Here is a 110,433-nt window from a genome sequence, read left to right as displayed (position 1 = left end):
CAGCGCCTGAAGAACGTTCGACTGTTCCTTGCTGACCGCCAGCAGCTCGGCAATGCGCTTGGGCCCGCTTTCGAGCGCATCGAACAGCGGAGCATAGATCTGCTGGCGCAACGTGAACTCGCCGAAGCTCGTCTTGACGGCCACCGTTTCGCCCGCCGGGCGGGCAAGGGCATGGACGAGCAGTTCGGCCGCGCCGGGCGAGGCCTGGAACCGCTTGCGCCGACCGCGGGCGAGCAGGTCGCGGCGAAAGCTCTGGTTGATCGCGCAGTCGATCACATCCTGCTGGGCGAGCGGATCGGCGACTTCGCCGACCACGGCACGCACCGGCTCGGGCAGCATCGCCGGAAGCAGATTTTCCGGCAGCGTCGCTGAGGCGACAAAGTCCAGCTTGGCGCCGCGCATCTCGTCGGCGACTTCGCTGAACCACATCGGGGTCCAATTGCTGTGCAGATATTCCTGGACCAGATAATTGGGACTGAGGTCTTTCAAGCCGTCCACGCGAGCGGACAGCCCCGGCAGGGCGTCGAACAGCGCCGCATTGCCGGCCTTCAGCTTCTGGAACAGGCTGACCGCATTGCCGAGCACCTGCGCGCCAGGCGCCGCCGACTTGGCGTGCATCCGGGCGGCGATGTGCTGGAAGGGCTGCATGACGGCCCAGCCCGGCATCGAGTTATAGGAAAGATAGGCGAGGCCACCGGATACCAGCGCCTCGGCCAGGCAGGCGACGATCGCCTGGCGCAGCTCGGCCGGCACCCAGCTATAGATGCCGTGCAGCACCACATAGTCGAACCGCCCTAGCTCCAGCGGCCAGGCACGCGCGAGATCGAGGAAGTCCGCCTCGACGAAGCTGACGTTGGTCAGCCCCGCCGCGCTGGCGAGGCCGCGGGCATGGGCGATATGCTCGGGGCTGAAATCGACACCGACGAACTCGATCGACGGATAGGCCGAAGCGATCAGGCAGAGACCGAAGCCCTGCCCGCAGCCAAGCTCCAGATAGCGCAGATTATCCTGAGCGGCCTCCGACGGCGCGACATAGCCGGCCAGCATCGCGCACACGTCCATCCAGTCGGGCGCGAGCTCCCGATAGACGCCATAGGTATAGCCCTGCTCGATATTATAGCCGTGCGTCCAGTCGCTCACGCCACCACTCCCCCGTTTCGTAAGTCACTCATATCCGTTCGCTTCGAGCGAAGTCGAGAAGCACCATGGTGCGAAGTCAAGTTTCTCGACTGCGCTCGAAACGACCGGGGGCGGGGCGCTCAGCCTCGCGCTTTGGCCTGAGCACGGAATTTGTGCAGCAGCGGCTCGGTATAGCCGTTGGGCTGGGCGACGCCTTCGAACACCAGGGCGCGCGCCGCCTGATAGGCGATGCTGTCCTCGGTCAGCGGGCGGTAGAGCGGGTCGCCGGCATTTTGCGCGTCCACCTTCGTCGCCATACGCCGGAAGGCGGCATCGACCTGATCGGGCGTGCAAACGCCGTGTAGCAGCCAGTTGGCGATCGCCTGGCTGGAGATGCGCAAGGTCGCGCGGTCTTCCATCAGGCCAATATCGTTGATGTCCGGCACCTTGGAACAACCGACGCCCTGATCTATCCACCGCACGACATAGCCGAGAATGCCCTGCGCATTGTTGTCGAGCTCGCGCCGGACCTCCTCCTCGCTCCAGTTGCGGCCCTCGGCGAGCGGCACGGTGAGGAGCGCGTCGAGCGGCGGCGGAGCCTCGCTCTTCAGCTGCTCCTGCACGGCGAAGACATCGACCTGGTGGTAATGCATCGCATGGAGCGTCGCGGCGGTCGGGCTCGGCACCCAGGCGGTGTTGGCGCCGCTCTTCGGATGACCGATCTTCTGGTCCAGCATCTCGGCCATGCGGTCGGGCGCGGCCCACATGCCCTTGCCGATCTGCGCCTTGCCGGAGAAGCCGCAGGCAAGGCCGATGCAGACATTCCGGTCCTCATAGGCCTTGATCCAGGCGCTCGCCTTCATCTCGCCCTTCGGCACCATCGGCCCGGCCTGCATCGAGGTATGGATCTCGTCGCCGGTGCGGTCGAGGAAGCCGGTGTTGATGAACACCACGCGGTCTTTGACGGCATGGATGCAGGCGGCGAGATTGGCCGAGGTCCGCCGCTCCTCGTCCATCACGCCGACCTTGATCGCGTGGCGGGCGAGGCCGAGCAGGTCCTCGATTGCGTCGAACAGCCGGTTGGTGAAAGCCGCCTCCTCCGGGCCGTGCATCTTCGGCTTGACGATGTAGATGGAGGCGGTGCGGCTGTTCCGGCCTCTGTCGTGCAGACCGCAAAGGCTGGTGACGATTGCGTCGAGAATGCCTTCTGGCGCCTCCGAGCCGTCGGGCAGCAGCACCGCGGGCGTCGTCATGAGATGCCCGACATTGCGGACGAACAGCAGGCTGCGGCCCTTCAGTGTGAACTCTGTTCCGTCGAGGCCGGTATAGGTGCGGTCAGGGTTCAGGCGGCGCGTCAACATGCGGCCGCCTTTCTCGAACGTCTCTTCGAGATCGCCGCGCAACAGGCCGAGCCAGTTCGCATAGGCTGCGACCTTGTCGTCGGCATCGACGGCGGCGACTGAATCTTCGAGATCGACGATCGCGGTCAGCGCGGCCTCGAGGACCACATCGGCGATGCCGTGCGGGTCGTCGCGCCCGACCGGATGCTCCCGATCGACGAGCAGTTCGATATGGAGGCCGTTGTGCCGGAACAGCGGGCTGTCGTCGCGCCAGCCGACCAGCGCGGGATGCTCGGCATCGTCGAAGACGGTCGACCAACCGGGCAGCACTTCGTCGAGGAAGGTTCGTGCGCGGCCGATCACCTGGCCGCCGCGCACCCGGTCAAAACCCCCCGGCTCAGGCGCACCCGGGATCGCGTCGGTGCCGTAAAGCGCGTCGTAGAGGCTGCCCCAGCGCGCATTGGCGGCGTTCAGCAGGAAGCGGGCGTTGAGCGAGGGGACGACGAGCTGGGGCCCAGCCGTGCGCGCGATCTCATCATCGACATTGTCCGTCCCGATTGCGAACGGTGCGGGCTCTCCGACAAGATAACCGATCTCGCGGAGAAAGGCCCGGTATTCGCCTGCATCGATCGGCTGGCCGCGCCGCTGCCGGTGCCAGTCGTCGAGCTGCGCCTGAATGGCATCGCGCTTGGCGAGGAGCGCTCGGTTCTCTGGCACGAACTGTGCGAAGAGGCGCGCCGTGCCGTCCCAGAAGCGTGATGCGTCGATGCCCAGTCCGGCAAGCGCCTGCCGTTCGATAAAGTCGGCCAGCACCGATGCCACTTGAAGCCCTGCCCGCTCGACCCGCATCATCGTCTCCCTTCAGCTCGCGCCGGCGTTCCTTCCGGCGAAGCGCGGGCCTGTCAACGCGGTCAGACGATGAAGACCGGGTCGATCAGGATGCGTTCGGCCTCCACCGTTACGGCATGCATGGGCGCCATGAAGCTCTTGCCGGTCGGCAGTTCGATGTCGAGCACGTCGCCAGCGCCGAAATTCTCAACTGCAAGCACGCGCCCGACCGAATCACCGGCGGGCGTGATCACCGGCAGGCCGATCAGGTCGGCATGATAATATTCGCCCTCAGCGAGTGGCGGCAGCGCCTCGCGCGGGACGGTCAGCGTCACGCCGCGCAAGGCCTCGGCAGCGGTGCGGTCCGGCACTTCCCTGAAGCGCACGATCGCGCCGGGGCCTGCCTGGCGCACGGATTGGAGCGTGAGGGTGCGGCCGTTCGCATCGAAGCTCTCGTAGCGCTTCAGTCCCTCGGCATCGTCGGTGAAGAGCTTCAGGCGCACCTCGCCCTTGATCCCGTGCGCGCCGGTGATCGCTGCGAGGGTGATGCGGCGCCTAAGCCCCTCCTCATCAAGGGAGGGGTGGGGGTGGGGCTGTCCGGATGAAGCAGTGTCTATCGACCTGCCCTTCCTCTGCCCCTCCCCTGAAGGGGAGGGGTGAGACACGTATCAACCCTCGGCCGGCGCGTCGGTCGACTGCGGTTCGTCGGCGCCGGTCGGGGCGCCGGCGTCCCCTTCGGCCGGCTGCTCGGTCGAAACGCCCTGGTTGGTGGCGTCGTCGGTCGCCTCTTCGGTGACTTCTTCGGCCGCCGGAGCAGCGCTGGCGGCGGCAGCAGCCTCGGCGCGCTCGGCTTCTTTCGCCGCGCGCTCTTCGGCGCGCTCGGTAGCCTTCTCGCCGGGCTTGCCCTTATTGGGGTTGTTGCGGGCGGGGCGCTCCTTGACGCCGGCGGCATCGAGGAAGCGGAGCACACGGTCGGTCGGCTGCGCGCCGACGCTCAGCCAATGCTTGGCCCGGTCGGCGTCGAGCTTCACGCGCTCGGGCGAGTCCTTCGCCAGCAGCGGGTTATAGGTGCCGATCTTCTCGATGAACCGACCATCGCGAGGCGAACGCGCGTCCGCCACGACGATCCGGTAGTAAGGACGCTTTTTGGAGCCGCCACGCGACAGCCGGAGGGAAAGTGCCATTCTCGTCTTCCTTCAGTTGATTGCAGTTACTTCTTCAAAAACTTGTCGAAACCAGGCGGGAGGTTGCCCGGGATCGGAGGGAGCCCGCCGGCGCCGCCGCCCAGGCCAGGCAGTCCGGGCAATTTGCCCCCTGCTCCGCTCAGCATCTGCCCCATGCCGCCAGGCATATCGCCCAGGCCGCCGCCCTTGCCGAACATCGCGGCCAGGCCCTTCAGCCCGCCCATTTTCTTGATCTTCTTCATGGCGTTCGCCATTTCCTGATGCATCTTCAGCAGCTTGTTCACGTCCTGCACGGTCGTCCCGCTGCCCTTCGCAATGCGAATCTTGCGCTTGGCGTTGATCAGCTCGGGCTTCGAACGCTCCTTCGGCGTCATCGAGGTGATCATCGCATCCATGCGCACCAGGATCTTCTCGTCGACGGCGCCCGAGGCCATCGCCTGCTTCGCTGCCTTCATGCCCGGGATCATGCCGGCCAGCGCACCAAGCCCGCCCATGCGCCGCATCTGGGCCAGCTGCGCGCGCAGGTCGTCCATATCGAACTGACCCTTGGCCATCTTGGCAGCCATGCGCTCGGCATCTTCGACCTGGATGCTTTCCGCCGCCTTCTCGACGAGGCTGACGACGTCGCCCATGCCGAGGATGCGACCTGCCACGCGCTGCGGATGAAAGGCCTCCAGCCCGTCCATCTTCTCGCCGGTGCCGGCGAACTTGATCGGCTTTTGGGTGACCGCGCGCATCGACAGCGCCGCGCCACCGCGAGCATCGCCGTCCATGCGGGTCAGGATGACGCCGGTCAGCGGCACTTGAGCGGAAAAGTTGCTGGCGACGTTGACCGCGTCCTGGCCGGTCAACGCATCGACGACGAGCAGGATTTCCTGCGGCCGCGCGACATCGGCAACTGCCTTCATCTCGTCCATCAGCGCCTGATCGACGTGCAGCCGCCCGGCCGTGTCGAGCATCAGCACGTCGAAGCCCTGCAGCTTGGCCGCTTGCAGCGCCCGCCGCGCGATCTCGACGGGGGGCTGACCCTGCACGATCGGCAGCGTCGCCACCTTGACCTGCTCGCCGAGCGTCGCAAGCTGCTGCTGCGCCGCCGGACGGTTCACGTCCAGCGAGGCCATCAGCACCTTCTTGCGGTCCTTTTCGGACAGGCGCTTGGCGAGCTTGGCGGTGCTGGTCGTCTTGCCCGAGCCCTGAAGACCGACGAGCATCAGAACTGCGGGCGGGGTGACGTCGAGCGCCAGCTCGCTGGCCTCCGCGCCGAGCATGTCAACCAGCGCGTCATGGACGATCTTGACGACCTGCTGGCCCGGCGTGACCGAGCGGAGCACTTGCTGGCCGACGGCCTGCTCCGTCACCTTATCGACGAAATCGCGGACGACCGGCAGCGCCACATCGGCTTCGAGCAGCGCGATGCGGACTTCGCGCATCGCCGCACGCACATCGGCTTCCGTCAGCGCGCCACGGCCACGCAGCCTGTCGAATACGCCGCCCAGCCTTTCGCTCAGACTCTCGAACATGCCGTCACTCCAATGCCGCCGGCGCGGCAACGCGAAAAACGCCGGCGGACGAAACCTCGTCGGCCAGCGTTGGCGCTCATGGGGAGCACCGATGCGTCACCATTCCTGCGGAATGCGGGGCTCACCTAGTCGCGGGCGGTCGAAAAAGCAATGCCGCGCAATAAAATGCCGCCGGCCCGGAGACCGGCGGCGTTAGAGAAAGGAGAGCTGAGCTCTACGCGAGCACGCTCGCGACGGTGCGGCGGCGGCGTGCCGCGGCACCGAGCAGGCCGAAGCCGCCCAGCATCATCGCCCAGGTCGCCGGCTCCGGAACCGCGCCCGCGACCGAGTCGATCTCGAATGCGTAATTGGTCGAGCTCAGCCGCAAACCGGCGATGTTGCGCGAGGTGCTGGCGAAGGTGACACGCCGATTGCTGGTGGGCGCTGATTGGTTCCCGTTGGCGGCCACTGGGGCAGGCAGTCCCAATCCGGTCACGCTATGGATCACCATACCGAACTTATCGAGCAGCTGCAGCGTGTTATAGTCGTCGATGGAACCCCAATAGAAGCTCACCTTGCTGAACTCGCCGCCAAGCAACAGATCGGCGCTGCCGGTGCTAGTGGAGTTCGGCACGGTCAGGAACTTGGTTCCGGCTGGAGTGCCGGCAGGCGCCGCCGCGATTCCTGTTCCGGGCGCGACCTCGATCTTGAAATCACCGGTCAGGTTGCCCGCAGCCGGCGACTTGGTGTCGAAGTCGTAGATCAGGGCGAGACCGGCATAGCCGGGATCGGACGCTGGATTGGTCCCGCTGGTGCTGGTGGAAACGGTAATCGCCGCGGACGCAGAGCCCGCGAGCAGCGCGCTGGTGATCCCAGCGATGAGCAGTCTCGTCATGTAATCCCCCATTCAACGGCCCGCTCGGCACATGTGATTCGCGCCGAGGCGAACGCAATCAAGTTTATCGTCAGTTACTTAGCGTCTTTCTTCGACGCTCTACTTGGCAAGCTCTCGGCTCGCATGGAAATGGTTAACAGACTTTGGGGAAATCGGGGAGTCGGGGTCGAACGATCGCTGTCCCGGCGCGGCACATCGGTCCCTTCCAGCCCGGAAACGACAAAGCCCGGCACGGGGCCGGGCTTTGCGCTTGTCCTTCGAGAAGAACCGAGAAGCTTATTTCAGGTGGTTGGACAGGTGCTTGTTCATCTCGAACATCGAGCATTTGTCCTTGCCGCCGAACACCTTCTTCAACTTGTCGTCGGCGAGAATTTCGCGCTTGTTCTGCGGGTTCTGCAGATTGTTCTTCTTGATGTAATCCCACATCTTCGAAACGACGTCGCTGCGGGCGATCGGCTTATCGCCGACGATCGCGGCCAGGTCACCCGAAGGCTGAACCGGCTTGGACAGCGCGTTGTTGGCACGTTTCGGTTTGGCGTCCGCCATTGGTGATTCCCTCCCTTAAGGACGCCTGATTTGTGTCAAGGCGCGGCAAAAGAAAACCGGATTCCTCTGGTGAGCCGCGCGTTATCCACAGAGAAGCGCCTCACTGTGGCCGGAATGACACTCATGCGGCTTCTTCGGCGGGACCCGAGACGAGTTTGGTGAGCGGCCGGGGCGTGGTTTCCACGACAGGCGCTGCCTCGATCGCCTTGGGTCCGGAGACGTCCAGCGCCTCGAATCGGCGTGCCTGCGTCAGCACTTGGCTCTCCAGCGAGCCGACGAAGCTATTATAGGCGCCTGTCGCCAGCTCGAGATTGCGCCCCAAGCGCGAAACATGCCCGCTCATTGTCGCCAGTCGGCCATGCAGTTCCTTGCCGAGCGTTGCGATCTCAGCGGCCTGCTCGGCAAGCTTCTCCTGCCGCCAGACCGAGGCCACGGTGCGGGCGATCGCCACCAGATTTGTCGGGGTTGCCAGCAACACCTTGCGCTCGAACGCCCACTCCCACAGCCCATCATCCTGCTCGAGCGCCGCGGTCAGGAAATGCTCGCCCGGGATGTACATGACGACATAGTCAGCAGCGTCGCCGAACTGCGCCCAATATGCCTTTGAGCCGAGCTGTTGCGCATGGTTGCGGATCGAGGCCGCATGCGCTTTCAGATGCGTCTTGCGCGCCTCGTCATCGACCTGCTCCGACGCATCCAGATAGGCATTCAGAGAGCATTTCGCGTCGATGATCAGCTGTTTGCCCCCGGGCAGGTTGACGATCACGTCTGGGCGCAGGCGGCCATCATCGGTGGTGACCGAGACCTCTATGTTGAAGTCGACGCCTTCGGCCAGCCCCGCCTGCAGCAGCACATTCTTCAGGCTCTGCTCGCCCCAGCGGCCCCGCGCCTTTGGGCTAGAGCGCAGCGCGTTGACCAGCCGCGCCGTCTCTTCCTTGACTTGGGTGTGGCCGGAATGGAGCAATTCCACCGCCTTCTGCAGCGCGGAATAGCTGCCAACCCGCTCCTTCTCGACAACGTTCAGCTGCTCTTCGTAGCGCTTCAGCGTCGCCTCGACGGGCTGGAGCAATGCTTTCAGCTTCGCCTCATTCTGCTGGCCGTCCTGCGTCAGGCGCTCCGAAGCGCGCTTCAGGAACTCGTCGTGCGCCGTCTGCACCGCCTTGCCGGCAAGGTCGCCGAACTTCGCTTCGAGCTTCGCCTCCAGTTCCTTCAGTTCCGCCAGCTGCCGCTCGAACGCCTGCTTCCGTTCCGCCTCGCCACGCTCATAGGCGGCCTTGGCGGCGGCGAGCGCTTCCTTTTCGGATCGGAGCCCGACCAATTCGTCCTCCAGCCTGGGGCAGCGCTCCGCCTGGGGCCGCAACGCCGCCGCTTCCTCGCGCGCGGCGTCCCGCTCTTTCGATACCTCGGTCAGCTGCATCCGCAGCAGATCTGCCTGAGAGACCCGCTCGTCCGCAGCCGCCAGACGGGTCTCGGCTGTCCTGAGCTGCCCCGAAAGCCTGAAAGCATAGATGGCAAGGCCCGCCACGATGATCGCGAGCACGGCAACGATGAGCAGCGGATCCACAACCCCTCCCTGGAACAGAGAGGGAACCTAACCGGGCTTTGCGCGCTCCACAACCGCCATCCCGAACTTGGTTCGGGATAATTTATCCGCCACGCGCCGAACTCACGTCGAAGCAAAGCTTAGCCTGAAACAAGTTCAGGCTGACGATCGTAGTTTACGCCGCCTTCTGACGCGCTTTCAGCAGCTTCTTCAGCACCATCTCGCGCTTCAGGCGGGAGAGGTGGTCGATGAAGAGAATGCCTTCGAGATGGTCCATTTCGTGCTGCAGGCAGATGCCGAGGAGGCCGTCGAGCTGCTCTTCATGCGTCTTGCCGGCCCGGTCCTGCCAACGCGCGCGGACGGTCGCCGGGCGCTCCACCTCAGCATATTGATCGGGGACGGACAGGCAGCCTTCATTATACACCTGCAACTCCTCGGACGTCTCGAGGATTTCCGGATTGATGAAGACGCGCGGCTCACGGATCGGCTTGCCTTCTTCGTCTTCCTGCTCCTGCAGGTCGATAACGAGCAGCCGCTTGGGCACGCCGACCTGAATGGCGGCGAGGCCGATGCCCGGCGCCGCGTACATCGTCTCGAACATGTCGTCGATCAGCGTCTGTAGCTCGCCGTCGATCGCCTCTACCGGCTTGGACACGGTGCGCAGCCGCGGATCGGGCGTCTCGATGATCGGAAGAATGGCCATGACCGGAAGTTAGGTGCGCGAGGCGCCTCCGTAAAGGCCTAGACGACCGGCCGGCGCGCTCTGAGTGCCTGGGCTAAGGTGCCTTCGTCGAGATAGTCGAGCTCGCCGCCAACCGGCAGGCCATGAGCAAGCTGGGTCAGCCGCACCGGGAAACGCTCGATCCGCTCGGCGATGTAATGGGCGGTCGTCTGGCCCTCCAGCGTGGCGTTCATCGCCAGCACGACTTCATCGATGCCACCATCGGCGACACGGCGGATAAGGCTGTCGATGCGCAGATCCTCGGGCCGCACGCCTTCCAGCGCCGACAACCGGCCGCCGAGCACATGATATTTCCCGGGGAAAAGCCGCGAGCGGTCGAGCGCCCAAAGGTCCGGGACGTCCTCGACGACGCATAGCGCCCGCGTGTCGCGCCTAGGATCGGCGCAGATGCCGCAGGGGTCGGTGGTGTCGACATTGCCGCATATGCCGCAGGTGGCGAGCCGCTCGTTGACGGCCTCCAGCGCCCGTAGCAGCGGCGCCAGCGCGGTTTCTCGCTTCTTCAGCAGATGCAGCACCGCTCGTCGCGCCGAACGCGGCCCGAGCCCGGGCAAGCGGCTCAGCGCCTGAGTGAGGGTCTCGATTTCCGGAGAGGCCATAATCCCCTGTTAGGTTGCCGCCGGCCCCTACACCAGCGGCAACCAAGATGAGAGAAACAGCCCTCAGGCGAAGTTCTCGGCGCGGAAGGCCATTTGCAGGGCCTGATCGAACGCGGGCTGGGCGAGCACCTCAAAGGAGGCGGCGCTCTGCCCGGACTGAAAAGACTGTATCTGGGCCGAGTCGATGACATCGCCGCCGAACTGGAACTGCTCGACGTTCAGCACAGTGTCGGTGCCGTCGTCACCATCCGAGAGATCGATGTCCTGGATTGTGAAGCCGTTGGTGATGGCAGTCAGCTTATATCCTTCCGGCTTGTTACTGCTGAGGATGTAGCGATCCATGCCATCGCCACCGTCGACCGTGTCGTTCCCGGTGCCGCCGACAATTCGGTCATCGCCGCCATAGCCGGCGATCACGTCATTGCCGGCGCCGCCCTGAAGGATGTTGACCCCGTTATTGCCCGCGATCGTATTGTCCAGCTCGTTGCCGGTCAGGTTGATTGCGGTGAGCGCGGTGGACGTAATGGTCTCGAGCGTTTCCACCGACACCCCGGCACCCAGAGTATAGCTGGCGGTTGCGGCAATCCGATCGGTACCCTGCCCTGCCGCCTCAACGACGACATCCCCCGCCGCATCGACGATGTACACATCGTTGCCGGCTCCGCCGATCATGGTGTCGTTGCCCTGATCCCCGATCAGCGTATCGTCACCGAGATAGCCGCTGAGCGTATCATTGCCGCCAAAGCCGCGGAGCACATTGGCCCCGGCGTTGCCCACGATCATGTTGGCGGTGTTGCTGCCGCCGATGTTCAGGGCGTTGGTCGAGACGAGATTGACAACTTCGATCGTCTCGACCTCGGCGTCTTCCGGCAGCGTGATGCTGACCGACGTCGCGATACGGTCATTGCCTTCGCCCGTCAGTTCGAACACCCGGTCGCCCGTCGTGTCGACATAATAGGTGTCGTTGCCCGTCCCACCATACATGACGTCGTCACCCTCGTCGCCGATCAGGACGTCGTCTCCAGCGAGACCTTGCATGGTGTCATTGCCGGCGAAGCCGCGCAGCCGGTTATTGCCGGCATTGCCGATCAGGAGATTGTCGGAGTTGCTTCCCCCCAGTTGCAACGCCGTCGTCGCGGTCAGCGTGCCGGCCTCCAGCCGTTCGACCTCGGCCGAGTCCGGAAGCGTGTAATTCACCTCAGCGGAGATCGTGTCATAGCCTTCGCCGGCTTCCTCAAAGATCCGGTCACCGTCGTCACTGTCGATGTAATAGGAATCGTTCCCGGCTCCTCCGTACATGACGTCGAGCCCTGCTCCTCCGACGATGTAATCATTGCCGGCAAAGCCGTGCAGAGTGTCAGCGCCGCCGGCTCCGTCCAGGCGATTGGCGCCGAAGTTGCCGAAGACCGTGTTCGCGAAACCGTTCCCCGTCAGATTGATGATCGTCGTGTCGGTCAGCGTCACAGTCTCGAGCGTCTCCACCTCGGCATCGGCCGCAAGCGCATAGCTCGCGAACGCCACCACCCGGTCCTGACCCTCGCCGACCGCTTCCGAAATCAGGTCCGCCAAAGCATTTACGTAGAAGATGTCGTCGCCAAGGCCGCCGAACATCTGGTCGTTGCCGCCTTCGCCGTTGATGACGTCATTGCCGGCAAAGCCCCGGATGATGTCGTCGGCGCCCGTGCCATTCAGTACGTCATTACCCGACGTTCCATCGATCTGTGCCATGTGACCCCTTTCTGATGACTGCTCGGCAGTCCTTGTTTGTTGCTGCGAAACGAGGGTTCGCCGTTCCCGTTCCAAAGACCGACAAACCTCCCCAACAAGAACATGAACCGCTAAGGGGCGCCCCCATGCGCCTCGTCTTCATGGGAACGCCCGACTTCGCCGTGCCGGCGCTCGACGCCCTGGTAGAGGCCGGGCACGATATCGCCGCCGTCTATTGCCAGCCGCCGCGGCCAGCAGGACGGGGCAAGGCGCTGCAGGCGTCGCCAGTGCAGCAGCGCGCGGAGGCGCTCGGGATTGAAGTGCGGCATCCGCTTACTTTGCGCGATCCCGACGAGCAGGCGCGTTTCGGGGCGATCAATGCCGACGCCGCGGTGGTCGCCGCCTATGGGCTGATCCTGCCCAAGCCCATCCTTGCCGCGCCGCGTCTTGGCTGCTTCAACATCCATGCGTCACTGCTTCCCCGCTGGCGCGGGGCGGCGCCGATCCACCGGGCCATCCTGGCGGGCGACGAGATCACCGGCGTGACGATCATGGACATGGAGGCAGGTCTCGACACCGGGCCGATGCGCGCCAAGGCCGAAGTGTCTGTTCAGCGCAAGACTGCGGGGGAGCTGACAGAGGAACTTGCTCGAGCGGGCGCCTCGTTGATGGTCCAAGTTTTGGCCGATCTAGACCTTTATCCGCCGGTGCCGCAGCCTGAGGAGGGCGTCACTTATGCGGCAAAGATCGACAAGGCCGAGGCGCGGCTCGACTTCACAGAAGGAGCGGTCGCGGCGGAGCGGCAGGTGCGCGCTTTCAATCCGGCGCCGGGCGCCTTCCTCGAACTCAGCGGGGAACGCATTCGCGTCCTTGCCGCACAAATTGAGCCCGTGTCGGGCCCTGCCGGCCAAGTGCTCGACGAGCATATGCTGATCGGCTGCGGCGGCGACGCGCTTCGTCCGACCCGCGTGCAGCGGGCGGGCCGTGGCGTCATGACGGCCGACGAATTGCTGCGCGGCTTTGCCATTCCGCCGGCCACTCAGCTGTGACGCGCTTCGCGCTCACAATCGAGTATGATGGGCGGCCCTACATGGGCTGGCAGCGGCAGGACCATGGGCCGAGCGTGCAAGAGTCGATCGAGCGCGCGGTCGAGCGGATGACCGGCGAGCAGGCGCTCGTCCACGCGGCCGGCCGCACCGATGCCGGGGTGCACGCCATGGCTATGCGCGCGCATGTGGAACTGGAGCGCGAAGTCACGCCCTTCCGGCTGATGGAGGCGCTGAATGCGCTCGTCCGTCCCGACCCGATTGCGATCCTCGCCTGCGAGCAGGTGCCCGACGACTGGCATGCGCGCTTCTCGTGCATCGGCCGCACCTATGAGTATCGGATCGTCAACCGCCGCGCGCCGCTGACCTGGGAAGCCGGTCTCGCCTGGCGCGTGCCGATGACCCTAGACGCGGGAGCAATGCACGACGCCGCGCAACAGCTGGTCGGCCGACACGATTTCACCACCTTCCGCTCCGTCCATTGCCAGTCCGAGTCCCCGGTGAAGACGCTCGACCGTCTCGATGTAAGGCGTGAGGGCGATCGTGTGCTGATCATCGCGGAAGCGCGCTCCTTTCTCCATCACCAGGTCCGCTCGATGGTCGGCTGCCTGGCGCTGGTCGGCCAGGGCAAATGGAGCGCCGAGGACCTGGCCGCCGCACTCGCCGCCCGCGACCGCGCCGCGCTCGGCTACAACGCTCCGCCGGACGGACTGTACTTCACCGCCGCGCGATATCCCTGAACAGATTGTCCGGCCCGGCGTTCTCCCCGGCCAAGGAGACGAAGAATGAGCGAGGACAAGAAGACGATCGACAGCCCGGACGAGAAATCGGTCGGCAGCCGCGACTCGAAGGGCCCGATCCCCAAGGAGCTGCCGCAGGGCAGTGCTGGAGAGAGCGACGGCGTGATGGGCACGGCCGGGGACGTCAAGCAGCAGGACAACCCGACCAGCGTCCCTGCCGGCTGATTATTAGCCCATCACCGCGCCGATCATCGATGCGAGGTCGGCGTGGCGGAAGGGTTTGGTGAGGCGCGGCACATCGGCGTCGAGGCCGCTCAGCTCGGCGTAGCCCGAGATGAGGAGGGTTGGCGTACCCGGACGCAGTTGGCGTGCGGCGCGCGCAAGCTCGACCCCCGTCATCCCCGGCATGAGGTGATCCGTAACGATCAGATCGGCCGCGCCGCCTTCAGCCAGATAGCGGATCGCTCTCTCGGCCGATTCATATTCGACCACCCGAAAGCCCATGTCGGCGAGCATCTCGGCGGTCGAGTTGCGCACCAGCGCTTCGTCGTCGACGAGCAGCACCACGCCTTGCGCGGACACCGTCGCGGCGGGCCGGCTGTCTTCCGCCACACGCGCGGCCGATGCGGCACAGGGCAACCATAACTGCACTTCCGTGCCTTCGCCTGGCGCGCTCCTCAGCCGCAGGGCACCGTTCAACTGCGCCGCCAGACCATGGACCATGGAGAGGCCCAATCCGGTGCCGCGTCCGATCCCCTTGGTCGAAAAGAAGGGTTCAATGGCGCGAGCGAGCGTCTCCTCGTCCATGCCGAGGCCGGTGTCGGTGACGGTCAGCTTCACATAGCGGCCACCGGCAAGATCATCGGCCTTGTCGGCCTGCGCTTCGGCCGCGGAGATGGTGAGCACGCCGCCATCCGGCATCGCGTCGCGCGCATTCACGCTAAGGTTCAGCAACGCCATCTCGACCTGGTTCGGGTCGGCCAGGCATGGCGGCAGTCCGTCGGGCGTGTCCACAACCACGCGCACACGCGGCCCCGCCGTGGAGGCAATCAGCTCGGCCATGCCCTCGATCAGCTTCGACGCATCGACCGGCGCCGGCTGGAGCGGCTGGCGGCGGGCAAAGGCGAGCAGGCGCTGGACCAGCGTCTTGGCACGTTCGGCGGCTTGCAGCGCGCCGGCGATGGTGCGCCGGTCGCGCTCGTCCCCGACGCCGCGCCGCTGCAGCAGATCGAGGCCGCCGATGATCGGCGACAGGAGGTTGTTGAAATCATGCGCGACGCCGCCGGTCAGCTGGCCCATCGCCTCGACCTTCTGCGCTTGGCGCAGCGCTTCCTCGGTGCGCTTCCTGCCGGTGATGTCGATCAGCGCCGCCATGGTGCGGGCGAACCGTCCCTGCTCGTCGTAGCGGACGCGAGTGGATGCAATTATGTCCGCAATCTCGCCCGACTTCTTGACCACCTGATATTCGGCGTCGTTGTAAAAGCCATCGCGCATCAGCCGCGGCCAGGTGTCGGTGCCCAGCCTGGCGATGCTTTCCGGCGTCATGAACTCAGTCAGACGCCGTCCGAGCACTTCGTCTCGGCTGTCATAGCCCATGAACTCCAGCCAGCGGTCCGACACGCTGATCAGCCGCTGATCGGCGTTGGCGGAATGAAGGATGGTCGGCGTCTCATTGTAGAGGGCCTCCAGGTCCGCAGTCCGCTCCGCGACCTGACGCTGCAGCTCCAGCTCGGCTTCCTTGGCAATGGTCACGTCGAAGGCCACCCCGATGAAACCGACATGCTCTCCGTCCGGGCCCCAGCGAGGCTGCGAGTGGGAGCGGATCCAGCACCAGCTGCCATCGGCTTTCCGGTAGCGCGCCTCCAAGTCGAAGGGCTCGAGGGACGCTTCCTTCTCGACCTGCTCCCTCATGATCCGCGGCAGATCGTCGGGATGGATGATCGTCCGCCAGTCGAAATCGACCGCTTCCTCGTAGCTGACACCCAGAAACTCGACATAGGCGCGGTTCACGAACCATCGCTTGCGGTCGAGCGACGTCACCCACATCGGCACCGGCGCTGAGTCCGCGATCAGGCGAAAGCGTGCCTCGCTTTCGCGGACCGCCGCTTCGCCGCGCTTGCGATCCGTAATGTCATCGAAGGCGATGGAAAGGCCGCCATCCGGCAAAGGCGCGGCGCGGACCGCGACCACCACGCCTTGAAACAGTGCCGACGCCGTTTCGAAGCGCACAGTCTCCCCCGCCAGAGCCCGTTCAAAGTTGGTCTGGAAGGCCGTGCCCCGTGCGGAAGGGAAGAGATCCCAGAGCGAGCGGCCGCGCATTGCCTCGCGGTCGAGCCCGAAGAATTGCTCGGCCGCGCGATTGACGATCGTCACCCGCCAGTCGGCATCGACCAGAACGTGACTGTCGGCCATGCTGTCGAGCACGATCTCGAGGCGCGAATCGGCCGCATCCCGACTGTTCCCGACAGGCGCTCCCGCTTTGGCCATGCCTCCATCCATCCGCTTCACCCTAAACTGTTTTGGGGTCGGCGTAAGGGCTTGCGATGGAGACTCAGCGCCGCTGCATGTTCCGAACTTCGGCGGGAATGCGGACAGTGAGGCTGTCGAGCGCTTCGGTCAGCCATATCTGGCAAGCCAGGCGACTGTGGCGCGTAGCGCCCGAGGCCAAGTCCAGCATGTCCTCTTCCGCTTCGCTCGCCTGCGGAAGTTTCGAGAAATCCTCCGCCGCGACGATCACATGGCAGGTCGAACAGGCCATCTGCCCTTCGCACGTCCCTTCAAGGGGCTGGCCATCCGCCTGGGCCAGATCGAGCAGCCGCTCGCCGGGCGCGCCCTCCACTTCGCGCGTCGAAGATCCGTCCGCAGAAATGAACCGCACCAAGGTCATGCAAAGGCCCGCTGCCGTTCCGCGGCTTCGACGATGAGCGACAATGCGGCGTCGAGCTCTTCCTCCGTGGTATAGCGGCCAAAGCCCAAGCGGATGCTGGACCTTGCATCGGCGTCCGAGAGGCCGAGCGCCTTCAGCACATGGCTGGGGCGCCCTGAACCGCTGGCGCAGGCCGAGCCGGCCGAGAATGCGACGCCGCGCACATCGGCGATCAGCCGCGCGGCGTCGAGACCTTCAAGGCGGACGTTGAGATTGCCGCAATAGCGATGCTCGGCCGAGCCGTTGATCGTCCAGCCAGCGAGCCGCTCGCGTGCCATTTGCCAGAGGCGCGCGACATGCGTGCGGTCTCCCGCAAACCTAGACAGCGCAACTGCCGCAGCCGCACCGAAGCCCGCGCAGAGCATCGGGCTCAGCGTTCCGGACCGGATGCCGGCCTCCTGGGCACCGCCATGCATCAGCGGCTCGAGTCGGACCCCATCCCGCACCCAGAGAGCTCCGATGCCTTTCGGACCATGCACTTTATGCGCGGAGACGGCGACCAGATCGGCATCCGGCAGCTCTACCCGGCCAAGGCCTTGGACCGCGTCGCAGAGGAACAGCGCGCCCGCGGCTCGAGCGATGCGTCCGATCTCCTCCACCGGCTGGATGACGCCGATCTCGTTGTTCACCAGCATCGCAGCGACGATGGCGGTGCGGTCGTTCACCGCCTCGGCTACGCGATCGAGCGAGACGCGACCGTCTGCCTCGACCGGCAGCACCACAACCTCCAAGCCGTGCCGTCCCAGCCACTGCACGGTGTCGAGCACACAGGCATGCTCGGTCGAGAGCGTGACGACCCGCCGCCGCTCCGGCGGAGCAGCCCATGCGGCGCCCTTCAACGCCATGTTGGCGGCTTCTGTCGCACCGGAAGTGAACACCAAAGCTCCACCAGGCGGGAACAAGCGGGCGATCCGCTCCCGCGCCACCTCCACCGCGGCCGCTGCCTCCCGCCCCAAACGGTGCGGCGAATGCGGATTGCCGAACTTGTCGAGCCACGGCGCCATGGCGGCGCGCGCCTCCGGCGCCAGCGGGGTCGTGGCCTGATAATCGAGATAGATGGTCATGCGGCGCGGGCGCGCGCGCCATCGGCGATCCGCTTCCATGCTTCGATGAAACGGTAGATGTCGGCGCGGCTCGTCTCCGGGCCGAAGCTGACCCGGATCACTTCACCGGCTTCCTTGTCCTTCCAGCCCATAGCGCTCAGCACATGGCTGGTCTTGAGCGTGCCCGACGAACAGGCGCTCCCCGCCGATACGGCGATGCCGGCGAGGTCGAGCTGGATCAACTGCGCGGAGCCGGCCACGCCCGGCATGCGATAGGCGGCAATCGTCGCCAGGCGCGGGCTGCGCTTGGCCACGATCTCGCCCCCGCTCGCCTCGATCGCGCCATCGAGGTGTGCGCGCAGATCGGCGGCGCGATCGACCCAGCCGCGCGGCTGTTCGAGCGCGGCCGCCATGGCTACGGCGCCCGGAAGGTTCTCGGTGCCGGCGCGATAGCCCTTCTCCTGCCCGCCGCACGGCTCCAGCACACCGAGATCTTTGACCAGCAGCGCCCCCATGCCCGGCGCGGCACCGAACTTATGCGCGGAAATCGCGATCAAATCCGCGTCGGGGAGCGGCGCCTTGCCCGCGCTCTGCGCGCAGTCGACGAGCAGCAGCCCGCCGGCGCGGCGTATGATCGGCAGCAGCTTGTCGAGCGGCTGCCGTACGCCGGTTTCGTTGTTGACAGCCTGGACAGCGACGAGCGGCGCCTTGGCGCCCAGCGCCCCCAGTCGCCCCGCAAGCGCATCGGTCAGCACCGTCCCGTCCGGCTGAACCGGCAGGAAGAAGGCGTCCGGCGCGGCGCGGTGCACGGCCTCATGCTCGACCGCCGAGACGATGCGTGCATCGCACTTGGCGCGGGTCAGCGCGATGCGGAGCGCTTCGGTGGCGCCGCTGGTGAAGATGATCTCGCCTGCCCAGCCGAGCTGATCCGCGATCCGCCGCCTCGCCTCTTCGAGTTGCGCACGCGCGGCGCGTCCCTCCGCGTGTGGGGAGGATGGGTTGGCCCAGCGCGCGATCGCAGCGCGCATTGCCTCGCGCGCTTCGAGCAACATCGGAGTGGAAGCGGCGTGATCGAGATAGAGGCGCTGAGCCAAGGCAAGGACCCGTTTGCGAAGTTCAGGCGCAATCCTATATAGCGCCGCAACTCAGCGCCACCATTCCGGCCGCTTTTCGATTAAGGTGCCATGCCCGAAGTGATTTTTCCCGGTCCCGAGGGTCGCCTCGAAGGCCGTTTCGCTCCTCCGCCCCGCCCCCGCGCGCCCGTCGCGATGATCCTGCACCCGCATCCGCAGGCGATGGGGACGATGAACAACCGCATCGTCCAGGCGCTGTATCAGACATTCGCAAGACGCGGTTTCGCGACGCTCCGCTTCAACTTTCGCGGTGTGGGTAAGAGCCAGGGCGTGTTCGACAACGGCGTCGGCGAGCTTTCCGACGCCGCCTCCGCCCTCGATTGGGTGCAGAGCTTTCATCCCGAAGCGCAGCAGACCTGGGTGGCGGGCGTCAGCTTCGGCGCCTGGATCGGCATGCAGCTGCTGATGCGGCGGCCGGAAGTGCGCGGCTGGATCTCGATCGCGCCGCCCGCGAACATGTATGATTTTAGCTTTCTGGCGCCCTGCCCCGCCTCGGGCATCGTCATTCAGGGCGAATCGGATGAGGTCGTCACGCCGTCGGCGGTGCAAAAGCTGGTCGACAAGCTCAGGACGCAGAAGCACATTACCATCCACCACGACACCATCCCCGGTGCGAACCATTTCTTCGAACATGAAATGCCGCAGCTGATGGGCAGCGTGGACCGGTATCTCGACTTCAGGCTGGACCCGAACTGCCCGATCCGATGAACTGACGAAGCGGGGGATTATGTCGCGCGAGAAGCTGCTGCTGGACCTGTTCACCGAGATCGCGGTGGTCGAGCATCTGGTTCGCAATCATATCGGCCAGATCCAGCGCACCGGCCTAAACGCCGGCCAGTTCGGCGCGCTCAACTACTTCATTCGCAACAATCGCGAGCAGGAACGCAAATCAGTGCTCTCCTGGATGTTCCAGGTCCCGATCGAGGACATGGAAGTGCATCTGCGCGCGCTGGAGGAGCGCGGCTTCATCGGCCGCATCGGCGAAGGCGACGACCAGCTCATCGGCATCACCGCTGCCGGCCGCGCCGCGCATTCGGATTCGGTGGGCGCCATGGCGCCCGAGATCGAGCCGCTGATGTCCGAGTTCCCGGACGAAGACCTAGCCAAGACGGTCGAAGTGCTCCAGGAGATCCGCCGCGTGTTCGACAATCTGCCGGAGCGGATGGCCTCCTGACGGCTCCCGGCGGAAGCCGGGACTCAGCGGCTCACGAATGGACCCCGGCCTCCGCCGGGGAACTACAGGGTCCAGATCAGCACATTGCCGACCAGGACGGCCGCCGCGACCAGCATCAGCCAGCCGCGACGTTCCTCGCGCCTGATCTGGGCGACTCCGCCAAGCACCAGCGCGACTGCGGCCAGCATCAGCAGCGACAGGAGCAGGGAGGCAGTAACACTCATGCGGTTCGAGCCCTGAGCCAAGTCGCTCGTCCCGAGCGAAGTCGAGGGGCGCGAGCGCAAGGGTCGGAGGCACGCCCCTCGACTTCGCTCGGGACGAGCGGAACTTGTTCTTCGCCAGCCGTCACAGACCAGTCATCCGCTTGAAGGTCGCCGTGTCGACATTGCCGCCGGACAGGATGACGAGCGTGCGCTCGGTTGCTTCTGTTTTGCCCGCGAGCAGCGCTGCGAGGGCGACTGCGCCTCCCGGCTCCAGCACGAGGCGGAGGTTGTCGAAGGCCCAGCGCATCGCGGCGCCGGTCTCGACCTCGGAGACTGCCAAGCCGCGAGCCCCGCGCGACCGGAGAATGTCGAAGGTAAGCGCCGCCACCTGCAAAGTCTGAAGCGCGTCGCAGCTGGTCGGTGGCGGTGACGGCTGCACCCCCACGATCTCGCCGCTCGCAAGCGAGCGGGTCATGTCGTCCCAGCCCTCGGGCTCCACGATCATTATCTCGGCAGCGGGCACACCCAGGGCAAGGCCGGCGGCGAGCCCGCCGCCCCCGCAAGGGGTGACGATCCGCTCGGGAGCCGCAAGGCCGAGCTCGGCCAGCTGACCCACGGCCTCCAGCCCCGCGCTCCCTTGCCCCTCGACGATCCATGGATCGTCGAAGCTCGGAACGACCACCGATCCGCGCTCTTCAGCGATTCGGGCCGCGATCTCCTCCCGGCTTTCACTCACGCGGTCGTAGAGGATCACCTCGGCGCCCAGTGCCTTCGTGTTGTCCAGCTTCTTGGCGGGAGAATCGGCGGGCATCACGATCGTCGCCGTGATTCCGAGCCGCCGCGCCGCCCATGCAACTCCTTGGGCGTGATTCCCTGATGAAAAGGCGACGACGCCTCTTTGGCGCTCCTCCGCGGACAGGTCGGTGAGTCGGTGCCAGGCGCCGCGCAGCTTGAATGCGCCCATCGGCTGCAAGGATTCGACTTTAAGGCATATCGACCGGCCACTAATCTCTGTCTGCAGCAAGGGTGTAGGAGGAACTATTTTCCTCAGCTTTTCCAGGGCTTTGGCCACACCTTCTGACGCGGGTTGGCGCCGTGAACTCACGCTTTGTCTCCAAAATGAAATGCGGCTCGATTCACCGCTTTACAGGGGGGACCCCCGCACATATATCGCCCGCCGCTGCCCCATGGGACTTCCACCGCAAGGCAGTGAATGTCGAAGCTGAAGACCAGGGTTCGTCCCTGGCATTGGAGGTCCCTTGAGTTGCACAAGCATCATAGCGCGCTGGGGCTAGCGACCGCCCTTCAACCGGTAAACCCGGTTACGCTCATTCGTCCGCATGCCGCTAAGCGTGCTGCCCGCTTCTTCGTCGAGAAGTTTCCGGGCACGACGCTCTATGCGGTGAAGGCGAATCCGTCCCCGGACCTGATCCGCATCCTCTGGGAGAGCGGCGTCACTCATTATGACGTGGCCTCGATCGCCGAAGTGCGCATGGTGCGCGAGACGCTGCCCGACGCCGTGCTTTGCTTCATGCACCCGGTCAAGGCCGAGGAAGCGATCGAGGAAGCCTATTTCGAGCACGGCGTCCGCACCTTCTCCCTCGACTCGATGGAGGAGCTGGAGAAGATCGTCGCTGCCACCAAGGGCGCCGAGGATCTGACGCTCTGCGTGCGGCTGCGCGTGTCCTCCGACTATTCGAAGCTGAGCCTCGCCTCCAAGTTCGGCGTTTCGCCGACGGAAGCGAAGGACGTGCTGATGGCCGCCCGCCAGGTCGCGGACGCACTCGGCATCTGCTTCCATGTCGGCAGCCAGGCGATGACGCCGGACGCCTATGCCCAGGCGATGGAGCGGGTGCGCCAGGCGATCGTCGAGGCGGCAGTCACCGTGGACGTGATCGACGTCGGCGGGGGCTTTCCGAGCTCCTATCCGGGCATGGAGCCGCCGCCGCTCGAACTTTATTTCGAGACGATCCACCGGGCCTTCGAGAGCCTGCCGGTGTCCTACTCGGCGGAACTCTGGGCGGAGCCGGGTCGGGCGTTGTGCGCCGAGTATAGCTCGCTGGTCGTGCGCGTGGAAAAGCGTCGCGGCGACGAGCTGTACATCAACGACGGCGCCTATGGCGCGCTGTTCGACGCCGCACATGTCGGCTGGCGCTTTCCCGTCAGCCTGCTGCGGGAGCCGGACAGCCGCGCCAAGCCGGTGGCGTTCAGCTTCTATGGGCCGACTTGCGACGATCTCGACCATATGGCGGGGCCGTTCATGCTGCCGGCCGACGTGCAGGCGGGCGACTATGTCGAGATCGGAATGCTCGGCGCCTATGGCTGCGCGATGCGGACCGGCTTCAACGGCTTCGGCAAGGCCGAAGTGGTCGAAGTGGAGGACGAGCCGATGGTCTCGCTCTACACGACCGTGGAGCGCGAGGTCGCGTCGAACGTCGTGAAGCTGTAACGCCGCCTCGTCATTGCGAGAAGCGGAGCGACGAAGCAATCCAGAGTGGCCGCGCGCCGGTGCTGGATTGCTTCGCTCCGCTCGCGATGACGCATAGATTTGGTTCTCTCTGAGAGAGAGGATCTGAACGGGTTTCCGCGTCCCCTTAACGACGGCGGTTATTGAGCAACGGATCCTGAAACAATGAACAATCTCGCCAACGACACCCGCAAGGCGGAGCTGCTGTCGACCACCGTCGAGCATGTCGACATCCGCTCGTTCGATGCGCGGCCGATTATCGAAGCCATGGGCAAGATGAGCTTCACCAGCCGCGACCTCGCGCGCGCTACCGGCATCTACAACCAGATGCTGGAGGACAAGGATTGCACGATCTTCCTGGTGATCGCGGGCTCGACCTCGGCCGGCGGCTGCATGGACCTTTATGCCGAGCTCGTGCGCTCCAACATGGTGGATGGCATCGTCGCCACCGGTGCCTCGATCGTCGACATGGATTTCTTCGAAGGCCTTGGCCACAAGCATTATCAAGCGCTTGAGATTCCAGACGATAACACGCTGCGCTCGCTCTACATCGACCGCATCTACGACACCTATATCGACGAAGAGCAGCTGCAGGACTGCGACCACACCATCGGTCGCATCGCAGACAGCCTGGAGCCGAAGCCGTACAGCTCGCGCGCCTTCATCCGCGAAATGGGCAAGTACCTCGCGGAGCACGGCAAGAAGGAGAACAGCCTCGTCAAGCTCGCTTATGAGCATGACGTGCCGATCTTCTGCCCGGCCTTCGTCGACAGCTCGGCGGGCTTCGGCCTGGTCAAGCACCAGGTCGACCGGATGAAGGAAGGCAAGCCCTACATGGTGCTCGATGCGATTGCGGATTTCCGCGAGCTCACCGACATCAAGATCAAGGCGGGCACCACCGGCCTGCTGATGATCGGTGGCGGCGTGCCGAAGAACTTCATCCAGGACACGGTCGTCTGCGCCGAGATCCTTGGCCATGAGGATGTCGAGATGCACAAATACGCCGTGCAGATCACGGTCGCCGACGTGCGCGACGGCGCCTGCTCGTCTTCGACGCTGAAGGAAGCGGCGAGCTGGGGCAAGGTCGACACCGCGCTCGAGCAGATGGTGTTCGCGGAAGCGGGCTCGGTGATGCCGCTGCTGGCGTCAGACGCCTATCACCGCGGCGCGTGGAAGACTCGCCCGAAGCGCGGCTGGGCCAAGCTGTTCGCTTAATGGGAAAGCTGGCCCCCTTCGCCGCCGTCGTGGCCGTCCTTCTGAGCGGCGCGGCTGTGGCGAAGGCGCCAGCCGACCTGCTGATCCGCGACGCGACCCTGATCGACGTCGCCGCCGGCAAAGCCGTCCATCATCGCTCGATCGCGGTGAAGGACGGTACGATCATTGCCATCGGGGCGCCTGCAACCCTCGACCGCCGCTACCAAGCTGTCCGGAGCGTGGACGCGCGCGGCCGCTTCGTCATGCCCGGCCTGTGGGACATGCATGTCCATTTCGGCGGCGGCCCCGAGCTGATCGAGGAGAACAAGGATCTGCTGCCGGTCTATGTCGCCTACGGCATCACCGCCGTGCGCGACTGCGCGGCGGACATCAGCGACTCGGTGTTCGCCTGGCGCGACCAGATTGCGTCGGGCGCGATGCTGGGACCGACGATCTTTACGTCCGGGCCGAAGCTGGAGGGCTACAAGCCGCTCTGGAAAGGCACGGTCGAAGTCGGCACGCCAGCAGAGGTGGAAGCGGCACTCGATTGGCTTCAAGCCCGCCCCGCGGACTTCGTCAAGATCACCGACAACACGCTGAAGCCTGACATTTTCCTCTACGCGCTCAAGGCCGCTAAGGCGCGCGGTCTGCGCACCTCCGCGCACATTCCAAATGCATTGGCGGTCGACGAGGCGGCGGCCGCCGGCCTGGGCTCGATCGAGCATCTCGACTACCTCATCAAGGCCGGCTCTCCCGACGAGACTGAAGCGGCACGCGCCTTCGCTACAGGCCGAATCGATGCCGCCGAAGCGTCGGCACGGAGCGTGCGCAACTTCGATCCGAGTTTCGCGGTTCAGGCCTATCGCCGGCTCGCGCGCCGGGGCGTCCATGTGACCCCGACGCTCAACATGAGCCGGATTCTGGCCTTTCTCGACCGCGACGATCATTCACGCGACCTCGGTCTGGCGCTGGTCGGCCCTGGACTGCGCAAGACCTATGCGTGGCGGGTCGAACGCGCCGCCAAGGCGACGCCGGAAGAGGTGCGTCGCCGCCATGCCAAATATGAGCTGACTGCCTCGCTGATGCCGATGCTGGTCAAAGCAGGCATGCCGATCCTGGCAGGCACGGATGCCGGTTACCTCAACTCCTTCAATTATCCCGGTCAGGGACTGCACGACGAGCTGGACGCCTATGTCGCGGCCGGTCTCACGCCCGCGCAGGCGTTGCGGAGCGCTGTCGTCACAGGTCCTGCCTTTCTCGGCAGGTCGCAGCGCTATGGCGCGCTCGGGAAGGGCAAAGCGGCCGACATCCTCATCCTCCGACGTAATCCGCTGGCCGATATCGCCGCCACGCGCGCTATCGATGCAGTCGTGCTCAAGGGCAGGTTGCTGGGCCGCGCTGCGCTCGACGGACTGCTCGCGGAAGCTAGGCGCAAAGCGGCGCAGTGACAGACGCTTGACCGCCACCTCTCCCCCCGGCACTTTCCCGTCCGGGGGAATAGGGGAGGCAAGACATGAAAGCCGATCTTTTGGCGCCAGCCGCCGTGCTGGTGCTGTGGACATTGATCATGCTCGTGTGGATGGCGAGCACCCGGCTGCCAGCGCTGAAGGCGGCTGGCATCGACATGAGCAAGGCGGTCGGAGGGCGCGGCCAGGACCTCGAAACGGTGCTGCCGGCCAACATCAACTGGAAAGCTCATAATTACGCGCATCTCGTCGAGCAGCCGACGCTCTTCTACGCCATTGTCGGCATCCTCGCGATCATGGGCCAGGTGAGCAGCACCGCAGTCGCCCTCGCCTGGGCTTATGTTGGGCTGCGCATCGCGCACAGCCTGGTGCAGGCGACCGTCAACAAGATCGCCTGGCGCTTCCCGCTGTTCGCTGCCTCCACTTTGGTGCTGCTGGTCCTCGCCATCCTCGCCCTGATGCGGACGCTCGGCTGATGGATATCAGCCCGATGCTCGCACCGGTGGTGGTGCTGGTCGCCTGGTCGCTGGTCATGTGGCTATGGATGTACGCGACGCGGATCCCGGCGATGCGTCGGCTGCGCACGTCCATGGATCCTCGGCTGCCGAAGGATCAGACAGTCGGGACCTTGCCGCCCGAGGTTCGCTGGAAGGCGGACAATTACAACCATCTGATGGAGCAGCCGACCATCTTCTACGCCGTTGCCCTGGCATTGGCGGTAGCCGACATGTCGGCGGGCGACGCAGGCAGCGGCCTGAACATCATCCTCGCCTGGTTCTACGTCATCCTCAGGATCATCCACAGCCTTGTCCAGGCGACCGTCAACATCATCATGGTCCGGTTCGCGATCTTCACGCTGGCAACACTGTGCCTGATCGGACTGACCTGGGGCGCGCTGAAAGTCGTGTTCGGCTTCTAGTGAACAGCGTGCGCGCCGCCATCGTCCAGGCGGCTCCGGTGCCGCTCGCCATCGGCGACGGCATCAGCGCCCTGCTCGATCACGTCGGCCGTGCCGCCGATGCGGGCGCCAAGCTGATTGCATTCGGAGAGACCTTTCTTGGCGGCTATCCGCTCTGGCTGGACGAAGCACCCGGCGCCGCGCTGTGGGACCATCCGGGTTCCAAGGCGCTGCACCGGCTGCTGCTGGAACAGGCAGTGGTCCAGGGCGACCCGCGGCTCGCTCCGCTTCAGGAACTGGTCGATGCGCGCGACTTGATCGTTTCGGTCGGTGCCCATGAGCGGGTGCGCGGCAGCCTCTACAACACCCAGTTCACTTTCCGCCCTGGGGAGGCGCCGCTGCCGCACCGCAAGCTGGTGCCCACCCATGGCGAGCGGCTGATCTGGGCGCGTGGCGACGGGGCGACTCTCAATGCGCACGATGCCGGCTGGGGTCAGGTCGGCAGCCTCATCTGCTAGGAGCATTGGATGCCTCTTGCCCGCGCGGCCATGCATCGGCTTGGCGAAACTTTGCACGTCGCGGCTTGGCCGTCGGTACGCGAAACCTATGCGGTCGCGTCGCGTCACTATGCCTTCGAAGGCCGCTGCTTCGTGCTCGCTGCGGGCACCATCCAGCAGCGCGACGATGTGCTGGATGGGCTGGAACGGCTGGGCGGCCATGCCGAGGCTCGGGTGCTGCTGGACCAGATGCCGGAGCAGCTACAGTTCGGCGGCAGCTTGATCGCCGGCCCGGACGGAATGGTGATCGCGCAGGCCGGAGCGCAGGCGGAACTGCTCATCGCCGACCTTGATCTCACCCGCAGCGCCGAGGAGCGCGCCGCGCTGGACACCGAAGGCCATTATTCCCGTCCTGACATATTCGAGCTCCGCGTGGACGCACGGCCTAAAGACGGCGTCATTTTCGAAAGCTAGCGGCCAGCTCGACATGGGTGGACCAGCGGAATTGACCGACCGGGGTAACCCGCTCCAGCCGATAACCGCAAGCGACCAGCAATCTCGCATCACGCGCAAAACTCGCGGGATTGCATGACACATAGGCGATGCGCGGCACCGAAGAGCCGGCGAGTTCGCGTACCTGCGCTTCGGCACCTGCCCGCGGCGGATCCAACACCACGGCTTCGAACCGGTCCAACTCTGCCGTCCCCAGAGAGCGGCGATACAGGTCGCGATGCTCGGCGAAGATGGTCGGACGAGCCGCCTTCAAGGCAAGCATGGCATCGCGCGACGCCTCGGCGGCATAGACCCGGCCCTTCAGGTTCAGTGCGAACGTGCCGAGCCCGGCGAAGAGGTCGGCGATGGTCGCCGCGCCGTCCGCGCTCGCCTGCACCGCCTGAACCAGCGCTACCTCGCCATCGGCAGTTGCCTGAAGGAAAGCGTCGTGCGGCAGCGGGACAGGCGCGCCGCCGAGCGTGATCGTGACCGGCACCGGTTCCCATCGGGTCTGCGGGCCCAGTCCGTCGTCGAGCGATAATCGGCCAAGGCTGTGCTCTTGTGCGAACTCGGTCAGCGCTTCGACTGCGGCGAGCGTGTCCGCCGACACGCCTTCGATCAGCAGATCGACGCCCTGATCCGCCAAGGTCATCTTCACCGTGGCACTCCGCCGCTCCGGCAGCATGGTGGCGAGGAGCCGGCGAAGCGGATCGACGAGCGCGAACAGCTCCGGGCGGAGGATATGGCATTCACGCATATCCTCGATGCGATTGCTGCGTTCCTGCTTGAAGCCAACCAGCACGCGCTTGCCAATCCGCTGCGCGCTGAGACTCGCCCGCCTTCGACTGTTCGGAGGCGACAGATGGACGGGCGCGAAGTCGGGAAGCGGCACATGCTGCGCCGCCAGTGCCGATGCGATGCGGTCGCGGACGAAGCCCGCATAGCTCTCGTCATCCAGATGCTGGAGCTGACACCCGCCGCATTCGGGAAAGTGCCGGCACGGGGGGACCTGATGGTGCGGCCCGGGGAGAACGCTGCCGTCGCTCTCGACCAGGTCGCCGGGCGCGGCGAGCGGCACGAAACGTCCGCCAGCCGTAACCCCCTCCCCGCGCGCCGCCACGCGGACGATCATGTCGGGAGCGCTCACAAAAGCTCGGACAGTGAACGAGCAAGATCGTCGGCTGCGAAGGCAGCACCCGCCCTGCGCGCCGCCTCGGCATGCAGCCACACGCCCGCCTGCGCCGCTTCGAACGGATCCAAGCGACGCGCCAGCATGGCGCCGATCGCTCCTGCGAGCACATCGCCCGTCCCGGCGGTGGACAGCCAGGGTGAGGCCCCCGCGCCGATGGCTGCGCGGCCATCGGGCGCGGCAATGACAGTGTCCGGCCCCTTGTACACGATCACACCACCGCAGCGCATCGCAGCCGCGCGGGTCCGCTCGACTTTCGACCCGTGGTTCATATCGGGCATTAGGGCGCGGAACTCGCCTTCGTGAGGGGTGAGCACGGCAGGAACTGTCAGCGTCTCGCCACCCAAAAGGTGCAGCGCATCGCCGTCAATCACCAGCGGACGTCCACTCGCCAGCGCCTGGCGGAGCGCCCAAGCTGCGTCGGGACCGCGCCCGAGCCCCGGTCCGACCACCATTGCTCCCACCCGACCATCGGCGAGGGTGTTCGGCAGCTCGGTGATGCTCCGCCGCACTATCGCATGCGGCGTTCCGCAATGCGCGCAGTGTTGCAGCAGAACGACGTAACCTGCGCCCGCATGCAGTGCGGCGATGGCGGCTAATTCGCTCGCGCCCGGCATGGCGCCGCCAACTACTGCCACCAAGCCGCGCAAATATTTATGGTCCTGCGGGACCGGTGCGGGAATGGTAGGCCGCCGCAGTTCGGAAAGTGCACTCGATACGTCCACGCCTATGTCGACCGTCGCGACCCGGCCGCAGAATCCGGCGGCGGGAAAGAGCCGATGGGCAGGCTTCAAAGTTGCGAAGGTGACGGTGAGGTCGAAGCGCGCCACCGGGCTCAGCACGGCTCCGGTGTCGGTCTCGACACCGCTCGGCAGATCGACTGCGACGGAGATCTGGGCGGTGCCCGCAAGCTCGTTCAGCCGCGCCGCCAGCCACGCCTCCAGACCGCGGGTGAGCCCGGTTCCGAACAGCGCATCGATCAGCAGCGGCGCGGGTCCGGCGCCTTCAATCGTTTCGATCGGCCCGCCCCACGCCTTCGCCGCTTCAGCCGCCGCGCCCGCTTTCGGCTGTCCCAGCGCGGCCACCCGCACGTCCACGCCACGTTCGCGCAGGTGACGCGCCGCGACATAGCCGTCGCCGCCGTTATTGCCCGGTCCGCACAGCACCAGTGCGGGCAGCGGCCCGGCAAAGCGCCACACTGCCTCCGCGACCCCCTGCCCGGCCCGCTCCATCAGCAACTCGACCGGCGTGCCGGACGCGATCGCCCGCTCTTCGGCGGCGCGCATCTCCGCGGCGGTGAGGATGGGTTTCATGCCCTGGTCATTGCGAGGAGCGAAGCGACGAAGCAATCCACAACGCCTCTGGATTGCTTCGCTACGCTCGCAATGACGGAGCTAGATGTCGGCAAACACGTGCGTCTCGGCTCTCGCGCCAGGGTGTGTGACTGCGCCTTTGTAGGCTGGCCCGACATTCTGCGCGTATCGCCACAAGGCGCCGGCCTGATAGTCGTTCACCCGCGCCTGCCAGCGGGTCTTGCGCTCGGTCATCACCAGTTCGGGAACGTCGAGATCGATCGTGCCGGCCTCGGCGTCGATCCGGATGATGTCGCCATTCTCGACAAGCGCGATCGGGCCGCCGTCCGCCGCTTCCGGGCCGACATGGCCGATGCAGAAGCCGCGAGTGGCGCCGGAGAAGCGGCCGTCGGTGATCAGCGCCACCTTTTCGCCAAGCCCCAGGCCGTAGAGCGCGGCCGTGGTCGACAGCATCTCGCGCATGCCGGGGCCGCCCTTCGGCCCTTCATAGCGGATCACGATCACCGAACCTTCGGCGATGTCGCGTCCCTCAACCGCCGCGAACGCGTCTTCCTCGCAGTCGAATACCCGCGCAGGACCTTGGAACTGGAGCCGGTGCATGCCCGCGACCTTCACGATGGCCCCTTCCGGCGCGAGTGTGCCGCGCAGACCTACCACGCCACCCGTCGGCGTGATCGGGTTGGCGACTTCGCGGATGACCTTCTGGTCCGGGTTCCAGGTCACCTGCTCGATATTCTCACCGAGCGTACGCCCAGTCACCGTCATGCAATTGCCGTCAAGCAGTCCGCCGTCCAGCATCGTCTTCATCAGCATGTAGATGCCGCCGGCATCGTGCATGTCCTTGGCGACATATTTGCCGCCGGGCTTCAGGTCGGCGAGATAGGGCGTGGACTTGAAGGTCGCCGCGACATCATGGAGGTCGAACTCGATGCCAGCCTCGTGCGCCATGGCCGGCAGATGCAGCGCGGCATTGGTCGAGCCGCCCGTCGCTGCGACCACACGCGCGGCATTCTCGAACGCGGCGCGCGTGCAGATATCCCGCGGGCGGATATTGCGGGCGAGCAGTTCCATCACCGCCCGGCCCGCCGCAATGGCTACTTCGTCCCGTGCCTTGTAAGGCGCCGGCACCATGTTGGAGTTCGGCAGTGACAGGCCGATCGCCTCGCCGACACAGGCCATGGTGTTGGCGGTGAACTGCCCGCCACAAGCGCCGTGCCCGGGGCAAGCGACTTTCTCCAGCTCGATCAGCTCCTGCAGCGGGCAGTTACCGGCGGCGTGCTGGCCGACAGCTTCAAATACGTCGACCACCGTGACGTCGCGGCCATGGAAGCTGCCCGGCAGGATCGAGCCGCCATAGACGAACACGCTCGGCACGTTCAGGCGCAGCATCGCCATCATCATGCCGGGCAGCGACTTGTCGCATCCGGCAAAGCCGACCAGCGCGTCGTAGCAATGGCCGCGCACGCTGAGTTCGATCGAGTCCGCGATCACTTCCCTGCTGACCAGCGACGACTTCATGCCTTGGTGACCCATGGCGATGCCGTCGGTCACGGTGATGGTGTTGAAGCGGCGGGGCATGCCGCCGCCTGCTTCTACGCCTGCCCGCGCCGCGTCCGCCTGCGCGTCGAGCGTCGTGTTGCAGGGAGCGCTGTCATTGCCGGCCGAGACCACCCCGACGAACGGACGCCCGATCGCCTCCTCGTCCAAGCCCATCGCATAGTAATAGCTGCGGTGCGGCGCCCGCTCGGGCCCGACCGAGACATGGCGAGAGGGGAGATGGCTTTTGTCGAAACGGCTGCTGGTCATGCGCGGCCTATGGGAGAAGTCCGGCAGTCCGCGCAAGCTTGTTGCGGCAATGCAGCAGCAAACTTTCCAGAATGTTCGCCCAACGGATCACGCCCACCTGATCGGCGATCAGGTCGTTACGCACTTCGATCGCCAAGTAGGGAGTGCCGTTCGCCTCGGCGTGCATGTTCATCGTCGCATTAAGCAGCTTGCCAGAATAGGGTTCGTTGTCGCCGGTCGTGAGCCCGCGGCGGCGCAGTTCATCGATGGCGATGCGGGCGGCGCGATCGTCCTGATTGTAGAGGATGCCCACCTCCCATGGCCGTGTCGGCCCGTCAAAGGTCTCCAGCTTTGGCGTGAAGCTGTGCACCGCGGCGACCAGCGCCGGACGGTTCTCCTCGACGATGGAGGCGAGTGCCTCGTGATAGGGACGCCAAAAGCGCGCGATCCGCGCTTCCCGCTCTGCCGGGCTTAGGTTTCGATTGCCGGGAACCAAATGTCCGTCGCTCGTCTCCGGGATCAGCGCGGGGCTGTCTTCCTCCCGATGCAGGTCGATGACCAGTCGCGATACGGTGCCGAACAGGCCGGGACAGCCAAAGCGCTGGCACAACTCGCGGCCGACCGCCTCCGCTCCGATGTCCCAGCCAATGTGCCGCTCCAGCAGCTCGGGAGACAGGCCCAAATCAATGTCCGCCGGAACATGGTTGGATGCATGGTCGACCACCACTAGCAGGTCGCCGCGCCCGGGCACCAGGTCGAAGGCCGCGTTCACGCCTTGAGCCTCGTTCCCAAGGTCCAGCAGCCTGGCCAATCCAGCGACGCCTGCTCGCCTACGCGATCCCGATCTTCGAGCGTGTCGAACAGCGCGAAACAGGTTGCCCCCGATCCCGACATCCGCGCCAGCACCACCCCCTCCCGCAGCTGCAGCCAGGAAAGGAGATCACCGATCACGGGAGCCAATCTGATAGCGGGCTGCTCCAGGTCGTTGCGGCCGGCAAGCGCGACAAGCAGCGGCTCCCCTTCGGCAAGCGCGCCGCGGTCGATACCGTCCCAGGCCTGGAACACAAGGCCCGTCGGCACCGCCACACCCGGATTTATCAACAGCAGCGGCCGTGCGCTGAGCTCGGCCGCGTCGAGGGGTGAGAGCTCGTCTCCTCTTCCAACGCCGCGCACCGGACGATTCGCTAAGCACGCGGGAACGTCCGCACCCAATTCCGCGGCAATGGGCTCCAGCGGCAGGTCGGTTTCCCACCGCCGGCTCAGCAGGCGCAGAGCCGCGGCCGCGTCAGCCGATCCTCCGCCGATGCCGGACGCGACCGGAAGCTTCTTCTCGAGCCGCAAAGCAGCTCCTCCACTCACACCCGCCGCCTGTTGCAAAGCCGCGGCAGCCCGCATCACCAGATTGTCGGCTCCAGCAGAGAGGCCGTGGGCAAAAGGCCCGGCGATCGTTAGCGACAGCGTGTCGGATGCTGAGGCGGAAAGCACGTCCCCTTCCTCGGCAAAGGCGAACAAAGTCTCGATCCGGTGATAGCCGTCGGCCATCCGCTCCCGCACATGCAGGGCAAGGTTGATCTTGGCCGGGGCAATCTCGGTCAGGACAGGAGCTGTCATCGCCTGTCCTCCTCGCCGCACCGCCGACCGAACGCAACCGCGGCCTTTCACTGAAAGCCGGTGATCCTAATCGGGGCTGGCGCGTTCCGAATGCGTAACGAACAAGGAGAATGTTGTGCGTGCGATCCTGTTGCTGGCAGCCCTGACCGCCGCTCCCGCCGTGGCGCAGACGGCGGAACAGGATGTGCGCTGCCTGATCGTCAGCAACATCTTCTCCCAAAGCGAGAAGGACGCGGCGAAGCGCCAGGTCGCGAACGCCGCCCGGCTCTTCTATCTCGGCCGCGTCGACGCGCGCATCGCCGGGCCGGCACTGAAGAACTCGCTGGTGACTCAGGCCAAGGGCATCACTGCGGAAAATGCCGGTCCCGCGATGACCGCCTGCGCCCGCAGCATGCAAGGCAAGATGGCCGCGCTGCAGGCGCTCGGCCAGTCGGCACAGGCTTCGGCGAAATAGTCAGCGGGCGGCGTAGGCTGGCTTGAAACCCTGATCGACCTTGGCCTTGATCCTGGCCTCGATCTCGGCCGTATCGGCGAACAGTGCGGCGGCGCGCCAGGCATAGCGCGCCTCATACTTGCGGCCGGCAGCCCAATAGGCATCGCCCAGATGTTCGTTGATCGTCGCGTCGCCGGGCTGGGCCTGCACCGCACGCTCGAGTACGGGGATCGCGCGCTGCACGTCGCCGACCAGATAATGCGCCCAGCCGAGCGAGTCGGTGATCGCCGGATCGTCGGGCTTCAGCTGGCTCGCCTTCTCGATCAGCGCCATCGCCGCTTTGACGTTCTCGCGCCGCTCGAGCTGGGCATAGCCAAGATAATTGAGCGCGACCGGCTGTTGCGGCGACAGCGCCACCGCTTTTTCCAGCGCTGGCTTGGCGGCCGCCCAATCGCCCGCCTGCTCATGCGCGCCGCCCTTGAGCATCCACAGGCTCCAGATGCGCTCCGCCATTTCGGGCGAGCGCTCCGCCACCGCGATGGCGCGCCCATAGGCCTGAGCCGCTTCGGCATGGCGGTCGAGCGCCACCAGCAGATCGCCGGTCCGCACCAGATCGGCGAGGCTGGCATTGCCGCCCTCGCTCTTGGCGCGGGCGAGCGCCAGCGCATCGTCGCGCCGGTCGAGCTCGGTCAGGATCGCCACGCGCGTGTCGATCACCATGCCCGAATAAGGACTGGAGGCCGGGACTTTCCCGGCAATCTCCAGCGCTTGCTGAGGCTGGCCGACATTGGCGAGCAGCCGCGACAGCATCAAGGTCGCGCCGTCGTTGGTCGGGTCGAGATAGGTGGCGAGCCGCGCCAGGGTCAGCGCGACTGGCGAGCGCGGATCGGCCTGAATCGCTTCGCCCACGCGCACGAACAAAGCGGAAATGCCGCCCGCCGCGTCCAGGCTGCCGGCACGCAGTGGCTTGCCCGCTTCGACCAGGACACGCGCGGCGGCGAGCGTGGGGTCCTCGCCGCGCAGCAGCGACAGCGCCGCATCCTTGCGCCCGACCGCATGCAGCTTGGAGGCGACCATCAGCTTAAGCGCAGTCGAGCCGCCGCCAGAGGCAAGCGCCTGTGCCTGAGCGACGGTCGCTGCGTCGTCCAGCTTGCCGGCGGCAATCAGCATCAGCGCCCGCTGCTCGGAGCCGAGCGCGGAGGTGAGCGCGCTGCCGGTGGGCGCATCGAGGATGGCGAAGGGATCGCCCTCCTTGCTCGCTTGCGCCACCCAGGCGCGGAGCACCGGCACCACGAAATCGAAGCTGCCATCCTTGGCGAGCACGTCGACGGCGGCATTGGCCGCCTTCCAGTCCTTGGCCTTCAGCGCGCGCGACAGGAACAGCAATTGCCCATCGGCAGGCAGCGCGCCCGCCCTGTTCAGCGCTGCCGCCGCCTTGGCCGCCAGCGAGAAATCGCCAGCCGTCAGCGCCTGGCGATAGGCGCGTGCGGCGACTGAGGCATCGTCCGGCCGCGCCGCAAGCACCACGGCGTATGCCCGAGCCGCTTCGCTGAGCGCGCCGTCCGATCCCGCCAGCCGCGCCCTTGCATAGGCCGCGAGCAATGAGGGCGGAGGCGAGACGATGGCGCGCTTCGCTTCCGCCGCTCCGCCGGCGAGCAGCGCCGCAACCAGCCCCAGGCTACATGTTCGGATAATTCGGTCCACCACCGCCCTCCGGCACAACCCAGTTGATGTTCTGGGTCGGGTCCTTGATGTCGCAGGTTTTGCAGTGAACGCAATTCTGCGCATTGATCACAAAGCGCGGATTCCCTTCGTCCTGTCCCACAACCTCGTAAACGCCCGCCGGACAGTAACGCTGCGCCGGTTCGTCATAGAGCGGCAGGTTGTGCTTGATCGGCACGTCCGGGTCCTTGAGCGTCAGGTGGACGGGCTGATCCTCCTCATGATTTACGTTCGACATGAAGACGGACGAGAGCCGGTCGAAAGTAATGACGCCGTCGGGCTTGGGGTAGACCGGCTTCTCCATCACATTGGCCGGCCAAAGCTGCTCGTGATCGTAGTGGTGCTTGAAGGTGAAGGGCAACCCGACTTTCAGCTGCCGCATCCACATGTCGGTGCCGGCGACCAGCGTGCCCACCACGCCGCCGAACTTCGCCACTGCAGGCTCGGCGTTGCGGACCTTGAACAGCTCCTTCTCGATCCAGCTTGAGCGCAGCGCGGTCTCATAGCTGTCGAGCGTGTCGTGCTGCCGCTCGGCGCCGATCGCCTCGAAGGCGGCTTCGGCAGCGAGCATCCCGGACTTGAGCGCGGTGTGGCTGCCTTTGATGCGCGGTACGTTCACGAAGCCGGCCGAACAGCCGATCAGCGCGCCACCGGGGAAGACGAGGTGCGGGATGGACTGCCAGCCACCTTCGTTGATAGCGCGGGCGCCGTAAGCGACGCGCTTGCCGCCCTCCAGCATCTCGCGGATCGCCGGATGCGTCTTCCAGCGCTGCATCTCCTGAAAAGGCGACAAATGCGGGTTCTTGTAGGAAAGCGCGACCACTAGTCCGAGTGAGACCTGGCCGTTCGCCTGGTGATAGATCCAGCCGCCGCCCCAAGCGTCGGTGAGCGGCCAGCCCTGAGTGTGGATGACCTTGCCCGGCACATGTTTGGCCGGGTCGATGTCCCAAAGTTCCTTGATGCCGATGCCATAGACCTGGGGCTGGCAGTCCCGCTCCAGGTCGAAGATGCGCTTCAGTTCCTTGGAGAGGTGGCCGCGCACGCCTTCCGCGAAGAAAGTGTATTTGGCGTGGAGCTCGAGCCCGGGCTGGTAGTCCGGCTTGCGAGTACCGTCGCGCGCCACGCCCATGTCACCGGTGGCGACGCCCTTCACCGAGCCGTCCTCATTGAACAGCACTTCGGCCGCGGCGAAGCCGGGGAAGATTTCGACCCCCAGGCCCTCCGCCTGCTCCGCGAGCCAGCGGCAGAGATTGCCGAGCGATCCGGTATAGCACCCCTTATTGTGCATGAAGGGCGGCATCAGGGCGTGCGGGAACTCGTATTTCTTGCGGGCGGTCAGCACCCAGTGATGATTTTCGGTCACCGGAGTCTGGGCGAGCGTGCAACTGTCGCGCCAATCGGGCAGCAGCTCGTCGAGCGCGATCGGGTCCATAACGGCGCCCGACAGGATGTGCGCGCCGACTTCAGAGCCTTTTTCGAGAATGCAGACGGAGAGTTCGCGGCCGCTTTCATTGGCCAGCTGCTTCAGCCGGATCGCGGCGCCCAGGCCTGCGGGGCCGGCGCCGACGATCACCACGTCATAGGGCATCGCTTCGCGTTCGCTCATTCGCTCTTCCTCGTTACGCGCCCGCTTCGTCGCGGCGGGGCCACGGCCTGTAGTGAAGAGCAGTGCAGTTGGTTGACGCGCCCGTCAACCGCAAGGCTTAGTATCGCCGATGGAAGGGGTATCCGTTCTGCCCAGCCGCGACGCAGTCGCGAGCCTCATCGCCTGGTGGCGCGAAGCCGGCGTTGACACGCTGGTCGAGGACTCGCCGCGCGATTGGTTGGCAAAACAAAACCCTCTCCCGCGAGCGGGAGAGGGACGGCTGCGCAGCAGCCAGGGTGAGGGTCTGAAGGCGGCGCTCACTGCCCTTACCCCGCTCGCGCCTTCCGGCACGAGTCGCCCTCTCCCGATCCGGGAGAGGGAAGAACTGCCCCCCTCCCTTCCCGAACTTCTCGCCTGGATGCGCGACAGCGCTGAAGTGCCTGAAGCGCGCTGGGGCCGCACGCGCATCCTTCCATCGGGCGATCCGCATTCGGGCGTCATGATCCTCACCGACATGCCGGAGCCGGGCGACGCGGAAGCCGGCCGGCTGCTGGCGGGCGATGTCGGCGACCTGTTCGACAAGATGCTGGCCGCGATCGGCCGCAGCCGCGAGACGATCTGGCTTGCGCCGATCGCCAGCGTTCGTTCGATCGGGCGGGTTCCTTCTGATGTCGGCTCGCTTCTGGTCGAGATTGCCCGGCATCAGATCAAGCTGGTCGCGCCCAAGCGCCTGCTGATCATGGGGGAAGTGCCGAACAAGGCGCTGATCGGCGACGATTGGCAGAGCCGCCGCGGCGATTATCACATGCTCAACTTCGATGGCGTAGAGGTGGCGGCCGTGCCGACCTTCCATCCACGATTGCTGCACAAGTCGCCCTCTTACAAGAAAGAGGCTTGGCGTGACCTGCAGCTGTTGATGAAGGGTCTGTAGCGATGCGTATCCTGACTGCTGCCGCAACCGCGGCAATCCTATCGACAGCTCCGGCGCTGGCCAATGACGGCAGCCGCTCGACGCCTTCCGACTCCGTCGGGCTCGGCCAGTTGCCGAACGTGCTCACCGCCTCGGAGCGCGACAGCCTGCTTGCCGCCCTCGCCGCCATGAAGGCGGGGCTGTGGAGCGACGCCGGCGCCCGGATCCTGGCGATGCCGGACGGGCCGGCAAAGTCATACGCGCAGGCCGAGCTGTTCACCGAGAAGGGCTCGCCAAAAATAGAGGCCGCGGAGCCGATCGTTGCGCTGCTCAGTGCCGCGCCCTGGCTGCCGCAGGCCCCGCAACTGGCAGCGATGGCGCAGAAGCTCGGTGCGCTCGAGATGCCGGCCCTGCCGCCGCAGCAGCGATTGATCTGGCTCGGCTCCGCACCGGCACGGGAGCGCGCCAGTTCGGTCAAGGACGATCCGGTCGCCGCACAGCTCGCTCCCAAAATCCTGCCACTCATCAAGATCGACGATCCCGCCGGCTGTGAAGCCTTGCTGGAGACGGACGCGCCCCGTCTGTCTGGCGCGGCCCTCACGGAATGGCGGCAGCGCATCGCCTGGTCCTATTATCTGAACGGCGACGATGCGAACGCCCGCCGTCTTGCCAAGCTGGCGCGGCAGGGCGAAGGCGAATGGCGGGTGCAGGCAGACTGGACGTACGGCCTCGCCGCCTGGCGCCAGAAGGATTTCGCTTCTGCCGCCGACGCCTTTGCGTCAGTCGCGATGCGCGGCGGCGATCCGGACATTCTGGCCGCCGGCCATTACTGGGCTGCACGCTCCTTCATGGCCGGTAACCAGCCCGACAAAGTGCAGTCGCGACTCCGTGCCGCTGCTCATTATGGCGAGACCTTCTACGGCATCGTCGCCGCTCAGGCGCTCGGGTTGAAGCAACTGCCACCCCACGAGCAGGACGGGCTCACCCGCAACTGGGCGCGGCTGTCGAGCATGCCGAATATCCGCCTCGCCAAGGCGCTCTCCGAGATCGGCGAACGCGAGCGCGCGGCCGAGCTGCTCAGGCACCAGGCGAAGATCGGCAGCGCCCAGGATCACGGCTATCTCGCCAGCCTAGCCTCGCGGCTGAACCTGCCCGAAACCCAGCTCTATCTCGCGCACAACGGCCCCGCCGGCGCGAAGCCTAGCGCCTCCTCCCGCTATCCGACCCCGTCATGGTCGCCGAACGGCGGCTGGCGCGTCGACAAGTCGCTCGTCTATGCGCACGCGCTGCAAGAAAGCCGCTTCCGCCCCGACGCCGTCAGCCCGGCCGGCGCTTATGGCGTGATGCAGGTGCTGCCCGGCACCGCGCAGTTAATCGCCCGCCGCCGCGGCGAGCCGACGCCTGACCGGTCGCTGCTGCTCAACCCGTCGATCAATCTCGATTACGGCCAGGCACGGCTGGAGCAGGTGCGCGACTATGGTCCAACCGGCGGCCTGCTGCCCAAGGTGATCATGGGCTATAATGCGGGGCCGGGCATGCTCGACGAGTGGAATGTCCGCGTGAAAGGCGGCGACGACCCGCTGCTGTTCATGGAGTCAATCCCGTTTTGGGAGACACGCGGCTATGCGGTCACCGTGTTGCGCAATTATTGGATGTATCAGCGCAATGCCGGGCAGAAGTCGCCGAGCCTGAAGGCCATCGCGCAAGGGCTCTGGCCACGTTTTCCCGGCCTGCCCGGCGCGGCTGCGGTGAGGCTGCAGCGCGAGGCTCCGGTCCAGACGGCGGACGCGGGCTCGGTGGTGCCTGGCACGAACTAATCGTCATTGCGAGCGGAGCGAAGCAATCAAGCTCCGGCGCCGCTGGATTGCTTCGTCGCTCTGCTCCTCGCAATGACGATTTGTTTACCGATGCCCGCCATGGCCGGCATTCTGGTTGCCGGTGCGGCTCTTCGTATTGTCGCTATTATCCTGCTTCTTGTTGCCGCCTTCGTCCTTCTTGCCGGTCTTGTCGAAGTCGCCTTTCTTCTTGTGGTCGGTCATGATCGCTCTCCTCGGCCCCGTGAACGGACGCGGCGCAGCGCTGTTCCCGCACCGGCGATCAGCCATGCATAGAAGGCGATGTTCGCCACCAGCGGCCAAGGCCGCCAATGGTCTTCGAAAAAGCCGAGCTGGTTGGGCACCGAGATGCCTGGCTCGTCGACCAGGAAAGGCGCCGGCCAGCCGCCGTTGAGCACCGGCTTCGGGCAATAGATGTCATAGCCTTCGATCGACTTGCCCAGCGCGCAGAAGATTGCCTGGTCAGGTCCGAACCGCTCGATGAAGCTGGACGCGAGGGCGGCAATCGTTGCGAGCACCAGCACTAGGGCGGCACGAGGGATCGTCACCGCGTCAGTTCGAACTGGACCGACAGCGAAATGCCGAGTGCGACCTCGCCCGGCGCGATCGGTGTCGGCGGTGGTGGCGGCGGTGGCGCCCCCGCGGTGCGGCCCGTGACGACGATCTGGCTGACGGGATAGAAGCCGCCGCCTTCCGAGATCGACAGGATGCGCGACACGCGCAGCCCCGCCGCCTTCGCATAGAGCTCAGCACGGGCGCGGGCATTCGCAGCCGCCTCCGTCCGCGCCTCGTCCAAGGCCTCGCGCTGCTCGTCGACGGTGAAGCTGGGCCCATCGATCTGGTTCGCGCCTTCGGTCACCAGCGTGTCGATGATCCGCCCCATATTCGCCAGCCGGCGCACACGGATGTTCAGCGTGTTGCGCGCTTCATAGCCGATGATCCGCGGCATCTCCGTCTGGGCCGGGGGGATATAAGGCTGCCGCGTTTCCCGGGCGCGGATCTGCGCTTCACGTTCCGGGTCGGAATAGCGCGGCTGCAGGCTGACGGCCGATGTCTGCAGGTCCCGCGCTTCGATGCCGGCGCGCTTCAAGGCCGCAATCACCCGGTCCATGCGCGTGGCGTTCGCCGACAAAGCCTCGGCTGCATTGGTGCCGGTCGTAACCACGCCTGCAGAGAAGAGCGCCAGGTCGGGCGTGCGCCGGCTCTGTCCCTCGGCAGTGATGCTGAGCAGCGTCGCGCCCGGCGAAAGCACCGGGCTGACCGTCAGGTTCTGCGCCTCCGCCGCCGCGGGTAAGAGGACGAGTGCCAGGACCATCCATGATTTCATCTGGGAAACTCCGGTCGTTACCGGCGTGGAACGGCAATCCTGCAGCCCCGGTTCCGCCGGGAGCCGTAATGACCGCAGGGCCATTGCAGCCTTCGGCGCTCTTCCTAGTTTCTAACCTTGATCAGCTTGGAAAGGACGCATTCTTGCCTGCTCCGCATGTGCTCTGTGTCGACGATGAAGCTCTCATCCGCATGATGATCTCAGACAGCCTGGACGATCTGGGGCTGAAGGCGATCGAGGCGGAGAGCGGAGAGGAAGCGCTCGGCAAACTCGCCAGCACTGAAGTAAAGCTGCTGATCACCGACATTCGCATGGGCGGCATGAACGGCTGGGAAGTCGCCGAGCGGGCCCGACAGCGCAACCCAAAGCTGCCCGTGATCTACATCTCCGGCCATCCATGCGCGGGCGAGCCGGTGCCTGACTCCATCTATCTGTCCAAGCCCTTCGTCGCCCGCGAGCTCCAGCGCGCCGTTCGCGAAGCGCTGGAGCTGGATGCCGCCTAGGCCGCGCTCTTGAGGCGATAGTCCCGATACTGCTCACGAAGCGCAGTCTTCAGCAGCTTGCCCGTGGCGGTGTGCGGAAGGCTATCGACGAAGACGATCTCGTCCGGCAGCCACCATTTGGCGACCTTATCCGTCAGATAGGCGTGGATCTCCGACGCCCCGACGTCGCTGCCCGCCTTGCGCACGACCAGCAGCAGCGGCCGCTCGTCCCATTTCGGATGATAGACCCCGATTGCCGCGGCCTCCGCCACACCCGGGCAGCCGACCGCCGCATTCTCCAGTTCGACCGAGCTGATCCACTCGCCGCCCGACTTGATCACGTCCTTGGATCGATCGGTGATCTGCATCGTGCCGTCTGGATACATCACCGCCACATCGCCGGTGTCGAACCAGCCATCGGCATCGGCAGCGTCTTCTTCCGCCTTGAAGTAACGTTTGATCACCCAGGGGCCGCGGACTTGCAGCCGTCCTGAGCTCTGGCCGTCTCGCGGCTGCACCTCGCCGGCGTCATTGACCACGCGGAGCTCGACGCCGAACGGCACGCGCCCCTGCTTGCCGACCAGCTCGACCTGCTGTTCGAAGCTCAACGACTCCCAGTTCGCCGGCGGCGCGCCCATGGTGCCAATCGGCGAGGTCTCGGTCATACCCCAGGCATGGCCGACGCGGATGCCCATCCGCATCAGCCGCTCGATCATCGCCTTGGGCGCGGCCGATCCGCCGATCGTCACCAGCTGCAGCGCTTCGGGCCGTTCGCCGGTCTCGTCCATATGCTGGAACATGGCGAGCCACACTGTCGGCACGCCGGCGGAGTGCGTCACCCGCTCCTGGTTCATCAGCCGGCACAGCACCTTGGCCTCGTTCACCGCAGAAAAGACGAACTTCGCGCCCGCCATCGCGCCGGCAAAGGGAAGGCCCCAGGAGGCAGCATGGAACATCGGCACGATCGGCAGCGCCACCGTTTGCGGCGACAGGCTGAACACGGACGGCGCCACTTCCGCCATGGCGTGGAGCATGGTCGAGCGATGCTCGTAGAGGACGCCTTTCGGATTGCCCGTCGTGCCGCTGGTGTAACAGAGCATGCAAGGGTCGCGTTCATCGCCCTCAACCCACGCATAATCGGCTGAGTGAGGCGCCAGCAGTTCTTCCCACTCCGGCCCGTCGAACACGACGTACTGCTGGATGCTGGTGAACTGGTCCTTCAGCCGCTCAACAATGGGCGCGAAAGCCTTGTCGTAGAAGAGCACCCGATCTTCGGCATGGTTGGCAATATAGACGATCTGCTCGTCAAAGAGGCGCGGGTTGATGGTGTGAATGACCCCGCCCATGCCGATCGCGCCATACCAACTGGTCAGGTGGCGGACGTGATTCATGGCGAGAGTGGCGACCCGGTCCCCCGGCTTTAGCCCCAGTCCTTCCAGCGCCTGAGCGAGGCGGCGGGCATCGCGGGCGACCTCGCCCCAGTTCGAGCGGGTCTCGCTTCCATCGGCCCAATGGGTGACGATCTCCTGCGACCCATGCTCGCGCTCGGCATGGTCGATCAGCCGGGGCACCCGCAGCGCGAAATCCTGCATTCCGCCAAGCATCATCTGGCTCTCCATATTTTTTGCCATTTTGCGGAGGGGGCGGGTTGCTGGCAAGTGCACAGCCCTTGCACCGCAAAAAAGCCGATGCTAGCGGGCAGCCGCGCTTGACGCGGGCGTCGCCATCGCCCATCTGCCGCGCCTCAAGTGGACGCATAGCTCAGTTGGTAGAGCAGCTGACTCTTAATCAGCGGGTCCTAGGTTCGAGCCCTAGTGCGTCCACCACTTTCTTGCGTGACTGACAGCGGTCCCAAGGCTCGATGCGGAAGCTCGGCAGTGTTCGCCCTCGATTGGACGGCGATGGAGCCGCACAGCGCCACTTGATCATCGTGGCGCAGCGCTCCCAGCATGGTGCGCAGCAGCTCGCGCCAGCATCGTCGGAATAGGCGGGAGGCTGCCTATGCGACCGGCTTACGTGGCCGGGTTTCGGGCATGGTGAGCAGGACCGGCAACACGGCCAGGGCGACGGCCGCGATCATGAAGCCCGGCGCCATCGGCGAACCGGTCAACGCCGTGAACCGCTGCGCGAGATAGGGGGTGAAGCCGCCGAAGATCGCGGTGGCGGCGGTCGCGCCCCAGGCGAGGCCGCTCAACCGGCCTTCCCCGGGGAAGAGTTCGGCGGTGGTCACCGCCCCGACGGCACTGACGCCGCCGCCCATGGCCGCCAGCACCACGGCCCCGACCAGCACGCGCGCATCCGACGCGCCGGCCATCCAGGCGAACATCGTTGCGGGAAGCAATGCCGCCGCGATGCAGAGCAGCAGCAGGACCGGCTTGCGGCCGATCTTGTCCGTCAACAGGCCGATCAGCGGCGTGACGAGGATGACGACGAATGCCGCCAGCGTCGACAGCCACAGCGCGTCCCTCTCGCTCAGGCTTCCGCCCTGCGACAGAAAGGCCGGAACATAGGTGATGCCGACATAATAGGTGATGGAACCAAGCGCCGAGATGGCGAAGCCGCGGGCGATCGCCGACCGGTATTGAAGCGCGAAACGCAGCGGCTGTTGCGGCACGGTGCCCCGCTCCTGCTGCCGCTCGAACTCGGGCGACTCTTGCATCGTCGATCGGGCGAGCAGCACGCTGCCGGCCAATGCGGCGCCGATGAAGAAGGGGATGCGCCAGCCCCATGCCTCCAGGGCCGCGGGCTCGAAAGTGCTGACGGTGATTGCCGCTACTCCCGCTGCCAATAGCGCGCCGATCTCGCTTGCCATCGCGGCAAATGAAGTGACCAAGCCCCGCCGCTCGCGCGCCGCGCCTTCAAGCAGATAGGCGACGACGCCGGTATATTCGCCGCCGACCGAGAAACCCATAACGCAGCGGAGCAGCAGCAGCAGTAGGCCGGCACTCGATCCGAGCGCCGCGTAGGTGGGTAGCAAGGCGGTCGCGAGCATCGCCGCCGTCATGATCACCATGGACGCGAGCATCGTCCGGCGCCGGCCGTACCGGTCGCCGATATGGCCGAAGACGAGTGCGCCCAGCGGCCTCATCAAATAAGCGACGGCAAAGCCGCCAAGCGTCGCCGCCAGCGACGCCTCGCCGGGACCGAACAACACCCGCGACAATAAGGTCGCCATGTAGAGGTAGAGGGTGAAGTCATACCATTCGACGACGGTCGAACAGGCAGCAATCGCCATGGATCGCCGCTTCAAGCCCTCCCCCGCCTTCGCCACTAGGTTCGTGCCCCGGTGAATGCGACGATCCTGGCGAGTTGATCCACTGCGATCGGGCCGGAGCAGAGGAATCCCTGATAGATTGTGCAGCCTTCGGCAGCCAGCAGGGCGAGCTGTTCCTCCGTCTCCACGCCTTCCGCGATCACGCTGATGCCAAGCGACCGCGCCATGTCGATCACTCCGCGTACGACGACCCGGTCACGCGACGAGCCGGCGATATCTTGGCTCAAGCGACGATCAAGCTTCAGATAGTCGAGCGGAAGCGCCTTCAAATAAGCGAGGCTCGAATAGCCCGTCCCGAAATCGTCGACGGCAACGCGGCAGCCGCCCTGGCGCAGATTGGCGAGCACGGTCGCCGCCGCGCCCAGATCGTCGATGAAGCTTTCTTCCGTCAGTTCCAAAGTAACGCGCGAGCGCGGGAAGCCGCTGCTGTCGACCCGGTCCAACAGACTCTGATCAAAGCCAGGACCGGAGATTTCGTCAGGTCGGACGTTCAAAGACAGGCGGAGGGAATGCAAAGCCTCCGGCCAGGCCGAGGCCAAGGCGAGCGCCCGATCCTGGATGTGTTCGGAAAGAACCGGCACCAGGGTCGCTCGTTCCGCGGCCGCGAACAGCGCTTCGGCGCCAACCTCGCCCAGTTCGGGATGCCGCCACCTGGCGAGCGCCTCGACGCCGATGATCTCACCGGTGGCGATGCTGACCTGCGGCTGGAACAGCACCTCGATCTGATCATCGGCGAGCGCCTGGCGCAGTTCCTCGGCGAGGCGCACGGCGAGCGGCAGCGGTTCGGACCCGGCTTCCGCCTCGCTGATACGGATCGCGCTGCCCGACTGCTCGCGGGCCTCGGCCAGAGCTGCGCTGGCCCGGCGGAGCGCCTGCCCGGCATCTTCGCCGCAATGGAGCACGCCGCCGATCTTTGCGGAGAGGAAGTAGATGTCTGGCGCGGCCACGAATCGCCGTTCGACGGCCTGCTGTATGGCCGCGGCGAGCAAGCCAAGCTCCTCTATGCTTGCATCGGGCAGTGCCGCGACAAACTCCGTGCCGGCGAGCCGTGCCATCCAGCCGCGACTGCCTGTCACATCGCGCAGGGTGCTCTCGATCCGGCGCGCCGCCGCCTGCAGCAGCCTGTCTCCCCCGACGCGGCTGTAGATATTGTTGACCATCTCCAGCCGGTCGAGCGCAATCAGCAACAGCCCGAGGGGGCGACCTTGGGCGGCATGGCGGCCAAGCCAGCGGCGGGCTGCCGCGGCGTCAGGCAAGCCCGTCAGCGGATCGCGCCGCATCATCTGATCCGATGTCTCGGCAGGATCGAGCGCCTCGACCACGCCCAAGACCGAGCCGTCACTAGCGCTCAGGTGATGGACCACACGCGTGCCATCCGCGAGTGCGTGAGAGAAAGCCGTCGTGCCATAGCCGGCCTTCAGCCGCTGACGCGCGGCTCGTGCGGCCGGCCGGTCGCCACGCGACAAAAGGCCGTACGCCTGGCGCGTCGAGAGGGTCTCAAGCGGCGTCCCGAGCCGCTGCGCCAAGGCCGGGCTGAGCAGCAGCCGACCGTGCCCGAACCGCCAGCTCAGATCCTCGGACCGTGCGAGCTTGGGTCGGCCGACGGGCCCGCCGAGCCGTTCCGCGTGTCGGGCGGCAAAGCGGATCGCCTGAAGCAGTTCTGCTTCGCTGAACGGGCTTGTGAGATAATGGGTGGCGCCGGCAGCGTAGATGTCGGGAAGTCGCACCACGTCGTTACGCGAGAGCAGGACCAACAGGCTGGCGGCATTGGCTTCCGCGGCGTCCGCCAAGGCTCGTGTCGCGCCGATTGCTTCGTGAAAGGCGCCGCGTCCATCGACGATCGCGATGCCCGCCCCGCTGGCGATGAAGCGGCGCTCAGCGCCCGCTGCCCGGCGCCCGGCGATTGGCCGCCATCCGCCGCGATCAGCCGCGGCCGTGAGTTCGTCACGGTGCCGGAACGACAGGATGAACAGAGCTGCCGCCTCATGCCAGGCAGGGGCCGGAATGTCGGCCAATCAATGCTCCCCGTTTGTTTTCGGCCATGGTAGCGATTTCCAGGAGGCTGCCAATGGCTTGCCGCACCGGGCGCGCGCCCATACACCGGCTTCGCCATGCCGCGCGTCTTCTCCCTATGACCCTCAGACGGGCTCTGGTCGCTTCGACCGTCGACAGTGCGCTTGAGGCGGAGCGGCTGCTGCGCGAGCGCTGGGACTGGGTTCCGGTGGAGGAAGCGGATCTGATCGTCGCCCTGGGCGGGGACGGCTTCATGCTGCAGACGCTGCACCAGATGCTTGAGCGGCGGCGGATCGTCCCGGTCTATGGCATGAACCGGGGGACGGTCGGCTTTCTGATGAACGACTGGAGCCTGGACCGGCTGGAGGACCGGCTCGCCCGTGCCAAGAGGTTTGAGGTCACGCCGCTCAGGATGGAGACGGAGACCGTCGAGGGCACGCGCTGCGTGCTGCCGGCGATCAACGAAGTGTCACTGCTCCGCGAAACGCGTCAGACCGCCAAGCTGGAGATCACCGTCAGCGACCGGGTGGTGCTGGACGAACTCGTCTGCGATGGCGTCCTGGTCGCCACGCCCGCCGGCTCGACGGCCTACAACCTGTCGGCGAACGGCCCCATCTTGCCACTCGGCTCTGCACTGCACGCGCTGACACCGATCAGCCCGTTCCGGCCGCGGCGCTGGCGTGGTGCGATCCTGCCGGACAGCGCGACCGTCCGGTTCCGGGTGTTGGAGCCGGTCAAGCGGCCGGTCAGCGCCGTCGCCGATCAGCGCGAAGTGCGCGACGTGTCGACCGTCACCGTCTCCATCGACCGCAGCACGCCCCTCTGCCTGATGTTCGATCCCGAACATGCGCTCGACGACCGCATCACCATGGAACAGTTCATCGTTTGAGCGGCTTGCAAAGGGCGGGAGGCTTGTTATAGGCGCGGCCTCGCTCGTTCCCCGGTAGCTCAGCGGTAGAGCATCCGACTGTTAATCGGACGGCCGCCTGTTCGAATCAGGCCCGGGGAGCCAGCGATCCCACCATCGATGCAGCTTGTCGCAGCCCGCGAAACCGGTTCCGCGCCTACAACGTTCTCATCCCGACTTTGCATGAGGAGAGAATGGTGAAGGCGATCCGTGTAGCGATTCTGGCGACTTGCGCTCTGGCGGGCGCTCCGGCTCTGGGCCAGGCTCCAGCTGCTTCGGCAACTCCCGCTCCGGCTGCAACCCCCACTCCAGCGGCCACGGTTACGCCGGCTGCAGGCGGTGCGGTGCAATTCACCAATGGCGGTGCGGTCGTTGGACCCGATGGCTCGGCAGTGGGAACGATCGCTTCGTCCGGCGCCGACTTCGCGGTGGTGAAGACGGACAAGCATGAGGTGCGGCTGCCACGCTCGGCCTTTGCAGCCGGGCCGAATGGATTGGTGATCGGTCTTTCGCGCGATCAGCTGAACGCTCAAGTCGAGCAGGCCCAAGCCAAGGCCGCCGAGGCGCTGAAAGCGGGCGCGGTCGTGAATGGCAGCGGCGGCGCCCAGGCCGGGACGATCGAGAAGGTCGAAGGCGATCTCGTGACCGTCAAGTTGACCAGCGGCAAGATGGTGCGGCTGCCGAAGAATGCGATCGCGGCCGGCCCGAATGGTCTGGTGATCGGCATGACTGCCGAACAGCTCGAGGCTCAGGCCGCCGCCGCGGGCGGTTGATCCCCGCCATAGATGCTCCAGCCGCCGCGCCGCCGCAGCACGAAGGCGTAATAGAGCGCGGCGGCGGCCATTTGGATAGCGGTGGCGGTGAGGCCCGGCCGCCCGGTATCCGTATCCAGCCAGCTCGCCCAGGAAACCATTGCTAGCGCGGCAATGGTGACCAATGGCGCCAGCGGAAACCAAGGCATCTTGTATGCCGCATGAGCCGTGGTGCCGGTGCGGCGCCCGATCAACGCTGCGAGGGCGATACCGAGGTAAGTGATGGCGATCCCCGACCCGCTCAGCACCAGCAGCAGGCGCAGGGGCAAAAAGCAGGCAGCACAGCTGACCGCGCCCACCGCAAGCGTCGCGACCCACGGGGAACCAAGGCGCGGGTGGATGCGCGTGACATAGGGGTCGAGCAACTTGCCCCAGATCGCGTCGCGGCCGGTCGAATAGAAGAAGCGCGCATAGGCGAGAATGCCGGCAATGGCGGCGTTGACGATCGCCAGCGCAATGGCGAGCGCGAGCAGGTCGGCGACCAGATCCCCTCCCCGAGCCCGGGCGAACCAGCCGAAGGGGTCGGCATGGGTGAACAAAGTCGGCAGGTCGGGCGCTCCGGCGATCGCGGCCGCAAGCGGCAGCAGCTCGACCAGGATGGTCACGCCAGCCGCGAGCAGCACGACGCGGGCGATCCGGCTCGCCGCTTCCTGCATCTCCTCGCCGAAATAAACGGCGAGGCCATAGCCGTTCAGCGCAAAGATCGCAGCGGTGGTCGCGAGGCCGATGCTCACAGGATCGGCGGGGATGAGCTCTGCCGTCATCGCTGGCGCGGCGAACAGGCTGCGAACCGGCTCAGCTATCCCCAGCATGACGATCACGCCGAGGGCAAGCAGCTCGACCAGCAGGAATGCGCCCGTGATCCACGCGTTCAGCCGTATGTGAAGAATGCCGGCCAAGGTGGCGAGCGCGACCATAGCGACCGCGGTCGGAATTACCGGCAGCGCTGGAAAGAGTCCGGAGAGCACATCGCTGAGGCCCAGGCCGATGACGGCCGGAAAGAGTAGATTGTTGATCAGGTTAACGGCGAGCATCACGAAGCCGGCGAGCGGGCCGAGCGTGCGGCCAACCATCACATATTCGCCGCCCGCGACCGGAAAGGCGGAGGAGAGCTCGGCATAGACAAAGGCGGTCGCGACGCAGACCAGCGCGGCGAGCAGCATCGCGATCAATGCGCCGGAGCCTGCGACTTGAAGCATTTCGGGCATGATCACGAACACCGAAGAGGCGGGCGTCGTCGCCGACAGCGTCAGCAACAGCACGCCCATCGTCCCCAGCGAGCGCTTGAAGGCCATCAGCTCCAGGCCTGAAGCAGCAGGCGCACGGCGACGTAGAGGATCAGCAGGCCTGTGAGCCGCCGCAGCCAGGCGGCCGGCAGAAGTTCGACACCGATACGGCTGCCGATCTGCCCGCCGACGAGCACGGCCAACGCCAAGGGCCAATAGGCGAGTGCAGCCCCGACGCGTTCCGGCGAGCCGGCAAGCTTGGTCAGCTGCCCGCCGAGACCTGCCAGCGAGTTGGCGAGGATGAAGCAGGATGCGGCCGCCGCCACGCTCTTCGCGCGGTCCCAACCGATCAGGTGCAGGATGGGGGCGAGGAAGATCCCGCCGCCGATGCCGACGATTCCCGACAACAAGCCGATCGGTGCCGAAAGCGCAGCGCCGAGGCAGGGCCAGCGGCTGGTCCGGGCCTCGTTTTCAGGCTGCATGAAGAGGAGGATGGCGGCGACGAGAAGCGAGCTTCCGAGCAGCACGAGGAAGAGCTGCTTCGAGACCGGCAGCATGCCGCCGATCCAGGCGGCGGGCACCGACAAAGCGAGTAGGGGCAGCAGCCGGCGCCAGGGCACCAGCCCGGCCTGCGCGAAGCGGATGGTGCCGCCGGTTGCGACGATCAGGTTGCAGACCAGGGCCACGACGGGAAAGACGCGGTGATCGACACTCGCGAGCGCAAGCAGCGCGTTGTAAGTCGATCCGCCCGCAAAGCCGACGCTTGCATAAAGTGCGGCTGTGAGGGCGAAGAGGAGAGCTAAGATCAGCATTGGACTCTAGCCGCCTTCTCTCCGTCACCCCGGCCTTGAGCCGGGGTCCCGCTGCCTCAACCAGACTTCAGAGAGAAGAAGCTGGACCCCGGGTCAAGCCCCGGGGTGACGGGTGATGGAGGAGCTTACAGCGCCCCGTGGCAGTGCTTGTATTTCTGCCCAGATCCGCACGGGCAAGGCGCGTTGCGGCTGACCTTACCTTCCCACTCGGCCGGATCGTCGCCCAGGTCTTCCGTCATTTGTGGACGCGCGAGCTGGAGCGGCGGCAGGGTCATCGTGCCTTCACCCAGGCTTTCGCCATCCCATGTGTCATCCTCGCCAGTCAGCGGATCGATATGGGTGGTGACGAACTCCGGCATGGCTGGAAGCGGCGGCGGCGCGGCCATGAACTGAGCGTGGGCGAGCACCCGCGTCACATCTTCGCGGATCACTTCCAGCATGCGCTCGAACAAGCCGAACGCCTCCTGCTTATACTCATTGATCGGCGTCTTCTGAGCATAGGCGCGCAGGTGGATGACCTGCCGTAGCGCGTCGAGCGTCGCCAGATGCTCTTTCCAGTGATGGTCGATCGACTGGAGCAGCACGCTCTTCTCGACCTGAACCCAGGTGCCCGGCTCCAGCTCTGCCGCCTTGGCGGCCATGGTCTCGTCCGTCAGCGTGCGGAGCCGTTCCTCGAGCATTTCCGGCTCGACGGCCTCTTCCTTGACCCAATCCTCGAACGGCACGTCGAGACCGAAGATCTCCTGCGTCCGCGCCTTCAGTCCTTCGATATCCCATTGCTCGGGATAAGAGTCCGGCGGACAGGCAGTGCCGACGAGATTGTTGACGGTTTCGTGCCGCATGTCCTCGACAATGTCGCCGAGAACTTCGGAGTCCATGATGTCGGTACGCTGTTCGTAAATGACCTTGCGCTGATCGTTCATCACGTCGTCATATTCGAGCAGCTGCTTGCGGATGTCGTAGTTGCGGGCCTCGACCTTCTTCTGCGCCGTCTCGATGGCCTTGTTCAGCCACCGCGAGCCGATTGCCTCGCCATCCGCCAGATTGGCGTTCATCATCTTAGAGAACATCGTGTCTGGCCCGAAGATGCGCAGCAGGTCGTCGTCGAGCGACAGGTAGAAGCGGCTGAGGCCCGGATCGCCCTGGCGACCCGAACGGCCGCGCAGCTGATTGTCGATGCGGCGGCTTTCGTGCCGCTCGGTGCCGAGCACGAAGAGACCGCCCGCCTGCCGCACCCGCTCCTTCTCTTCCTCGATCTCCTGCCGGATGCGCTCGATCGCGGCGTCCCGGTCGGGACCTTCCGGCATGCCCTTAAGCTCGTCCTCGATGCGGAATTCGAGATTGCCGCCGAGCTGAATGTCGGTACCGCGGCCGGCCATGTTGGTGGCGATGGTAACGGCACCCCGCCGGCCGGCCTGAGCGACGATATGCGCTTCCTGCTCGTGGAAGCGCGCGTTCAGTACATTGTGCGGCACGTTGAGCTGGCGGAGATACTGGCTCAGCAGCTCCGACTTCTCGATCGAGACGGTGCCGACCAGCACCGGCTGGCCGCGGCCGCTATGCTCTTCGATCGCCTTCGCAATGGCCGCGAACTTGTCCTTGATATTCTTGTAGAATTGATCGTCCTCGTCCACGCGCGCGACCGGCTTGTTGGTCGGGATGGTAACGACGTTCAGCTTATAGATATCGTGAAACTCGCCCGCCTCGGTCGCCGCCGTGCCGGTCATGCCGGCGAGCTTCGGATACATGCGGAAATAGTTCTGGAAGGTGATCGAAGCGAGAGTCTGGTTCTCCGGCTCGATGTTGACACCTTCCTTGGCTTCAACCGCCTGGTGCAGCCCGTCCGACCAGCGGCGGCCGTCCATCATTCGGCCGGTGAACTCGTCGATGATGACGATCTTGCCGTCCTTGACGATATAGTCGGTGTCCAGCTTGAACATCGCATTGGCGCGCAACGCTTGATTCAGGTGATGGACCACCTGCGTGTTCTCGAAGTCGTAAAGGTTCGACCCTTCGAGAAGGCCCGCCGCCTCGAGCATCCGCTCGGCTTTTTCGGTGCCGTCCTCGGTCAGGATGATGGTCTTCTGCTTCTCGTCCAGCTCGTAATCCTCGGGCACGAACTGCTTCACGATCTTGTCGACCTGGATGTATAGTTCCGACTTGTCGTCGGTCGGGCCGGAGATGATCAAGGGCGTGCGCGCCTCGTCGATCAGAATCGAGTCCACTTCGTCGACGATGGCGAAGTTGAAGGGGCGCTGCGTCATCGACGCGCGCTCATATTTCATATTATCGCGCAGATAGTCGAAGCCGAACTCGTTGTTGGTGCCGTAGGTGATGTCGGAACCATAGGCTTCGCGCCGCTGCTGATCGGTCAGATTGGGCACAATCACGCCCACGCTCAGACCAAGGAAGCGGTAGATCTGGCCCATCCATTCGGCGTCGCGGCGGGCGAGATAGTCATTGACGGTGACGACGTGCACGCCCTCGCCGGGCAGCGCGTTCAGATAGGTGGCGAGCGTGGCGACCAGCGTCTTGCCTTCGCCCGTCCGCATCTCGGCGATTTCGCCGCGATGCAGGACGATGCCGCCGATCATCTGCACGTCATAGTGACGCTGGCCGAGCGTGCGCTTCGCCGCCTCGCGAACGGTGGCGAAGGCCTCGGGCAACAGGCTGTCCAGGCTCTCGCCATTGGCGAGCCGCTCGCGGAACAGCGCTGTCTGATTGCGCAGTTCCTCATCGGTCAGGGCCGAGATGTTGGTCTCGAAACCGTTGATCCGATTGACGATCGGCTGGAGGGAACGGACGTAACGTTCGTTAGACGAACCAAAAATGGTCTTGGCGATTGCGCCGAACATGAGCAAACCTGTCTGAAAGGAATTAGGTGGGCAGGCGAGCGACCGCCTGTCGAAAAGGAGAGACGTGCAGCAACCGCTATTCGTTGCGGCGCTCGTCGACCTTATGCGACTGCGAGGTAAAGCTGCGCTCCAGCCGCGCATGCTCGAGGACCGAGGTCACGCCATGAGGAGCCGTGGCGATGCGTACGACCTGCCGGGTCGCGCGAACCTGTTCGGTGGCTGCCACCGCGGACGCCGCAATGGACGTCGGCTCTCCGCCACGCGCGGCAGCGGGATCGCCGGCGATCAGGCCGGTCAGACCCGCGATCATCGCGGAGAGGAGAATCAACAGACGCAAGGCGGACCCATTCGCAGCAGCGTGGAGCCGGTGACATAGTGTCGTGCCCGGCGCGCGTCCACTGCGCCGCGCAAGTCAACCATCTCTGGTGTAGGCGGAATGGCGATATTAGTGGGCATGGCCATGGCCGATGTCTCTCCCCTCTCCCGCCCCTTCCCCGACCTGTCGGTGATCGCCGGCGCCCGCGTTGCGGTGGCAAGGGCCCGCTACAAGGAATGGGATCGCTGCGACCTGACCTTTGTGCGGCTGGATGAGGGCACCAGCGTCGCCGGTGTGCTGACCACGAGTAAATGCGCCTCGCCGGAAGTAGAGTGGTGCCGCAAGGCGCTGACGCTGGGCCGGGCACGCGCGCTGGTCGTGAACGCCGGCAACTCGAACGCCTTTACCGGCAGCCGCGGTCAGGCAGCGGTCGAAGCGATCGCGGCGCGGGCCGCGGCACATCTGGGGTGCCAGCCATCCGACATCTTCATAGCCTCCACAGGCGTGATCGGCGTGCCGCTGCCGATCGACAAGGCGGAAGCGGGTCTGGACGCCGCCTTTGCCGCGCCGGAATGCGGCTGGCGCGAGGCCGCCGACGCGATCGGAACGACCGACACCTTCCCCAAGGGCGCGGTGCAGCGGGCGGTGATCGGCGACCGCACCGTGACCCTGGTGGGCATCATCAAGGGTTCGGGCATGATCGCGCCCGACATGGCGACGATGCTCGGCTTCATTTTCACCGATGCGGGGGTGGAGCCGGCCTTCCTCCAGCAGCTGCTCGAACGCGCGAACCGCCGCAGCTTCTCGTGCATCACGGTCGATGGCGACACCTCAACGTCCGACACGGTCCTGGCTTTCGCAACCGGATGGGCCGGCAATCCGCCGCTCGCCTCGGTCGAGGACGCCGGCGCGGACGCCTTTGCGGCGGCGCTGGACGCGCTCTGCCTGGAGCTCGCCCAGCTGGTGGTCCGCGACGGCGAAGGCGCATCCAAGTTCATCGAAGTGCAGGTGACTGGAGCCACCAGCGACGCAAGCGCGCGCCGCATCGCGATGAGCATCGCCAACTCACCTCTGGTGAAGACGGCCATTGCGGGTGAAGACGCCAATTGGGGGCGCGTCGTCATGGCTGTCGGCAAGGCTGGGGAGCCGGCGGACCGTGACCGCCTCTCGATCCGCTTCGGCAACACCATCGTTGCCGGCAACGGTTGCGCGGTGGAGGGCTACGACGAAGCGCCCGTCGCCGCGCATCTGACGGGCCAGCAGATCGAGATCGGCGCCGATCTCGGCTTGGGCGATGGCCGCGCGACGGTTTGGACGTGCGACCTGACGCACGGCTATATCTCGATCAACGCGGATTACCGGTCATGACCGAATGGACCGGCGGCTGCCTGTGCGGCACGATCCGCTACCGCCTTGTCTCGGAGCCCTTCGACGCCGGCTGGTGCCATTGCCGCACCTGTCAGCTGAGCTCTGGCAGCCCAGCCATGGCCTTTGCCAGCGTCATGGCGGGTGACTGGCGGCTGGAGCAGGGCGAGGACGCGCTCGGCACGGTGCCATCGAGCAGCTTCGGCCATCGCGGCTTTTGCACCAGGTGCGGCACGCCGCTCTACATGAAGGTCGATCACCAGCCGGAGACGGTGGATTTCAGCATCGCGACCCTGGACACGCCGGACGCGGTCCGGCCGGAGTTCCACATCTTCTATGGCAGCCGGATCGGCTGGGCAGAGGCCAGGGACCATCTACCGCGGCATGAGAAGTTCAGGCCTGATACGCGAGGGCTGGAAGGTACAGAGCCGCCAGCCTAACCCTCGTCATTGCGAGCGTAGCGAAGCAATCCATTGCAGCGTCGGCGCCATGGATTGCTTCGTCGCTCCGCTCCTCGCAATGACGAATGAAAGTTACAGCTCGCCTTCAAGCCAGCCTTTGATGTGGCTCTTAGGCGCGGCGCCGACCTTGGTCGCCGCCGGCACGCCGCCCTTGAACAGGATCATCGTCGGGATGCCGCGCACGCCGTAGCGGACCGGGGCGTCCGGATGGTCATCGATGTTCAGCTTGGCGATGGTGACGCGCTCGCCGAGTTCGTCCGAGATTTCCTCGAGCGCCGGGCCGATCTGCTTGCACGGCCCGCACCATTCCGCCCAGAAATCGACCAGCACCGGCTTGTCGGCCTGGATGACGTCCTGATCGAAGCTCGCGTCGGTGATCTGCTTGGTGGCCATGCGTGGTACTCCTGTGAAGCGGCTATCTAGGAAGGGCGGCGGCTAGGCTCAACCGACAAGGCGGCCAAACTTTGTTACGCAGCCGCCAAGCCGGGCTTGAATCGCTCAACCGTGGCCGGATCGAGCTGCAGCAGCACCGGACCGGACGAATAGAGCAAGGCCGCCTCGACCCGCCGCGCCGGAAAAATCACCGCGAGCGCCGCTGCATAGGCCGCCATCTGGCGCAGGTGCGATTCGGGCGCGCCGGCGAGATTCGTGGGGGCGCGGCGGTTGGTCTTGAAGTCGACCACCAGCACCCGCTTTTCGCTGACATGCAATCGGTCCACCTTGCCAGCGATGACCTGCCCCTCGACCACTGCCGCAATCGGCACTTCGGCCAGCGCCTCGGGTGAGAAGAGTTCCACGAAGCGCGAATCCGAGATCACCCCGCAGACCTGCTCGGCGAGCTCCTCCCGCACAGCCGCGTCCTTAACGCCGCCGCTCCCGGCGAGCCAATGCTCGGCGGCCGCGCGCCTCTGGTGGGGCGGTATCGTCGGAAGCCGCTCGAACAACGCGTGGAGCAGCCGGCCGCGTTCCGCCGCAGCCCGCATTGCGGGGCCGGGCGGCGGGTTGGCGGCCTGGTCAACGCCGATCGACGATGGCGCGAGCGGACGCGGCGGCCGTGCCTCCTTGGGCGCTGGCGCATAAGCCCAGGCGGGCAGCGGCAGCGGTGTCTCGCTCGGCTTCGCGTCTCTCGGCTGGAGCGCGATTGGGGCCTGTGGTGCGCGACCGGCCCATTCTACCCGACCATCCTCCAGCGGTTCGGCGCCCAGGCTTTCTAGCCCCGTTTCGAGGGCCGCATACCAGCTGTCCTGTGGCGGAATGCCTTTAGCGCGCGGACCCAGCGCGCCGCCGACATAGAGCCGCTCCTCCGCCCGTGTCATTGCGACATAGAGTAGGCGCCAATGTTCCTCGCGGTCCTTCTGCTCGGCAATCGCCAGGTCTTCGGCAAGAGAGCCGGCGAGTTCATCCTTGCGCGGGCGGAACAGGGGCAAGGGCCGGTCTAATCCCGGTGCGCGCCAGTCCAGCCGGTTGCGCCGATTAGCACCGGGATCGGTGGTCGCATCGGCAAGGATCACGACCGGCGCCTGCAAACCCTTGGCGCCATGCGCGGTCATCACCCGCACCGCGTCCAGCGGCTGCGAAGGGTCCCTGACAATGTCGACATCGCCCCGGTCGAACCAGTCGAGAAAGCGCTGCAGCGAGGGCGTTGCCTGCCGCTCGAAGGCCAGCGCGGCGGACAGCAGCTCCTCGACGGGATCGCGCGCCTCTTCGCCCAAGCGCCCGAGCAGCTTGCGCCGGCCGTCGAGCGGGCCGGAGAGGATGCGCTCGAAGAAGTGATAGGGGGTGGTGAAGTCGGCAGTGTTGAGGAAGTTGGTGAGGTCGGTAACCGCACTCTCCACCCGTTCGCCGGCCAACGACCTTAAGTGCCGCCACAGACTCCCTTGCCGCGGTACGGCATGGGCCAGCAGGTCCTCCTGGCTCCACCCGATCAGCGGGGAGACGAGCAGGCTGGCGAGCGACAGGTCGTCTTCGGGCTGGAGGGCGAAGCGGGCGGCGGCGAGCAGGTCACGCACGGCCAGTGGCGCGTTCAGCCGCAGCCGGTCGAGGCCGGCGACTGGGACGCCCTCGGCATAGAGGCGGGCGACGATCAGCGACGCAAGCTCACCCCGCTTGCGCACCAGGATCATGATGTCCTGCGGGCGGATCGCACCGCCCTTCAGCATCATCGGTTCGGCGAGCCAGCCTTTGATTTTCTTGGCGAGATCGGTCGCGAAACGTCGTGGCGCATCCCCGGTCCAGCTCTCCTCGCCGCCGTCATCGTCTGCCTCATCGGCACTGACCGGGCGCCAGAGCGTGACCAGGCCCGGGCCCGGAACGGCGCTCCGGTGCGGCTCGATGACGACGCCCGTGCCCAGTGCTGCGGGAGCAAGCGCCGCTACCGTGGCGTCCACTGCCTCCAATATCGGCTCGGTCGATCGGAAGGACCGGCTGAGCGACAGGTCCTTCAGCTCCCTGGCGCCTTCGGCGGCGGCACGGGCGAAATAGTTCTTCGCCGCATCGAAGAAGATCGGGTCGGTGCCCTGAAAGCCGAATATGGCCTGCTTGTAATCGCCGACCGAGAAGATGGTGCGGACCTTGGATGCGTCGTCCGGATGCTCGGCATAGAACTCCTCGGCAAGCGAGCGCACGATCGCCCATTGCTCCGGATTGGTGTCCTGCGCTTCATCGACCAGGATGTGGTCCGTCGCCTGGTCGAGCTTAAAGCGGATCCAGTCGCCCATGCCGGGCGTGCCGAGCAGGCGGACCGTGGCGCGGATCAGATCGTCGAAATCGACGACGCCGGCGGCGCGCTTCGCCTCGGTATAGGCCTGGGCATAAGCGCGGCCTGCTTCCAGGGCGGCGGCGAACAGGTCGGCCAAGCGCGCGCGGATGCGCAGTTCGAGCAGCTCCTTGCAGCGACCGTGCAGGCGCGAGGCGAGTTCGGCATAGCCGTCGATCGGCGGCGCCTGGCCCTTGCCGAAGGAGCGCGGATCGCCCTTGGCCGTTGCCCAGACGCTGTGCAGTTCCTCGAGCGCCAATGCCCGCTCGCCGGGAGACAGCGCGCGCCAGCGGCCGATCGCTTCGGCGCGGTCCAGACCCTTGGAGGTGCCCCAGCTTCGGTTGTGCGCGGCGACCTGGTCCAGGCTGACCAGGTCGAACAGATCGTCGCCGCACTGGCTGGCGATGTGCGCTTCTATGTCTTCGGTCGGCAGCTCGAGGGCGCGCCGGACGAACGTCGCGATATCGGTTGGAAGCTGCTCGAGCGCCTCTGGAGCGCGGGCGCAATCGCGCAAGAAGCTTTCGGCACCCTCCTCGCCTAGCCGCCGGCTGAGCGCCTGCAGATTGGCGATCAACCCCTGCCGACCGTCCCGTTCGGCGCGGGTCACGAGTTCCGCCAGCACCTGCCGCGCCAGTGCCGCCTCTTCCCGGCCCTCCAGCGGCCGCATGCCGGGCGCAAGGTCCGCTTCCAGTGGAAAGGAGGCGAGCAGCGCCTGGGCGAAACCGTGGATGGTCTGGATGCGCAAGCCGCCGCCCCGCGCATCGAGAACCCGGGCGAACAAGCCGCGGGCGCGCCGCTGCATCTCCGGCCCATGATCCTCGCCAAGCGCCATCAGCTCGGCGGCAAGCTCGGGCCCCGGCAAACGCACCCAATAGGCCAGCCGCTCGCTCAGCCGGTTCGACATCTCGGCCGCGCCGGCCTTGGTAAAAGTCAGACAGAGAATGGCCGAGGGATCGACGCCGGAGCGCAACAGCAGCCGCAGCACGCGGGCGACCAGAACCTGCGTCTTTCCAGTGCCGGCCGATGCCGAGAGCCACACCTGCTGACGCGGGTCGGACGCTGCCCGCTGTTCGTCCTTGAGAGTGGGGAGCGGGCGCATCAGCCCTGGTCCCGCCCATACCATTCGTCCAGCCGCATCAGCTGGTCGTAATCGCCATAGGGCGCATGCTCCGGGTGCAGCTTGGCAGTAAAGGGCTCGGAGCCGGTCAGCCAACGCTCGACGGCAGCCTGGAGCGTGCGTGAGGCGCGCTCGACGAACTCGTCGGTGCGGATGCGCTCGCGGGCGCCGGCGGGATCGACGGGCGAGACGATCTTGCCGAAGCCGTCATCCTTGTTGCGCGCCAGCGACCAATATTCGAACGCGCCGGGCGTCCCGGTCACCCCCTCGAAGGCGCCGTGCTCGGCCATCAGCCCGATGAGGCCCAATTGCTGAGCGTAGCCGCCGGACACCTGCTTGGCGTTGGGCGCGTTGCCGGTCTTGTAGTCGACGATCGCCAACTTGCCGTCAGGAAGCCGATCGATGCGGTCGGCGCGACCTTTCAGCGTCACGCCGTGGATCGCGAGCGTGCCCTCCTCCTCGGCCACGATGAACTTGCGCCCGGCCGCCTTCATCTCGGCCATCTCGGCGGCGATCCAGTCGATCGCTTCCATCAGCCGCGGCTCCCAAAGCGCGCGCATCAGCGGATGGGCGTCGGTCGAAGCGAGCATCGCTTCGGCGCGGGCCCGCAGCCGGGCGGGATCGCACTGATCCTCCTTCGCCCAGCATTCGAGCACATCATGCACCATGGTGCCGCGCCAGGCGGCGGTCGCGTCGGCATCAACGGGATCGAGCACGCGCAGCTGCAGCATCGCCTTTGCGTAGAAGGCGAAGGGATCGGCGTTGAGCCGGTCGAGATCAGTGACCGCGAGCTTCTTCGGCCGCTGCTCCACGGGCGGCGCCGGCTGCGGTCGGGCGGCGGGACGGGGCTCGTCGACACCGTCGAGCGCGCGCGCCCAGTCGGCGAGGCGACGCGCTCGCGGCAACCCGCCGGTCAGCGCCTCCAGCCGCAACCAGAAGCGCGACGCGACGGCCGGACCACGGGCATCGCGCCGCGCACGGGTGATCAGGACTTGCGGCGCCCCTAGAGCCCCCGCGAAACTGTGCGCAGCGAGACCGATCCGCGTCTCAAGCCCGGGCAGCCCCAGCTCTGCGCGGATGCGCGGCGCGAGCCAAGGATCGGGCGACGGCAGCGCCGGCCATGTGCCTTCGTTCAGGCCGCCGAGGATGGTCAGGTCCGCCTGCTGCAGCCGCGCCTCGATCAGACCCCAGATGAAGATGCGAGGATGGCCGCCCTGTGGCGGCCGGACCGCGACGCCGTTCATCAGTTCGCCGAGCATTGGCCCGAGTTGCGGGGGGTCGAGGCGCTGCGGGCCGTGGGCGGCATGCGCCTCCAGCCGCTCGATCAGATCGGCCGCGGCTCGTCCGGCGGCCTGCGCCCAGGCCTCGTCACCGGCGAGCCGCTCTACCGCCTGACGCAGCGCGGCGAGCCAGGCCGGGAGATCGGCGGCGCGGGCAAACTCCGCCTCCACCGGCTCCAGCAGCGGCAAGATGCGCGACCACGCCTTTGCCGCAGGCTTCTCAGGAGAGAGCTTGGCAGTCACGCCCTGGAGCCCAGGTGCCGGGCGCGGACCGCGGAGTTCCCGGTCTAGCCGGCGGACCTGATCGAGCCAGTTTTGCCGTCCCTCGCCCGCTTGCACCAGCGGATGCTTCAGCAGCGCGAGCAGGGGCACGGGCGCGAACCGTTCCGTTACCGCCTCGACGATCGCCAGCAGCAAGGTGCCGGGCGGCGTGACGGACAGCGGCACGCCGGCCGAGTCGTCCGCGTCAATGCCCCAGCGCTTCAGATGCGCGGAGACGCGCTGCGCCAGCCCTCGGTCCGGGGTGACGAGCGCAGCCGTCCGGGCGGGCGTCTCCAACGCCTCGCGCATCGCCAAGGCAATGGCCTGGGCCTCGTCGGCGGGCGTAGCGACTTCCAGCAGTTCGACACCGCTCCGATCCCGATCCTTGCGCGGTAGGTCGGTCCATTCCGTTGTGAAGCGCGCCGGCGCGAGCGCATTGGAGATGAGGCGGCTTCGGCCCGCCCGCGCGGCATGGCCGCCGCCCCAGCGCCAGCGTTGAACTTCGCCGCGGCTGACACCCATGCGGTCGAGCAGAAGCTTCAGGTGAAATTGCGGATGCGTCTCGATCGAGGGCGGCGCGCGTCCGGTGTCCGGATCATGCTGATGCGGCCCGAGCGAGGCCCATTGCTCTTCGGGCATCCCGGTGTCGAGGGCATCGAACACCACGCGGCCGCGCTCCATGAATGCGACGCTCCGGAGCAGGCGCGCAACCGCAGGCGCCGCGGTGGACACGCCGGCCGCGATGACGAAGCCGGGCGGCGGTTCGCTGCGCCAGCGCTTGGCGACGCGCTCCAGCAGCCGATTCCGGCGCTCGGTGAGGTCGACACGCCCCAGTCGCGCGAGCTCGGCCGGCCAGCGGCTCAGCACCAGTTCGAGCAAACGGAGCGAACGCGCCCAATGCTCGGTCAAGTCGCCAACGTCGATCGTGCGCAGCCGGGCCGGATCGACGCCCTCGACATGAAGCTGGTCGAGCGTGCGGGCGAGATCGGCCGCGAGCCGCATCGCTTCGCCGCCATTGGTGCCGCCCGCATCCTCGATCAGACGCGCCAGGATCAGCTGGCGCTGCAGCGGCTCGACGGCCGGCAGGATCGCTTCCTCGCCGATCGGATCGAGCAAGGCGCCGAGCCGCTCGTCTAGCTCCGGATCGCCGATGGCGACGAGGCGGGGCAGCAGCAGCCCGCCTGCGGCGCGGCGCACGAAAGCGTCCTGGATGGCACGCGCCGCCCGGTTGTTGGGAACCAGGATCAGGCCGCGGGCGAGTTGCATCCGGTCTCGCCCTTCCCGCGCCATCAGCCCGGCCGCGAGCGCCTCGGCGAAAGAACGGTGCGGCGGGATGGTGTAGACGGAGGGGCGGCTCACAGGATCAGCCTAGATAGCCTCTTGTGCAGCGTCATCCCCAACTTGGTCCCAATTGGGACTTGTCCCCAGCTTCCTATTCGTGGCGCAGCATCTCTTCGGTGCGCTTGACCGCGGGCGGGGTGCCGACGTCGAACCACAGGCCGTTATGGACCAGCCCGAAGGCACGGCCGGCGGCGATCGCGCGATCCCACAGGATGTTGAGCGAGAACGGCTCCGCCTTTGCGCCCTCGAACAGTCGCTTGGAGACGATCTGGACTCCTGTGAACACGAACGGTGCGATCCGACCAGGCTTGCGGCGACTCAACCGCCCTGCTCCATCCATGTGGAAGTCGCCCGGCCCATTGTGGCAGTTGGCACGGGCGAGCGGCACGAGCAGCAGCAGTGCGTCCATGTTCCCATCGTCCCAGCGCGCGGCGAGCGAGCGGATCGAGTCCGCAGGGCCGTCTACCCAAAGATTGTCGCTGTTGACGACCAGAAAGGGATCGTCGCCGATCAGCGGCAGCGCATGGACCAGGCCACCGCCGGTCTCGAGCAGCTGCGCACGCTCATCCGACACAGCGACTTCAATGCCTTGAACCCGCCTTTTCAGATGGGCTTCGAGAGCGTCGGCAAGATAATGGACGTTGACGACGGCGCGCTTCACCCCTGCCGCGCGGAGCCGGTCAAAGGCGTGGTCAAGCAGTGCCTTGCCGGCGACTTCGACGAGCGGCTTGGGACGGGTCGCGGTCAGCGGCCGCATGCGCTTGCCAAGACCCGCCGCCAGCACCATCGCAGTGTCGAGCGGCGGCGCGGCCGGTTGCGGACGCAGTGCAAGCGGCTTCTTGTATCGGCTCATGCGAGGCGGGCGCCGCCACGCTGATGCGCAGGGATGTGCGCGTCGAACCAGGCCTTGACCGGCGCCAGCGCAGGCTGCTCCAGATCGCGCTCCAGATAGGCCCACACGCGCGGCAGATAACTCAGGTAACGCGGCTTGCCGTCGCGCTTCCACAATCGCGTGAAGATGCCGACGATCTTCGCGTTCCGCTGCGCACCGAGCAGCCAATAGGCGTCGAGGAAGCCGCCCCCCGGCCGAGCTGTCTCGAGATAGCGCTGCAGCATGTCTGCCTCGATCGCCTCGGGCACGTCGCGGCGTGCGTCCTGCAGGAGCGAGACCAGATCATAGGCGGGATGACCGGCAAGCGCGTCCTGGAAATCCAGCAGGCCGAGGCCGTCCACCCCGTCCCGCCCCTCGATGAGCATGATGTTCTCCGCGTGATAATCGCGAAGCACCGTCACCGAGCGGTCCTGGAGCAACGGCGCGAGCGCCTCCCGCCAGGCGGCGCGATAGCTCTCGTCCTCTACCTGCAGGCCGAGAGCGGGCGCATACCATTCGGTGAGCAGCGACGCCTCGCGCAGATATTCGCGCTCGTCATAGGGCGGCAGGTCGGCGGCGGGGTGACGGTGCAGCCGTGCGAGCAGGTCAACCGCATCGGCATAGATGCGCAGCTCGGCTTCGGGGGCGGCGTCGATTACTTCGCGCATACGGGCGTCGCCGAAGTCCTCGAGCAGGACCAGCCCGTGCCGGAGATCGGCGGCGAGCGTGCGGGGCGCCGAAAAGCCGAGCGCGATCAGATGCTCGGCCACGGTGAGGAACGGCCGCGGGTCTTCGTGCGGGGGCGGTGCATCCATCAGCACGGCGCGTCTTCCGGGCGCCAACACCCGGAAATAGCGGCGGAAGGACGCATCGCCCGCCAGCGGCAATATCTCGGCATCATCCCAGCCCGCGCCCTTCAGAAACTCGGGAGCGGCGGCCGGAGGAGTCATATCGGGGGCCATCGCGCCTCCCATGACGGCGGCACTTCGGCTGTCAAGCGCCGCCCGCCCTGCGGCGCCTCTTCGAAGCGCAGGCGCAGCGCATTCTCCCACCAGGATGCGCCGAGCCGTTCCGGCCACTCGACCAGCAGCAGATGATCACGGCGGAGTTCATCGAGGCCCAGTTCCTCGGCCTCCTCCGGTTCGTTCAGCCGGTATAGATCGATATGCGCAACCGGCAGCCGCGTTTCGGGCGGCGCATAGGTCTGCACGATCGCGAAGGTGGGGCTCGGCGCTTCGCCGGGCAGCCCCAATGCCGCGAGCAGGCCGCGGGCGAGCGTCGTCTTGCCCGCCCCCAAGCCGCCCGACAAAGTGATCACGTCGCCAGCGCGGACCCGTCCGGCGAGAGTCGCGCCCAGGCGCAACGTCGCTGCCTCGTCGGCCAGTTCCATGTCAGCGGCGGGGGAGTTCGACAGTGACGGCGGTGCCCTGGCCGGGCTCGGATACGAGCGTCAGCGTCCCGCCATGCGCCTCAACCCATTGACGCGCGAGCGGCAGGCCGAGGCCGAGCGAAGATCCCCGGTCCCGCGCCTCGCTGGTACGGCTGAAGCGATCGAAGGCGCGCGCCTGCTCCTTTAGCGTCATGCCGGGACCATTGTCAGAGATCACCATTCGCGCCATTCCCTCGCTGCCCTCGCCATGCAGCAGCACGCGCCCGCCCGGAGGCGTGAAGCGCACCGCATTGCCGAGCAGATTGTCGAGCACTTGCCGCAGCCGGCGAGAGTCGCCGGTAACGCTGCCGAGGCTCTTGTCGAGCTCCACCGCCAGCTGGATCGACTTCTCGGCAGCCGCGGCGTCGACAGCCTTGGCCGCTTCGCGCGCGATCCGGCGCAGATCGACCGAGCGGTTCTCCAGCGGCAGTGCGCCCGCCTGGCTCTGGGTCAAGTCGAGGACATGGTCGATGAGCGTGCTCAACCGGGCAACCGATTCGAGGATGGCCTCGACATATTCGCCGGCGGTGGGCGTCAGCGGTCCCGCATAGCCGCCAGACAACATCTCGGCGAAACCGCCGATCGAGGTCAGCGGCGTGCGCAGCTCGTAGCTCATATTGGCGACAAAGGCGGTCTTGACCCGGTCGGCTTCTTCCAGCGCCTCGTTGCGGTCGCGCAGCACGGCCTCGATGCGGCGGCTGTCGCTGATGTCCAGCATCGTGAAGAGCGCATTCCCGTCCGGCAACGGCACCGCCGCAAATTCGTAATGGCGGCCATTTTTCAGAGCGACACGGCCGTTGCGCTGCTTGCGCTCCTGCGTTGCCACGCGCACCAACTCGCGGATCACGGCGGCACGGGAGGGGTTGGTCAGCTGGCGCGAAGCCGCGTCGGCAAGTGCATCGACCCGCGGGTGGCTGTTCAGGAACTCGTCTTCCAATTCCCACGTGTCGCGGAATTTCTGGTTCCAGAGCTGAAGCCGGCCGTCGGCCGCGAACACGCCGACTGCTTCGAACAGATGCTCGAACGTCGCGGCCCGCACCCGCAGCAGCGTGTCGCGGGCGCTGGCGAGGGAGACCTGCTCCGTCCGATCCTCGAAAATGGTGAGCAGCCCGCCATCGGGCAGCGGCTGCGCGACAACGCGAAGATGGGTGCCGCCGGGCAGCATCCAATTTTCTTCCTGTCCCTCAGACGCGCTGATGAACCAGCCGCGGCGCTCATCGCGCCAGGCGCGGAAGTCGCGCGCTTCCGGCACCCGGTTCGCCTCACGCATGCGGTCGAGCACGCGCTCGAACTCCGGACCCTCCGCCAGCCATTCCGGCTTCATCGAGAAGAGGCGCATGAACGCCTGGTTGTAAAAGCTCAGCGACCGGTCTGCCTCGAACTGGGCGACGCCGGCGGAGAGCCGGTCGAGCAGATCGCGTTGCGCCTCGGCGAAGCGCTTAAAGGCGGCGCGGGCCTGCTCCAGCTCCTCGACGTCGATCGCGTATCCCGCGACGCCGGCATCGCCGAGCGGCACGTCTACCACCTGCAGGCTGCGCCGTTCTCCCGCGATCGTCGCCGGCAGCACCCGCGAGCGGGTCTGGCCGCTTTCGCGCGCGGCTGCCGCAGCAGCGATCGGGTTACGGCCTGGCGCCGCCTCGACCAGTTCCAGCCCGCGCTGGATGACGTCGGCGGCGCTGGCGCCTTCGACGGCGCGTACATAGGCGCTGTTGACCAGCGACAGCCGCAGGTCAGGGCCGCGGTGCCACATCGGGATCGGCGAGGCCTCGATCAAGCCGGACAGCGCTTCGAACGCCTGGGCGAGACGATCCGCTTCCTCCGTCAGCCGCGCCATTTCCGAGCGGATTTCGGTCGCGTCGAACAGATACATGACGACCGCGCCGTCGAAGCCCAGCGCCGCGGGAGCCGGGCCGCCCCGGATGGTGAGCGTACGGGACGAGCCTTGCGGCTTCACGACCCGATAGAAGCCGCTCGCAGCCGCTCGCGCCGTGGCTACGTCCTGCCGCAGAAGGGCAAGGTCGGCCTCGCTGAAGCCGCCATCGGATCGCGAGAGATCGCCAAGCTCACGTGGAGGATCGATCAGGCCGAGCCAGTCCGCCAGCCGATCAGATGCGTCGATCCGGTCGTCCAATCCGACGATGACAACCAGTGCCGGCGCGGAGTCGAGCAGCGCCTGCAGTCGGGCGCTGCGCTCCTCCGCCGCCTGCGCGCCGCGACGAAGCTGGAGCCCGGTGATGAGCGCCCAGGCAGCGCCGCCGAGCCACAGCGCCAGCAAGACGCCGACGATCAGAGCCATGAGAGGGGAGAGTTCGACCACCTCCGCTCAGCATAGCCTAGTCATGGCCGTGGCCGAAACCCTGGCTAGCGCTTCCTGCCCCGCGGGTGCCGCCGGACCCTTCCCACCAATAAGGCTGCCGGGTGCGCGTCCCGGTCACGACTTCGTTCATCGTCATCGGATCGTACATCCGGCCGCCAAGCATCACCCGGTGCACCTTTTCGGTGTTGCGGATGTCCTGGGTCGGATCGGCATCGAGCACGACCAGGTCTGCGAGCTTGCCCGGCTCAAGCGAGCCGACATCGCGGTCATAGCCAAGCGACCTGGCCGGATCGATCGTGCCGGCCCTGAGCGCCTCGACCGGCGACCAGCCGCCGCGTGCGAAGCTCCACATCTCCCAATGCGGCCCGAGCCCGGCCTGCTGCCCATGCGCGCCGATCGAGACCAACACGCCCTTGTCGGCCAGCTTCTTCGACTCGCGCGCGCTGTCGTCATCGACATAGTCCTCATCGGGCGCGATCTCACGGCGGGCATTGTCGGCGGCAAGCGTCGCGGGCGGAATATGCCGGGTCAGGATGGGGTGGCGAAACACGTCGGTGTGCGAGCGCCAATAAGGATCGCCAGCCGGGCCGCCGAAGGTGACCACCAGCGTTGGTGTGTAATTGGTCTTCGACTGGGTCCAGAGCTGGACGAGATCGTCGTAAAAGACCCGGAGTGGTATGTTGTGCTCAATGGTTGCATTGCCGTCTTGGATCAGCGTCACGCCCTGGGTGAACAGCGAGCCGCCTTCCGGCACCACCTCCATGCCCTCGCGCTGGGCTGCCGCGACGACCATCTGCCGCTGCTCGCGCCGGGGCTGGTTATAATTCTTCACGCTCATCGCGCCTTGCGCCTTCAGGCGCCGGACATGGGCGATCGCATCGTCGAAGCTGTTGATGTCGGCATAGGTGCCGGCCGCCTTCGCGCCATAGATGATCTCGCCGGTCGAGAAGATGCGCGGCGCGACGATCTTGCCGGCGCGCTGCATTTCCGAGGCGGCGAAGATGACCGACGCTTGGGCGGACGGGTCGTGGATCGTCGTCGTGCCCATCGCCAGATTCGCGAGCGACGACCAATTCTGCTGCGGCACCATGCCGTCCGTGCCCTGCGGCCCATGGGCATGGGCGTCGACCAGGCCGGGAATGATCGTCTTGCCGGCGAGATCGACGGTACGGGCGCCGGCCGGGATCTGCATCGAGGCGCGCGGTCCGACGGCGACGATGCGGTCGCCGCGGACGACGATCACGCCATCGTCGATGATGCCGCCGTCCCGGTTCGCCATGGTGACGATCCGCGCGCCGGTGAGCGCTACCGTTCCGCTAGGTTTGTCGGCAGCAACCTCCATCGCCAGTGACACGCCGGTGCGGGGCGGCTGGAACTTGGGCGCGTTCTCGCCCGCCGGTGCGCTCGGGAAGAATGCGTCGGCGGTGGCGGTGTAGAGCGTCGGCCCGAGGCTCCAGTGGAGCTTCCGCCCGCGATCGGACCAATGAATGAAATCGGCGCCATCTGAACTGACACGCGTGACGGGCAGCGGGCCGCCCTTCGGATCGGCCGACACGTCCTGCGTGCCCGGCATCAGCGGCATCACGAATGCCTGATAATTCTGGCGGAAGGCAAGCAAGCGCCCGTCCGGCGACACATCGAAGTCGTTGACCAGCTCGCCGGTCGAGTGGACCCGCTTGGCCTCGCCGTTCAGGTCGGTCGAGACCAGCTGTCGCTTGCCCTGCGCCGTTATGACCATGAACAGGCGGTCGTTCGACGCGCCGAACTGGGGCGAAACGCCGTCTTTCGCCACCCTCGCCGGCACGCCGCCGCTTGCCGCGACACGGTAGACGCCCGGGCTCTCCGACCATTGGTCGGACGTCAGATACCCACCTGAGCGGCGCTCAAAGACGATGGTTCGGCCATCCGGCGAAAAGGCGGGGTTGGCATAATGACCGGGCTGCTGTGTAACGTCGCGCGGCGATCCGCCATTGGCACCGACCGTGCGCAGCCGGCCAAGCCCCTGATCCGTCCAGTCCACATAGGCGATTGTCTTGCCATCGCGCGACCAGGCGGGATGAAGTTCGAAGCTGTCTCCGTTGCCGCTGGTCAGCCGCCGCGCGGCGCCGCCCGCCATCGGCTTGATCCAGAGCTTGCCGAGAGTCTCGAACACGACCTGGCGGCCGTCCGGCGACACCGCCGCCCATCGCGGGATCTTTGTCGTGAAGCGGTCCGGTGCGACTTCGACTCTGGGGTGCAGCGCATCTGCGACGACGCGGGTGTCGTTCACACGGAAAGGGATTTCGGCAGCGCCGGAGCCGTCCGCGTTCACGCGCCGGATCTTGCCTCCGGCCCAGAACAGCACCGATCGGCCGTCCGGCGTCCACGACATGTTCGGATAGACACCAGTGACCGCCCAGGTCTCCTGCACGTCCTGGTCGAGCGCATCGTAGATCTTGCGCTCCTCGCCCGAGGCGAGGTCCTTCACATAGAGCTTGGACCTGGTGCGCTCGCGGCGCACGAAGGCGATCTTCCTGCCGTCCGGCGAGGGCGTCGGCCGCACCGACCCGCCCGCCCCTCGGGCTACCGTCGCCGTCTCGCCGGTCTCAAGATCATATCGCTCTATATGGAACAGGTCGGTGTTGGAGTTCTGGGCATATTCGAAGATCGGCCCAGGCGTGACGTTGCGCGTGAAATAGACGCTCTTGCCGTCCGGCGCGAAGATCGGCTCGCCCAGCTCTTTCTGATGCTGCTCGTTCGGCCGCTTGACCAGCGGCACGCCGCCGCCGCCCGAGACATGGTACATCCACACTTCGCCGGTGCCGAGCGAGCGGCCGGTGGTGAAATGCTTTTTGGCGACAATGAAGCGGCCGTCCGGGCTCCAGCTCGGCTGGTTGAGAAGCCGGAAATCCTCCTTGGTGACCTGGCGCTTGTCGGACCCGTCCACATTCATGATCCAGACGTTATCGCCGCCGGCACGATCCGAGACGAAGGCAATCCGTCGCCCGTCGGGTGAGAAGCGCGGTTGATGCTCGAAGGCGAGCCCTTCCGCGATCCGTGTCGGCGTACCGCCCCCAATCGGCATCGTGTAGATGTCGCCGAGCAGGTCGAAGGCGATGGTGCGCCCGTCCGGCGACACGTCGACATTCATCCAGCTGCCTTCGGCGACGTTGATCGGCACCTGACGCAGCGTCAGCCCCGGAGGCGCATTCACATCCCATTTGTCTGGCTTGGCGGGCGTCGAGGCGGGCGCATTGGCGCGGGCGGGCGTCTGCGCCGTGCTGCGCTGCTCGGGATTCAGGACCTGGTTTTCGGGCGCCTGGCTATTCTCGACCGGCTGAGGCGGCGTCGGCGCCTGCGCGACAGCCGCAGTGGACGCCAGCAAGCCTGCCAGCAGCGCAATCTTCTTCATGGAGCATCCTCAAGATTCTGTTCTTGAGGAACGCTCTAGGGGTGAAGGCACCCGCCCCACAAGAGATGGGCGATTGCCATAGGAATTCTGTATTGGCGACTCTTGCCCGCACAGGTCCCATGCGCATATCTATGCGCACATGGGTACACGCCTGAAGCGAGCCACAAATGTTTCCTTAAACGCCGAGCTGATCGAGGAAGCTCGCATTTTGGGGATTAGCTTGTCCCGTGCATGCGAAGCCGGGCTTGTTGCCGAGATTCGGCAGGCGAAGGCCGCCCGCTGGCTCGCGGAAAATGGCAAGGCGCTCGACGCATCCAACGCCTGGGCAGAGGCCAAGGGGCTGCCTTTGGCGCATCACCGCCTGTTTTGATGGCGCGGTTTGATTATCATCGGAGCGAAAGCGGCGGCTATGTTCTGGATTGCCAAGCCGATCTGCTTAGTCATCTGAACACGCGGTTGGTTGTTCCTCTGATCCTGCTCGCAGAGGCTCCGACGCCGGCAGCACGGCTGAACCCGGTTTTTGTGGTCGATGGGGAGCAAATGGTCATGGTGACGCAGTTCGCGTCAGCCATGTTCGTCAAGCAGTTGGGACCGCCCTTGGGATCGCTGGGCATCCATGACCGCATGATCATGGATGCCCTCGATATGCTGCAGACCGGCTTCTGAGCCGCCTCAGTAGCGGTAATGGTCCGGCTTGAACGGGCCTTCAGTGGAGACACCGATATAGTCGGCCTGCTTCTTGGTAAGCTTGGTGAGCTTCACGCCGAGCTTTTCCAGGTGGAGCATCGCGACCTTCTCGTCGAGATGCTTCGGCAGGACATAGACCTCGTTCTTGTAGTTAGCGTGGTTCTTCCACAGCTCAATCTGCGCGATCGTCTGGTTGGTGAAGCTCGACGACATCACGAAGGACGGGTGGCCCGTGGCATTCCCCAGGTTCACGAGCCGCCCCTTCGACAGCACGATGATCTTCTTGCCGTCCGGGAACTCGACCTCGTCGACCTGCGGCTTGATCTCGGTCCACTTCATATTGGCGAGCGCGCCGATCTGGATCTCGCTGTCGAAGTGACCGATGTTGCAGACGATCGCCATGTTCTTCATGTCGCGCATGTGATCGAGGGTGATCACGTCGGCGTTGCCCGTGGCGGTCACGAAGATGTCGGCGCGCTTGGTCGCCTCCTCCATGGTGACGACTTCATAGCCTTCCATCGCGGCCTGGAGCGCGCAGATCGGGTCGATCTCCGTCACCAGCACGCGGGCGCCGCCGTTGCGCAGCGAGGCGGCCGAGCCCTTGCCGACATCGCCGAAGCCGGCGACGCAAGCGACCTTCCCGGCCAGCATCACATCGGTCGCGCGGCGGATCGCGTCGACCAGCGATTCCTTGCAGCCATAGAGATTGTCGAACTTCGACTTGGTCACGCTGTCGTTGACGTTGATCGCCGGGAAGGGAAGCTTCCCCTTCTTGGCCAAGTCATAGAGACGGTGAACGCCGGTGGTGGTCTCCTCAGACACGCCCCTGATGTTCTGGACGGTCTTGGTGAGGTAGCCCGGACGCTCCGCCAGGAAGCGCTTAAGCGTCGCGACGAAGATTTCCTCTTCCTCGTTGGTCGGCTCGAACAGCTCCTCACCGGCCTCGACGCGCGCGCCCCACAGCGCGAACATCGTCGCATCGCCGCCATCGTCCAGGATCATATTGCAGGTCTGGTCCTGCCCCCAGTCGAAGATGCGGACGACGTAATCCCAATATTCCTCGAGCGTTTCGCCCTTGACGGCGAACACCGGAACGCCGGTCGCGGCGATTGCGGCGGCGGCGTGATCCTGGGTGGAGAAGATGTTGCAGCTAGCCCAGCGGACCTGCGCGCCCAAGGCCGTCAGCGTCTCGATGAGCACGGCAGTCTGGATCGTCATGTGCAGCGAGCCAGTGATGCGCGCGCCCTTCAGCGGCTGCTCCGCGCCATACTCCTCGCGCAGCGCCATTAGGCCGGGCATCTCGGTTTCCGCGATCTCGATCTCCTTGCGGCCAAAGGCGGCGAGGTTCAGATCGGCGACGACATAGTCTTGGGGTTGGGCAAGGGTGGCCACTGCGAAATCTCCGGCTCAACAAAAGCGGCCGTCCGCGGGAAAGCAGACGGCCGTGATGGAGAGCCTTTAGCGTCGCAGCGTCGCCAAGGCAAATATAAAGATATCTTTATATGCGGATTAGCGCCGCGCGGCGATGGTGATCGGAGCGCCGCCGCCGACGCAGCGATCACCCTGCACCGTCGGAGTCATCTGCACCATATCGGCCAGTTCGCTGAGCGCGACGGGAGAGCCTTTCGCGACCAGCGCCATCTCGACCAGCGCAGCCACATCGTCGCAGCCGAGATCGCCGGTGCCGGCGCCATAGCGATTGGCGACGGTGGTCATATAGTTGTCATAGGCGTTGAGCGCGCCGCGCTCGCCGAACTCGGCGGCGAAATGGCTCTTCAGCGTCGCATTGGCCTTCAACAGCGCCGGGCGGCTGGCGACCACGAAGCGGTTATAGTCCTCGACGAAATCGGCGTTGGTCTTGCGGCAGCGCAGCGCCTGAACCATCAGCATGGTGTCGAGCTCGCGAACCTGAGCGGCTTCATAGGCGGCGTCGCTCCAGCACGCGGCAGTGGCCGAACCGGTGCACAGGGCGGCGGCGGCGGCGGCAGTGAGCGCTTTGATGACGATCTTCATCTCTGTTCCCCGGACAGAGCCGCAACGGTGCGGCCTGGGGCGACCATGGCTCGCCAGGCTTGAGCAGCGCGTTGCCGAAACTGGTTAACGCCGGACAAAGAACTCAGCCTGCCGCCCGCTCTAACAGAAGCAGCTCGGTTCCCTTGTAAGGCTGGCGGTCGAAAACGCGGTAACCGAGGGCTTCTGCGGTGCGGATCGAGGGCGCGTTTTCCGGATCAATCATGCAGACGGTGCGCGGCCAGCTATAAAGCGACTCCCCCCAGCGCAGGGCAGCGAGCATCGCCTCGCGCGCATAGCCCTTGCCGTGCCCCAGGGGCAGCAACACCCAGCCAGCTTCCGGCGCCGAATCGAAGCGCTCACCCAGGCCCCGCCGCCCTTCGAACAAGCCGACATCGCCGATGAACTTGCCCGTCTCCAGCTCCTCGACCGCCCACAATCCATGGCCGTTCACCGCCCAATGGCCGACATAGCGCAGGAGCCGGTTCCAACTGTCCTCGGGAGCGACGGGGTTGCCGCCGAAATGACGCACGACAACCGGGTCCTGCCACATAGCAAGGAGTTGGTCGGCATCATCACGCCGATGCGGGCGCATGCGCAGGCGCTGGGTGCGGAGTTCTGGTGCGGCAACGATCTTCATAACCGCTCTCTAGCCCATCGTCATTCCCGCGAAAGCGGGAACCCAGCTGGCCCCCCCCTTGCGCGGGGGTGACGAAAGGAAGGGGAACTCCTAAACAGCGCGCATCCGATTCCCGGAGCTTCCATGACGCGCATCGCCATCGCCTCGGATCATGCTGCCTACGATCTGAAGATCGCGCTGGCTGCGTGGCTGCGCGAGCAGGGGCATGAGGTGAACGACTTGGGCACCCACTCCGGCGCCTCGGTCGACTATCCCGATTACGGCGCGCGCATCGCCCGCACGATGGAAGCGGGCGAAGCCGATCGCGGCATCGCGCTATGCGGCTCAGGCATCGGCATTTCGATCGCGGTCAACCGCAGCCGTGCCTGCCGGTGTGCGCTCGTCTCCGAACCGCTCTCCGCCCGCCTTGCGCGCGAGCATAACGATGCCAATGTGCTGGCCCTTGGCGCCCGCCTGGTCGGGCCCGAAATGGCCCGCGCCTGCATCGAAACCTTCCTTTCCACCGAGTTCCTCGGCGGCCGTCACCAAGGCCGAGTCGAGAAGCTCTCCGCCACGGAGCCCGCATGAGCACCAATCCCCAAATGCTGCACGATGTGCAGTTCGACGGGTTCTTCACCCGCGAACTGGCCGAGGCCGATCCGGAGGTCTTTGCCGGCCTGACCCACGAGATCGAACGGGAACGCTACCAGATTGAGCTGATCGCGTCGGAGAATATCGTCTCCAAAGCCGTGCTGCAGGCGCTCGGATCGGTGTTCACGAACAAATATGCCGAAGGCTATCCGGGCAAGCGCTATTATCAGGGCTGCGCGCCGTCCGACGAGGTGGAGACGCTTGCGATCGAACGGGCCAAGCAGCTGTTCGGCTGCGGCTATGCCAATGTCCAGCCGCATTCCGGCGCCCAGGCTAATGGCGCCGTGATGCTGGCGCTGACCAAGCCGGGCGACACGATCCTGGGCATGAGCCTCGATGCCGGCGGACACCTCACCCATGGCGCCAAGGCTGCGATGTCGGGCAAATGGTTCAACGCCGTGCAATATGGCGTGAAGCCGGACGATCACCTGATCGACTTCGACCAGGTTCGCGACCTCGCGAAACAGCACAGTCCCAGGCTGATCATCGCCGGCGGCTCGGCCTATCCGCGCGTGATTGACTTCGCCCAGTTCCGCGCGATCGCGGACGAGGTCGGCGCCTTGTTCATGGTCGACATGGCCCATTTCGCCGGCATCGTGGCGGGCGGGCTCCACCCCTCCCCCTTCGAGCATGCGCATGTGGTGACGACGACCACTCACAAGACCCTGCGCGGCCCACGCGGCGGCGCCATCTTCACCAATCACGAGGACATCGCGAAGAAGATAAACTCGGCGGTCTTCCCGGGCGTGCAAGGTGGCCCGCTGATGCACGTCATCGCGGCGAAGGCAGTGGCGTTCGGCGAGGCGCTGCGGCCGGACTATCGCAGCTACATCGCCGCCGTCGTCGAGAATGCGAAGGTGCTTGCGAGCCGCCTGAAGGAGCGTGGCGCCGACCTGGTCGCGGGCGGGACCGACACCCATCTGGCGCTGGTCGATCTGCGTCCGTTGGGCGTCACCGGCCGCGATGCGGACGAGGCGCTCGAGCGCGCCGCCATCACCTGCAACAAGAACGGCATTCCGTTCGATCCCCTGCCTCCGGTCAAGACCAGCGGCATCCGCGTCGGCTCGCCCGCCGGAACGACGCGCGGCTTCGGTCCGGCCGAGTTCCGCGAGATCGGCGACATGATCGCCGACGTGCTCGAAGGGCTGCGCCAGAAGGGCGAGCATGGCGATGCTGCGGTCGAGGCCGGAGTGCGGCAGCGCGTCCGGGCGCTGTGCGAGCGCTTCCCCATCTATCCGGAGCTCTGACCGATGGACCTGAAACGACGCCCGGACGGCAGCCTGTCCCCCGACGCGAAGAAAATCGCGACCTGGGCCGCAGTCGGGGCGGTGGTCGGGATTCCACTGCCCTTCGTCAGCTTCGTCGGAGGCGCCGTAATCGGCGGGGCTATCGCTGCCTATCGCATCCACAAGGGACAAGGCTGAATTGCGCTGCCCTTATTGCGGACACGAAGACAGCCAGGTCAAGGACAGCCGCCCGACCGATGACGGCGCGGCGATCCGCCGCCGACGCCAGTGCGAAGGCTGCGCCGCCCGCTTCACGACGTTCGAGCGCATCCAGCTGCGCGAATTGACGGTTGTGAAGAGCGAGGACCGGCGCGAGCCATTCGACCGCGACAAGCTCGCCCGCTCCGTCGCCATCGCTTGCCGCAAGCGCCCGATCGAGCCGGTCCGCATTGAGCGGCTCATCAGCGGCATCCAGCGCCAGCTCGAAACGAGCGGCGAAAGCGAGGTCACGTCCAAGCAGATTGGCGAGCTGGTCATGGACGGCCTCCGTGGCCTCGATAGCGTCGCCTATATCCGCTTCGCCAGCGTCTATAAGGAGTTCGCCGAGGCGCGCGATTTCCGGGAGTTCGCGGGGACGGTAGCGGAGGGGGGCGAGAACTGAGCCTTCCCCTCGCCGTTCGTCCCGAGTAGCCGTCGAGTAGGAGCGTAAGCTCCGTATCGAGACGACGTATCGAGGGATTGCGTGGCCTTTTACGCCTATATGCTCCGGTGTTCAGACGGACGCTACTATACTGGTCATACCGAGAATCTCGAACAGCGCCTCATGCAGCATGATGCTGGTACCTTCGGCGGCTGGACGAGCAAGCACCGTCCGGTGGATCTTGTATGGTCTGAGAGCTTCTCGACCCGAGAGGAAGCCCTTTCCGCCGAACTTCAGATCAAGAACTGGTCGCAAGCGAAGAAGCAGGCTCTGATCCGAGGCGATTGGCATGGCGTATCTGAGTCGGCCAAAAAGCGCTTCCCGGGGGCGAGCATCCCTCGATACGCCGTCTCGACAAGCTCGACGGCTACTCGGGACGAACGTGTCCCAGAGCCACCTCCGCCACCCATCATCGTCCTCGTCCGCCCGCAGCTCGGAGAGAATATCGGCAAAGCGGCGCGCGCGATGCTCAACTTCGGGCTGACCGAGTTGCGTCTGGTTGCCCCGAGAGATGGATGGCCGAATCCATCTGCGGGTCCGGCGGCGTCGGGCGCAGATATCGTACTCGAACGCGCGCGGGTGTTCAGCAGCACGGCCGAAGCCGTCGCGGACTGTGCGCAAGTCTATGCCACGACGGTGCGAAAGCGCGGCGTCACCAAGCCGGTGTTCACGCCGGAACAGGCCGCGACCGCCATTCACCGCGATCCGGGCCAAAGTGCGATCCTGTTCGGCGCCGAGCGGTCGGGGCTGGAGACGGATGACGTCGCGCTAGCCCGCGCCATCGTCACAGTGCCGATCAATCCGGACTTCGGATCGCTGAACCTGGCCCAGGCCGTGATCCTGCTCGCTTATGAATGGTCGAAGCAGGCCGATCTAGTCCAACCGACGGCCGGCGATGAGCTGCCGCCCGCGCCGCAGGAAGAGCTCGAGGGCCTCATCGGCCATCTCGACGCATTGCTGGCGCCGACGGGTTACTTCCTCCCGCCAGAGCGCGCCGGTGCGACCCGCCGGACGCTGCGCGGAGTGCTCACCAAGCCGGGCTGGAACAGCCTGGAGATTCGCACGCTACGGGGCGTTCTGAGTGCGCTCGGCAGGGGCCGATCGGCCGGCTAAATAGTTCGAGACGCGATATTCTCGCTTCGCGCGTTTCATGGTAGAATGGCTGTTGGAAGAAGCTTGATATTAGGGGAAGACATGTCGTTCAGCGCTCTTTTTGCGGCCCTCCTTCTCGCGGGACCCAGCACGACGGAAGCACCGGCGCAGGCGGCCGAGAAGCCGAAGAATGAGGACAAGGTTATCTGTCGGATCGACATCGAGACCGGCTCGCTCGCCAAGCGGACTAAGCTGTGCCTCACCAAGCGCGAATGGGCACGGGTGCGCGAAGATGCGAGAAACAACTATGATCGCATGAACCCGCATATCGGGGTGGTGCAGGGCAACTAACAATCTTGACCTTGGTCGGGCGCTCGTCTAGGCGCCCGCCTTCGCAATCGGCCCCGCACTCCGGTGAAGCGGCGGCCCTGCCCCATGTTCGCGTGGCAAGCAGGCGAGACCGGGCATAACGTCAAAAGCGATTGAAAGGTAAGACATGTCGAAGCGCCATAGCGCCAAGCACAAACTCGACCGCCGCATGGGCGAGAATATCTGGGGCCGTCCGAAGTCCCCGGTTAACAAGCGCGAATATGGTCCCGGCCAGCACGGCCAGCGCCGCAAGGGCAAGATGTCGGATTTCGGCCTGCAGCTCCGCGCCAAGCAGAAGCTGAAGGGCTATTACGGCGACGTCACCGAGAAGCAGTTCAAGAAGGCTTACGAGGAAGCGTCGCGCATGAAGGGCGACACTTCGCAGAACCTGATCGGCCTGCTCGAGCAGCGGCTGGACATGATCGTCTATCGCGCCAAGTTCGCGCCGACGATCTGGGCGGCCCGCCAGCTGGTCAGCCACGGCCATGTCCGCGTCAACGGCGTTAAGTGCAACATCGCGTCGCGCCGCTGCTATGTCGGCGACGAGATTTCGCTGTCGAACAAGGCGCAGGAAATGGCGCTGGTGCTGGAAGCCCAGAGCCTCGCCGAGCGCGACATTCCCGATTATGTCGCCATGGACGGCACCGCCAAGGCGACTTTCGTCCGCGTGCCGACGCTGGACGAGGTGCCCTATCCGGTGAAGATGGAGCCGAACCTGGTCGTCGAGTTCTACTCGCGCTAAGCGTTCAGCCCAACTACAAGAGCAAGAAGGGCGGCCCTCGGGCCGCCCTTTTTCTTTACTTCAGCCCCATGCTCGCCCGCAGGAACGCCTCGCTCTTGCCCAGCATGTCGGCACGCACGGCACTGTCCGGCAGGCTGTGGTCGAGCTTCGGGTAGATAGTCAGCTGCACGGTTTTGCCGGCGGCACGAAGTCTGTCTTCCATCAGACGCGACGCTTGCACGTTGACGTTCCGGTCGACATCGCCGTGAAAGAGCATGACGGGCGCCTTGATCGCCGCCGCATTCTGGGCGGGTGAGCCCTCCTTCAAATGCGGCCCCGATCCGATGAAGTCGCGGATCACGCGCTGCGCCGATGTATTCGTATAATCCTGTTTGAGAGCGACGAGATCGGTGACAGGCGCAATCGCAACGATCGCCTTGAACAAGTCGGATGCGACCACGCCAGACTGGAGCGCTGCATAGCCACCGTAAGACCAGCCGACGATCGCCAGCTTGGCGGGATCGGCAATCCCTTGCGAGACCAGCCAACGGCCGCTGTCGGTCACGTCGCCAATGGCGATCTTCCACGACTTGAAGCCGTTTTCCTGGAACCACTGCTCCCCATAGCCTGATGAGCCGCGGAAGTTCGGCTGAAGCACCGCATAGCCCTTGTGCGCATAATATTGCGCGAGCCAGTCAAAGCCCCACTCGTCGCGCGACTGCGGGCCGCCGTGCGGCATGACGATTGCCGGCAGCCCTTTGCCCGACGAGCCAGGCGGAAGCGTCAGATAGGCCGGAACCAGGGTCCCGTCTGATGCCTTGACCTGAACGCTTTGCACCTTGGCGAGCTTATAACCTTCCAGCTCCGGCCGGGTCAGCAGCAACGGCCGCATCTGCTTTGTGGTCCGATCGAGCAGATAGTGACGGCCGGGATCGACATCCGAGCCGGCCCACACCAGCAGCTTCTGCTCATCGTCGCTGGCGCCGTCGAAAGTGAGCACCGGGCTGCCGGGCAATGCCTTGGCAAGCGAAGTCGACAGTTTCGACAGCGCCGGGTCGAAATAATGAGCATAACGACGGTCCGTCGCATAGCTGACGCCGATGATGCGCTGCTTGCGGCCCAGTCGGATGGGTCCGTCCACATCGACCTGCGGATGATCGAAGACGTTAGTCTCCACATGGCTGCCGTCGAGCGTCCGCTTCACCAGCGCCAGCCGACCTTTGTGCTTCTGGAGACCGTAAACGACGTTCTCGGCCGGATCGATCGCGTACGGGTTGAAGCCATCATAGGTCTGCTGGTTGAAGGTACCGAGATCTTTCCACTCGCTGCTGCCTTGAGCCCTGTATTTGTAACGCACCATCCCCGTGTTGAAATACTCCGCCGTCTTCTCGCTGATGCCGACGATCCTGACATTGCCGGTGCCGTCGGTGATATATTCGCTAGCGTTGTTGATCGGTGCGACCACCGTCTTCGTCTGAAGCGTGCGCGTGTCGACCCGCTCGACGGCAAGGCCCTCGTCGCGCTTCTCGATCAATGTGCCGGCCCTGGTCTCCGGCACGATCCAGCGCGTCATCAGTACCGAGCCATCCTGACCCGGCAGCCAGTCCAGCACCGATCCGCCATAGTTGTTGAAGTACCAGGCATTCAGCCCCTGGCGCTGGCTGACGACCTTCGGATTAGCGCCATTTGCATCGACGGCCACCATGCGGCTGAGCCCGACCTTATACCCCGCCTCGTCGCGCACGATGTAGACGTTGCACACGAGCCGGTCATTGCTGACCCAGTTGCAGCCGACCAGCCGCTCGGGATCGCCACTCGCAACCAGCGACCGCTTCGGCGAAGCGCTGCCGTCGACCGGTACGGTGAACAGCGCATTGCCTGCTCCAATCGTCGGCGCCAGGAAAGCCATCGTCTTCCCGTCAGGTGAAAGGGTGGCGCTCGCGACCGACTCCCGCGCGCCGAACGCCTTTTCCGGCGGCACCGCTTGCGCATGCAAGCTGGTCACGCTGCTCGCCGCAACGGCGAACATCACGAATAGATCACGTCTCACGCTCTTCCCCCTCTCGGCTCCCTTCGATAAGAGCGCGTGCCGCTCGCGATGACAAGGGATGATGCATCCATAAGTCACGTAGAAATCACGAAGAAAGGTCCGACGACCGCATGACCATCCCTCGCCAGCCGCCGGAATGGGCGCGGCACGACAGTGTCTGGATCGGCTTTCCCAGCCATCGCGATCTGTGGGAAGAGGATCTGGCGCCTGCCCAGGCCGAGGTGATCGCGTTTGCCGAGGCCGTGCATGCAGGCGGCGCCGGCGAGACGGTCAGGCTTGTCGCAGCCAATGGCGAAGCCGCCGCGGCCGCTGCGCGCCTTGCCTCGCCCGGCATCGACATCGTGATCGCACCGTTCGGCGATATCTGGTTGCGCGATACAGGTCCGATCGTCGTGGCGGCCGGGCGAATCCGGGAAACGCGGTCTTTCATATTCAATGGCTGGGGCGGGAAATACCGGCTCGAGGGCGACGACGATCTCGCCGTGCGGCTGGCGCAGGGCGCGGGCCTTGCCAACCGCGCCTGCCATTATGTGCTCGAAGGCGGAGCGATCGATGTCGACGGCACCGGCCTGGCCGTCACGACGGAACAGTGCCTGCTCAATCCCAACCGCAACCCCGATCTGAGCCGCGACGAGATCGAAGCGCGCTTGCGCGGCGATCTCGGACTCGACCGGCTGCTCTGGCTCGGCGACGGCCTGCTCAACGATCACACCGATGGTCATGTCGACAATCTTGCCCGCTTCGTCGGGGAGGGCCGGCTCGCCCTTCCGGAGCCCAGCGGGGACGATGATCCCAATGTCAGCGTCTATCGCGATGCTCAGGACCGGGCGCGGGCGTTCGGCCTGGAAGTGGTGACTCTCCCCTCCCCCGGCCGCGTCCTGCGCGACGGCGAGATTATCCCGGCGTCGTACATGAACTTCTATATCGGCAACGCCGCCGTGGTGGTGCCGCTCTACGGCGCTCCAAACGACCAGGCGGCGGTTGAAGCCATCGAGGCGCTGTTCCCCACGCGCAAGGTCGTCGGCCACCGGGCCGATCACATTCTGACCGGCGGGGGCAGCTTCCACTGCATCAGCCAGCAGGTGCCGTCGTTGGCCGAACTCTCGTCCTAGTTCGTCATGCCGGGCTTGATCCGGCATCCCGCTTCTCGTTGAGCGGCGGTCGAAGCAAGGGGAGGAGCAAGTGACGGCAGCATTCTATCGAACGGCGGCGATTGCATCGTTCGCCTCGTCCGTGACGACGCTAAGCCTCATCTTCCTGCCCGATCTGTTCGCTCCGGCAGAGGGGTTTGCGGGGCGCATGCAGCGTGTGACCGACCCGATCTATCAGCTGCGCGCTTGGATCTATCTGCTCCACCCTTTCCTGGTGTTCACCGCCGCACTCGGGATCGCGGCCGCGACCAGGCATGTGGCGCCGGGCCGTGCTCTGGCGGGCGTTCTCGCCATGGGCTTGTGGGCAGTCACCGAGGCGGGACAGCAGACGCTGACGCTTTTCGCCTTCGACGGCTGGCGCCGCGCCTGGCTGGCGGGCGACGCGGCGGTGCGCGCCACGATGGAACTGCGCGCAGCCATCTATGACGGGCTGTGGGACGCCTCCTATGGGCTGCTGCTGATCGGATTCCTGATCGGCAATGCCTTTCTTGCCGCGATCCTGTTTTCGCTACGGGATGGCCTCACGCGCATCGTCGGCGTCTTTCTGCTGCTCGCCGCCTTGCTCACGCTAGCTATTCTGATCGTCGAGGTCGGCGGACCAGACCTGCTGGCCCCGTTCGGCCGCTGGGCCTATCCCGCGATCCAGCCGCTCGGGCGCATCCTCATCGGCGTCTGGCTGTGGCGGGTAGCGCTAAGCGGCGAGCCTCGGCTACAGGCGCCCGCATGACCGAGATCACCGTTGCCGCCCTTCAGCTGGCTCTGCCCGGCCCCGAAGCCGAGAACATTGCCAAAGTCTCCGAACTGGTGCGCGAAGCAGCGGCCAAGGGCGCAAAGGTGATCCTGCCGCCCGAGCTGTTCGAAGGGCCCTATTTCTGCCGGGTAGAGGATGAGGGCCTGTTCTCAAACGCGCGGCCGACCGATGAGCACCCGTCCGTCCAGGCGATGCAAAAGCTCGCGGCGGAGCTTGGCGTGTACATCCCGACCAGCTTTTTCGAGTGCGACGGACCGCATCATTACAACAGCCTCGCCATGGTCGACGACAAGGGCGCGATCATGGGGCTCTATCGCAAGAGCCACATTCCGGACGGGCCGGGTTATGAGGAGAAATTCTACTTCCGGCCTGGGAACACCGGTTTCAAGACCTGGAAGACGCCGGGAGCGACGCTCGGTGTCGGCGTGTGCTGGGATCAATGGTATCCGGAAACGGCACGCGCGATGATGCTGATGGGCGCGGAAATCCTCTTCTATCCGACCGCCATCGGCTCCGAGCCGCACGATCCTGACCTCGACACCAGCCGGCTGTGGCGCCGAGCCATGGTCGGCCATGCGGTGTCAAACGTCGTGCCGGTGGTCGCCGCCAACCGCATCGGCACCGAAGACGGACAGCGCTTTTACGGCCACAGCTTCATCTGCGACGAACGCGGCGACATTTTGGCGGAGTTCGGCGCGAGCGAGACCGGCGTCCTCACGGCGACGCTCGATCTTGATCGGGTGAAGCGGCACCGCGCCGCGTTCGGCTTCTTCCGTGACCGTCGGCCCGAGCTCTACACGCGGCTCACCGAAGATCGTTAGGGCCAGATCAAGGCGCATTTCGCCACTTGTTGGTAACGATCGCGCCCCTATCTGAGGCGCGTTTCGTCTAACGCCCTCGCATTTCCGTCGATCTCCGACTTGGCACGGCGCGTGCAAAGCCGTTGGGGAGCGCGGCTGGGCCGCGAAACACGACGACCAAGGAGTAACAAGATGCAGACCGCCAACCTTCTCACCCGCGACGACACCTTCTTCGGCGTGTGCGAAGCATTGGGCACCGACCTGGGCTTCAACCCCAATATCCTGCGCGTCGTGTTCGGCGTGGCAGTGATGTGGAACCCGGCGCTGGTGATCGGCATCTATGCGGCGCTGGGCGCCGTGGTGTTCGCCTCGCGCTACTTCTTTCCGGTGACTCCGAAGCAGAGCGTGTCGATCGACAAGCCCGTGGCAACTCCGGCGCGTAAGGTTGAGGCGGTCAACGATCCGGCGGAGAAGCAGCTCGAACTGGCCGCCTGATCTCTGTTACTAGAACGAAAAAGGCCGCCCGTTGGGCGGCCTTTCCTTTGTCTTTCCGGGGTACGACACGGGCAGAGCCCGCGTCGTCGGTCGGCTTTGCCGCCGGCCGGGCTGACGGCGTCTCCGGCTTAGCTTCGCTAAGCCGGTGCGCCTTAGCCCATGATATCCTGCTCGAGCTTCTTCGCCATTTCCTCGATATTCTCGGGCGGCCAGCCGGGGATTTCCATGCCCAGGCGGAGGCCCATCGAAGACAGGACTTCCTTGATCTCGTTCAGGCTCTTGCGGCCGAAGTTCGGCGTGCGGAGCATTTCCGCCTCCGTCTTCTGCACGAGATCGCCGATATAGATGATGTTGTCGTTCTTCAGGCAGTTGGCGCTTCGCACCGACAGCTCCAGCTCGTCCACCTTCTTGAGCAGATAGCGGTTGAGCTGGTTCGAATCGGTCTCGGCCTCCATCGGGGCCATCGCACCGCTGTGCATGCCGCCGCTGACCGGCGCCGACACCGCCATGCCGTCGTCGAAATGGACGAACAGCTGCAGCTGGTCCTGCAGGATGCGCGCGGCATAAGCGAGCGCATCATCCGGGCCGATCGTGCCGTCGGTCTCGACGGTGATCGTCAGCTTATCATAGTCCAGTTCCTGGCCGACGCGGGTGTTTTCCACCTTATAGGCGACCTGGCGCACCGGCGAGTAGAGCGCGTCGACCGGGATCAAACCGATCGGCGCATCCGCCGGGCGGTTGTTCGCGGCAGGCACATAGCCCTTACCCGCCTCAGCGGTCAGCTCCATGTTGAGCGTCGCGCCTTCGTCCAGGTGGCAAATCACCAGATCGGGGTTCATCACCTCGATGTCGCCGGACACGTTGATCATGCCCGCGGTCACTTCGGCCGGACCGGTCGCCGAAAGCTGCAAGCGCTTGGCGCCCTCGCCCTGCATGCGCAGCGCGATCTGCTTCACGTTCAGGACGATGTCGGTCACGTCCTCCCGAACACCGGCCAGCGAGCTGAACTCGTGCAGCACATTCTCGATCTTGATCGAAGTCACCGCCGCGCCCTGCAGCGACGACAGCAGCACGCGGCGCAGCGCGTTGCCGAGCGTCAGGCCGAAGCCACGCTCCAGCGGCTCGGCGACGAACGTGCCCTTGCGGCGGCTATCGCCACCGGCCTTGCGCTCCAGGGCGTTTGGCTTCTTGAGTTCCTGCCAGTTCTTTGCGTTGACAGCCACTGTGTTCCCCTCGGGGGTTGTGGCGGAACGTGTGCACGCGTCCCGCCGGAAAAGTCACAAAAGTCACACCATATACGGGGTGCGACGAACCGGCGCGTCAGACGCGACGGCGCTTCGACGGCCGCACGCCGTTGTGCGGAATGGCGGTCACGTCGCGGATCGACGTGATCTGAAAGCCGACCGCCTGTAGCGCGCGGAGCGCCGACTCGCGGCCCGAACCCGGACCCTTCACCTCGACTTCGAGCGTGCGGACGCCATGCTCGGCAGCCTTGCGGCCCGCATCTTCAGCGGCGACCTGGGCGGCATAGGGAGTCGACTTGCGGCTGCCCTTGAAACCCATCATGCCGGCCGAAGACCAGCTGATCGCATTGCCCTGCGCGTCGGTGATGGTGATCATGGTGTTGTTGAAGCTGGCGTTCACATGGGCGACGCCGGCGGTGATGTTCTTGCGTTCGCGGCGGCGAATACGCTGCGGTTCACGTGCCATTTCGTAACTGACCTTCCCTGTAGGTGGCGAGCCGCGCTGCAGAAGCGCGGCTCAAGCTCACTTCTTCTTGCCGGCGATCGGCTTCGCCTTGCCCTTGCGGGTGCGGGCGTTGGTGTGGGTGCGCTGGCCACGAACGGGCAGGCCCTTGCGGTGACGCAGGCCGCGATAGCAGGCCAGGTCCATCAGGCGCTTGATGTTCATCGCGGTTTGGCGACGAAGATCGCCCTCGACCGTGTGGCCGGCGTCGATCGCTTCGCGGATCTGCAGCACTTCCTGGTCGGACAGGTCCTGCACGCGGCGCTCCGGCGCGATGCCCAACTGCTCGGTCAGCTTCTTGGCTGTGGTCGGGCCGATGCCGTGGATATAAGTCAGCGCGATCTCGACGCGCTTGTTGGTGGGGATGTTCACCCCCGCGATACGTGCCATGTAATTCTTCTCCTGCTCCACAGGCCAGCTGGCGACCGGCCTATCTCAGCGCTTCACATGTTCCGAAACGGACAAGACCGGCGTGCGCGTGAAAGCGCCGCCGGAACGAGCGGTGTGTCGGAAGAGTGGCGATCTAGGGAGAGGCGGACGGGCTGTCAACGCCCGAACCGGCGCAAAAGCGGCTATTTCGCCTTCTTGAGCGCACTCGGCTTGTGCGCCGCCTCTTTGCCCGATTTGTCGGACCTGACCAGATATTCCGGATTGTCCTTGGACGCGGCGGCCTTGTGGCCCTTGATCTGCGTCTCGGACGTCAGCTTCTTCACGACCTTACCGACCGAATGGCCGCCGGAGCTGTCCCATTCGACCTTGTCGCCAGCCTTGAACGTCTTCTCCGCCATGTCGCACTCCCAGGATCGGGAGCCTCAACCAGCCACCCATCTTCTACGTTCCGTTCGTTTCGAGCGAAGTCGAAAAACCGCTCTCGACTGCGCTCGAAGCGAACGGGTGCGAGTTAGACCACGCCGTAGGCGAGCATTGCGTCGGCGACTTTCTTGAAGCCGGCGATGTTGGCGCCCTTCACATAGTCGCAATAGCCGCCGCCCTGCTGACCATATTCCAGGCAGCGGGAGTGGATGCCGTCCATGATGTCGACGAGCAGCTGCTGCAGCTGCTCTTCCTTCCATGAGATGCGGGCCGAGTTCTGGCTCATCTCGAGACCGGAAACAGCGACGCCGCCTGCATTGGCCGCCTTGCCCGGCGCGAACAGGATCTTGGCCTCCTTGAACAGGTGCACGCCATCCAGGTTGGTCGGCATGTTGGCGCCTTCCGACACTGCGATGCAGCCGTTCGCGATCAGCGTCTTTGCATCTTCGCCCAGCAGCTCGTTCTGCGTGGCACAGGGGAGCGCCACGTCGCACGGCACGCCCCAGGGCGTCTTGCCTGGCGTGAAGGTCGAGCCGGCGAACTGGTCGACATATTCCTTGATGCGGCCGCGCTTCACATTCTTCAGCTGCTTGACCCAGTTGATCTTCTCCTGGTCGAGGCCCGCCGGATCATGGATGAAGCCTTCGGAGTCTGACAGGGTCACGACCTTGCCGCCGAGCTGCGTCACCTTCTCCGCCGCATGCGTCGCGACGTTGCCGGAGCCCGAGATGACCGCGACCTTGCCGACCAAGTCCTGGCCCTTGGTTTTCAGCATGTTCAGCAGGAAATAGGTCGCGCCATAACCGGTCGCCTCGGTGCGGATCAAAGAGCCGCCATATTCCAGGCCCTTGCCGGTCAGCACGCCGGTGAACTCGTTCGTGATCCTTTTGTACTGGCCGAACATATAGCCGATCTCGCGCGCGCCGACACCGATGTCGCCGGCCGGCACGTCCACGTCGGCGCCGATATGGCGGTAAAGCTCCGTCATGAAGCTCTGGCAGAAGCGCATCACTTCGGCGTCGCTCTTGCCCTTCGGGTTGAAGTTAGAGCCGCCCTTGCCGCCGCCCATCGGCAGGCCGGTCAACGCGTTCTTGAAAGTCTGTTCGAAGGCGAGGAACTTGAGCGTGCCTTCGGTCACGGACGGGTGGAAGCGGATGCCGCCCTTGTAGGGCCCGATCGCATTGTTGTTCTGCACGCGCCAGCCGCGCTGCACGCGGATGTTGTTGTTGTCGTCCTCCCAGACGACGCGGAAGCTGACCACCCGATCCGGCTCGGCGATCCGGCGCAGGATCTGCCATTTGTGATATTGCTCCTTGTCCTGGATGAAGTCGAAAATGTCTTCGGCGACCTCCTGGACCGCCTGGACGAACTCCGGCTGGCCGGGATTGCGCTTCTTCACGCCTTCGATGAACGTCGGAAGATCGACGTGATCGGTCACTGCCATGGTCTTCTTGCCCCCTCTGGTGCGGATCGATGTTGCGTTTGACCCGGCGGCCTTCTGTCTGATTCGAGGCCGTTACGAAGTGAGGGTTAGCACAGATCAGGGCTTGGCCAAGGGGGCTTGCAGGCCCTTCAGCTGCTCGGCCATCACGCGGTCGACGATCGGCGCGAGCTTGTCCGCGCCGGCTCTGACGAAGCCGCCGACGACATAGGTCTGCGTGACCTCCGTGCCGCCGGCGACCGGCTTCAGCGCCCAGGTCAGCGCGCCGCTGACGCCTTCCTGTTGCAGCGGCCCGAGTGCCCCATGCAGGCGCAACGTTTTGGCCGGCTGCGCATAGACGACGCGGCTATGCTCGATTGTCGCGCGTTCCGCCGGAATGGTCTCGCAGAAACAGCCGCCGGCGCGCAGATCTTGGGTCAGGTTGTTGGCGTCACCCGAATAGGTGTGCGCCTTGTTCCACCAGCGGGCCGGCTCTCCCAGCATGGCGTAAACGCGCTCGGGCGGAGCGGCGATGGTCAGGACGCTGACGGTCTCGAACCCCGCGGGCGAGGCGGACTTGACCTCTGCGATGGCTGGCGCCGCAGCCAGCAGAGCAAAGAGCGGAACGATGCGCATATGTGCCCCCATCCAGTTCGGGAGCAGTGTGGCAGGCAGATCAGCGGCGGTCCAGAATGGCTTCGATCTGCTGCGAGACCGTGTTCATATCCGCCATGCCGTCGACGCGGCTGACCAGCCCCCTCGCCTCGTAGATGGGCAGGATTGGCGCGGTCTTGGCGCGGTATTCGGCCATGCGGGTGCGGACGGTTTCCGCATTGTCGTCGGCGCGGCGCTTGAACTCGTGCGAGCCGCAGACGTCGCAGGTCTCGGCGACCTTGGGCTGCTTGAAACGGTCGTGGTAGCCGGTGCCGCACTTGCCGCAGGTGAAGCGGCCGGTGATGCGTTCGACCAGCGCATCTTCGTCCACCTCCAGCTCGATGACGTGATCGAGCGAGCGGCCGCGGGCGGACAGAATCGCGTCGAGCGACTCCGCCTGGGCGGCGGTACGCGGATAGCCGTCGAAGATGGCGCCCTGCTCTGCCCCCATCATGTCGAGCGCCTCGCCGATCAGGTCGGAGACGATCTCGTCGGAGACCAACTCGCCCGCATCCATCACCGCGGCGACACGGTTGCCGACCGGCGTGCCGGACTTGCGGGCGGCGCGCAGCATGTCGCCGGTGGAGAGCTGAGCCATGCCGCGTTCCGCGACCAGGCGGGTCGCCTGCGTGCCCTTGCCCGCGCCCGGAGGCCCCAGAAGGATGATGTTCATGGGCAGCTCCTCCCCTTGATCGGTTCTAGCGGGCGCGGCCCTTCAGCTTCGCCTTCTTGATCAGGTCGCCATATTGGTGCGCCAGCAAGTGGCTCTGAATCTGCGTCACCGTGTCCATCGTCACGTTGACGACGATCAGCAGGCTGGTGCCGCCCAGATAGAAGGGGATGCCTGCCGCCGCGACCAGATATTCCGGCAACAGGCAGATGATCGTCAGGTATGCCGCGCCGATCACGGTGATGCGGGTCAGCACATAATCCAGATAATCGGCGGTGTTCTTGCCCGGGCGGATGCCGGGAATGAAGCCGCCATGCCGCTTCAGATTGTCAGCCGTTTCTTCCGGATTGAACACCACGGCGGTGTAGAAGAAGGCAAAGAAGATGATGCCGGCCCCATAGAGCGCCATATAGAGCGGCGTGCCGTGCTGCAGATACTGGTTGAGGCTGATGATGAAATCGCCCCAGGCGCTCTCGCCTGCCGTCCTCTGGCCGGCGAACTGAGTGATCGTCAGCGGCATCAGCAGCAATGACGAGGCGAAGATCGGCGGGATTACGCCCGAGGTGTTGATCTTCAGCGGCAAGTGGCTGCGATCGGCCTGCATCGTACCGCGTGCCGTCTGGCGCTTCGGATACTGGATCAGCACCCGGCGCTGCGCCCGCTCCATGAAGCAGATGAAGGCGATCAGGCCCAGCGCAACGACGAGGATGGTGAGGATCAGGAACGGCGACAGGCTGCCGGTGCGGCCGCCTTCAAACAGGTTGACGAGCGTCGTCGGCAGCTGCGCGACGATACCGGCCATGATGATCAGCGACACGCCGTTGCCGACCCCGCGGCTGGTGATCTGCTCGCCCAGCCACATCAGGAACATGGTGCCGCCGACCAGCGAGACCACGGCGGTGATGCGGAACAGCATGCCCGGATCGACAACCGCGGCGACGCCCTGCTGCGCGCCGAAGCCTTCCAGGCCCGTCGCGATGAAATAGCCCTGGATGACGGTCAGGAAGACGGTGCCATAGCGAGTATATTGGTTGAGCCGCTTGCGCCCGCTCTCGCCTTCCTTCTTGATCGCCGCGAGCGTCGGGCTGAGCGTGGTCGCGAGCTGCACCACGATCGACGCCGTGATGTAGGGCATCACGCCCAGCGCGATGATCGACATGCGCTCCAGCGAGCCGCCGGAGAAGGTGTTGAAGAAATCGAGCACGCCGCCGCGCGTCTGGTTGGCGAGCAGGCCCAAAGCAGTCGGGTCGATGCCGGGAAGCGGGATGAAGCTCAGCAGGCGGAAGACGATCAGCACGCCGATCGTGAACCAGAGCCGCTTCTTCAGCTCGGTGGCCTGTCCGAACTTCGACAGGTTCAAGTTGGTCGCCAGTGCGTCGGCTCGAGATGCCATGAGGGTATGTCAGTCCTGAAAAAGACAAAGCGGCGGGAAAGCATTGGTCGCTCCCCCGCCGCCCATATAGTCACCTGAAAGCGGTTGTCACGGGAGCGGGCCGGTCCAATCCCCAACTCCGTTCGTCCCGAGTAGCCGTCGAGCCTGTCGAGACGGCGTATCGAGGGATGCTTCGATACGAGCCCTCGCTATGCGGCTGCGCCGCTACTCGGTCTCTACTCAGCACGAACGGCTTTGGTTAGATTTTAGCCCCGCGCCGCCTTCTTCGCGTCGCGCTGGCTGTTCTTCTTGGCGGCAGCCTTCTCAGCGGCGGGCACGACCTCTATCACCGAGACCGATCCGCCGGCCTTCTCGATCGCCTCGCGGGCGCCCTTGGACACGCCGGCGACGTTGAAGCTGAGCTTGGCCGAGAACTCGCCCTTGCCCAGCACCCGCACGCCGTCCTTGCCGCCGCGCGCAACGCCGGCGGCCTTCAGCGCCGCATGGTCGATCGTGCCATTGGCATCGAGCTTGCCGGCATCGACCAGCTTCTGGATCGCGCCCAGGTTCACTTCGGCATAATCCTTGGCGAAGATGTTGTTGAAGCCGCGCTTCGGCAACCGCATGTGGAGCGGCATCTGGCCGCCTTCGAAGCCAGCGATGCTGACGCCCTCGCGGCTCTTCTGACCCTTCTGGCCACGCCCGCCGGTCTTGCCCTTGCCGGAGCCAATGCCCCGGCCCACCCGCATCTTCGACTTACGCGCGCCCTGATTGTCGCGGATTTCGTTCAGTTTCATTGCACTCGGTTTCCCTGTGTTCGCGCAGATTGATGGAAGCGGCGGCGCATAGCGGGGGTGGAGGGGTTTGTCACGGGAGAAAGCGCGTTCGATCAACCCGCGCCGATTCGTGACAGCCAAACGTCAACTATATATTGAACATCAACTGGACTAACAAGATCGATATAAGATACTATATAGGCCACGTAGATTTCGCCGCGCTGCTAGTCACTTCGGCCATGTCTCATAATAAACGTGATAAGGCGGGATCAGTAATGGCTTCAGGTTTCTTCATGGCATACGCGCTCGGCGCCGCGGTCTTATTCTCGTTCCTGTTATGCCTTTTGGCATTCATTCCGAATTGGGGCCGTCGCAACATGGCCGGCTATGGCCGCAGCCCTGTTCACACGCGCAAGTCGCGGCTTAGGGCCTAGACCATGTCGATCGTTGAACACGCGGTCCTGAACCCTGTCGATTGGTCCACCTCCGGAATCGCGACTGATTGGCGCAGCGGCATAGGGGAGCGCACCAGGCAGTTGTGGGACACGTTCAGCAACGATCTCAAGATCGCGCTCGCCAAGGACGCGCAAGATCTTCTGCTTGCCGGGCCGCCTTAGCGCCCGCGCACTCCACCCCTGATTTCTTCTAGAAAGTGAAACGCACTTGAAAATGCACCACCTCCTCGTCGCTGCCAGCGGCGCTATCCTCCTCGCGGTTCCGGCCACCGCAATCGCTCAGGATCAGCAATATTACCAGCAGTCCCAGCAGCCGGGCGGAATTCTCGGGCAGTTGCTTGGCGCGGTGTTCGGGCAAACGCCCCAGGCCAGCGAACAGGTGTTCGAGTCCGATTGGAACCAGGGACGGCGTCCGTTCGAGCAACGGCGCGCCAGCCTTGACGCACGCATCGATGCCGCCGTGCGGGACGGGTCGCTCGGCAGGCGTGAGGCGGACGAGATGCGGCGGGAATATGACGCCATCGTGAGGCGTGAGAGCGAATATTTGGCCAATGGCAGCATCTCCCCTCCGCAACGCAGCGAACTCCGGTCACGCTATCGTGCGCTCGCGCAGCGCGTCGGCGGGCAGGGTTATGGCGCGGACTATGCGCAGCGGAACGACCAGGACGGCGGACGGTGGCAGATGCTGTCGACCCGAAGCACTGCGTTTGAGCAGCGAATCAACGACCGTCTGCGCTCCCGCGACCTGACCCGAGCCGAGGCAGTGCGGCTAAGGGCGGACTGGCGCACCCTGTCGCAGCTGGAAGCGAACTATCAGCGGGACGGCATCGATCAGCGCGAGCAAGCGGATCTTTGGGCGCGCTACAATATAATCAACGACCGTCTTGGCGATGACGGCAGCGATAGCCCCGAAGGCGCGATGAACCGGTGGAGCGATGTCGAGCGCCGCCTTGCGGCATCCGAGCAAAATGGCCGGGTGACGCGCAACGACGCTGCCCAGATGAGGGCGCAACTGGGCGACCTCGCACGGCTGGATGCAGCCTATGGCGTCGGCGGATATAGTGCCGACCAGCGGGCCTATCTCGACCGGCGACATGCCGAGTTGATCCAGTCGCTCGGTTCGGTCGCCCGGAGGTAAGCGGTCCCAAAGCGCCGATGCGCCTCGATCCACGGCCATCGGCTGCGGAAAGGGAGCCGCACCCTCGGAACCTAAAGAAAAAAGCCCGGAGCGGCGATGCCGTCCCGGGCTTTCCCTTTGCGTCTGGAGACTGTGGAGTTACCCCTCCAGTACCTCAACCATGTGCGGCAGCTTGCGGATCATGCCGCGGACTTCGGGGGTGTCCTCGAGTTCGCTGACCTTGTGCATCTTGTTGAGGCCCAGGCCGATCAGCGTCGCGCGCTGATCCTTGGTGCGGCGGATCGGGGAGCCGATCTGCTTGATCTTGATCTTGGCCATCAGATTACTCCGTCACCATCGCCGCGTCGGCCTCTGCAGAAGCCGCCGAAGCGTTCTGCGCGCGGCCGAGCAGGTCGGCGATCTTCTTGCCGCGGCGCTGCGCGACGCTCTTGGGCGAGGTCTGCTCGCCTAGCGCCTCGAAGGTAGCGCGGATCATGTTATAGGGGTTGGACGTGCCGACCGACTTGGTCACCACATCGGCCACGCCCAGGCTTTCGAAGATGGCGCGCATCGGGCCGCCGGCGATGATGCCGGTGCCCTGCGGCGCGGAGCGCAGCGTCACGCGGCCGGCGCCGAAGTGGCCGTTGCCGTCGTGATGCAGCGTACGGCCCTCGCGGAGCGGTACGCGGATCATCTTCTTCTTGGCCGAAGCAGTCGCCTTGGAGATGGCTTCCGGCACTTCGCGCGCCTTGCCGTGGCCGAAGCCGACCCGGCCCTTGCCGTCGCCGACGACGACGAGCGCCGCAAAGCCGAAGCGCTTGCCGCCCTTCACGGTCTTGGAGACGCGATTGATGTGGACGAGCTTCTCGATCAGCTCTTCGCCACCCTCTTCGCCGCCCCGGCGGTCGTCGCGACGCCCGCGATTGCCATCACGGCCACCACGGCCACGATTGTCACCGCCGCCCCGGCCGCGACCGCCGCGGGGCCCGCGGCCCTGGCGCTCGCCTTCCGGAGGAGCACCGGCGGCCGCTTCGGGAGCGCCAGCCTGGATTTCGTTTTCGTCAGCCATTTAGAACTCCAATCCGCCTTCGCGGGCGGCATCAGCGAGCGCCTTGACGCGCCCGTGGAACAGGAAGCCGCCGCGATCGAAGACCACGGCCTTCACGCCCGCAGCAGCGGCGCGCTCGGCGACCCGCTTGCCCACGGTCGCCGCCGCATCCTTGGTCGCACCGGCGGACCCACGCAGATCCTTGTCGAGCGTCGAGGCGGCAGCGATGGTGCGGCCGGCTTCGTCGTCGATCACCTGGGCGTAGATGTGGCGGCCCGAACGATGAATCGACAGGCGCGGACGCGAGCCGGCGCGGGCGCGGAGCGAGGTCCGCACGCGCTGGCGGCGCTTTTCGAAGAGGGAGAGCTTCGCCATTACTTCTTCTTCCCTTCCTTGCGGAAGATATACTCGCCGCGATACTTGATGCCCTTGCCCTTGTACGGCTCGGGCTTCCGCCAGCGGCGAATCTCGGCGGCGACCTGGCCGACCTTCTGCTTGTCGATGCCGGTGATGTTGACCGTCGTCTGATCGGGCGTCGCGATCGTGATCCCTTCCGGGATCTCGAAGTTCACGTCGTGGCTATAGCCGAGCTGCAGCTTCAGGACCTTGCCCTGCGCCGCGGCGCGGTAGCCGACGCCGGTGATCTCGAGCGTCTTGGTGAAGCCCTCGGTCACGCCGGTGACCAGGTTCTGCACCATGGTGCGCTGCATGCCCCAAAAGGCCCGCGCGGCTTTGGTTGCGTTCGCGGGCTTCACGACAATGCCGTCGCCTTCGACCGAATAGCTGATCTCCTCGCGGAGCGGCATGGTCAGCGTGCCCTTCGGGCCCTTGACCGAGATCTGCCCGCCTTCGACCGTGGCGGTGACGCCAGCGGGGACCGGGACCGGTTTCTTTCCGATGCGGCTCATGATCAGAAGACCTCTGCGAGAACCTCGCCGCCCGCATTCTGTTCGCGCGCTTCCGCGTCGGACAGAACGCCCTTGGGCGTCGAGACGATGGTGATGCCCAGGCCGTTGCGCACGCGCGGCAGCTCCTTGCTGCCCGAATAGACGCGGCGGCCCGGCTTCGAGACGCGGGCAATGTGCTTGATCGCCGGCTGGCCCTCGAAATACTTGAGTTCGATGCGGAGGCCGGCATGGCCCGCAACTTCTTCCTCGCGATAGCCGCGGATATAGCCTTCGCGCTGCAGCACATCGAGCACGCGGGCGCGCAGCTTGGAAGCGGGCGTGGTCACGCTATCCTTGCGAGCCTGCTGGCCGTTGCGGATACGGGTGAGCAGATCGCCCAGGGGATCGGTCAAAGCCATATTCTGATCCTTACCAGCTCGACTTGGTCACGCCGGGGATCAGGCCCTTATTGGCCAGATCGCGCAGCATCACGCGAGCGAGACGGAACTTGCGATAATAAGCGCGCGGACGGCCGGTGATCTCACACCGGTTGCGGATTCGCGTCGGATTCGCGTTGCGGGGCAGCTCGGCCATCTTGAGGCGCGCAATGAGACGCTCGGTCTCGTCGCGGCTCTCATCGTTCGCGATCGCCTTCAACTTCGCGTACTTGGGTGCGTACTGCTTGACGAGCTTCTTGCGACGCTCGTTCTTGTTCACGGAACTCAGTTTCGCCATGACTTAAGTTCTCCAGGCCCTCAGGCCGCTTGCTTCTGTTCGTCCGCGTCTTCACGCGGGAACGGGAAGCCGAACAGACGCAGCAGCTCGCGCGCTTCATCGTCGGTCTTCGCAGTGGTGGTGACGATCACGTCCATGCCGCGCACCTTTTCGATGCGGTCATAGTTGATCTCGGGGAACACGATCTGTTCCTTAAGACCCATCGCATAATTGCCGCGGCCGTCGAACGACTTGGCATTGAGGCCGCGAAAGTCGCGGACGCGCGGCAGCGCAATGGTGATCAGGCGGTCGAGGAACTCGTACATCCGCTCGCGGCGCAGGGTGACCTTGCAGCCGATCGGCATGCCTTCACGCAGCTTGAACTGCGCGATCGACTTCTTCGCCTTGGTGATGACAGGCTTCTGGCCGGCAATCGCTTCCATCTCGGCAGCGGCCGCTTCGACCTTCTTCTTGTCCTGCGTCGCTTCGCCCACGCCCATGTTGAGCACGATCTTTTCGATCTTGGGCACTTCCATGCGGTTCTTGTAGCCGAACTTCTCCGTCATCGCCTTGACGATGACGTCGTCGTACCGCTGCTTCATCCGCGGGGTATAGGTATCAGCCATTGATGGCCTCCCCTGACTTGACGGCCACGCGGACCTTCTTGCCATCGCGCACTTCAAAGCGGACGCGGGTGGCCTTGCCCGTCTTCGGGTCGGCAAGCGCGACCTTCGACACGTGCAGCGGCGCTTCCGTGCGCTCCAGGCCACCCTGTGGGTTTATCTGGCTCGGCTTCTTGTGGCGCGTGGCGATGTTGATGCCCGAAACGACCACCTTGCCGTCCTTCGGAATCGCGCGAGTGACTTCGCCTGTCTTGCCCTTGTCCTTGCCGGACAGGACGACGACCTTGTCACCCTTTTTGATCTTGGCGGATGCCATGATTACAAAACCTCCGGCGCCAGGCTGATGATCTTCATGTGACCCTTGGCGCGCAGTTCGCGAACCACCGGGCCGAAGATACGGGTTCCGATCGGCTCTTCGTTCTTGTTGACCAGCACCGCGGCATTGCCGTCGAAGCGGATCGTCGAACCGTCCGGACGGTGAATGTCCTTGGCGGTGCGGACGATGACGGCGCGGTGCACGTCACCCTTCTTCACCTTGCCGCGAGGGGCCGCTTCCTTGATCGACACGACGATGATGTCGCCGACGCCGGCGGTGCGGCGCTTGGAGCCGCCCAGCACCTTGATGCACTGGACGCGCTTGGCGCCCGAGTTGTCGGCGACGTCCAGGTTGGACTGCATCTGAATCATGGCAGGTCCTCCTTAGCCTTCGGCCGACGCACGCTCAGGCGTGGTCCGGGCAGCGACGCGTTCGATCACGCGCCAGGTCTTGAGTTTGGAGATCGGCGCGGTTTCTTCGATCCGCACCGTCTCGCCCTCGCGAAACTCATTGCCCTCGTCATGGGCATGGTATTTTTTCGACCGGCGGATGATCTTGCCGTAGAGCGGGTGCTTCACCTTGCGCTCCACACGGACGACCACCGTTTTGTCGGTCTTGTCGGAGACGATCGTCCCCGTCAGCACGCGCTTCGGCATGTTTCCGTTATCCTTACTTCGCAGCCGAGCGCGCGCGCTCGGACTGCAGCGTCTTGATGCGCGCGATGGTGCGACGCACTTCGCGGACCCGCGACGGCTTTTCCAGCTGGCTGGTCGCCGCCTGGAAGCGGAGGTTGAAGGCCTCGCGCTTCAGCTGGCCGAGCTGATCGGCGAGCTGGTCGTCGGTCATCGGCGTGAGCTCGCTCTGCTTCACTTGCCTGCTCCCAGGTGCGAGGTGTCGCCCAGGCGGGCCACGACCTTGGTCTTGATCGGCAGCTTCATCGCGGCGCGGCTGAAAGCGACCGCGGCAATGTCGCCGGGAACGCCGTCCAGCTCGAACAGGATGCGGCCGGGCTTGACGCGGGCGACCCAATATTCGGGCGCGCCCTTACCGGAGCCCATGCGGACTTCGGCCGGCTTGGACGAGACCGGCACGTCCGGGAAGATGCGGATCCACAAGCGGCCCTGGCGCTTGATGTGACGCGTGATCGCGCGGCGAGCCGCCTCGATCTGGCGCGCGGTGATCCGCTCCGGCTCCATCGCCTTCAGGCCATAGGCGCCGAAGTTCAGCGTGGTGCCGCCGGGAGCGTCGCCGGAAATCCGGCCCTTGAACGCCTTGCGGAACTTGGTGCGTTTCGGTTGCAGCATGTTCTGTTATCCTTAGCGACGCTCATCGCGCGCCGGGCGCACGCCCGACGTCTGCGCTTCCATCATCAGGCGGTCGGTCGCCGTCGGATCATGGCCCAGGATCTCGCCCTTGAAGATCCAGACCTTGACGCCGCACACGCCATAAGCGGTGTGGGCCTCGGCCTCGGCATAATCGACGTTCGCACGCAACGTGTGCAGCGGCACCCGGCCCTCGCGATACCATTCGGTCCGCGCGATCTCGGCGCCGCCGAGACGGCCTGCGCAAGTGATACGGATGCCTTCCGCGCCCAGACGCAGCGCCGACTGCACCGCACGCTTCATGGCGCGGCGGAAGGCGATGCGGCGCTCGAGCTGGTCCGCAACCGATTGGGCGACAAGCTTGGAGTCGATCTCAGGCTTGCGGATCTCGACGATGTTCAGCGATACGTCGGAAGCGGTCATCTCGTTGAGCTTCTTGCGAAGCTTCTCGATGTCCGCGCCCTTCTTGCCGATGATCACGCCCGGACGCGCGGCATAGACGGAGATGCGGCAGAGCTTCGCCGGACGCTCGATCACCACCTTGGAGATCGCCGCCTGCGGCAGCGTCTTCATGATGTATTTGCGGATCTTGAGGTCCTCGAGAAGCAGACGGCCATAGTCGTCCCCTTCGGCAAACCAGCGGCTGTCCCAGGTCCGGTTGATCTGCAGGCGCAGACCGATCGGGTTCGATTTCTGACCCATTATGCTTCTTCCTGCTCGCGCACGACGATGCGAAGACGGCTGAACGGCTTCACGATCCGGGTCGAACGACCACGGGCGCGCGTGGCGAACCGCTTCATCGAGATCGACTTGCCGACGCTGGCTTCCTTGATGACCAGCGCGTCGACGTCGAGATTGTGGTTGTTCTCGGCGTTCGCAATGGCGGACGCGAGCACCTTGCGCACCTCGACGGCCATGGCCTTGGGCGAGAACTGAAGGATGCTCATCGCTTCCCCGGCCTTGCGCCCGCGGATCAGGGCCGCGACGAGGTTGAGCTTCTGCGCGCTGCCGCGGATGGTGGTGCCAACCGCCAGCGCTTCCTTGTCGCCGACGCGACGCGGAGCTGCCTGCTTGCCCATTAGCGCTTGCCCTTCTTGTCGGCGGCGTGGCCGGGGAAGAAGCGGGTCGGCGCGAACTCGCCGAGCTTCATGCCTACCATGTCTTCGTTGACGGACACCGGCACGAACTTGCGGCCGTTATAGACGTTGAACGTCAGCCCGACGAACTGCGGCAGGATGGTGGAGCGGCGCGACCAGGTCTTGATCGGCGCGCGGCCACCGGATTCCTGCGCGGTCTCGGCCTTCTTCAGAAGGCTGAGTTCGACGAACGGACCTTTCCAGACGGAACGGGCCATCTCTTAACCCTTCTTCTTCGCGTGACGGCTGCGGATGATCATCTTGTCCGTCGCCTTGTTGTGACGGGTGCGCGCACCCTTGGTCGGCTTGCCCCACGGTGTGACCGGATGACGGCCGCCCGAAGTCCGGCCCTCACCACCGCCATGCGGGTGGTCGACCGGGTTCTTGGCGACGCCGCGGGTCAGCGGGCGCTTACCCAGCCAGCGGTTGCGGCCGGCCTTGGCGAGGTTCTGGTTGGCGTTGTCCGGGTTAGACACGGCGCCGACCGTGCACATGCACTCGCCGCGGATATAGCGCTGCTCGCCCGAGTTCAGGCGGACGATCACCATGCCGCGGTCGCGGCCGACGACCTGCACATAAGTGCCCGCCGAGCGCGCGATCTGACCGCCCTTGCCGGGCTTCATCTCCACATTGTGGACGATGGTGCCGACCGGAACCTGGCCGATTTCCATCGCATTGCCCGGCTTCACGTCGGTCTTCTTGCCAGCCACGATGACGTCGCCCGCACCCAGGCGCTGCGGCGCCAGGATATAGGCAAGCTCGCCATCCTCATACTTGACCAACGCGATGAAGGCGGTGCGGTTGGGATCATATTCGATCCGCTCGACCGTCGCCGACATGTCCCATTTGCGGCGCTTGAAATCGACATAGCGATAGCGCTGCTTGTGACCGCCGCCGATACCGCGCGACGTGACATGGCCCTTGTTGTTGCGGCCGCCCGTCTTGCGCTTGCCTTCGGTCAGCGCCTTGACCGGCTTGCCCTTATAGAGGCTCGACCGGTCAACCAGGATCAGGCCACGGCGGGCCGGGCTGGTCGGGTTATATTGCTTGAGCGCCATTGCCTCAGATTCCCGTGGTCACGTCGATGGTGTCGCCGTCCTTCAGCGTCACGATCGCTTTTTTGACGTCCGAACGCGTGTAGGGCTTGCCCTTCCAGCGCTTGGTCTTGCCCTTCTGGTTCAGAGTATTGACGCCGGTCACGGTCACGTTGAACAGCGCCTCCACGGCCGCCTTGATCTGCGGCTTGGTGGCATCGCCCGCGACCTTGAACACAACCGCATTGTGTTCCGAAAGCAGCGTCGACTTTTCGGTGATGTGCGGCGCGACCACCACGTCATAGTGACGCGTGTCGACCGTCTGGGTCTTAGCCATTGAACCGGGCCTCCAGCTTTTCGACCGCCGCCCGGGTGAGCACCAGCGTGTCATGCTTCAGGATGTCATAGACGTTGGCGCCGATCGCCGGGAGCATGTTGATCTCGCGGAGATTGTTGGCGGCCAGCGCGAAGCTCGTCTCCACCGCATCGCCGTCGATCACCAGCGCCGTCTTGCCGAAGCCGAGGCTCTGGAGGTTGCCCACCAAAGTCTTGGTCTTGTTCTCGGCGACCGCGAGGCTGTCCATCACGATCAGCTTGCCGTCCTTGGCCTTTGACGACAGCGCCATCTTCAGGCCGAGCGCACGGATCTTCTTGTTCAGCGACGGATTGAAGTCGCGAACGCGGGCGCCGTGCGCCTTACCGCCGCCGACAAAGATCGGCGCGCGGCGATCGCCGTGACGGGCGGTGCCGCCGCCCTTCTGGCGACCGAACTTTTTGCCGGTGCGGGCGACGTCGGAACGCTCGCGGGTGCCGCGGGCAGTGCCCCGGCGCTTTTCGAGCTGCCAGGTTACGACACGGTGCAGGATGTCGGCGCGAGGCTCGAGGCCGAAAATCTCGTCCTTGAGTTCGATCTCGCCGTTACCCTTGGCGTCGAGGGTCTGAACCTTGACCTTCATGATCAGCCTTCCTGGGTCTCGGTTGCATCCGAGACGGGCGCCTCGGCGGGCGTGTCTGCGGGTGCGTCATTGTTGTTCTGCGCGGTCTTGACCGAGGCCGGATACGGCGCGTCCTTATGGCGCGCGACCTTCACGGCGTCCTTGACGGTCAGCCAGGCGCCCTTGTGGCCGGGAACGCTGCCCTTCACGAAGATCAGGCCACGCTCCACGTCGGTGCCGACGACTTCCAGGTTCTGCTGGGTGCGCTGACGGTCGCCCATGTGACCGGCCATCTTCTTGTTCTTGAAGACGCGGCCAGGATCCTGACGGTTACCGGTCGACCCGTGCGAACGGTGCGAGACCGACACACCGTGCGTCGCGCGCAGACCGCCGAAGTTCCAGCGCTTCATGGCGCCGGCGAAGCCCTTGCCCTGAGTGTGGCCCGACACGTCGACCAGCTGGCCGGCGACGAAATGGTCGGCCGAAATCTCGGCGCCGACATCGAGGAGCGCATCCTCGGCAACGCGGAACTCGACGATGCGCGCCTTCGGCTCGACTTCCGCCTTGCCGAACATACCGCGCTGCGGCTTGGCGACGTTCTTCGCCTTGGCGGTGCCGGCGCCGAGCTGCACCGCGACATAGCCGTCGCGATCCGCTTCGCGGCGCCCGATAACTTGCAGATTTTCCAGCTGCAGAACGGTTACCGGCACATGCCGGCCATCGCTCTGGAACAGGCGGGTCATCCCCATCTTCTTCGCGATCACGCCAGTGCGCATGATCCTGTCCCTTCTACACAGAGGCTCCGTCACGCCGTGGCGTTCGGGAGCGTGCCAACGAAAAAGGCCCCGGATTATCCGAGGCCCCAGCCCATGTTCGATACGCCCCCGCCCGGGCCGGATATCCGCATTGCTGCGAATGGCGGGGACGCAGGCCAGGTCACTTGGAAGTGCCCTGCGGTATCCCTTGCTATTCCGTCTTGCCGATCAGACCGGCAAACCAGCCGGCCATTCCAGGCCGGGATGACAGGGCGGTGAATCACCTGCCCCGTCGGGAGAGGCGCCCTTACGCCAGTTTGATCTCCACATCAACACCCGCGGCGAGGTCGAGCTTCATAAGCGCATCGACGGTCTGCGGGGTCGGCTGCACGATGTCGAGCATGCGCTTGTAGGTGCGCACCTCAAACTGCTCGCGCGACTTCTTGTCGACGTGCGGGCTGCGGTTGACGGTAAACTTCTCGATGCGCGTCGGGAGCGGAATGGGACCCCGGATCAGTGCGCCCGTGCGGCGGGCGGTATCGGCGATGTCGCCGGTCGCCTGGTCAAGCACGCGGTGATCGAACGCCTTCAGGCGAATCCGGATATTCTGGGTTTCCATGTCCACTACCAATGCGAAAGAGCCAACACTGCCCGATTACCCCAGCCCGTCATGCCGAACTTGGTTCGGCATAAGCTTTCCAGCGACGGATCACCGGAAGCCTTATCCCGAAACAAGTTCGGGATGACGAAGCCGGTCAGGCTTCTACTAATTGCGAACCGCCCGGCCCCCTAGTGGGAGCCGGGCGGCCACGCAAGCGGTTTTGCCGCTTACTTGATGATATTCGCGACGACGCCGGCGCCGACCGTCCGGCCGCCTTCGCGGATCGCGAAGCGCAGACCCTGGTCCATCGCGATCGGAGCGATGAGCTTCACGGTCAGCTGCACGTTATCGCCCGGCATCACCATCTCGGTGCCCTCGGGCAGCTCGACGGTGCCGGTCACGTCCGTGGTGCGGAAGTAGAACTGCGGACGATAGTTGGCGAAGAACGGCGTGTGACGGCCGCCCTCGTCCTTCGACAGGACATAGACCTCGGAGGTGAAGTCGGTGTGCGGCTTGATCGAGCCCGGCTTGCAGAGCACCTGGCCACGCTCGACCTCTTCACGGCCGACGCCGCGGATCAGCGCACCGATATTGTCGCCGGCCTGGCCCTGATCGAGCAGCTTGCGGAACATCTCGACGCCGGTGACGACGGTCTTGCGGGTGTCCTTGATGCCGACGATCTCGACTTCCTCGCCGACCTTGACGATGCCCTGCTCGACACGGCCGGTCACGACGGTGCCGCGGCCGGAGATCGAGAACACGTCTTCGATCGGCATCAGGAAGGGCTTGTCGAGCGGACGCTCCGGAGTCGGGATCCAGCTATCGACGGCCTGCATCAGCTTCAGGATCGCGTCACGGCCGATTTCCGTGTTGCTGTCCTCGAGAGCGGCAAGCGCCGAACCGGCGATGATCGGAATATTGTCGCCGTCGAAGTCGCGCTTGGAGAGCTCCTCCCGGATTTCCAGCTCGACCAGCTCGAGCAGCTCGGGATCGTCGACCTGGTCGACCTTGTTGAGGAAGACGACCATGGTCGGCACGCCGACCTGCTTGGCGAGCAAGATGTGCTCCTTGGTCTGCGGCATCGGGCCATCGGCGGCCGACACGACCAGGATCGCGCCGTCCATCTGAGCGGCGCCGGTGATCATGTTCTTCACATAGTCGGCGTGGCCCGGGCAGTCGACGTGCGCATAGTGGCGCTCGCCGGTCTCATATTCGACGTGCGCGGTCGAGATGGTGATGCCGCGCTCGCGCTCTTCCGGCGCCTTGTCGATATTGGCGTAGTCGACGAACGTCGCGCCGCCGGTCTCGGCCAGCACCTTGGTGATCGCCGCAGTCAGCGAGGTCTTGCCATGGTCGACGTGACCGATGGTGCCGATGTTCACGTGCGGCTTGTTCCGCTCGAATTTCGCTTTCGCCATTGTCTTCCTACCAGTTGAGTTTGTTTCTGCTTAGCCGCCACGGGACTCGCGAGAACGCGGCCCCATAGCGGGTGTTTTTCGTTTAGGCTAGCTTCGCCTTGACCTCGTCCGCGACGTTCTGCGGCACTTCGTCATAATGGCTGAACTGCATCGTGTACTGCGCACGGCCCTGGGTGAAGGACCGCAGCTGGTTCACATAGCCGAACATGTTGGCGAGCGGCACCAGCGCCTCGACAGTCTGCGCGTTGCCGCGGCTGTCGGTGCCCTGGATCTGACCGCGGCGGCTGTTCATGTCGCCGATGACATCGCCCAGATAGTCTTCCGGAGTCACGACCTCGACCTTCATGATCGGCTCCAAGAGCTTGATGCCCGCCTTGGCCGCCGTCTCGCGCATCGCGCCGCGGGCGCAGATTTCGAACGCCAGCGCCGAGGAGTCGACGTCGTGATAGGCGCCGTCCACCAGATGCACTTCGAAGTCGATGATCGGGAAGCCGATCAGGTGACCGGTCTCGGCCGTTTCGCGGAAGCCCTTCTCCACCGAAGGAATATATTCCTTGGGGATGTTGCCGCCCTTGATCTCGTCGAAGAACTGGAAACCGGAGCCCCGCTCGCCCGGCTTCACCTCGACCTTGACGCGGCCGAACTGGCCGGAGCCGCCCGACTGCTTCTTATGAGTGTAGTCGATCGAGACCGGCTTCGCGAGATATTCGCGATAGGCGACCTGCGGCGCGCCGACATTGGCCTCGACCTTGAACTCGCGCTTCATGCGGTCGACCAGGATCTCGAGGTGGAGCTCGCCCATCCCCTTGATGATGGTCTGGCCGCTTTCGTGATCGGTCGACACGCGGAAGGACGGGTCCTCGCGGGCGAGACGATTAAGCGCGACGCCCATCTTCTCCTGGTCGGCCTTGGTCTTGGGTTCGACCGACAGCTCGATGACGGGCTCCGGGAACTCCATCCGCTCCAGGATAATCGGTGCGTTCTGCGCGCAGAGCGTGTCGCCGGTCGTCGTGTCCTTGAGGCCCGCCAGCGCGACGATGTCGCCGGCATAGGCTTCCTGGATGTCCTCGCGGCTATTCGCATGCATCAGCAGCATGCGGCCGACCTTTTCCTTCTTGTCCTTGACCGAGTTCATCACGGTCGAGGCGGCATCCAGCTTGCCCGAATAGATGCGGGCAAAGGTCAGCGTGCCGACGAACGGGTCGTTCATGATCTTGAACGCCAACGCCGAGAACGGAGCGCTGTCGTCCGACGGACGCGAGTCCTCAGTCTCGCCATCAAGTTTCACGCCCTTGATGGCGGGAACGTCGAGCGGGCTCGGCAGATAGTCAACCACCGCGTCGAGCAACGGCTGCACGCCCTTGTTCTTGAACGCCGAGCCGCACAGCACCGGCACGAACGAGAAGTTCAACGTGCCCTTGCGGATCAGCGCCTTCAAGGTCGCGCTGTCGGGCTCGGCGCCCTCCAGATACGCTTCCATGATCGCGTCGTCCTGCTCGACGGCCATCTCGATCAGCTCCGAGCGAGCGGTCGCGGCGGCGTCCTTCAGGTCGTCCGGAATTTCCTGATACTCGAACTTGGCGCCGAGCGACTCTTCGAGCCAGATGATGGCGCGGTTCTCGACCAGATCGACCAGGCCCTTGAAGCCACTCTCGATGCCGATCGGCAGGTACAGGACGGCCGGGCGGGCGCCCAGGCGATCCTTGATCATGTCAACGCAGCGCTCGAAGCTCGCGCCGGTGCGGTCGAGCTTGTTGACGAAGCACATGCGCGGAACCTTGTACTTTTCCGCCTGGCGCCACACCGTCTCCGACTGCGGCTCCACGCCGGCAACGCCGTCGAAGCAGGCGACCGCGCCGTCGAGCACGCGCAGCGAACGCTCGACCTCGATGGTGAAGTCGACGTGGCCCGGCGTGTCGATGATGTTGATCCGGTGGTCGTTCCAGAAGCAGGTGGTCGCAGCCGACGTGATCGTGATGCCGCGCTCCTGCTCCTGCTCCATCCAGTCCATCGTGGCGGTGCCCTCATGGACCTCGCCGATCTTGTAGGACTTGCCGGTGTAATAGAGGATGCGCTCCGTCGTCGTCGTCTTGCCGGCGTCGATGTGCGCCATGATGCCGATATTGCGATAACGCTCGAGCGGATGGCTGCGGGCCATGATCGTTGCTTCCTTAACGATGCGGGGAGCGGACACGGGTGCCCGCTCCCCACGATATAGGGTCGGTTTTTACCAGCGGTAGTGGCTGAAGGCGCGGTTCGCTTCGGCCATGCGGTGCGTGTCTTCGCGCTTTTTGACGGCGTTGCCGCGGTTCTGCGCGGCGTCCATCAGCTCGCCCGACAGGCGTGCCGACATGGTCTTTTCGCTGCGGTTGCGCGCGGCGGTGATCAGCCAGCGGATTGCGAGCGCCTGCGCACGCTCGGCACGCACTTCGACCGGCACCTGATAGGTCGCACCGCCGACGCGGCGGCTGCGGACCTCGATTCCCGGCTTGATGTTGTTGAGCGCGTCATGGAACACGCCCAACGGCTCGCGCTTGGCGCGCTGTTCAACGGTCTGCAGCGCGGAATAGACAATCTGCTCAGCGACGGACTTCTTCCCGTCCAGCATCACGCTGTTCATGAACTTGGACAGGACCTGATCCCCATAGACCGGATCAGGCAGGATCTCCCGCTTCTCGGGACGACGACGACGTGCCATGACTTACTTCCTTCTCTTCAGCTCTATCCGGAACGGGTCCGGAGCTTACTTCGGACGCTTAGCGCCGTACTTGGAACGGGACTGCTTGCGGTCCTTGACACCCTGGGTGTCGAGCACGCCGCGCAGCACGTGGTAGCGCACGCCCGGCAAGTCGCGCACGCGGCCGCCGCGGATCAGCACCACCGAGTGCTCCTGAAGGTTGTGGCCTTCACCCGGAATGTAGCTGATGACTTCGCGCTGGTTGGTCAGGCGGACCTTGGCCACCTTGCGCAGCGCCGAGTTCGGCTTCTTCGGAGTCGTCGTATAGACGCGCGTGCACACACCCCGCTTCTGCGGGTTCTGCTCCATCGCAGGGACCTTGGACTTGGCCTTCTGCGGCTCGCGGCCCTTGCGGACCAGCTGGTTGATCGTCGGCATTGAAGCCCTTCACCTTGTGTTACCGGAAAGCCCGGCGGTTACTTTGTTGACGCCCGAACCATTCAAAACAAAAAAGCCCGGCGGCATCTGCCCCCCGGCCCCTCATGCGCCAACAATGTTCAAGCTTACCCGCGCGTCCAGGAGCAGCCTATCGTCACCACCGGCCTCGCGAGCGTGGCGGCCCTATAGCTTCCGAGTCCCGTGCGGTCAACGGCGTTTAGGCGGCCTCCGGACCAAGCATGAACGGCGTTTCGGCCGCACCGCGATAGCTTTTTTCCTCGACCAGTGCAGAGCCGAGCAGCGCGTTGATCCGCCGCTTGATCGCCGCCCGCTCGTCATTGCGCATATAGACGGAGCGCGCGAGGCCGATGAACTCGGGACCGAAAATACCCCTTTCCTCCTCCTCCCGGATCGCGTCCTCGATCTCCCACAAGGCGGTGTTCACCTCGCGGAGCTCGTCCATCAGCGGCGGCACGCCTGACCGGCGCAGCGCCTCCGCGCCGATTGCGGAGAGCAGCTCAAGCTCCCGCAGCACATTGGCGCGCGCGCTGGGACGTTCGATCCGTTCCCGCTTGATCTCCAGGATCGTGAGCTTGTCCAGCAACTCGCCCCAGGACACCGGCACAAGTGGCGCGTCGGTCATGCCTGCCGCTCCGCACGGCCGGTGCGGGCCCGGAGATCGCGTTCGACCTCGGCAAGCACGCTCTTCCAGTCGCCGGTGCGAGGCTGCACATAGAGCCGCATCGACGGATACCAGGGGCTGGTGCGGCGATCGGGTGCCCAGCGCCAGTCCGGGTCCGACTTGAGCAAGAGCCAAGTCGGCCTGCCGAGCGCCCCCGCCAAATGCGCGATCATCGTGTCGACGGTGATGACCAGATCCGCGCCGGCCACCAGTCCTGCCGTCGCGCCTATGTCGAACGGGCAGCCGGACGGGTTGAGAACGTCCAGTTCGGCCGGTTCAGCAACCAGGGTAAGTGTGGGGCCATGGCGGCACAGAGGAGCGAACAGCTGAGGGGAGATCGAGCGCGCTGCGTCCCATTCTCCGGCTCCATAGCATAGGGCAACTGTTCCCCGCGGCAGGATGGCCGCTGGAGCCCGGAGATACGGAACAGGCGTCACCGCAGGCGTGGCGCGCAACACGAAATCGAGTTCGGTGATGCCGAGGTCCACTTCGGAGGGCGGCAGCGGGTGCGCCGGATCGAAGGGACGCAGCTCCAGCTCATCGGAAACGGTTCGGATCAGCTCGAGCAGGCGCGGCTGCACTTCGACCGTCACCGATGCCGCTCGGGCGGCGAGCAGCGGCAGGAAGCGTGCGAACTGGATGGTGTCGCCGAGCCCATGATAGCAGCGCACCAGCACATGCCGCCCGTCGACCGGAGTGCCATCCCATACCCAGCGCAGATGGTAAGGCAGTGCGGGATCGTCGCGTGTCGCGGGATCGCGTTCGGCCAGCGTGAGCGCCGCAAGCGCCCAGCCTTCCGCATATCGCTCCTGCCGCATCGCCGCCACCCACTTCGCCATTCGCTCGCTCATCGACCAGACAAGTCGCGTCGACGCCGACTGGTTCCACCTGCGGTACGATCTGGCGCAAAATGACGGCTATTCACAGCTTTGTTGCTTGAGCGCCCCGCACAGAGGGAACAGCGTTGCAACCTGTTCGTTAGCGAAACGAAAGCCACAGCCGACGGGCGAGAAAAGGCGGCGTTTTGCCGTCACTTGCCTTCGGACAAAGGGGGCGGAGTTGAGCCGAGACGACGAACATCCCGCGGAACGACGAGAGGCTTCGCTACGTCACCGGATCGAGGCACTGGCACCCTGGTTCCACAATATCGATCTGCGCGGAATTGCGACCGCCCCGCATCATTTCTTGGGCGACTACCCCAGCTCCAAGTTCTTGCGCTTTGCCCAGGCGCTGCCGGCAGACCTGACGGGCAAGTCGGTGCTCGATATCGGCTGCAACGCAGGCTTCTATTCGGTCGAGATGAAGCGGCGGGGAGCCGAGCGCGTGCTCGGCATCGACAGCGACGACCGCTATCTGGAACAGGCGCGGCTCGCGACCGAAGCGCTCGGCTTTACCGGCGTCGAGTTCGCCAGGCTCTCCGTCTATGACGTGGCGGCGCTCGGCGAGCGTTTCGATCTCGTCATCTTCATGGGCGTGCTCTACCATCTGCGTCACCCGCTGCTCGCGCTGGACCTGATCCGCGAGCATGTCGCGGGCGACCTGATGCTGTTCCAGACGCTGCAACAGGGATCGAGCGACGTGCTCGAAGTTCCTGAGGATCATCCCTTTTTCGATCCGGAGACGGGGCGGCCGCCGGCCTTTTTCGACGATCCCGGCTACCCGAAGCTGCACTTCATCGAGCGCGAGTTCGCGCACGACTGGACCAACTGGTGGGCCCCTAACGCGGCCTGCACCATGGCGATGCTGCGCGCGGCCGGCTTCACGGTCGAGCAGACGCCTGAATCCGATGTCTATCTCTGCCGCGTCGCGCCCGTCCCTTACGCAAAGTACGGACCCGCGGCCGTCTATCCAGCTAAGGGGAATGCGCGTTGATCGAAGCCGCGATGATCTGGAACGAGCCCAACAACAAGTCGCATTGGGACCCGCAGATCGACCCAGACTGGTCGCAATTCGCCGACCATGTGATCCGCGCTGGTGAGGCGATTCGTTCCGTAAACCCCGAGATGACGCGCGTGTTGGGCGGCATGTCGCCGATCGACCCGCACTGGCTACGGCGGATGGAAGGCCATGGCGCCTTGGAGGCGGTTGATGTCGTCGCCGTGCACGGCTTCCCCCTCGACTGGAATCTATGGTCACTCAGCGCCTGGCCGGACAAGATCGCCGAGATCAAGGGCGTTACCGACAAGCCGGTCTGGGTGACGGAAGTCGGCGTCAGCTCCTTCGGCGCGGAGGAAGTGCAGGTGTTCGGGCTGGAGCGCACTGCCGAACTGCTGAAGGACGTGGTGCCGCGCATCTTCTGGTATTCGCTCTTCGACCTGCCGCAGAGCTGGGGTGCGGAGACCCGCCACCGCGAGGCCGAAGGCTCCTCCTATTACCGGCATTTCTATCTGGGCCTGATCCGCGAGGACGGGACGCCCAAGCCAGCGCTCGACGTCTATGCGCGTTACGCCGGGCAGGTCGGGCTGATGCAGTGGTTTCACTTCCATGATCCAAGGCTCGACGAGGCTGTGCAGTGGATGAAGCGGCTGGGCACGAAGCGTATCCGCACCGGCCTCAGCTGGGCAGACAGCTTCCGCCCCGGCGCGATCGACTGGTTCGACCGGCAGATGGAAGCGCTCGCCGACTTCGACGTGACCGTCACCTTCTGCTTCACGCCGCAGCATCTGGGCGTCGCGCCGCACCACACCAGCCCGGCGCAGGACCCGCAGGCCTTTGCGGATTTCTGCGCCTGGATGATCGATCGCTACGCGCCCGCGCAGGCGCAGCGGATCGAGGCGCCGATCGTGCCGATCGTTGATTGGCAGGAGCCGGAACTGAACCCGCTGAACTTCAACCGCGACGAGCGTCTCGCCGCCGAACGGAGCGCCGCCTGATGCTTTCGCCCGAACCCCATGGCATCAATGTCGCGATCGTCGGCGTGGGCAATTGCGCGAGTTCTCTGGTTCAGGGGCTGGCGCATTACCGGGAGGGTGCGAACGAGCATGTCGGGCTGATGCATTGGGAGCTGGGCGGCTACCGGCCGAGCGACATCCGCGTGGTCGCCGCCTGGGACGTGGACCAGCGCAAGGTCGGGAGAGACGTCGCCCAGGCGATCTTCGCCAAGCCGAACTGCACCGCCGTCTTTTGCGAGAAGGTGCCGCGCACCGGCGCCAGGGTGCGGATGGGCCGGGTGCTCGACGGCGTCGCCGAGCATATGGCCGACCATCCCGACGACCGCACGTTCATGCTG

At 65.5% G+C, this 110,433-nt stretch carries 116 protein-coding genes, 2 tRNA genes and 2 pseudogenes (1 of these 120 only partly in view); 39 read left to right on the top strand and 81 right to left on the bottom strand.

Translation table 11 applies throughout. The features are described from left to right. From VGT77_RS05455 to VGT77_RS05405, 11 genes are all read right to left on the bottom strand, one after another. Nucleotides 1–1,140: the 5' portion of a class I SAM-dependent methyltransferase gene (locus VGT77_RS05455; RefSeq protein WP_327460354.1), read on the bottom strand. 381 nt of this gene lie to the left of the window's left edge; only the first 1,140 of its 1,521 coding nucleotides appear in the window; its start codon is at nt 1,138–1,140; the stop codon falls past the left edge of the window. Between the two features lie 119 nt (nt 1,141–1,259). After that, nucleotides 1,260–3,311 (bottom strand): malate synthase G, encoded by a 2,052-nt coding sequence (locus VGT77_RS05450; protein ID WP_327460352.1) that lies wholly within the window; start codon nt 3,309–3,311, stop codon nt 1,260–1,262. 59 nt (nt 3,312–3,370) lie between these two features. Beyond that, complete coding sequence (gene rimM / locus VGT77_RS05445; protein WP_327460909.1) at nt 3,371–3,835, bottom strand: ribosome maturation factor RimM; 465 nt, start codon at nt 3,833–3,835, stop codon at nt 3,371–3,373. A 120-nt stretch (nt 3,836–3,955) separates the two neighbouring features. Further along, entirely contained in the window at nt 3,956–4,471 is a 516-nt protein-coding gene (gene rpsP / locus VGT77_RS05440) for a 30S ribosomal protein S16 (protein ID WP_327460350.1), read from the bottom strand. A 26-nt stretch (nt 4,472–4,497) separates the two neighbouring features. After that, complete coding sequence (gene ffh / locus VGT77_RS05435; RefSeq protein WP_327460349.1) at nt 4,498–5,991, bottom strand: signal recognition particle protein; 1,494 nt, start codon at nt 5,989–5,991, stop codon at nt 4,498–4,500. A 214-nt stretch (nt 5,992–6,205) separates the two neighbouring features. Beyond that, nucleotides 6,206–6,865, bottom strand: a complete 660-nt coding sequence (locus tag VGT77_RS05430; RefSeq protein ID WP_327460347.1) for a PEPxxWA-CTERM sorting domain-containing protein — start codon at nt 6,863–6,865, stop codon at nt 6,206–6,208. A 276-nt stretch (nt 6,866–7,141) separates the two neighbouring features. Next, nucleotides 7,142–7,411: an SWIB/MDM2 domain-containing protein gene (locus VGT77_RS05425; RefSeq protein WP_327460345.1), complete on the bottom strand. Its 270-nt coding sequence runs from the start codon at nt 7,409–7,411 to the stop codon at nt 7,142–7,144. Between the two features lie 121 nt (nt 7,412–7,532). Further along, nucleotides 7,533–8,975, bottom strand: a complete 1,443-nt coding sequence (gene rmuC / locus VGT77_RS05420) for a DNA recombination protein RmuC (RefSeq protein WP_327460343.1) — start codon at nt 8,973–8,975, stop codon at nt 7,533–7,535. 154 nt (nt 8,976–9,129) lie between these two features. Then, on the bottom strand, nt 9,130–9,657 hold the full coding sequence (gene def, locus VGT77_RS05415) for a peptide deformylase (protein ID WP_327460341.1): 528 nt from the start codon (nt 9,655–9,657) through the stop codon (nt 9,130–9,132). Nucleotides 9,658–9,695: 38 nt separating this feature from the next. Further along, nucleotides 9,696–10,292 (bottom strand): recombination mediator RecR, encoded by a 597-nt coding sequence (gene recR / locus VGT77_RS05410; RefSeq protein WP_327460339.1) that lies wholly within the window; start codon nt 10,290–10,292, stop codon nt 9,696–9,698. Between the two features lie 63 nt (nt 10,293–10,355). Next, a complete protein-coding gene (locus VGT77_RS05405; RefSeq protein WP_327460337.1) occupies nt 10,356–12,020 on the bottom strand; it encodes a calcium-binding protein in 1,665 nt (554 codons plus the stop codon). A 125-nt stretch (nt 12,021–12,145) separates the two neighbouring features. Between VGT77_RS05405 and fmt the strand changes: the two genes are divergently transcribed. The 3 genes from fmt to VGT77_RS05390 are packed head-to-tail and all read left to right on the top strand — an operon-like array spanning nt 12,146 to nt 14,010. After that, entirely contained in the window at nt 12,146–13,048 is a 903-nt protein-coding gene (gene fmt, locus VGT77_RS05400) for a methionyl-tRNA formyltransferase (protein WP_327460336.1), read from the top strand. Beyond that, nucleotides 13,045–13,785 carry a tRNA pseudouridine(38-40) synthase TruA gene (gene truA / locus VGT77_RS05395; protein WP_327460334.1) on the top strand — a complete coding sequence of 247 codons (741 nt, stop codon included), beginning with the start codon at nt 13,045–13,047 and terminating at the stop codon, nt 13,783–13,785. Before fmt ends, truA begins: the two co-directional genes overlap by 4 nt. A gap of 45 nt (nt 13,786–13,830) precedes the next feature. After that, nucleotides 13,831–14,010, top strand: a complete 180-nt coding sequence (locus VGT77_RS05390; RefSeq protein WP_327460332.1) for a hypothetical protein — start codon at nt 13,831–13,833, stop codon at nt 14,008–14,010. Between the two features lie 3 nt (nt 14,011–14,013). Here VGT77_RS05390 and VGT77_RS05385 read toward each other — a convergent pair whose 3' ends face one another. From VGT77_RS05385 to VGT77_RS05370, 4 genes are all read right to left on the bottom strand, one after another. After that, nucleotides 14,014–16,272 carry a PAS domain S-box protein gene (locus tag VGT77_RS05385; protein ID WP_327460330.1) on the bottom strand — a complete coding sequence of 753 codons (2,259 nt, stop codon included), beginning with the start codon at nt 16,270–16,272 and terminating at the stop codon, nt 14,014–14,016. 64 nt (nt 16,273–16,336) lie between these two features. After that, nucleotides 16,337–16,672 (bottom strand): 2Fe-2S iron-sulfur cluster-binding protein, encoded by a 336-nt coding sequence (locus tag VGT77_RS05380; RefSeq protein WP_327460328.1) that lies wholly within the window; start codon nt 16,670–16,672, stop codon nt 16,337–16,339. Further along, the gene (locus VGT77_RS05375; RefSeq protein WP_327460907.1) at nt 16,669–17,775 is read right to left on the bottom strand and encodes a cysteine desulfurase family protein; all 1,107 of its coding nucleotides are present in this window, start codon (nt 17,773–17,775) and stop codon (nt 16,669–16,671) included. Before VGT77_RS05375 ends, VGT77_RS05380 begins: the two co-directional genes overlap by 4 nt. After that, nucleotides 17,772–18,848, bottom strand: a complete 1,077-nt coding sequence (locus VGT77_RS05370; RefSeq protein WP_327460326.1) for a cysteine desulfurase family protein — start codon at nt 18,846–18,848, stop codon at nt 17,772–17,774. Before VGT77_RS05370 ends, VGT77_RS05375 begins: the two co-directional genes overlap by 4 nt. A 90-nt stretch (nt 18,849–18,938) precedes the next feature. Here VGT77_RS05370 and VGT77_RS05365 point away from each other — a divergent pair, with 90 nt between their 5' ends. Together VGT77_RS05365 and VGT77_RS05360 are read left to right on the top strand one after the other, a co-directional pair. After that, the gene (locus VGT77_RS05365; protein ID WP_327460324.1) at nt 18,939–19,595 is read left to right on the top strand and encodes an alpha/beta hydrolase; all 657 of its coding nucleotides are present in this window, start codon (nt 18,939–18,941) and stop codon (nt 19,593–19,595) included. 19 nt (nt 19,596–19,614) lie between these two features. Next, nucleotides 19,615–20,061, top strand: coding sequence for a hypothetical protein (locus tag VGT77_RS05360; protein ID WP_327460322.1), 447 nt, complete (start codon nt 19,615–19,617; stop codon nt 20,059–20,061). A 62-nt stretch (nt 20,062–20,123) separates the two neighbouring features. On the opposite strand, the gene VGT77_RS05355 is transcribed toward VGT77_RS05360, so the two are convergent. Together VGT77_RS05355 and VGT77_RS05350 are read right to left on the bottom strand one after the other, a co-directional pair. Further along, entirely contained in the window at nt 20,124–20,285 is a 162-nt protein-coding gene (locus tag VGT77_RS05355) for a hypothetical protein (protein ID WP_327460321.1), read from the bottom strand. Between the two features lie 121 nt (nt 20,286–20,406). Then, nucleotides 20,407–21,336: a threonine ammonia-lyase gene (locus tag VGT77_RS05350; RefSeq protein ID WP_327460319.1), complete on the bottom strand. Its 930-nt coding sequence runs from the start codon at nt 21,334–21,336 to the stop codon at nt 20,407–20,409. A gap of 192 nt (nt 21,337–21,528) precedes the next feature. Between VGT77_RS05350 and VGT77_RS05345 the strand changes: the two genes are divergently transcribed. From VGT77_RS05345 to VGT77_RS05320, 6 genes and pseudogenes are all read left to right on the top strand, one after another. After that, nucleotides 21,529–22,713: a type III PLP-dependent enzyme gene (locus VGT77_RS05345; protein WP_327460317.1), complete on the top strand. Its 1,185-nt coding sequence runs from the start codon at nt 21,529–21,531 to the stop codon at nt 22,711–22,713. 183 nt (nt 22,714–22,896) lie between these two features. Continuing rightward, nucleotides 22,897–23,946: a 1,9-bis(guanidino)-5-aza-nonane synthase gene (locus VGT77_RS05340; protein ID WP_327460316.1), complete on the top strand. Its 1,050-nt coding sequence runs from the start codon at nt 22,897–22,899 to the stop codon at nt 23,944–23,946. 29 nt (nt 23,947–23,975) lie between these two features. Then, entirely contained in the window at nt 23,976–25,373 is a 1,398-nt protein-coding gene (locus tag VGT77_RS05335) for an amidohydrolase family protein (RefSeq protein WP_327460314.1), read from the top strand. Nucleotides 25,374–25,438: 65 nt separating this feature from the next. Further along, a complete protein-coding gene (locus VGT77_RS05330; RefSeq protein ID WP_327460312.1) occupies nt 25,439–25,867 on the top strand; it encodes an MAPEG family protein in 429 nt (142 codons plus the stop codon). Continuing rightward, nucleotides 25,867–26,310 (top strand): MAPEG family protein, encoded by a 444-nt coding sequence (locus VGT77_RS05325; RefSeq protein ID WP_327460310.1) that lies wholly within the window; start codon nt 25,867–25,869, stop codon nt 26,308–26,310. Before VGT77_RS05330 ends, VGT77_RS05325 begins: the two co-directional genes overlap by 1 nt. After that, a pseudogene (locus VGT77_RS05320) lies at nt 26,259–27,260 on the top strand (carbon-nitrogen hydrolase family protein). The gene VGT77_RS05325 and the pseudogene VGT77_RS05320 overlap by 52 nt, the downstream one beginning before the upstream one ends. Here the strand turns inward: VGT77_RS05320 and VGT77_RS05315 are convergent. From VGT77_RS05315 to VGT77_RS05295, 5 genes are all read right to left on the bottom strand, one after another. Continuing rightward, nucleotides 27,244–28,410: a class I SAM-dependent RNA methyltransferase gene (locus tag VGT77_RS05315; RefSeq protein WP_327460905.1), complete on the bottom strand. Its 1,167-nt coding sequence runs from the start codon at nt 28,408–28,410 to the stop codon at nt 27,244–27,246. The pseudogene VGT77_RS05320 and the gene VGT77_RS05315 sit on opposite strands and share 17 nt — an antisense overlap. Nucleotides 28,411–28,421: 11 nt before the next feature. Then, entirely contained in the window at nt 28,422–29,780 is a 1,359-nt protein-coding gene (locus VGT77_RS05310; protein ID WP_327460308.1) for an NAD(P)H-hydrate dehydratase, read from the bottom strand. 81 nt (nt 29,781–29,861) lie between these two features. After that, nucleotides 29,862–31,586 (bottom strand): dihydroxy-acid dehydratase, encoded by a 1,725-nt coding sequence (gene ilvD / locus VGT77_RS05305; RefSeq protein ID WP_327460306.1) that lies wholly within the window; start codon nt 31,584–31,586, stop codon nt 29,862–29,864. Nucleotides 31,587–31,593: 7 nt separating this feature from the next. After that, on the bottom strand, nt 31,594–32,337 hold the full coding sequence (locus VGT77_RS05300; RefSeq protein ID WP_327460903.1) for an N-formylglutamate amidohydrolase: 744 nt from the start codon (nt 32,335–32,337) through the stop codon (nt 31,594–31,596). Then, a complete protein-coding gene (locus VGT77_RS05295) occupies nt 32,334–33,176 on the bottom strand; it encodes a 4-(cytidine 5'-diphospho)-2-C-methyl-D-erythritol kinase (protein WP_327460304.1) in 843 nt (280 codons plus the stop codon). Before VGT77_RS05295 ends, VGT77_RS05300 begins: the two co-directional genes overlap by 4 nt. A 115-nt stretch (nt 33,177–33,291) precedes the next feature. Between VGT77_RS05295 and VGT77_RS05290 the strand changes: the two genes are divergently transcribed. Beyond that, complete coding sequence (locus VGT77_RS05290) at nt 33,292–33,630, top strand: hypothetical protein (protein WP_327460302.1); 339 nt, start codon at nt 33,292–33,294, stop codon at nt 33,628–33,630. On the opposite strand, the gene VGT77_RS05285 is transcribed toward VGT77_RS05290, so the two are convergent. Together VGT77_RS05285 and VGT77_RS05280 are read right to left on the bottom strand one after the other, a co-directional pair. Beyond that, nucleotides 33,631–35,313: a tetratricopeptide repeat protein gene (locus VGT77_RS05285; protein ID WP_327460300.1), complete on the bottom strand. Its 1,683-nt coding sequence runs from the start codon at nt 35,311–35,313 to the stop codon at nt 33,631–33,633. It lies immediately after the preceding gene. Then, nucleotides 35,288–36,937 (bottom strand): electron transfer flavoprotein-ubiquinone oxidoreductase, encoded by a 1,650-nt coding sequence (locus tag VGT77_RS05280; RefSeq protein ID WP_327460298.1) that lies wholly within the window; start codon nt 36,935–36,937, stop codon nt 35,288–35,290. The genes VGT77_RS05285 and VGT77_RS05280 overlap by 26 nt, the downstream gene beginning before the upstream one ends. Nucleotides 36,938–37,046: 109 nt before the next feature. Between VGT77_RS05280 and VGT77_RS05275 the strand changes: the two genes are divergently transcribed. Both VGT77_RS05275 and VGT77_RS05270 read left to right on the top strand, forming a co-directional pair. Next, nucleotides 37,047–37,847 (top strand): uracil-DNA glycosylase family protein, encoded by an 801-nt coding sequence (locus VGT77_RS05275; RefSeq protein WP_327460296.1) that lies wholly within the window; start codon nt 37,047–37,049, stop codon nt 37,845–37,847. Between the two features lie 2 nt (nt 37,848–37,849). After that, on the top strand, nt 37,850–39,643 hold the full coding sequence (locus tag VGT77_RS05270) for a lytic transglycosylase domain-containing protein (protein ID WP_327460294.1): 1,794 nt from the start codon (nt 37,850–37,852) through the stop codon (nt 39,641–39,643). Nucleotides 39,644–39,727: 84 nt separating this feature from the next. On the opposite strand, the gene VGT77_RS05265 is transcribed toward VGT77_RS05270, so the two are convergent. Genes VGT77_RS05265 through VGT77_RS05255 form a run of 3 tightly spaced genes read right to left on the bottom strand, consistent with a single transcriptional unit; the run spans nt 39,728 to nt 40,976 of the window. Further along, the gene (locus tag VGT77_RS05265) at nt 39,728–39,865 is read right to left on the bottom strand and encodes a hypothetical protein (protein WP_327460292.1); all 138 of its coding nucleotides are present in this window, start codon (nt 39,863–39,865) and stop codon (nt 39,728–39,730) included. After that, nucleotides 39,862–40,209: a hypothetical protein gene (locus tag VGT77_RS05260; protein ID WP_327460290.1), complete on the bottom strand. Its 348-nt coding sequence runs from the start codon at nt 40,207–40,209 to the stop codon at nt 39,862–39,864. Before VGT77_RS05260 ends, VGT77_RS05265 begins: the two co-directional genes overlap by 4 nt. Continuing rightward, on the bottom strand, nt 40,206–40,976 hold the full coding sequence (locus tag VGT77_RS05255) for an SIMPL domain-containing protein (protein ID WP_327460288.1): 771 nt from the start codon (nt 40,974–40,976) through the stop codon (nt 40,206–40,208). Before VGT77_RS05255 ends, VGT77_RS05260 begins: the two co-directional genes overlap by 4 nt. Nucleotides 40,977–41,131: 155 nt before the next feature. Here VGT77_RS05255 and VGT77_RS05250 point away from each other — a divergent pair, with 155 nt between their 5' ends. After that, nucleotides 41,132–41,491 carry a response regulator gene (locus VGT77_RS05250; protein ID WP_327460286.1) on the top strand — a complete coding sequence of 120 codons (360 nt, stop codon included), beginning with the start codon at nt 41,132–41,134 and terminating at the stop codon, nt 41,489–41,491. On the opposite strand, the gene VGT77_RS05245 is transcribed toward VGT77_RS05250, so the two are convergent. Beyond that, nucleotides 41,488–43,074, bottom strand: coding sequence for a long-chain fatty acid--CoA ligase (locus VGT77_RS05245; protein WP_327460901.1), 1,587 nt, complete (start codon nt 43,072–43,074; stop codon nt 41,488–41,490). The genes VGT77_RS05250 and VGT77_RS05245 overlap by 4 nt on opposite strands. A gap of 146 nt (nt 43,075–43,220) precedes the next feature. Between VGT77_RS05245 and VGT77_RS05240 the strand changes: the two genes are divergently transcribed. After that, a tRNA-Lys gene (locus tag VGT77_RS05240) sits at nt 43,221–43,296 on the top strand. Between the two features lie 173 nt (nt 43,297–43,469). Here VGT77_RS05240 and VGT77_RS05235 read toward each other — a convergent pair. Together VGT77_RS05235 and VGT77_RS05230 are read right to left on the bottom strand one after the other, a co-directional pair. Continuing rightward, the gene (locus tag VGT77_RS05235) at nt 43,470–44,705 is read right to left on the bottom strand and encodes an MFS transporter (RefSeq protein WP_327460899.1); all 1,236 of its coding nucleotides are present in this window, start codon (nt 44,703–44,705) and stop codon (nt 43,470–43,472) included. A gap of 35 nt (nt 44,706–44,740) precedes the next feature. Then, complete coding sequence (locus tag VGT77_RS05230) at nt 44,741–46,759, bottom strand: bifunctional diguanylate cyclase/phosphodiesterase (protein ID WP_327460284.1); 2,019 nt, start codon at nt 46,757–46,759, stop codon at nt 44,741–44,743. 116 nt (nt 46,760–46,875) lie between these two features. Here VGT77_RS05230 and VGT77_RS05225 point away from each other — a divergent pair, with 116 nt between their 5' ends. From VGT77_RS05225 to VGT77_RS05215, 3 genes are all read left to right on the top strand, one after another. Next, a complete protein-coding gene (locus tag VGT77_RS05225; protein WP_327460282.1) occupies nt 46,876–47,646 on the top strand; it encodes an NAD kinase in 771 nt (256 codons plus the stop codon). Between the two features lie 48 nt (nt 47,647–47,694). Continuing rightward, nucleotides 47,695–47,769, top strand: a tRNA-Asn gene (locus VGT77_RS05220). Nucleotides 47,770–47,858: 89 nt separating this feature from the next. Further along, nucleotides 47,859–48,437, top strand: a complete 579-nt coding sequence (locus tag VGT77_RS05215) for a hypothetical protein (protein ID WP_327460280.1) — start codon at nt 47,859–47,861, stop codon at nt 48,435–48,437. Here the strand turns inward: VGT77_RS05215 and VGT77_RS05210 are convergent. The 4 genes from VGT77_RS05210 to VGT77_RS05195 form a co-directional block, all read right to left on the bottom strand. Then, nucleotides 48,413–49,771 carry an APC family permease gene (locus VGT77_RS05210; protein ID WP_327460278.1) on the bottom strand — a complete coding sequence of 453 codons (1,359 nt, stop codon included), beginning with the start codon at nt 49,769–49,771 and terminating at the stop codon, nt 48,413–48,415. The genes VGT77_RS05215 and VGT77_RS05210 overlap by 25 nt on opposite strands. Next, nucleotides 49,771–50,514 carry a sulfite exporter TauE/SafE family protein gene (locus VGT77_RS05205; RefSeq protein WP_327460276.1) on the bottom strand — a complete coding sequence of 248 codons (744 nt, stop codon included), beginning with the start codon at nt 50,512–50,514 and terminating at the stop codon, nt 49,771–49,773. Before VGT77_RS05205 ends, VGT77_RS05210 begins: the two co-directional genes overlap by 1 nt. Before the next feature lie 125 nt (nt 50,515–50,639). Then, nucleotides 50,640–53,369, bottom strand: coding sequence for a preprotein translocase subunit SecA (secA, locus tag VGT77_RS05200; protein ID WP_327460274.1), 2,730 nt, complete (start codon nt 53,367–53,369; stop codon nt 50,640–50,642). A 76-nt stretch (nt 53,370–53,445) separates the two neighbouring features. Then, on the bottom strand, nt 53,446–53,706 hold the full coding sequence (locus tag VGT77_RS05195; RefSeq protein ID WP_327460272.1) for a hypothetical protein: 261 nt from the start codon (nt 53,704–53,706) through the stop codon (nt 53,446–53,448). Nucleotides 53,707–53,829: 123 nt separating this feature from the next. Between VGT77_RS05195 and argJ the strand changes: the two genes are divergently transcribed. Both argJ and VGT77_RS05185 read left to right on the top strand, forming a co-directional pair. Further along, a complete protein-coding gene (gene argJ / locus VGT77_RS05190; RefSeq protein WP_327460897.1) occupies nt 53,830–55,053 on the top strand; it encodes a bifunctional glutamate N-acetyltransferase/amino-acid acetyltransferase ArgJ in 1,224 nt (407 codons plus the stop codon). Then, complete coding sequence (locus VGT77_RS05185) at nt 55,050–55,490, top strand: GFA family protein (protein ID WP_327460271.1); 441 nt, start codon at nt 55,050–55,052, stop codon at nt 55,488–55,490. Before argJ ends, VGT77_RS05185 begins: the two co-directional genes overlap by 4 nt. 93 nt (nt 55,491–55,583) lie before the next feature. Here VGT77_RS05185 and trxA read toward each other — a convergent pair whose 3' ends face one another. From trxA to VGT77_RS05145, 8 genes are all read right to left on the bottom strand, one after another. Then, nucleotides 55,584–55,904, bottom strand: coding sequence for a thioredoxin (gene trxA / locus VGT77_RS05180; protein ID WP_327460269.1), 321 nt, complete (start codon nt 55,902–55,904; stop codon nt 55,584–55,586). A 74-nt stretch (nt 55,905–55,978) separates the two neighbouring features. Next, a complete protein-coding gene (gene addA / locus VGT77_RS05175) occupies nt 55,979–59,365 on the bottom strand; it encodes a double-strand break repair helicase AddA (RefSeq protein WP_327460267.1) in 3,387 nt (1,128 codons plus the stop codon). Further along, nucleotides 59,365–62,283: a double-strand break repair protein AddB gene (gene addB / locus VGT77_RS05170; protein WP_327460265.1), complete on the bottom strand. Its 2,919-nt coding sequence runs from the start codon at nt 62,281–62,283 to the stop codon at nt 59,365–59,367. Before addB ends, addA begins: the two co-directional genes overlap by 1 nt. 73 nt (nt 62,284–62,356) lie before the next feature. Continuing rightward, a complete protein-coding gene (locus tag VGT77_RS05165) occupies nt 62,357–63,118 on the bottom strand; it encodes a nucleotidyltransferase family protein (protein ID WP_327460263.1) in 762 nt (253 codons plus the stop codon). Then, a complete protein-coding gene (locus tag VGT77_RS05160) occupies nt 63,115–64,086 on the bottom strand; it encodes an aminoglycoside phosphotransferase family protein (protein ID WP_327460895.1) in 972 nt (323 codons plus the stop codon). Before VGT77_RS05160 ends, VGT77_RS05165 begins: the two co-directional genes overlap by 4 nt. Beyond that, nucleotides 64,083–64,526: a tRNA (adenosine(37)-N6)-threonylcarbamoyltransferase complex ATPase subunit type 1 TsaE gene (gene tsaE, locus VGT77_RS05155; RefSeq protein ID WP_327460262.1), complete on the bottom strand. Its 444-nt coding sequence runs from the start codon at nt 64,524–64,526 to the stop codon at nt 64,083–64,085. Before tsaE ends, VGT77_RS05160 begins: the two co-directional genes overlap by 4 nt. Nucleotide 64,527: 1 nt before the next feature. Continuing rightward, entirely contained in the window at nt 64,528–66,861 is a 2,334-nt protein-coding gene (locus VGT77_RS05150) for an ATP-binding protein (RefSeq protein ID WP_327460260.1), read from the bottom strand. Between the two features lie 37 nt (nt 66,862–66,898). Further along, complete coding sequence (locus VGT77_RS05145) at nt 66,899–70,273, bottom strand: amidohydrolase family protein (protein WP_327460258.1); 3,375 nt, start codon at nt 70,271–70,273, stop codon at nt 66,899–66,901. A gap of 139 nt (nt 70,274–70,412) precedes the next feature. Here VGT77_RS05145 and VGT77_RS05140 point away from each other — a divergent pair, with 139 nt between their 5' ends. Next, nucleotides 70,413–70,643, top strand: a complete 231-nt coding sequence (locus tag VGT77_RS05140; RefSeq protein WP_327460256.1) for a type II toxin-antitoxin system CcdA family antitoxin — start codon at nt 70,413–70,415, stop codon at nt 70,641–70,643. Next, nucleotides 70,643–70,939 carry a CcdB family protein gene (locus VGT77_RS05135; RefSeq protein WP_327460254.1) on the top strand — a complete coding sequence of 99 codons (297 nt, stop codon included), beginning with the start codon at nt 70,643–70,645 and terminating at the stop codon, nt 70,937–70,939. Before VGT77_RS05140 ends, VGT77_RS05135 begins: the two co-directional genes overlap by 1 nt. Before the next feature lie 6 nt (nt 70,940–70,945). Here VGT77_RS05135 and ahcY read toward each other — a convergent pair whose 3' ends face one another. The 3 genes from ahcY to VGT77_RS05120 form a co-directional block, all read right to left on the bottom strand. Beyond that, nucleotides 70,946–72,352, bottom strand: a complete 1,407-nt coding sequence (gene ahcY, locus VGT77_RS05130; protein ID WP_327460252.1) for an adenosylhomocysteinase — start codon at nt 72,350–72,352, stop codon at nt 70,946–70,948. A 117-nt stretch (nt 72,353–72,469) separates the two neighbouring features. Continuing rightward, nucleotides 72,470–72,973, bottom strand: a complete 504-nt coding sequence (locus tag VGT77_RS05125) for a hypothetical protein (RefSeq protein WP_327460250.1) — start codon at nt 72,971–72,973, stop codon at nt 72,470–72,472. Nucleotides 72,974–73,076: 103 nt separating this feature from the next. Then, entirely contained in the window at nt 73,077–73,610 is a 534-nt protein-coding gene (locus tag VGT77_RS05120; RefSeq protein ID WP_327460249.1) for a GNAT family N-acetyltransferase, read from the bottom strand. Nucleotides 73,611–73,733: 123 nt separating this feature from the next. Between VGT77_RS05120 and rpiB the strand changes: the two genes are divergently transcribed. The 7 genes from rpiB to rpsD all read left to right on the top strand — a co-directional run bounded on the left by rpiB (nt 73,734) and on the right by rpsD (nt 78,369). Then, the gene (gene rpiB, locus VGT77_RS05115; protein ID WP_327460247.1) at nt 73,734–74,177 is read left to right on the top strand and encodes a ribose 5-phosphate isomerase B; all 444 of its coding nucleotides are present in this window, start codon (nt 73,734–73,736) and stop codon (nt 74,175–74,177) included. After that, nucleotides 74,174–75,487, top strand: a complete 1,314-nt coding sequence (gene glyA, locus VGT77_RS05110; protein WP_327460245.1) for a serine hydroxymethyltransferase — start codon at nt 74,174–74,176, stop codon at nt 75,485–75,487. The genes rpiB and glyA overlap by 4 nt, the downstream gene beginning before the upstream one ends. A gap of 3 nt (nt 75,488–75,490) precedes the next feature. Further along, nucleotides 75,491–75,664: a hypothetical protein gene (locus VGT77_RS05105; RefSeq protein ID WP_327460243.1), complete on the top strand. Its 174-nt coding sequence runs from the start codon at nt 75,491–75,493 to the stop codon at nt 75,662–75,664. Nucleotide 75,665: 1 nt separating this feature from the next. Continuing rightward, nucleotides 75,666–76,127, top strand: coding sequence for a transcriptional regulator NrdR (nrdR, locus tag VGT77_RS05100; protein WP_327460241.1), 462 nt, complete (start codon nt 75,666–75,668; stop codon nt 76,125–76,127). Nucleotides 76,128–76,208: 81 nt separating this feature from the next. Further along, nucleotides 76,209–77,279 (top strand): TrmH family RNA methyltransferase, encoded by a 1,071-nt coding sequence (locus tag VGT77_RS05095; protein ID WP_327460240.1) that lies wholly within the window; start codon nt 76,209–76,211, stop codon nt 77,277–77,279. An 81-nt stretch (nt 77,280–77,360) separates the two neighbouring features. Then, the gene (locus VGT77_RS05090) at nt 77,361–77,609 is read left to right on the top strand and encodes a hypothetical protein (RefSeq protein ID WP_327460238.1); all 249 of its coding nucleotides are present in this window, start codon (nt 77,361–77,363) and stop codon (nt 77,607–77,609) included. A gap of 145 nt (nt 77,610–77,754) precedes the next feature. Then, nucleotides 77,755–78,369: a 30S ribosomal protein S4 gene (gene rpsD / locus VGT77_RS05085; protein ID WP_327460236.1), complete on the top strand. Its 615-nt coding sequence runs from the start codon at nt 77,755–77,757 to the stop codon at nt 78,367–78,369. 55 nt (nt 78,370–78,424) lie between these two features. Here rpsD and VGT77_RS05080 read toward each other — a convergent pair whose 3' ends face one another. Next, a complete protein-coding gene (locus tag VGT77_RS05080; RefSeq protein WP_327460234.1) occupies nt 78,425–80,398 on the bottom strand; it encodes a S9 family peptidase in 1,974 nt (657 codons plus the stop codon). A gap of 110 nt (nt 80,399–80,508) precedes the next feature. Between VGT77_RS05080 and VGT77_RS05075 the strand changes: the two genes are divergently transcribed. From VGT77_RS05075 to VGT77_RS05060, 4 genes are all read left to right on the top strand, one after another. Beyond that, nucleotides 80,509–81,510: an agmatine deiminase family protein gene (locus VGT77_RS05075; RefSeq protein ID WP_327460232.1), complete on the top strand. Its 1,002-nt coding sequence runs from the start codon at nt 80,509–80,511 to the stop codon at nt 81,508–81,510. A gap of 70 nt (nt 81,511–81,580) precedes the next feature. Beyond that, nucleotides 81,581–82,276: a hypothetical protein gene (locus tag VGT77_RS05070; RefSeq protein WP_327460230.1), complete on the top strand. Its 696-nt coding sequence runs from the start codon at nt 81,581–81,583 to the stop codon at nt 82,274–82,276. Next, on the top strand, nt 82,273–83,121 hold the full coding sequence (gene aguB / locus VGT77_RS05065) for an N-carbamoylputrescine amidase (protein ID WP_327460228.1): 849 nt from the start codon (nt 82,273–82,275) through the stop codon (nt 83,119–83,121). The genes VGT77_RS05070 and aguB overlap by 4 nt, the downstream gene beginning before the upstream one ends. 171 nt (nt 83,122–83,292) lie before the next feature. After that, the gene (locus VGT77_RS05060; RefSeq protein ID WP_327460226.1) at nt 83,293–83,595 is read left to right on the top strand and encodes a PspC domain-containing protein; all 303 of its coding nucleotides are present in this window, start codon (nt 83,293–83,295) and stop codon (nt 83,593–83,595) included. Nucleotides 83,596–83,747: 152 nt separating this feature from the next. Here VGT77_RS05060 and VGT77_RS05055 read toward each other — a convergent pair whose 3' ends face one another. The 9 genes from VGT77_RS05055 to rplO form a co-directional block, all read right to left on the bottom strand. After that, nucleotides 83,748–84,818 carry a DNA-directed RNA polymerase subunit alpha gene (locus VGT77_RS05055; RefSeq protein ID WP_327460224.1) on the bottom strand — a complete coding sequence of 357 codons (1,071 nt, stop codon included), beginning with the start codon at nt 84,816–84,818 and terminating at the stop codon, nt 83,748–83,750. A 97-nt stretch (nt 84,819–84,915) separates the two neighbouring features. Further along, nucleotides 84,916–85,305 (bottom strand): 30S ribosomal protein S11, encoded by a 390-nt coding sequence (gene rpsK, locus VGT77_RS05050; protein ID WP_019368402.1) that lies wholly within the window; start codon nt 85,303–85,305, stop codon nt 84,916–84,918. Between the two features lie 57 nt (nt 85,306–85,362). After that, the gene (gene rpsM, locus VGT77_RS05045; protein WP_327460214.1) at nt 85,363–85,731 is read right to left on the bottom strand and encodes a 30S ribosomal protein S13; all 369 of its coding nucleotides are present in this window, start codon (nt 85,729–85,731) and stop codon (nt 85,363–85,365) included. A 182-nt stretch (nt 85,732–85,913) separates the two neighbouring features. Further along, nucleotides 85,914–86,129, bottom strand: a complete 216-nt coding sequence (locus tag VGT77_RS05040; protein WP_327460212.1) for a DUF2945 domain-containing protein — start codon at nt 86,127–86,129, stop codon at nt 85,914–85,916. A 113-nt stretch (nt 86,130–86,242) separates the two neighbouring features. Next, on the bottom strand, nt 86,243–87,598 hold the full coding sequence (gene gdhA / locus VGT77_RS05035) for an NADP-specific glutamate dehydrogenase (protein WP_327460210.1): 1,356 nt from the start codon (nt 87,596–87,598) through the stop codon (nt 86,243–86,245). A gap of 96 nt (nt 87,599–87,694) precedes the next feature. Further along, nucleotides 87,695–88,210 (bottom strand): SRPBCC family protein, encoded by a 516-nt coding sequence (locus tag VGT77_RS05030; protein ID WP_327460208.1) that lies wholly within the window; start codon nt 88,208–88,210, stop codon nt 87,695–87,697. Between the two features lie 40 nt (nt 88,211–88,250). After that, nucleotides 88,251–88,901, bottom strand: coding sequence for an adenylate kinase (locus VGT77_RS05025; protein ID WP_327460206.1), 651 nt, complete (start codon nt 88,899–88,901; stop codon nt 88,251–88,253). Nucleotides 88,902–88,926: 25 nt separating this feature from the next. Then, on the bottom strand, nt 88,927–90,291 hold the full coding sequence (gene secY, locus VGT77_RS05020; RefSeq protein ID WP_327460204.1) for a preprotein translocase subunit SecY: 1,365 nt from the start codon (nt 90,289–90,291) through the stop codon (nt 88,927–88,929). A 245-nt stretch (nt 90,292–90,536) separates the two neighbouring features. Next, on the bottom strand, nt 90,537–91,067 hold the full coding sequence (rplO, locus tag VGT77_RS05015) for a 50S ribosomal protein L15 (protein ID WP_327460202.1): 531 nt from the start codon (nt 91,065–91,067) through the stop codon (nt 90,537–90,539). 416 nt (nt 91,068–91,483) lie between these two features. On the opposite strand from rplO, the gene VGT77_RS05010 reads away from it, so the two are divergent. Continuing rightward, nucleotides 91,484–91,663, top strand: a complete 180-nt coding sequence (locus VGT77_RS05010) for a hypothetical protein (RefSeq protein WP_327460200.1) — start codon at nt 91,484–91,486, stop codon at nt 91,661–91,663. Between the two features lie 46 nt (nt 91,664–91,709). Next, nucleotides 91,710–92,639: a hypothetical protein gene (locus tag VGT77_RS05005; protein WP_327460198.1), complete on the top strand. Its 930-nt coding sequence runs from the start codon at nt 91,710–91,712 to the stop codon at nt 92,637–92,639. A 138-nt stretch (nt 92,640–92,777) separates the two neighbouring features. Here the strand turns inward: VGT77_RS05005 and rpmD are convergent, their stop codons facing one another. The 26 genes from rpmD to VGT77_RS04875 form a co-directional block, all read right to left on the bottom strand. Continuing rightward, nucleotides 92,778–92,957 (bottom strand): 50S ribosomal protein L30, encoded by a 180-nt coding sequence (gene rpmD, locus VGT77_RS05000; protein ID WP_046347151.1) that lies wholly within the window; start codon nt 92,955–92,957, stop codon nt 92,778–92,780. Between the two features lie 4 nt (nt 92,958–92,961). Beyond that, a complete protein-coding gene (gene rpsE / locus VGT77_RS04995; protein WP_327460196.1) occupies nt 92,962–93,687 on the bottom strand; it encodes a 30S ribosomal protein S5 in 726 nt (241 codons plus the stop codon). Continuing rightward, nucleotides 93,688–94,041 carry a 50S ribosomal protein L18 gene (rplR, locus tag VGT77_RS04990; protein WP_327460194.1) on the bottom strand — a complete coding sequence of 118 codons (354 nt, stop codon included), beginning with the start codon at nt 94,039–94,041 and terminating at the stop codon, nt 93,688–93,690. Then, nucleotides 94,041–94,574 (bottom strand): 50S ribosomal protein L6, encoded by a 534-nt coding sequence (rplF, locus tag VGT77_RS04985; RefSeq protein WP_327460193.1) that lies wholly within the window; start codon nt 94,572–94,574, stop codon nt 94,041–94,043. Before rplF ends, rplR begins: the two co-directional genes overlap by 1 nt. Before the next feature lie 2 nt (nt 94,575–94,576). Then, on the bottom strand, nt 94,577–94,972 hold the full coding sequence (gene rpsH, locus VGT77_RS04980) for a 30S ribosomal protein S8 (RefSeq protein ID WP_327460192.1): 396 nt from the start codon (nt 94,970–94,972) through the stop codon (nt 94,577–94,579). Between the two features lie 10 nt (nt 94,973–94,982). Next, nucleotides 94,983–95,288 carry a 30S ribosomal protein S14 gene (gene rpsN / locus VGT77_RS04975; RefSeq protein ID WP_171130790.1) on the bottom strand — a complete coding sequence of 102 codons (306 nt, stop codon included), beginning with the start codon at nt 95,286–95,288 and terminating at the stop codon, nt 94,983–94,985. Nucleotides 95,289–95,308: 20 nt separating this feature from the next. Continuing rightward, the gene (rplE, locus tag VGT77_RS04970; protein WP_327460191.1) at nt 95,309–95,893 is read right to left on the bottom strand and encodes a 50S ribosomal protein L5; all 585 of its coding nucleotides are present in this window, start codon (nt 95,891–95,893) and stop codon (nt 95,309–95,311) included. Further along, on the bottom strand, nt 95,886–96,206 hold the full coding sequence (gene rplX, locus VGT77_RS04965; protein ID WP_327460190.1) for a 50S ribosomal protein L24: 321 nt from the start codon (nt 96,204–96,206) through the stop codon (nt 95,886–95,888). Before rplX ends, rplE begins: the two co-directional genes overlap by 8 nt. Nucleotides 96,207–96,208: 2 nt before the next feature. Then, entirely contained in the window at nt 96,209–96,577 is a 369-nt protein-coding gene (gene rplN, locus VGT77_RS04960; protein ID WP_171130784.1) for a 50S ribosomal protein L14, read from the bottom strand. Nucleotides 96,578–96,589: 12 nt separating this feature from the next. After that, on the bottom strand, nt 96,590–96,862 hold the full coding sequence (gene rpsQ, locus VGT77_RS04955) for a 30S ribosomal protein S17 (RefSeq protein ID WP_327460185.1): 273 nt from the start codon (nt 96,860–96,862) through the stop codon (nt 96,590–96,592). A gap of 13 nt (nt 96,863–96,875) precedes the next feature. Beyond that, on the bottom strand, nt 96,876–97,076 hold the full coding sequence (gene rpmC / locus VGT77_RS04950) for a 50S ribosomal protein L29 (protein WP_327460183.1): 201 nt from the start codon (nt 97,074–97,076) through the stop codon (nt 96,876–96,878). After that, nucleotides 97,073–97,510 (bottom strand): 50S ribosomal protein L16, encoded by a 438-nt coding sequence (rplP, locus tag VGT77_RS04945; protein ID WP_327460181.1) that lies wholly within the window; start codon nt 97,508–97,510, stop codon nt 97,073–97,075. The genes rpmC and rplP overlap by 4 nt, the downstream gene beginning before the upstream one ends. 12 nt (nt 97,511–97,522) lie before the next feature. Next, entirely contained in the window at nt 97,523–98,230 is a 708-nt protein-coding gene (rpsC, locus tag VGT77_RS04940; RefSeq protein ID WP_327460179.1) for a 30S ribosomal protein S3, read from the bottom strand. After that, a complete protein-coding gene (gene rplV, locus VGT77_RS04935; protein ID WP_327460177.1) occupies nt 98,230–98,607 on the bottom strand; it encodes a 50S ribosomal protein L22 in 378 nt (125 codons plus the stop codon). Before rplV ends, rpsC begins: the two co-directional genes overlap by 1 nt. Continuing rightward, nucleotides 98,607–98,882 carry a 30S ribosomal protein S19 gene (gene rpsS / locus VGT77_RS04930; protein WP_327460175.1) on the bottom strand — a complete coding sequence of 92 codons (276 nt, stop codon included), beginning with the start codon at nt 98,880–98,882 and terminating at the stop codon, nt 98,607–98,609. Before rpsS ends, rplV begins: the two co-directional genes overlap by 1 nt. A gap of 3 nt (nt 98,883–98,885) precedes the next feature. Then, nucleotides 98,886–99,722, bottom strand: a complete 837-nt coding sequence (gene rplB, locus VGT77_RS04925; protein ID WP_327460173.1) for a 50S ribosomal protein L2 — start codon at nt 99,720–99,722, stop codon at nt 98,886–98,888. A 4-nt stretch (nt 99,723–99,726) separates the two neighbouring features. Further along, nucleotides 99,727–100,035, bottom strand: coding sequence for a 50S ribosomal protein L23 (locus VGT77_RS04920; RefSeq protein WP_327460171.1), 309 nt, complete (start codon nt 100,033–100,035; stop codon nt 99,727–99,729). After that, on the bottom strand, nt 100,028–100,654 hold the full coding sequence (gene rplD / locus VGT77_RS04915; RefSeq protein ID WP_327460169.1) for a 50S ribosomal protein L4: 627 nt from the start codon (nt 100,652–100,654) through the stop codon (nt 100,028–100,030). The genes VGT77_RS04920 and rplD overlap by 8 nt, the downstream gene beginning before the upstream one ends. Nucleotides 100,655–100,656: 2 nt before the next feature. Next, on the bottom strand, nt 100,657–101,409 hold the full coding sequence (gene rplC / locus VGT77_RS04910) for a 50S ribosomal protein L3 (protein WP_327460167.1): 753 nt from the start codon (nt 101,407–101,409) through the stop codon (nt 100,657–100,659). Between the two features lie 286 nt (nt 101,410–101,695). Continuing rightward, on the bottom strand, nt 101,696–102,007 hold the full coding sequence (rpsJ, locus tag VGT77_RS04905; protein ID WP_046347132.1) for a 30S ribosomal protein S10: 312 nt from the start codon (nt 102,005–102,007) through the stop codon (nt 101,696–101,698). Between the two features lie 209 nt (nt 102,008–102,216). Further along, nucleotides 102,217–103,407 (bottom strand): elongation factor Tu, encoded by a 1,191-nt coding sequence (tuf, locus tag VGT77_RS04900; protein WP_327460165.1) that lies wholly within the window; start codon nt 103,405–103,407, stop codon nt 102,217–102,219. Nucleotides 103,408–103,489: 82 nt separating this feature from the next. Continuing rightward, entirely contained in the window at nt 103,490–105,565 is a 2,076-nt protein-coding gene (gene fusA / locus VGT77_RS04895) for an elongation factor G (protein ID WP_327460163.1), read from the bottom strand. A 69-nt stretch (nt 105,566–105,634) separates the two neighbouring features. Next, nucleotides 105,635–106,105, bottom strand: a complete 471-nt coding sequence (gene rpsG, locus VGT77_RS04890; RefSeq protein ID WP_327460161.1) for a 30S ribosomal protein S7 — start codon at nt 106,103–106,105, stop codon at nt 105,635–105,637. Nucleotides 106,106–106,150: 45 nt separating this feature from the next. Beyond that, nucleotides 106,151–106,522: a 30S ribosomal protein S12 gene (rpsL, locus tag VGT77_RS04885; protein WP_019831557.1), complete on the bottom strand. Its 372-nt coding sequence runs from the start codon at nt 106,520–106,522 to the stop codon at nt 106,151–106,153. 217 nt (nt 106,523–106,739) lie between these two features. Further along, the gene (locus VGT77_RS04880; protein WP_327460143.1) at nt 106,740–107,165 is read right to left on the bottom strand and encodes a DUF6165 family protein; all 426 of its coding nucleotides are present in this window, start codon (nt 107,163–107,165) and stop codon (nt 106,740–106,742) included. Further along, nucleotides 107,162–108,043, bottom strand: a complete 882-nt coding sequence (locus VGT77_RS04875; protein ID WP_327460141.1) for a glycosyltransferase family 9 protein — start codon at nt 108,041–108,043, stop codon at nt 107,162–107,164. Before VGT77_RS04875 ends, VGT77_RS04880 begins: the two co-directional genes overlap by 4 nt. A gap of 220 nt (nt 108,044–108,263) precedes the next feature. Between VGT77_RS04875 and VGT77_RS04870 the strand changes: the two genes are divergently transcribed. The 3 genes and pseudogenes from VGT77_RS04870 to VGT77_RS04860 all read left to right on the top strand — a co-directional run. After that, a complete protein-coding gene (locus tag VGT77_RS04870; protein WP_327460139.1) occupies nt 108,264–109,076 on the top strand; it encodes a TIGR04290 family methyltransferase in 813 nt (270 codons plus the stop codon). After that, nucleotides 109,073–110,077 carry a glycosyl hydrolase gene (locus VGT77_RS04865; RefSeq protein WP_327460136.1) on the top strand — a complete coding sequence of 335 codons (1,005 nt, stop codon included), beginning with the start codon at nt 109,073–109,075 and terminating at the stop codon, nt 110,075–110,077. The genes VGT77_RS04870 and VGT77_RS04865 overlap by 4 nt, the downstream gene beginning before the upstream one ends. After that, nucleotides 110,077–110,433: pseudogene (locus tag VGT77_RS04860) on the top strand (inositol-3-phosphate synthase); the annotation flags it as partial. The gene VGT77_RS04865 and the pseudogene VGT77_RS04860, both read left to right, overlap by 1 nt.

Source organism: Sphingomonas sp. (assembly GCF_035944535.1).
Lineage (GTDB): Bacteria > Pseudomonadota > Alphaproteobacteria > Sphingomonadales > Sphingomonadaceae > Sphingomonas_B.
This window is presented reverse-complemented; position numbering and strand designations above follow the sequence as displayed.

Bases quoted from the DNA above. Each gene is read 5' to 3' on its own strand.
- VGT77_RS05295 (WP_327460304.1), bottom strand. From the start codon at position 33,176: ATGACAGCTCCTGTCCTGACCGAGATTGCCCCGGCCAAGATCAACCTT.
- VGT77_RS05405 (WP_327460337.1), bottom strand. From the start codon at position 12,020: ATGGCACAGATCGATGGAACGTCGGGTAATGACGTACTGAATGGCACG.
- VGT77_RS05135 (WP_327460254.1), top strand. From the start codon at position 70,643: ATGGCGCGGTTTGATTATCATCGGAGCGAAAGCGGCGGCTATGTTCTG.
- rpsK (WP_019368402.1), bottom strand. From the start codon at position 85,305: ATGGCACGTGAACCGCAGCGTATTCGCCGCCGCGAACGCAAGAACATC.
- rpmD (WP_046347151.1), bottom strand. From the start codon at position 92,957: ATGGCCAAGATCAAGATCAAGCAGATCGGCTCCCCGATCCGCCGCACC.
- rpsM (WP_327460214.1), bottom strand. From the start codon at position 85,731: ATGGCACGTATCGCGGGGGTGAACATCCCCACCAACAAGCGCGTCGAG.
- VGT77_RS05125 (WP_327460250.1), bottom strand. From the start codon at position 72,973: ATGAAGATCGTCATCAAAGCGCTCACTGCCGCCGCCGCCGCCGCCCTG.
- VGT77_RS05365 (WP_327460324.1), top strand. From the start codon at position 18,939: ATGCCCGAAGTGATTTTTCCCGGTCCCGAGGGTCGCCTCGAAGGCCGT.
- VGT77_RS05235 (WP_327460899.1), bottom strand. From the start codon at position 44,705: ATGGCGATTGCTGCCTGTTCGACCGTCGTCGAATGGTATGACTTCACC.
- VGT77_RS05165 (WP_327460263.1), bottom strand. From the start codon at position 63,118: ATGAGCCGATACAAGAAGCCGCTTGCACTGCGTCCGCAACCGGCCGCG.
- VGT77_RS04920 (WP_327460171.1), bottom strand. From the start codon at position 100,035: ATGGCTAAGACCCAGACGGTCGACACGCGTCACTATGACGTGGTGGTC.
- VGT77_RS05140 (WP_327460256.1), top strand. From the start codon at position 70,413: ATGGGTACACGCCTGAAGCGAGCCACAAATGTTTCCTTAAACGCCGAG.
- VGT77_RS05185 (WP_327460271.1), top strand. From the start codon at position 55,050: ATGACCGAATGGACCGGCGGCTGCCTGTGCGGCACGATCCGCTACCGC.
- gdhA (WP_327460210.1), bottom strand. From the start codon at position 87,598: ATGGCAGTGACCGATCACGTCGATCTTCCGACGTTCATCGAAGGCGTG.
- secY (WP_327460204.1), bottom strand. From the start codon at position 90,291: ATGGCATCTCGAGCCGACGCACTGGCGACCAACTTGAACCTGTCGAAG.
- VGT77_RS05245 (WP_327460901.1), bottom strand. From the start codon at position 43,074: ATGCTTGGCGGAATGCAGGATTTCGCGCTGCGGGTGCCCCGGCTGATC.
- VGT77_RS05340 (WP_327460316.1), top strand. From the start codon at position 22,897: ATGAACAATCTCGCCAACGACACCCGCAAGGCGGAGCTGCTGTCGACC.
- rpsH (WP_327460192.1), bottom strand. From the start codon at position 94,972: ATGGCTTTGACCGATCCCCTGGGCGATCTGCTCACCCGTATCCGCAAC.
- recR (WP_327460339.1), bottom strand. From the start codon at position 10,292: ATGGCCTCTCCGGAAATCGAGACCCTCACTCAGGCGCTGAGCCGCTTG.
- addA (WP_327460267.1), bottom strand. From the start codon at position 59,365: ATGCGCCCGCTCCCCACTCTCAAGGACGAACAGCGGGCAGCGTCCGAC.
- rpsN (WP_171130790.1), bottom strand. From the start codon at position 95,288: ATGGCGAAACTGAGTTCCGTGAACAAGAACGAGCGTCGCAAGAAGCTC.
- VGT77_RS05075 (WP_327460232.1), top strand. From the start codon at position 80,509: ATGACCATCCCTCGCCAGCCGCCGGAATGGGCGCGGCACGACAGTGTC.
- VGT77_RS05090 (WP_327460238.1), top strand. From the start codon at position 77,361: ATGTCGTTCAGCGCTCTTTTTGCGGCCCTCCTTCTCGCGGGACCCAGC.
- rpiB (WP_327460247.1), top strand. From the start codon at position 73,734: ATGACGCGCATCGCCATCGCCTCGGATCATGCTGCCTACGATCTGAAG.
- VGT77_RS05360 (WP_327460322.1), top strand. From the start codon at position 19,615: ATGTCGCGCGAGAAGCTGCTGCTGGACCTGTTCACCGAGATCGCGGTG.
- VGT77_RS05275 (WP_327460296.1), top strand. From the start codon at position 37,047: ATGGAAGGGGTATCCGTTCTGCCCAGCCGCGACGCAGTCGCGAGCCTC.
- VGT77_RS05450 (WP_327460352.1), bottom strand. From the start codon at position 3,311: ATGATGCGGGTCGAGCGGGCAGGGCTTCAAGTGGCATCGGTGCTGGCC.
- rplF (WP_327460193.1), bottom strand. From the start codon at position 94,574: ATGAGCCGCATCGGAAAGAAACCGGTCCCGGTCCCCGCTGGCGTCACC.
- VGT77_RS05225 (WP_327460282.1), top strand. From the start codon at position 46,876: ATGACCCTCAGACGGGCTCTGGTCGCTTCGACCGTCGACAGTGCGCTT.
- rplX (WP_327460190.1), bottom strand. From the start codon at position 96,206: ATGGCATCCGCCAAGATCAAAAAGGGTGACAAGGTCGTCGTCCTGTCC.
- VGT77_RS05040 (WP_327460212.1), bottom strand. From the start codon at position 86,129: ATGGCGGAGAAGACGTTCAAGGCTGGCGACAAGGTCGAATGGGACAGC.
- rplN (WP_171130784.1), bottom strand. From the start codon at position 96,577: ATGATTCAGATGCAGTCCAACCTGGACGTCGCCGACAACTCGGGCGCC.
- rpsC (WP_327460179.1), bottom strand. From the start codon at position 98,230: ATGGGTCAGAAATCGAACCCGATCGGTCTGCGCCTGCAGATCAACCGG.
- VGT77_RS04880 (WP_327460143.1), bottom strand. From the start codon at position 107,165: ATGACCGACGCGCCACTTGTGCCGGTGTCCTGGGGCGAGTTGCTGGAC.
- ffh (WP_327460349.1), bottom strand. From the start codon at position 5,991: ATGTTCGAGAGTCTGAGCGAAAGGCTGGGCGGCGTATTCGACAGGCTG.
- VGT77_RS05145 (WP_327460258.1), bottom strand. From the start codon at position 70,273: ATGAAGAAGATTGCGCTGCTGGCAGGCTTGCTGGCGTCCACTGCGGCT.
- VGT77_RS05160 (WP_327460895.1), bottom strand. From the start codon at position 64,086: ATGACTCCTCCGGCCGCCGCTCCCGAGTTTCTGAAGGGCGCGGGCTGG.
- rpsD (WP_327460236.1), top strand. From the start codon at position 77,755: ATGTCGAAGCGCCATAGCGCCAAGCACAAACTCGACCGCCGCATGGGC.
- VGT77_RS05325 (WP_327460310.1), top strand. From the start codon at position 25,867: ATGGATATCAGCCCGATGCTCGCACCGGTGGTGGTGCTGGTCGCCTGG.
- rpsP (WP_327460350.1), bottom strand. From the start codon at position 4,471: ATGGCACTTTCCCTCCGGCTGTCGCGTGGCGGCTCCAAAAAGCGTCCT.
- glyA (WP_327460245.1), top strand. From the start codon at position 74,174: ATGAGCACCAATCCCCAAATGCTGCACGATGTGCAGTTCGACGGGTTC.
- fmt (WP_327460336.1), top strand. From the start codon at position 12,146: ATGCGCCTCGTCTTCATGGGAACGCCCGACTTCGCCGTGCCGGCGCTC.
- VGT77_RS05025 (WP_327460206.1), bottom strand. From the start codon at position 88,901: ATGAACATCATCCTTCTGGGGCCTCCGGGCGCGGGCAAGGGCACGCAG.
- rpsL (WP_019831557.1), bottom strand. From the start codon at position 106,522: ATGCCGACGATCAACCAGCTGGTCCGCAAGGGCCGCGAGCCGCAGAAG.
- VGT77_RS05010 (WP_327460200.1), top strand. From the start codon at position 91,484: ATGTCGATCGTTGAACACGCGGTCCTGAACCCTGTCGATTGGTCCACC.
- rplP (WP_327460181.1), bottom strand. From the start codon at position 97,510: ATGCTGCAACCGAAACGCACCAAGTTCCGCAAGGCGTTCAAGGGCCGG.
- VGT77_RS05315 (WP_327460905.1), bottom strand. From the start codon at position 28,410: ATGATCGTCCGCGTGGCGGCGCGCGGGGAGGGGGTTACGGCTGGCGGA.
- VGT77_RS05380 (WP_327460328.1), bottom strand. From the start codon at position 16,672: ATGACCTTGGTGCGGTTCATTTCTGCGGACGGATCTTCGACGCGCGAA.
- VGT77_RS05150 (WP_327460260.1), bottom strand. From the start codon at position 66,861: ATGGCTCTGATCGTCGGCGTCTTGCTGGCGCTGTGGCTCGGCGGCGCT.
- secA (WP_327460274.1), bottom strand. From the start codon at position 53,369: ATGTTCGGCGCAATCGCCAAGACCATTTTTGGTTCGTCTAACGAACGT.
- VGT77_RS05060 (WP_327460226.1), top strand. From the start codon at position 83,293: ATGCAGACCGCCAACCTTCTCACCCGCGACGACACCTTCTTCGGCGTG.
- VGT77_RS05255 (WP_327460288.1), bottom strand. From the start codon at position 40,976: ATGGTCCTGGCACTCGTCCTCTTACCCGCGGCGGCGGAGGCGCAGAAC.
- aguB (WP_327460228.1), top strand. From the start codon at position 82,273: ATGACCGAGATCACCGTTGCCGCCCTTCAGCTGGCTCTGCCCGGCCCC.
- rpsJ (WP_046347132.1), bottom strand. From the start codon at position 102,007: ATGGAAACCCAGAATATCCGGATTCGCCTGAAGGCGTTCGATCACCGC.
- tuf (WP_327460165.1), bottom strand. From the start codon at position 103,407: ATGGCGAAAGCGAAATTCGAGCGGAACAAGCCGCACGTGAACATCGGC.
- VGT77_RS05210 (WP_327460278.1), bottom strand. From the start codon at position 49,771: ATGGCCTTCAAGCGCTCGCTGGGGACGATGGGCGTGCTGTTGCTGACG.
- VGT77_RS05215 (WP_327460280.1), top strand. From the start codon at position 47,859: ATGGTGAAGGCGATCCGTGTAGCGATTCTGGCGACTTGCGCTCTGGCG.
- VGT77_RS05265 (WP_327460292.1), bottom strand. From the start codon at position 39,865: ATGACCGACCACAAGAAGAAAGGCGACTTCGACAAGACCGGCAAGAAG.
- rplV (WP_327460177.1), bottom strand. From the start codon at position 98,607: ATGGGCAAGCAGGCAGCTCCGCGTCGCGTCGGCGACAAGGAAGCGCTG.
- VGT77_RS05105 (WP_327460243.1), top strand. From the start codon at position 75,491: ATGGACCTGAAACGACGCCCGGACGGCAGCCTGTCCCCCGACGCGAAG.
- rpsE (WP_327460196.1), bottom strand. From the start codon at position 93,687: ATGGCTGACGAAAACGAAATCCAGGCTGGCGCTCCCGAAGCGGCCGCC.
- def (WP_327460341.1), bottom strand. From the start codon at position 9,657: ATGGCCATTCTTCCGATCATCGAGACGCCCGATCCGCGGCTGCGCACC.
- VGT77_RS04875 (WP_327460141.1), bottom strand. From the start codon at position 108,043: ATGGCGAAGTGGGTGGCGGCGATGCGGCAGGAGCGATATGCGGAAGGC.
- tsaE (WP_327460262.1), bottom strand. From the start codon at position 64,526: ATGGAACTGGCCGACGAGGCAGCGACGTTGCGCCTGGGCGCGACTCTC.
- VGT77_RS05310 (WP_327460308.1), bottom strand. From the start codon at position 29,780: ATGAAACCCATCCTCACCGCCGCGGAGATGCGCGCCGCCGAAGAGCGG.
- rplO (WP_327460202.1), bottom strand. From the start codon at position 91,067: ATGAAACTGAACGAAATCCGCGACAATCAGGGCGCGCGTAAGTCGAAG.
- VGT77_RS05120 (WP_327460249.1), bottom strand. From the start codon at position 73,610: ATGAAGATCGTTGCCGCACCAGAACTCCGCACCCAGCGCCTGCGCATG.
- VGT77_RS05030 (WP_327460208.1), bottom strand. From the start codon at position 88,210: ATGCGCATCGTTCCGCTCTTTGCTCTGCTGGCTGCGGCGCCAGCCATC.
- rplR (WP_327460194.1), bottom strand. From the start codon at position 94,041: ATGGCGAAGCTCTCCCTCTTCGAAAAGCGCCGCCAGCGCGTGCGGACC.
- VGT77_RS05330 (WP_327460312.1), top strand. From the start codon at position 25,439: ATGAAAGCCGATCTTTTGGCGCCAGCCGCCGTGCTGGTGCTGTGGACA.
- ilvD (WP_327460306.1), bottom strand. From the start codon at position 31,586: ATGACCAGCAGCCGTTTCGACAAAAGCCATCTCCCCTCTCGCCATGTC.
- VGT77_RS05390 (WP_327460332.1), top strand. From the start codon at position 13,831: ATGAGCGAGGACAAGAAGACGATCGACAGCCCGGACGAGAAATCGGTC.
- VGT77_RS05280 (WP_327460298.1), bottom strand. From the start codon at position 36,937: ATGAGCGAACGCGAAGCGATGCCCTATGACGTGGTGATCGTCGGCGCC.
- argJ (WP_327460897.1), top strand. From the start codon at position 53,830: ATGGCCGATGTCTCTCCCCTCTCCCGCCCCTTCCCCGACCTGTCGGTG.
- VGT77_RS05375 (WP_327460907.1), bottom strand. From the start codon at position 17,775: ATGACCATCTATCTCGATTATCAGGCCACGACCCCGCTGGCGCCGGAG.
- VGT77_RS05355 (WP_327460321.1), bottom strand. From the start codon at position 20,285: ATGAGTGTTACTGCCTCCCTGCTCCTGTCGCTGCTGATGCTGGCCGCA.
- rplB (WP_327460173.1), bottom strand. From the start codon at position 99,722: ATGGCGCTCAAGCAATATAACCCGACCAGCCCGGCCCGCCGTGGCCTG.
- rpsS (WP_327460175.1), bottom strand. From the start codon at position 98,882: ATGGCCCGTTCCGTCTGGAAAGGTCCGTTCGTCGAACTCAGCCTTCTG.
- fusA (WP_327460163.1), bottom strand. From the start codon at position 105,565: ATGGCCCGCAGCCATCCGCTCGAGCGTTATCGCAATATCGGCATCATG.
- VGT77_RS05425 (WP_327460345.1), bottom strand. From the start codon at position 7,411: ATGGCGGACGCCAAACCGAAACGTGCCAACAACGCGCTGTCCAAGCCG.
- rplC (WP_327460167.1), bottom strand. From the start codon at position 101,409: ATGCGCACTGGCGTGATCGCGAAGAAGATGGGGATGACCCGCCTGTTC.
- rplE (WP_327460191.1), bottom strand. From the start codon at position 95,893: ATGGCTGATACCTATACCCCGCGGATGAAGCAGCGGTACGACGACGTC.
- VGT77_RS05270 (WP_327460294.1), top strand. From the start codon at position 37,850: ATGCGTATCCTGACTGCTGCCGCAACCGCGGCAATCCTATCGACAGCT.
- rpsQ (WP_327460185.1), bottom strand. From the start codon at position 96,862: ATGCCGAAGCGCGTGCTGACGGGGACGATCGTCTCCGACAAGACCGAC.
- rpsG (WP_327460161.1), bottom strand. From the start codon at position 106,105: ATGGCACGTCGTCGTCGTCCCGAGAAGCGGGAGATCCTGCCTGATCCG.
- trxA (WP_327460269.1), bottom strand. From the start codon at position 55,904: ATGGCCACCAAGCAGATCACCGACGCGAGCTTCGATCAGGACGTCATC.
- rplD (WP_327460169.1), bottom strand. From the start codon at position 100,654: ATGAAGGTCAAGGTTCAGACCCTCGACGCCAAGGGTAACGGCGAGATC.
- VGT77_RS05205 (WP_327460276.1), bottom strand. From the start codon at position 50,514: ATGCTGATCTTAGCTCTCCTCTTCGCCCTCACAGCCGCACTTTATGCA.
- VGT77_RS05430 (WP_327460347.1), bottom strand. From the start codon at position 6,865: ATGACGAGACTGCTCATCGCTGGGATCACCAGCGCGCTGCTCGCGGGC.
- VGT77_RS05385 (WP_327460330.1), bottom strand. From the start codon at position 16,272: ATGGCCAAAGCGGGAGCGCCTGTCGGGAACAGTCGGGATGCGGCCGAT.